Origin of the sequence: Agrobacterium sp. LAD9 (genome assembly GCF_003031125.1) — a bacterium.
In the GTDB taxonomy this organism is placed as follows: domain Bacteria; phylum Pseudomonadota; class Alphaproteobacteria; order Rhizobiales; family Rhizobiaceae; genus Agrobacterium; species Agrobacterium radiobacter.
This window is the reverse complement of record NZ_PHGS01000002.1, coordinates 336,931-452,273: the sequence shown is the minus strand read 5'-3', so window position 1 is coordinate 452,273 and position 115,343 is coordinate 336,931. Positions and strand designations below refer to the sequence as shown.

The following is a 115,343-nucleotide window of genomic DNA, read 5'->3' as shown; positions in this document are numbered from 1 at the left end:
CAGTCGCTCTCTTCATGGAGCAAATGGACTCCACCGTCATCGCCACCTCGCTTCCGGCGATTGCAGCCGACCTTAATGTTGGGCCGATCACGCTCAAGCTCGCGCTGACCGCCTATATGGTGGCGCTGGCGATCTTCATTCCCATCAGCGGCTGGATGGCCGACAAATACGGCGCGAAGAAAATCTTCCGTTTCGCCATCGGCGTCTTTGTCGTGGGGTCGATCTGCTGCGCGGTGTCCTCGTCGGTGTTCGAATTCGTGCTTTCGCGTTTCCTGCAGGGCATGGGCGGTGCGATGATGACGCCCGTCGGCCGCCTCGTGCTGCTGCGCACGACCAAGCGCAGCGAGCTCGTCTCTGCCATGGCGCTGCTGACGATACCTGGACTTGTGGGACCGCTGACCGGCCCGCCCATCGGCGGCTTCATCACCACCTATTTTTCATGGCACTGGATTTTCCTCATCAACGTCCCCATCGGCGTCATCGGCATCTGGCTCTCGACGATCTTCCTGCCGGAAATCGAAACCACCAACCCACCGCCGATGGACGGCAAAGGGTTCGTGCTCTCAGGCATCGCCGCCTCCGGCGTCGTATTCGGTCTGTCGGTCGTCAGCCTTCCGGCCCTGCCGCCCGCCATCGGCATCGCCTCGACGATCATCGGTTTCATCTGCGGTTTTCTTTACATGCGCCACGCCGCACGCCACCCTGCCCCCATTCTGGATTTCCGCATATTCCAGAACGCGACCTTCCGGGCGGCTTCCGTCGGCGGCACCGTTTTCCGCATTTCCACGGGCGCCATTCCCTTCCTGATGCCACTGATGCTGCAGATCGGTTTCGGGTTGAACCCGTTCCAGTCAGGCATGATCACCTTTGCAGGCGCGATCGGTGCGATCACCACGAAATTCATGGCCAAGCGGGTCTTTGCGGCGACAGGCTTCCGATCAACGCTGATTGGGGCCGGCATCGTCGGCGCCTTCACAACGCTTGCCAACAGCTTCTTCACGCCGGAAACGCCCTATCCGCTGATCATGATCTTCCTTGTCACGGCGGGGTTTGCCCGTTCCTTCTTTTTCACCGGGTCGAACGCGCTCAGCTATTCCGATATCGAGGACAGCCAGGCCAGTCAGGCGACCTCGATGGCGTCAGTACTGCAGCAGATCAGCCTGGCGCTGGGCGTGGCTTTCGCCGCCTCCATTCTGGAAGTCAGCAGCATGATATCAGGCTCGCATCTGCAGCTTGCCGATTTCCACGTCGCCTTCACCATCGTGGCGCTGGTATCGCTGTTCGCCATCGTGCCGATCATCCGCATGGACGGCAATGCCGGGGCGGCCGTCTCCGGCCACCGCGGCAAGGTCTCGCAACCGGCGGAGTGATCAGTCTTCCGCCGCCTCGTCGGCTTCGGATGCGTCAGCCGGCTCGTTCTTGCGGCCCTTGAAGTGCTTGGCAAGCAGGAACATTTCCACCGATTCCGAGCGTGAGGACGCCGGCTTGACGTGCAACACCTGCTTGAAGTTCTTCTTCAGCATGTCCAGCAACTGCTTTTCCGTGCCGCCCTGGAAGGTCTTGGCAAGGAAATGGCCGCCTTCCGCCAGCACCTGAACGGCGAAATCGGCCGCGACTTCGCACAGATGCATGGTGCGGATATGGTCGGTCTTCTGGTGCCCGGTGGTGGGCGCCGCCATATCCGACAATACCAGATCAGGCGTGCCGCCAACGGCCTCCATCAGCTTTTCGGGTGCTGTCGGATCAAGGAAGTCGAGCTGCAGGATTTTTACGCCGGGAATGGGATCGATTTCGAGAAAATCGATCGCCGCGACGCGGATATCGTCCTCGGTGGAATCCGTCACCTTCGAAGCGATCTGCGACCAGCTTCCGGGTGCCGCACCAAGGTCGATGATGCGGGTCGCGCCCTTCAATATCTGATGCTTGTCGTTGATTTCCAGCAGCTTGAAGGCGGCGCGGGCGCGATAGCCTTCAAGCTTGGCGCGCTGCACATAGGGGTCATTGATATGACGTTCAAGCCAACGGCGCGATGAGGCCTTGAGCTTGGTCTTCTTGACCTTCTGGCCGATCTTTCGGCCGGTGCGATTGGTGCTTGTCGGCGCCTTGCTCATGTCAAACCTTCCGTCCTGTCCTGCCGTGTCATCTGCATGCGCCTTATGCGGTTACGCCGCCATGCGCCGTCATCCGCCATCATATCCGTCAACAGGCCTTCGCGCAGACCGCGATCGGCCACTCGCATACGCCGCGCCGGCCAGCGGCGGCGAATGGCCTCGAGAATGGCGCAGCCGGCCAGAACCAGATCCGCCCTGTCAGGCCCGATGCAGGCATTGGCGGCGCGGCCGGCAAAATCCCAGGCCAGCAGCTTGTCCTGCATCGCCGTCACCTCGGCATCGGAAAGCCAGAGACCATCCACCTTCCGACGATCGTATCGTGGCAGATCGAGATGGACGCCGGCAAGCGTCGTCACCGTGCCCGACGTTCCGATCAGGTGAAAATCCTCGTGATGCATCTGCGGCGCCAGAGGCGGGCAATGGAAGGCATCGAGCAACCCTTCGACTTCCCGCACCATGGCGGCAAAGACATCCGGCGTCACATCACGGCCGCCGTGACGTTCCGAAAGCGTGACGACGCCAACCGGCAGCGAGGTCCAGTGGGTGATGTGATTGGCGAGCCGGTTCGAGCGATTTTCCCCGACCTTGATAACGGCGATTTCCGAGGATCCGCCACCGATATCGAACAGCACGACGGAGCGTGCTTCACGCCCGACGAGCGAGGCGCAGCCAGACACCGCAAGGCGGGCTTCCGTCTCGCGGCTGATGATTTCAAGCTTCAGTCCCGTTTCCCGCGTGACACGCGCCAGAAACTCTTCGCCATTCGACGCAGCGCGGCAGGCCTCGGTGGCGATGAGACGCATGCGCCTGATCGGGCGGCCCGAGAGTTTCGCGGAGCAGACTTTCAGCGCCTCGACAGCACGATCCATGGCATCATCGGACAGCCGCCCACTCGACACCAGCCCCTCACCCAGCCGGACGATACGCGAAAAGGCATCGACGACCCGGAACTGACCGGGCCGCGTCGGCTGCGCGATCAGAAGGCGGCAATTATTGGTGCCGAGATCGAGCGCGGCATACATATCCGCCGGCGGCTCCTGGCCATGCTCGTGCTGGCGGCCTGCGTGGCGGGCGAATATTTCGGATTGCCGGTGCGGTTCCTGTCCAGCCCCGTTGGCCCGGCCATTCTGCTTGCCGACATGTTTCGGCGCATGGGTAGGAACCAGCGGACGACCCTGTGGATCACGGCCGCGCGGATCGCGATGCCCACGCTTGCGGTGGCGCGACTTTCGCCCGCCGCCCGGCGGCACGGAGGATGGATTGGCCGCATCTGTTGCGGCTGGAGCCTGCGTCTGCGCGCTGGAAGCTGGGGCAGCCTGTTGAGACGTACCCTTGCCGCGGGAGCGCCTGCGGCGCTTTCTCTTGCGCGGCTCGGCATCCGGCTCGAGAGCCGATACGTAGGAGGAACCGGCCGGAACATCCGCGGCAACATCATGCGACAGCACAACAGCGTCACGGGGCTGACCGTCACGCTTGTGTTTCTTGCCACGACGGGATCGCTTCGCTTTCCCTTTGTTCGCCACCGACGCCCCTTGTTCCGACGGCTTTGGGCCGTTTCCGGGGTCGATCACTGTCTTGTCCATTTCGCCGCGCACAAGCGTAGACGCTATGCTGCTGGCTTTCATAAGGTTTCGTTGGGCGGACAATACCAGCGCAAGAGATTTTAGCCAAATGGTTTTTGCCGGGCTGCGTATGGCCCAGGGTTCATGCGTTACCCATGCTGCATGGGAACGACACAGTCACGCAATGGTTTTGGGGATTTTCGGAAATCGGAAGCAGCCTGCGCGGCGTCAGGGCTTCAGCAGGGATCCGCAGGCATGAACAGCATCGACGGAAGAAAATACTCCCCTCTCCCGGTAAGTCACTGTGACATATAGACTTATCGGGAGAGGGGAATGGTACGGTTGAGTGGGGTCGAACCACCGACCTCAGGTGCCACAAACCTGCGCTCTAACCAACTGAGCTACAACCGCACATGAAACGCCGAAGCGGCGTCACGGGGGGTGACATAAAAGGTGTTTCCCCCATTTGCAAGTGCCTCTTCGAATTTTGCGAAAAAAGGCGTCGAAAGGCAAGTTCTTTTCAATGGGCCGGGCTGACATGGAGAAGCCGCAGCGGCCTGTTGATGTTAACTCTATTTGGCGATTCATCCCGCAGATGGTGGACCCGGCAGCGCTGTGAAGTTATTTAAAATTCTGTTAACGTGATGCCTCGGCGGGTTTACGTTTTGCGCTTCATGAGGAAGCCGAAAGCCCGCAAGGTCCGGTAGTGCCAGAATAGGTTTCGACATGCCCGCCGTCCAGTATCCCTTTATCGATATCGCAGTACATGAACGGGTGCGTGAAGGTTTCGGGCGTGGCGCGGCCATGGCGCTGTTCTCGCTGGACCTTAAAAATGCCCTTTGGGCCAATGGCCGGGGTGCGGCGCTGTTCGGCACGCCGATGGTCTATGATTTTCTGGAACAGGGCCCGAAGCCACGGGACGTGACCTTCCGGCAATTGGCGGCCACGGCGGCGCGGCTTTCCAAAGCGGGCGACAGCCTGCCGTTTACCATTCGCATCACATCGGGTTTCCGCAGCCTTGCCGTCACCGCGCGCGCGGAAATCATCGAGGCCGAGCCCGGTCAGCCGGCCATCCTGTTTTCGGCCCTTACCGATCAGGCCGCACCCGACACGGCAGAATGCGCCCGGCGCATGATCGAAGGTTTTGACGATCCCGATATCCATATGGCGGTTCTGAACGGCGAGAACGAGATTATCGCCGCCTCGCCCGGCTTTTCGTCGCTCGGTATCACGCCGCACACGGCGCGGACGCTGGTGAAAATGGCAGCCGGCCAGTCCGGCCATCTCGTCAAGCGGCCGGTGCCAACCGGCAAGGGCTATCTGCCCGCCGCCACCGGCCAGATCGCCGCGTCGCCCGAACTGAACCTGATGTTCGTGGTCGAAACCGCGCTGGGCACACTCGACCCCGTTAATGGTTTTGCGGAAGACAAGCCGCAGGAAACGCCCGCCGCCGCCGAACCCGCCTTGCCGGTTGCGGAGGCCGCGCCTGCTGTCGCAACAGCCGCCTCCTTCGATTCCGTGCTCGATGCCGTCGCTGGCATCGAAGATGTGGAAGAGGTGCAGGAACTGCTGGCCGATCCCGAAGAGGAAGTGGCAGCGCAGCAGGATGAGAACAGCCTTCTGACATTGCCGGAAATCGGAGCGGAGACCCCGGCGGAGCTTTCCGCGCAGGAGGCCGACGCCGCTGCTGATATGGCGATGACTGACGACATCGCCGATCTTTTCGAACTTGATGAGGATGAAGCAGAGGCTCCCTTAACCGAGCGAGCAATCGCCGACGCCGACGCCCCTGCCGAAGAGGCCCGGGCCGAAGACAATGCAGCCGCGGACGATGAAATCGTCGAAACCGCGCCGTCAGAAGCTGCTCCTGCGGCGGATGAGGAGATAACGACGGAGACCGAGGAGACAGACAACGGCGCTGGCGAAGAAGCACAGCCTTTTGTCTTCAATGCTGGTGCACGCGCTTCCCGTTTCGTCTGGAAAATCGACGCCGAAGGACGCTTCAGCTCGATCTCGCATGAGTTTGCGGAAGCCGTGGGCGCGAAGGCTGCAGCCGTGGAAGGCATGGGCTTTGCCGATGTCGCAGCCCTGTTCAATCTCGATCCCGACGGCAAGATCCGCGAGCTTCTCGGCCGTCGCGACACCTGGTCGGGCAAGACGATCTATTGGCCGGTGGAAGGCACATCGCTGATGGTGCCGATCGATCTCGCCGCCCTGCCCACCTATACGCGCTCACGCGAATTCGACGGTTTCCGCGGTTTCGGTATCGTGCGGCTTGCCGATGCCACCGAAGACCCGCATGCCACGGGCCTTACCTTCCTCGATGGCGAAGAGGCCGATCCGGCAGAAGCACTGCCGCAGCCGTCTATCGAGGATGAAAGCCACGAATTGCTGGCCTTTATCGATGAGGATGACGACGAAGGCGGCGATTCTGGTGAGGATGAGGACCCGGCAACGGACGTCGATGCGTCAGACGACGCATCGGATGCGGTCTCTGTCGAAGAACCGCACGCTGACTATACTCCGCCGGAATTCGAGGCACCTGTTGTGGCGCCGGCGCTGGAGCCAACCTATTCCGACAAGGTCGTCCATCTGGAGGAGCGCCGTTCCCGCTCCCGCGAGGGCCTGACCGCAGGCGAGCAGGCTGCCTTCCGCGAAATCGGCCGGGCCCTGGCGCCGGCGGATACTGCTTCGGAGGAAAACCCGGGCACAGATGCGGAGACCATTTCCGCCGAGCCGGCAGGGCAGGATATCCAGCAGGATATCGTTGCGGATGCGCCGGAAAGCGCACCCTTCGATACGAAAAATGACGAAAAGACGAACGAACCGGCTGATGAAGACGATCTTTTTGCGGACTATGTTCGTGGCGAGCAGCCCGCGACCATTCGCGCAGCGGCGGATGAAAGCGGCTCTGACGAAAAGCAGGAGACTGCAATTGACGAGCAGCCGACTGCCGATATTGCCGCCTCCATGGTCAGCCCGTCCGTTCGCCCCGCAAATGCGTTGACGGCCGAGACGCTGGACCAGATGCCCGTTGCGCTTCTGGTGCATGCCGGCGACAGGCTGATCCACGCCAATCCGGATTTCCTGCGGTTGACGGGCTATGGATCTCTCGCTGAACTGCAAGATGTCGGCGGGCTGGAAGCGCTGCTGCAGCGGCAGGATCTGGAGGACATGCCGGACAATGAGGGCGGCATGGTCGTCGTCAGCGCCGAAAACGACATCATTCCGGTCAAGGCGCGGCTGCAATCCATCCGCTGGGAAGAAACCAAGGCGCTGATGCTGTCGCTGGTGCCGCTCGAAGAAAAGCAGGCGCCGGTTGCGGCCGCCAACGAAAATATTGCGGCCGGCGACATCGAAAATGCGGAAGCAGGTAGCCTCTCCCTCCTGCAGGGCGAAGTGGAGGAACTGCACTCCATTCTGGAAACCGCCACCGATGGCGTGGTGCTTCTGGGAGACGAAGGCGAAATCCGCTCGCTCAACCGTTCCGCCAGCGCGCTGTTCAATTATGATAATGGTGAAATCGCCGGAAAACCTTTCGTCACCCTCTTTGCCCATGAGAGCCAGCGCGCCGTGCTGGATTATCTTTCCGGCCTTGCCAATAACGGTGTCGCGAGCGTGCTGAATGATGGCCGCGAAGTGATCGGCCGCGAGGCATCCGGCGGCTTCCTGCCGCTGTTCATGACCATTGGCCGGCTTAAATCCTCGCATGGCTATTGCGTTGTCATTCGTGACATCACCCAGTGGAAGCGCACGGAAGAGGAACTGCGCAACGCCAAGCGCGCGGCGGAAACCGCCAATGCCCACAAGACCGATTTCCTCGCGCGCGTCAGCCATGAAATCCGCACGCCGCTCAACGCCATCATCGGCTTTGCCGACATGATGGCGACTGAACGCTTCGGGCCTATCGGCCATTCGCGCTATGTGGAATATTCCAACGATATCGGCCGCTCCGGCCGGCATGTGCTCGATATCGTCAATGATCTCCTCGATATTTCGAAGATCGAGGCCGGGCAGATGGATGTGGATTTCATCGCCGTGCCGCTGAACGAGACGGTGGCCGAGGCGGTGTCGCTGGTGCAACCGCAAGCCAATAACCAGCGTGTCATTATCCGCACGGCCCTTGCGCAATCTGTGCCGCAGATCGTCGCCGACCTGCGCTCGATCAAGCAGATCGTGCTGAACATCCTGTCGAACGCCATCCGTTTCACGCCATCAGGCGGCCAGATCGTCGTTTCCACAGCCTATGAAGCCAATGGCAGCGTGTCGCTGCGCATCCGCGATACCGGCATCGGCATGACGCGCGCGGAACTGGAGCAGGCCATGAAGCCGTTCCGGCAAGTGGCCTCTTCCGGCAAACGTGTGCGGGGCGACGGCACCGGACTCGGCCTGCCGCTGACCAAGGCCATGGTGGACGCCAACCGTGCGAATTTCTCCATCACCTCAACGCCGAATGAGGGCACGCTGGTGGAAATCAGCTTTCCGTCACAGCGGGTTCTTGCCAACTGAGGTCATGCGGGCGTAGCAATGCGAAAGCCGCCGGCTGAAGGATCAGCCGGTTAAGGCTTTTTGCAAGACAGCAGGCTCGCATGCCCATGACGGCTCCCCTTCCCGCGACAAAACGCGTTTCGCTATTGCCGATTGCGGCCATCATTGTCGCAGCCATTGCCGCCATGCCCATTCTGGCGATCTTCTGGCTGGCGCTGACCGGCAGCACGGAGGGGTGGCAGCATCTTCTCGCCAATGTTCTGCCGCGCGCCGGCTTTCGCACCTTCATGCTGCTGGGGATGACGGCCGCGACGACGGCATTTTTCGGCATTGCCTGCGCCTGGCTTGTCACTACATTCGAGTTTCCGCTGCGGCGGCTGTTGTCGGCAGCACTTGTCCTGCCGCTTGCCATTCCGTCCTACCTGGCAGCCTATGCGTTCGGTGAGTTTCTCGACTTTACCGGCCCGGTGCAGAGCGCCCTTCGCGCGGCCTTCGGTTATCACAGCATCCGCGATTACTGGTTTCCGGATATACGCTCGCTCGGCGGTGCTGTCATCGTTCTGAGCTCGGTACTCTATCCCTATGTCTATCTCTCGGCGCGCGCCGCCTTTTCCATGCAGGGACGTTTTGCGGCTGATGCGGCCCGCACGCTTGGCGCAAGGCCTCTGAACGTGTTCTTCTCCGTGCAATTGCCGATGGCGCGGCCGGCGATTGCCATCGGCCTGTCGCTGGTCTTGATGGAGACGCTGAACGATATCGGCGCGGTCGAATATCTCGGCGTCCAGACGCTGACCTTCACCATTTACGAGACCTGGCTCAATCGCGGCAATCTTGCCAATGCGACCCAGATCGCCGCCGTCATCCTCATCATCGTCGGTGCGCTGATCGTCATCGAACGCAACGCCCGCGAAAAACAGCGCTTCGGCGCGCCGAAGGCGACAAGCATGGCGCAGCGCCACCGGCTGAAGGCGCTGACCGGCTGGCGGCGCTGGTGCGCAAGCCTGTTCTGCTTTGTTCCCGTGGCGAGCGGCTTTTTCATTCCCGTCATCGTGCTCGGCGGTTATGCCGTCAGGAGGCTCGACGCGCTGTTCTCCCCGAAGCTTCTGAAAGCGCTCGGACACAGTCTCGAAGTCTCGCTTTCCGCCGCCTTCGTGACGCTGATTGCCGCTTTTGTGTTTTCCTATGCCATCCGCACCGAGCGCTCGCGTACCTCCAAGGTCGCCGCCCGCTTCGGCTCCATGGGATATGGCGTGCCGGGAACCGTGCTCGCCATTGGCGTGCTCATTCCGCTGGCCAGCCTCGATAATGGCGTCGACGGGTTCATCCGTTCCCATTTCGGCTTTTCCAGCGGCTTGCTGCTATCAGGCACCGCCTTCGCCATCATCTATGCCCATGCCGTGCGCTTCATGACCATGGCGGAAGGCACGCTCGATGCCGGTTTCCAGAAGCTCTCGCCGCATATCGACATGGCCTCGCGAACGCTTGGGCGCAACCGGGCACAGACGCTGTTCAAGGTGCTGTTGCCGAACATGCGGCCGGCGGCGCTGACTGCTTTTCTTCTGGTCCTGATCGAATCCATGAAGGAACTGCCGGCCACCATCCTGCTCCGGCCTTTCGGTTTCAACACGCTGGCAACGCTGGTCTATGAGGATGCATCCCGCTCAAAGGTGCAGGATGCTGCCGTACCGGCGATCATCATCATTATCGCCGGGCTTGTTCCTGTGCTGCTGGTCTCGAAATCGATGGATCATCCGGAAAATCGCTGAATGGCATCGGCCGTCGCGGCAAAAAGAAAGGCGGCCTTGCGACCGCCTGTATTAGTTGTGCTTTTTTCAACGAGAGAAAGGGGGACAATCTCGCGATATGGAAATTATCAATCCCGGCCATCAGAAATTTGACAGCCCTGCGTTGGGTTTACTTTCCGCCAACTCCTATTAACAAGCGGTTAAAACCAAAATCGAGCAATTACCGACGAAAATTCCTATTCTGAGACCGTAAAGCGCCGAAACTAAATTAAAAGTTCCTGAATTAATCGCGATTTCAACAGTAACGCGAGAAAATCAAAGCGGTCCGTTTGATCAGTGTCGGGCGGCGGCGTGTTCATCCCGCATCCGCTGCAACTCCGTGCGTTTGGATGCGATGGAGGCAACGATAACGCCGATGGTTACGAGCCCGATGAGGATCGTGCAGATGGCGTTGATTTCCGGCGTCACGCCAAGGCGTACCTGCGAATAGATCTTGATCGGCAGCGTCGTCGCACCGGGACCGGTGGCGAAGCTGGCGATGACAAGATCATCGAGCGACAGGGTGAAGGCCAGCATCCAGCCGGCGATGACGGCGGGAAAGATCAGCGGCAGGGTGATGCGGAAGAAGGTCTTGACCGGCGGGCAACCGAGATCGAGCGCCGCCTCCTCCAGACTGCGGTCGAAGGTCAAAAGGCGCGACTGCACGACGATCGCCACGTAACACATGGTGAAGGTGGTGTGCGCAATGACCACGGTCCAGAAACCGCGATCCACCCCGACCGCCACGAAGAGCAGCAGCAGCGACAGGCCGGTAATCACCTCCGGCATGACGAGCGGCGCATAGATCATGCCGGAAAACAGTACCCGACCCGGGAAGCGGACAAAGCGGGTGAGCGACAGCGCCGCCAGAGTGCCGAGGATGGTGCCGATGGTGGCGCTGAGGATACCGACGCGCAGCGTCACCCAGGCAGCATCCATCAGCCCCTGGTTCGACCACATGGAGCGATACCATTGCAGCGAAAAGCCGCCCCAGACGGTGACCAGCTTGGAGGCGTTGAAGGAATAAACGATCAGGATGATGATCGGGATATAAAGAAAGGCAAAACCGAGGGTGAGGACGGTGATGTCGAATTTTCCGCGCTTCATGGCCTCACCCCACCTTCTTCTGCTGGTTCTGGAAGATGGCGATGGGCACCACCAGCAACAGCAGAAGCAGCACGGCGACGGCGGATGCCAAAGGCCAGTCGCGGTTGCCGAAGAATTCCGTCCACAGCGTCTTGCCGATCATCAGCGTCTGCGCGCCACCCAGGAGATCGGGGATGACGAACTCGCCCGTTATCGGGATGAAGCAGATCATCGACCCGGCTACGACGCCCGGCAGGGAGAGCGGAAACGTGATCTTCCAGAAGGCCTTCCATGGCGGGCAACCAAGATCGGCAGCAGCTTCGAGGAGTGTATTGTCGAGCTTTTCCAGCGCCGAATAAAGCGGCAGCACCATGAAGGGCAGATAGGAATAAACAATGCCGATGAAGATCGCCGTCTCGGTGCGGAAGATATTGACCTGCTGGTCCGGCCCCAGAAGGCCGATCGACTGGAACAGCACCGTCAGCAGGCCTTCGGGCTTCAGAATGCCGATCCAGGCGTAAACGCGGATCAGGAACGAAGTCCAGAACGGCAGGATCACCAGCATCACCAGCGTCGGGCGAATGGATGACGGTGCGCGCGCCATCGCCAGCGCCATGGGATAACCGATCAGCAGCAGCAGGAAGGTGGAGATGAAGGCGATGCGCAGCGACGACAGATAGGCGTCGATGTAGAGCGGGTCTTCCGTCAGGAACAGGTAATTTTCGAAATCCAGCTGCGAAAAGAATTCGCCGAGCTTCGAAAACCCTTCGAAGACCGGCGTATAGGGCGGCATGGAGATCGCCGTATCCGACAGCGAGATCTTGAAGATGATTAAGAAGGGTGCTGCGAAAAACAGCAGCAGCCAGAAATAGGGAACCGCGACGACCAGCCAGCGCCAGGGGCTTTGCCGGTTTTCGGGAGTGGTGATCGCCATGAAAGCCTCCCTCAGCGCGTCAGGACAAGGCCGGAATCCGGCCTCCAGTTCAACCACACCATGTCGCCGAAGGTGATCGGACGATCCACGAGACGCGAGACGTTCGCTTGCGCGGCGCGGATGACGCGGCCATCGGCAAGCTTGACGATGAAGACCGAGAAGTCGCCGAGATAACCGATATCCCAGACCTCGCCATAGGCGGAGTTGACGCTGCTGTCGGCGGGCTGGTCTAGCGAGATGCGAACCTTTTCCGGGCGGATGGCGTAAGCGACCTGACTGCCGGTCGCGGCAGCACATTCCTGCTCCACCGCCACTTTCAGCCCTTCGCAATCCAGCGTCACCAGGCCAGGCTTGCCGGGATCCGAAGCATTGGCGACGACCTTCGCGTCGAAAATATTGATGTCGCCGATGAAGTCAGCCACGTAGCGGCTGTTCGGCGCCTCATAGATCTCGGCTGGTGTCGCCACCTGCACGACGTTGCCCTTGTCCATGACCGCGATGCGGTCCGACACGGTCATCGCCTCTTCCTGATCATGGGTGACGATGAGGAAGGTGAGGCCGAGATTGGTCTGGATGTCCATCAGCTCGAACTGCGTTTCTTCGCGCAGCTTCTTGTCGAGCGCGCCGAGAGGCTCATCGAGAAGAAGCACCTTCGGCCGCTTGGCAAGCGAACGCGCGAGCGCCACGCGCTGGCGCTGGCCGCCGGAAAGCTGGCTGGGCTTGCGCTTGGCGAATTCCGTGAGCTTGACGAGGCGCAGCATTTCCTCGACGCGGGCGGCGACGTCCGCCTTGGGCAGACCATCCTGCTCCAGACCGAAAGCGACGTTCTTTTCCACCGACATATGCGGGAAAAGCGCATAGGACTGGAACATCATGTTGGTGGGGCGCTTATAGGGCGGAACGCCGGAAATATCCTTGCCCTGCAGCAGGATGCGGCCCTCGGTCGGTTCCTCGAAACCGGCGAGCATGCGCATCAGCGTGGTCTTGCCGCAGCCGGAGGGACCAAGCAGCGAGAAGAACTCGCGCTCGTAAATATCGAGCGTCAGATTATTGACGGCGACAAAATCGCCAAAACGTTTGGTGACGTTTTCAAAGCGGATGAAGGGCACCGCATCGGGATTGTCCCAAGGGCTAAATTTGCGTTTGACCGGCCCCAGAGTTTTCGCCATTCACCCTACCCTCAAATCCCGTTGGTCTTTCGAACGATGCTTCGGGGCGGGCGACACCGGCAGGTCGTGGGACCTGCCGGCAAAGGATTTGAGAAACAGGCCCGCCGGCCGTTCCTCAACCAGCGGGCGGAGGTCTTAGCTGCCGGTCTTAATCTGCGTCCAGACGCGGTTCAGCACACGCTGTTCCTTCGGTCCGTAGGGCGAGATGGTGAAGAGCTTCTTCATCGTCTCCGCATTGGGATAGACCGCCGGGTTCTTGGCGACGGACTCATCCATCAACGCCTGCGAAGCGAGGTTGCCATTGGCATACTGAACGTAGTTGGACGCCTTGGCGATGACTTCCGGCCGCATCAGATAGTTGATGAAGGTGTGGGCTTCCTCGACATTCTTGGCATCCGCGGGGATGGCAAGGTTGTCGAACCACATATAGGTGCCTTCCTTCGGGATGATGTAGTTCACCTCGACGCCGTTCTTGGCTTCCTCGGCACGGCTCTTCGCCTGGAGGATGTCACCCGACCAGCCGATGGTGATGCAGCTGTCGCCATTCGCGAGTTCGTCGATATAGGCGGAGGAGTTGAAGGTCTTCACGAAAGGACGGATCTTCGAATAGACCTCGCCGCCGGCTTCCAGGTCGGCCGTTTCCTTGCTGTCGGGATTCTTGCCGAGATAATTCATGGCGATGGCGAAGGTTTCGTCCGACGCATCGAGAATATTGATACCGCAGGATTTCAACTTTTCGGCATTTTCCGGCTTGAAGAGAATATCCCAGCTATCGACGGGAACATCGCCAAGCGCTGCCTTCACCTTCGCGACGTTATAACCGATGCCGGTGGTGCCCCACATGTAGTTCACGGCATATTCGTTGCCGGGGTCGTATTTCGCCAGACGCTCGGAGACCTCGGGCCACAGGTTCTTCAGATTCGGCAACTTGGACTTGTCGAGTTTCTGGAACACGCCGGCATTGATCTGGCGGGCAAGGAAGGGGCCGGTCGGCACCACGACATCATAACCGGAGCTGCCGGCCAGAAGCTTGGTTTCCACAAGTTCGTTGCTGTCGAACACGTCATAGACGACCTTGATACCGGTTTCCTTGGTGAAATCGGTAAGGATCGATTCGTCGATATAATCCGACCAGTTATAGACGTGGACGACCTTCTCCTGGGCCATTGCCGAGCCTGCTGCAACGAGCGCGGTGGTGAGAGCCAAGGTCAGACGGAGAGAACGGTTTTTCATGATGTCTCCTGTTAACGCATCCTCACGGTGGAAGCGTGATCCCCTTTTTTTGGAGAGACTAGAAAGGAAAACAAAAGGGAGCAAGCGGGAAATGTGCAGCACAGCATTTTCAACCAAATGTGTTCCGGCCGCAAAAAAGCGGATGGAAACACCTACTGGAAGTCGAAAACACTAAGGCCGGTCACCATTTCATCCAGCCCCAGCGGCCGTGTCAGCGGCGCTTCGGCGCGCGACAGACAGCCCTGCCTTTCGCACAGCCGGCACGAGGGGCCGACGGCAACGGGCGACGCACCCGAGGCGGCTGGGCCATAGACCGTCTCTCCCGCCTGAGCGAGATCGCAACCGACAAGCACGGCCGTTCGCCGCACCCTCTCGCCGAAACCCGCCTGCGGGCCTTCCAGTGTGCGCGAAACCGTGAGGAAGGCATCACCGTCAGGCATCTCCACCGCCTCCACCAGCACCTGCCCCGGCTGGGCGAAGGCGGCATGGATATTAAGCCGCGGACAGAGGCCGCCGAACCGCGCCCTCGGAAAACCACCGGCCCCTGCGAGGCGGAACCGGTTGCCGGCATTGTCGATCTCCATCAGGAAAAACGGTATTGCCGCAGCCGTTGGCCGTTGCAGGCTGACGAGGCGATTGGCGGCCTGCTCGAACGACACGTTGAAGCGCGACCGCAAAACATCAAGATCGTATTTCGCGCGCTGGGCGGCAGCAAGGAATGCGCCATAAGGCATCATCAGGGCATGGGCGGCATAACGCGCCAGCTCGAAGCGGGCGATGCGCTTTGCCTCCTCCCCTTTCAAACCAAGCCCGTCAAGCTCCGCGCCTATCTCTTCGCGAAGGGCCAGAAGACAGGTCTCCATGGCCATTTCCCTCAGCTGATCCGGCTGCGACAGGCGCTCGGATAAAAACAGCCGCATCGAATGGCGGTCATAACGCCTCCTGAGGTTCGGCATGGCGTGTACAGGCAAGGTTCTGACCACGATACCGTGGTTTTTCTGCAGCCATGCCCTCAGCCCGGAGGCGAGATCATCGCCCGCCGCCAATTGTTTATGGAGTTCTTCCGCCGCCGCATCGATGGCGTGGAAATAGGCCGACCGGTTTTCAAAGACATGCCGCACCTCGTCGATCGGCAGGCGGGTGGAGGAGAGCGCCGTTTCGTGCCCTTCCCGCGCCAGAAGATCGGAAAGGTCGGAAAGGCGCTGCGCCTGTTCCCGGTAGGCCCGGTAAAGCTTGAGGACACCGCTTGCCGCATTGGGCGCCGCATCTGCGACCTCGATCAGCTCCTGCGGCGACGGCACCTCACCGGAAAGCAGCGGATCGGCGAAGACTTCACGCAGCTGCCCGGCGGAACCGGCGCTTTCGCCCTGCAGATCATCAAGATCGACCTTATAGACAGAGGCGAGCTTCAAAAGCAGCTGCACGGTCAGCGGTCGCTGGTTGCGCTCGATGAGATTGAGATAAGACGGCGAAATCGCCAGCGCCTCGGCCATGGCCGTCTGCGTCAGCCCCAGACCATTGCGAATGCGGCGCACGCGCGGGCCTGCAAAAATCTTGTTTTCCGACACCGTCTTGCCTCTCCATCCCGACGACTCATACAAGCCTGTTACAAACTCTCGGGGTGAATAGATTTTACAAAATTTACAATTTTACAGCTCCACCCTGTCATGCATCCTACAGGATAACCTCTTTCAAGTCACTGTTTTTATGTTTGTTCTGGCGCTCAAATCGCCAAAAATGTAAATGTAGTCACATCGAACGGCGCTTCACAAAGTTGAAGGCAGCACGTTTCCGAAACGGCATTTGTCAAGGGAGAGAGAAGTATGACGGATTTTTACAAACTTGTTCCGGGTGCACCGCAGGGACGCTTCGACGGCATCGAGCGCACTTACACCGCCGCGGATGTGGAGCGGCTGCGCGGCTCCGTCGAAATCCGCCATTCGCTGGCCGAAATGGGCGCGAACCGGCTGTGGAAGCTGATCGACGAGGAAAATTTCGTCAATGCGCTCGGCGCGCTTTCCGGCAACCAGGCCATGCAGATGGTTCGCGCCGGGCTGAAGGCGATCTATCTCTCGGGCTGGCAGGTTGCGGCGGATGCCAATACGGCGTCGGCCATGTATCCGGACCAGTCGCTTTATCCCGCCAATGCGGCGCCGGAGCTTGCAAAGCGCATCAACCGCACCCTGCAGCGCGCCGACCAGATCGAGACGGCGGAGGGCAAGGGCCTTTCGGTCGATACCTGGTTCGCGCCGATCGTTGCCGATGCGGAGGCCGGTTTCGGCGGGCCGCTCAACGCTTTCGAGATCATGAAGGCCTTCATCGAGGCAGGTGCTGCGGGTGTTCACTATGAAGACCAGCTGGCATCGGAAAAGAAGTGCGGTCATCTCGGCGGCAAGGTCCTGATCCCGACGGCGGCGCATATCCGCAACCTCACGGCGGCGCGGCTTGCGGCTGACGTCATGGGTGTGCCAACGCTGGTCATCGCCCGCACGGATGCGGAGGCCGCCAAGCTTCTGACCTCCGATATCGATGAGCGCGACCGTCCCTTCGTGGATTACGATGCCGGCCGCACCGTCGAGGGCTTTTATCAGGTCAAGAACGGTCTTGAGCCCTGTATAGCCCGCGCGGTGGCCTATGCACCCTATTGCGACCTGATCTGGTGCGAGACATCAAAGCCGGATCTCGAGCAGGCGCGCAGGTTTGCGGAAGGCGTGCACAAGGTGCATCCCGGCAAGAAGCTCGCCTACAATTGCTCGCCGTCGTTCAACTGGAAAAAGAACCTCGACGACGCGACGATTGCCAAGTTCCAGCGGGAACTGGGCGCAATGGGCTACAAATTCCAGTTCATTACGCTCGCCGGTTTCCACCAGCTGAATTTCGGCATGTTCGAACTGGCGCGCGGTTACAAGGACCGGCAGATGGCGGCTTATTCCGAGCTTCAGGAAGCGGAATTCGCAGCCGAGGCCAATGGTTACACCGCCACCAAACACCAGCGCGAAGTCGGCACCGGCTATTTCGACGCCGTGTCGCTCGCAATCTCCGGCGGCACGTCTTCGACGACAGCCATGAAGGAATCCACCGAGCACGACCAGTTCCGCCCGGCGGCCGAATAAACCTGCAAAAAACGCCCTTCCCGGCCGCGGGAAGGGCTTGCAAACCGGATCAAGAACCCCAACCAATAATGAGAGGAGAAATGCCATGAATGCCCACAACCCCATCAAGACCCACGTCAAGGAACGCGCCGAGGAGCAGTCCTCCGCCATGACGCAGGAGCAGCAGGCCGCCATCCGCATGCTGGCCAATGATCTGCACCGCCTCAACCAGGCCGTCATGAAAGCCGTCGAAGCCGGTGTTTCCGTCGAGCTGGTCCGCTCGGCCCGCCACCATGGCGGCGGCGGCAACTGGGGAGATCTTCTGATTCCCGTCATCGTCGCGCAAGGGCGTGACGCCGCCTGAAGCGACAGCCTTTCTTTTATGCCGGGCGGCTCTTGCGCCCGGCATAAAGATCGGAATGCCCCTTGATCAGACGGGTCATCCGATCCGCCACCGTCCTGATATCGCGGCGGTGGCGATCGTCATTGTTCATGACGATCCATTGATTGTGGCGGAGCGGCTCGATCTCATCGCCCTCCCGCATCAGCCGCGCATCGGCATCGCCCACGAAACACGGCAGCACGGCGACCCCTGCGCCCGCCAGTGCCAGATCGAGAAGCGCCGTCGGCCGGCTGACGGTCACCACAATATTGTCCCGCCGGTTTTCACGCGGCCAGCGCAGATAGGAGGAAATGGCGTTTTCCTCCGCTACTGCCAGCCACCGGTCTGAAACGGAGGTGGCGGCGTTGCGCAGCCGGTAGGGCGCATAGGCCACCTCCCCCGTTTTGATGGCGGCAAGGTTGCGCTCCTGCGGCTCGAAGGCGCGAATGCCGATATCGTTTTCGCGATGTGCCAGAGAGGCCCGCTGTTCGGCGATGAAAAGATCGATGCGGAAATCGTCGCGATCCGTGCAGATGGCGGAGAAATTGGCCGCCATCAGCCAGGCATTCCAGGTGCCGACGGCAATGCGTACGACAGATGAGGCCGACGAGGCCTTTTGCCATCCCTCGATATCCTTCGCCGCCTGTTCCATTGCCTGAAGGCGGTCGAACAGCGCACGGCCATCCGCCGTAAGCGTATATCCCGTCTGGCTGCGCAGGAAGAGAGGCTTGCCGACGCGTTCCTCCAGCTCGACCATGCGCCGTCCGATGGTCGCGGGGCTCAAACCCGTTATCGCCGCGGCCCCGGTCAGGCCGCCGCTGCGTGACACATCTAGAAAAAGCTGGTAGGAATCCCAGGTGACATTTTTCATCAGTGAAAAACGTAGCGCATTTTCTTACGCAGATAAAACAAAAAACGGCGTGCATCATGGCCTTCCGTAACAAGGAGAGCGAGATGGACGATCTGCACGCGTTTTATGCAGCACAGACTATCATTGAAAATCTAAAACCGCGCACGCGGCGGGAAGCCGTCCTGCAGGAAGACAAATTCTATACGGACATGGCAGAGGCATCACGTCTGTCGCGGTTTTTCAGCGCGATTGCGGGAATGATAAGAGCGAGACGCCGGGCTTCAATAAAAAAGAGCGATCAGGGCAGCCAGAGCACCGGCTGCGATTGCAGTCAGGCGAAAGACCAACTGCCTGCTCTCGCTTTCGACGCGGACGATGGCAATGGCGCGAGGGCGGCGATGTGCTGTTCTGTTCATGCGCGGGCTCCTGACTAAAAACTCAACCGACCCATGCCCTCTCAAGGCGTCCAGCATGACTTCATGTGCAGCGGGATCATAGGGCGATCCGGCTTTGCTGGCATTCGGTCAGGATGACTCCGCGCCCGTTAACAGATTGTTAAAAGGGCAAAGGCGGATAACAAACTCAGCCAAGGATTTTGGCAAACAGGTGGCATCCGCACACCGTCACCCCGGACTAGATCCGGGGTCTAGCCGACGCACGTCTTTGCGGCGAGAGAGTCTTTTCAGCCCAGGGACTTGAGCTGACTGGATACCGGCTCAAGGCCGGTATGACGGAGGAGACAAGTGCAAGCGCTTCAAAAACCTCAGACTATCTCACGCGAATTCGCCTGCTGCCTGCCCGGAAGCCCAGGCCCACTGGAAATTATAACCGCCGAGCCAGCCGGTCACATCAACACATTCGCCGATGAAATAAAGCCCCGCCACGGATTTTGCCGCCATGCTGCGGGAATCGAGGCCGGTCGTGTCCACACCGCCAAGCGTGACTTCCGCCGTGCGGTAACCTTCGGAACCGGCGGGCTTGACCTGCCAGTCCTGCACCTCGCCCGCAAGCTTCGCCAGCACCTTGTCCGACATATCGGCCAGATGGCCGGTGAGGCCGGATTGTTCGACGACATGCTGGGCAAGACGCTTCGGCAGGATTTCCGACAAAGCGGTCTGGGGTGACTGCCGACCGTTCTTCTGTTTCGCCTGCTTCAGAAGCGCGGCTATATCGCGATGCGGCTCAAGCTTCAGGCGGACCACATCACCCTCGCGCCAGTAGGATGAGATTTGCAGGATCGAGGGTCCGCTCAAACCGCGATGGGTGAAGAGCAGCGCTTCCTCAAACGAGGTCTTGCCATGGGAAACCTCAGCCGGAACCGCGACGCCGGCAAGCGGGCTCAGCTTTTCCAGCAAAGTGGGATCGAGCGTCAGCGGCACGAGACCGGGACGCGTCTCGATAAGCTTGAGGCCGAATTGCTCGGCGATCTGGTAGGCGAAACCGGTCGCGCCCATTTTCGGGATCGACTTACCGCCCGTCGCCACAACGACGCTTTCCGCCTCGATGACGCCGCCTGATGTCGTGACGCGAAACCGCCCGCCGTCATGGGTGACGGCCGAGACTGACGTTTCGAGCCGCAGCTTCGCATTGACTGCCTGCATTTCGCCAAGCAGCATGCGGATGATATCCTTGGCGCTGTCGTCACAGAAAAGCTGGCCGAGCGTCTTTTCATGCCAGGCGATGCGGTGTTTTTCGACAAGGGCAATGAAATCGCGCGGCGTATAACGGGCTAGAGCGGATTTGGCGAAATGCGGATTGGCGGAGAGATAATTCTTCGGCCCGGCATGGATATTGGTGAAGTTGCAGCGGCCGCCGCCGGAGATGCGGATCTTTTCGCCCGGCGCCTTCGCATGGTCGAGAATTATGACGGAGCGGCCGCGCTGGCCGGCGCGGATGGCGCACATCATGCCGGCGGCGCCCGCCCCCAAAATCAGCACGTCACATTTCTCTGTCATCATTCCATCCGATCCGTTTCCTTTCCTCTTTTCGAAGTGCCGCCGCTTGTCAATGGCGCTTTCCCCCTCGCCAATTGCCAAACTACGGTTATGATGGCTCCACCAGAAACACAGACCCGGTGATACATGCCCCCGAAGAAAACCATGCTCCGCCCGAAGAAACAGGCAACCATGGCAAAGACACCTCCCCTCGACCTCTCCTCCACCCGTGGCGTTTCCTCCTGGCGCGAAGCCGCGCAATGGCTGAGGGCGCGCGGTATCGAAGACATAGAATGCATCACCCCCGATCTTGCCGGCGTTGCGCGCGGCAAGATGATGCCGACGGCAAAGTTCACGGGCGACACCTCGCTTGCCCTGCCCTCCGCGCTCTACCGCCATACGATATCAGGCGAATATCCTGATGAGACCGCTAATTTCCGTTACGAGCCGCGCGACAGTGACCTGAAGCTGGTGCCTGATCTTTCCACGCTCTCCGTCGTGCCGTGGGAGAGCGACCCGACCGCGCAGGTGATCTGCGACGTCGTGGATGCGGAAGGCAATTTCGTCCCCTATACGCCGCGCAACGTGCTGAAGAACGTGCTGTCGCTTTATACGGAAAAGGGCTGGAAGCCGGTCGTCGCGCCGGAAATCGAATTCTACCTCGTCGCCATGAATGACGACCCGGATTATCCGCTGCATCCGCCGAAGGGCCGGTCCGGCCGCTCCATTGTCGGCGGGCAGAGCTATTCCATCGCCGGCATCAACGAGTTCGACGAGCTGATCGACGATATCTATCACTTCTCGGAAAAGCAGGGCCTCGAGATCGATACGCTGATCCACGAGGAAGGCCCGGCGCAGCTGGAGATCAACCTGCGCCACGGCGACCCCATCGAGCTTGCCGATCAGGTTTTCCTGTTCAAGCGCACCATCCGCGAGGCGGCGCTGAAGCACGGCATCTACGCTACCTTCATGGCCAAGCCGATGCAGGGCCAGCCGGGTTCGGCCATGCATATTCACCAGTCGGTGGTGGAAATCGACAGCGGCCGCAATATTTTCTCGAACAAGGATGGCGGCCCTTCCAAGGAGTTCTTCTCCTTCGTCGGCGGCATGCAGCGTTACGTTCCGAACGCGCTTGTCATGCTCGCGCCCTATGTGAATTCCTATCGCCGCCTGACGCCTGATATGGCCTGCCCGGTCAACAATGCCTGGGGTTACGACAACCGCACGACCGCCTTCCGCGTGCCGATTTCCGGCCCGCAGGCGCGGCGCGTCGAAAACCGCCTGCCGAGTTCGGACGCCAATCCCTACCTCGCGCTTGCCGCCTCGCTCGGCTGCGGCTGGCTCGGCATCGTCAACAATATCGAACCGACCGAACCGACCGCCGAGACGGCCAATGAAGGTTCCATCGACCTGCCGCGCGGGCTTCTGGAGGCCGTGGCGCTGCTGGAAGGCGAAGAACAGTTCGAGCGGGTGTTTGGCCATGAATTCGTGGGCCTTTATGCGGGCCTGAAACGCGGGGAGTTCGAGACCTTCATGCAGGTCATCAGCCCCTGGGAGCGCGAGTTCCTGCTTCTCAACGTGTGAGGAACCACGAGCATGACATGGCAAAGCCCGATTGCGCCGGGAATTTCCTGGTATCAGGCAACCGTCGGCGAGCGGCCGGACTATCCTGCCCTCGATGGATCGAAGCAAGTTGATGTCGCGATCATCGGCGGCGGTTATACCGGCCTTCAGGCCGCCTGTAACCTCGCCGAAAACGGCGTCTCCGTCGCCCTCATCGAGGCGCATCGTTTTGGCGATGGCGCTTCCGGCCGCAACGGCGGCCAGTTCGGCACCGGCCAGCGCTCCTTTCCGGACGAAATGGAGGCCGAGATCGGCTTCGAGCAATCGAAGCTGCTGTTCGACATTGCCGAGGACGCCAAGAATTACGTGCGCGATTTCGCAAGCAGCCGCGGCATCGACATGGAATATCTGCCGGGGCAGCTCTATGTGGCGCACAAGGCGGCTTACGAGGATGATTATCGCAGAAGCGTGGATGCGATGAACAATCGTTACGGCTATCCGCATATTTCCTACATGGAGCGTGGCGAAGCACGCAAACGCGTCGGCTCCACCCATTATTTCGGCGGCACGCGCGACACCGGCACCGGCCACATTCACCCGCTGAAGCTGCTGGTCGGGCTGGCGAAGGCGGCGCAAGCGGCAGGTGCCGCCATTTATGAGATGACCCCCGCCAGGTCCATCCGGCAGGCGGGCGGCAAGACCATCATCGAGACGCCCTTCGGCACGATCACCGCGCCGCGGGTACTGATCGCCACCAATGCCTATATTGGCAATCTGGAACCGGTAACGGCTGCCCATATCATGCCGATCCGCTCCTTCATCGGCGCCACCGCACCGCTCGACGCCTATCCTGATATCATCCCCGGCAAGGAAGCCGTCGCCGATTCCCGCTTCGTGGTGCGTTATTTCCGCAAGACGGCCGACAACCGGCTGCTGTTCGGCGGGCGCGAGGCCTATACGGCCGATGCGCCACGCGATATTTCCAGCCATATCCGCCGGCAGATCGCCGAGATTTATCCCGAGCTGAAGGCTGTCGAAATCACCCATTCCTGGGGCGGCTCCGTCGGCATTACCCTGCCGCGCAAGGTCTTCGTGCGCGACGTCATGCCCGGCGTCACCTCCATCGGCGGTTATTCCGGCCACGGCGTGATGCTGTCGAATTATTGCGGCAAGCTCTATGCCGATCTGGTTCTCGGCAAAAAGGACATGCTGGAGCCCTTCGCCCGGCTGAAGGTGCCGTCTTTCCCCGGTGGGGCATCGCTGCGTGCGCCGCTGCTTTTCCTGGCGCTCTCCTGGTACGCGCTGCGAGACAGGTTTTAGGGCAATGTTAATAGACTGTTACCGGCGGCGGGCGAGTTGGCGGAAGCAAAATTCATAATTTCACATAACTGAGTCTGGCATTTTTAAATCGATTAGATTATTGATGCCCCCCAACCCTTGAAGATCGAGAGAATCGATATGAGCAGTCAGATCATTCCTGTTGAACCTTTTGATTGTGTCGTTTTCGGCGGCACGGGCGATCTTGCCGAGCGCAAGCTTCTGCCGGCCCTTTATCACCGGCAGGTTGAAGGCCAGTTCACGGAGCCGACCCGCATCATCGGCGCGTCGCGTTCGGTCATGACCCATGAGGAATATCGCAAATTTGCGCAGGACGCTCTGAAGGAGCACCTGAAGGCCGGTGAATATGACGACGCACAGGTTGCCGTGTTCCTGAACAGGCTTTTCTACGTGCCTGTTGATGCCAAGGGCAACAATGGCTGGGACGTGCTGAAGAAGCTGCTGGACGAAGGCAAGGAGCGCGTGCGCGCCTTCTATCTGGCTGTCGCACCGGGCATTTTCGGCGATATCGCCGACAAGATCCGCGAACACAAGCTCATCACCCGCTCGACCCGCATCGTTGTTGAAAAGCCGATCGGCCGCGATTTGGCCTCTGCCCAGGAACTCAACGACACGATCGGCCACGTCTTCAAGGAAGAGCAGATCTTCCGTATCGACCACTATCTCGGCAAGGAGACGGTGCAGAACCTGATGGCGCTGCGTTTCGCCAACGCGCTTTATGAGCCGCTGTGGAATTCCGCCCATATCGACCACGTTCAGATCACGGTCGCCGAAGCGGTCGGCCTCGAAGGCCGCGCCGGTTATTACGACAAGGCCGGTGCGCTGCGCGACATGGTTCAGAACCACATCCTGCAGCTGCTTTGCCTTGTCGCCATGGAGCCGCCCGCTTCCATGAAATCGGAAGCCGTGCGTGACGAAAAGCTCAAGGTGCTGCGTTCGTTGAAGCCGATCGACACCAGCAATGTCGAAAAGCTGACTGTGCGCGGACAGTACCGCGCCGGCGCTTCCGCAGGCGGCCCGGTCAAGGGCTATCTGGAAGAGCTGGAAGGCGGTGTTTCCAACACCGAAACCTTCGTCGCCATCAAGGCTGAAATCGCCAACTGGCGCTGGGCCGGCGTTCCCTTCTACATCCGCACGGGAAAACGCCTCGCGACCCGCGTTTCGGAAATCGTCGTCACATTCAAGCAGATCCCGCATTCGATCTTCGACGATGCGGCCGGCAAGATCGAGGCCAACAAGCTGGTCATTCGCCTGCAGCCGGATGAAGGCGTCAAGCAGTCGCTCCTCATCAAGGACCCCGGCCCGGGCGGCATGCGCCTGCGTCAGGTCTCGCTGGACATGAGCTTTGCCGAAGCCTTCAACGTGCGCAGCCCCGATGCCTATGAGCGGCTGTTGATGGACACCATCCGCTCCAACCAGACGCTGTTCATGCGCCGCGACGAGGTCGAGGCCGCGTGGGACTGGATCGATCCCATTCTCAAGAGCTGGGAAGAGCTGGGACAGGGCGTGCAGGGTTATACCGCTGGCACCTGGGGCCCGAGCGGCTCGATCGCACTGATCGAGCGTGACGGTCGCACCTGGCACGATGCCGATTGAGGGCGCACCGATGAGCGAAACGATCCACGTCTTCGACACCGCCGCCGAACTGGCAACCGCGCTTGCGGCGGAGGTTGCCAAACGCCTTGATGCGGCAACGAAGGATCGCGGTACGGCGAGCATCGCCGTATCCGGCGGTTCGACGCCCAAGCTGTTCTTTCAGGCGCTTTCCAAACACGATCTCGACTGGCCGAATATCAGCGTGACGCTGGTGGACGAACGTTTCGTGCCACCGGAAAGCGACCGTTCGAACCACCGTCTCGTTGCGGAGAACCTGCTGCAGGACAAGGCGAAGTCGGCCTATTTCGTGCCGCTGTTCCAGCCGGCGGCCTCGCCCGAGGATGCGGCGACGCTTGCGACCGTCAAGACCGAGGCGATCTGCGATCCCTTCGATGTCGTCATTCTCGGCATGGGAACGGATGGCCATACGGCATCGTTCTTCCCCGGTGGAGACAATCTCTACGAAGCGCTCGACCTTGATGAACCGCGCGGCGTCCTGACCATGGCGGCGGAGAATGCGGGAGAGGAGCGGTTGACCTTCAACTTCTCCAGCCTGCACGATGCCGATTTCCTCGTGCTGCATATCGAAGGTGCGGCCAAGAAGGCGACGCTGGAGAAGGCGCAGTCTGGCGAGGATGAGGATGAAATGCCGATCCGCGCCGTGCTGAACCGGGCCGAGACGCCCGTGGATATATACTGGGCGCCATGAGCCAACGCGGTTGCCGCCTCTGCGGCCCCGCGACAAGCGCCCGAAGACATGAAGACTGAAACACGACAACCGGCCGCTCACCTCCCGGAACGCCGGTTGCCGACCAACGAACAGGATGAACGCCCATGTCCGCCGATTCCCGCATTCAGGCCATCACCGCCCGCATCGTCGAACGTTCCAAGCCCTACCGCGAGACCTATCTCGAGCGGCTGCGGCTGCAGGTTTCAAAAGGCGTTCACCGCTCCGTTCTGTCCTGCGGCAATCTCGCGCATGGATTTGCCGTCTGTTCCCCCGCCGACAAGGACATCCTTGCCGGCGACCGGGTTCCCAATCTCGGCATCATCACCGCCTATAACGACATGCTCTCGGCGCATCAGCCCTATGAGACCTTCCCGGCGATCATTCGCGATGCGGCAAAAGAAGCGGGCGGCATAGCACAGGTGGCGGGCGCGGTTCCCGCCATGTGCGACGGCGTAACCCAGGGTCAGCCCGGCATGGAGCTTTCGCTGTTTTCCCGCGACGCTATCGCCATGGCGGCCGGCATCGGCCTGTCGCACAACATGTTCGACGCCGCCGTCTATCTCGGCGTCTGCGACAAGATCGTGCCCGGCCTCGTCATTGCCGCACTCGCCTTCGGCCACCTGCCCGCCGTCTTCGTTCCTGCCGGCCCGATGACATCAGGTCTGCCGAATGACGAGAAGTCGCGCATCCGTCAGCTGTATGCGGAAGGCAAGGTCGGTCGCGCCGAGCTCCTGGAGGCGGAATCCAAGTCCTATCACGGTCCCGGCACCTGCACCTTCTACGGCACCGCCAATTCCAACCAGATGCTGATGGAGATCATGGGCTTCCATATGCCCGGTTCCTCCTTCATCAATCCCGGCACGCCGCTGCGCGATGCGCTGACGCGTGAAGCTGCAAAGCGCGCACTGGCGATTACGGCGCAGGGCAATGAATTTACCCCGGCCGGCGAGATGATCGATGAAAGGTCTGTCGTCAACGGCGTCGTCGGCCTGCATGCGACGGGCGGTTCCACCAACCACACCATGCATCTGATCGCCATGGCGCGCGCCGCCGGCATCATCCTTACCTGGCAGGATATTTCCGATCTCTCGGATATCGTGCCGCTGCTCGCCCGCGTCTATCCCAACGGTCTTGCCGATGTGAACCATTTCCACGCCGCCGGCGGCATGGGTTTCCTCATCAAGCAGCTGCTGAAACAGGGCTTCGTGCATGACGATGTGCGCACCGTCTTCGGACAGGGGCTAGAGGCTTACACCGTGGATGCCATGCTTGATGAGAAGGGCGCAGTTGTCCGCCAGCCCTCCCCCGAGCAGAGCCATGATCCGAAGGTTCTCTCCAGCGTCGAAACACCGTTCCAGCCGACGGGCGGCCTGAAGATGCTGACCGGCAATCTCGGCAAATCGGTCATCAAGATTTCCGCCGTCAAACCGGAGCGCCACATCATCGAGGCACCGGCGATCGTCTTTAACGATCAGCAGGAGCTTCAGGACGCGTTCAAGGATGGCAAGCTCAACCGCGACTTCATTGCGGTCGTCCGCTTCCAGGGCCCGAAGGCCAACGGCATGCCGGAACTGCACCGCCTGACGCCGCCGCTTGGTGTGCTGCAGGATCGCGGCTTCAAGGTGGCGCTGGTGACCGATGGGCGCATGTCCGGCGCCTCCGGCAAGGTGCCGGCGGCCATCCACGTCACGCCTGAGGCTTCCGATTGCGGGCCGATCTCGCTCATCCGCGACGGCGACATCATCCGTCTCGACGCCATTTCCGGCTCGCTCGAGGTGCTGGTTTCCGCCGCCGAGCTGGCAAAACGCGAACCGGCGCGCGCCGACCTCTCCGGCAATGAATGGGGCATGGGCCGCGAACTTTTCGCCCCCTTCCGCCGCAATGCCGGACCGGCCGATCAGGGCGCCAGCGTCCTCTTCCATTGATTTTGTGGAGGCGATGGCCTGATGCGGCCTTCGCCTTTCAACCTTACTTTGCGGTGTCACCCGGATGCCGCCAGAAACCGCTTTATTTCCCATATCTTAAACGTCAGACTTGTCATGCGACTGTGATGATCGCCCTATAGGGCCTTCTCCAGCCAGCCGCGGGACGACGGCGCAGTTTCGGATGATGGGGCCTGACATGACGATTTTCTCAAGCAAACGCCGCGATGTGCTGAAGCTTATGGCCGGCACCGCCATGCTGCCGCTGATGGTGGCGGCAACGTCTGTCATGGCGCAGGACGTGGCCCTGCGTGCAATCGTCATCTCCGACCTGCATTCGGCCTATGAGCGCATCGGCCAGCTTCTCGCGGCCATCGAAACGCGCATCGCTGCCGACAAGGCGCCCCACATCATCTTGCTGAATGGCGATCTTTTCGAACTCGGCAACGCGGTGGCTACACGTTCGGCCGGCGAGATCGAATGGACCTTCCTCACGGCGCTCGCCAAGCTCGCTCCCACGGTCATCAATATCGGCAATCATGAGCCCGATATCGACAATGACCTTGCCAATTTCGTCAGCCGCGCCCGCGCGCTCGGCATCACCGTGCTTTCCAACATCATCGACAAGCGCAGCGGCAAACCCTATGCGCCCGAAAGTGCCGAGATGAGCGTTGGCGAGCGGAAGGTCATCCTCACGGGTCTCGCCACCAATGCGATCAACACCTACCCGAAGGCCACGCGCGAAATGCTCGACATTCCGCAGCCTGTCGAGTGGGCCAAGGCCAATCTTCCCGGTATCGTCAAACCGGACGCGATCAACATCGTTCTCAGCCATGCCGGCGTCGTCGCAGACCGCGATATCCTGCCGCTGCTGCCGGATGGCACCCTGCTTGTCGGCGGCCATGACCATCTGAACTTCGTGCATGAACAGGGTGCTACCCGCTATGTCCATACCGGCTCATGGTGCACCTCCATGACGGTGGCGACCTTTGCGGCTCCCGGCAAGGCTGCGGCCATCGAGACGATCGCCATCGATCGCGGCGCTCCCGCATCCCCCGCCCTCAAGGCCCTGATCGAGCAGACGCTTGAAAAGCATCTGACGGCGGAAGAACGGGAAGTTGTCGGCAAATCGGCGAAGGCGATGACCGTCGACGAGGCGGGTCGCCATGTGGCGCAGCTTATCGCCGCAAAAACCGGCGCAGATGTCGGTTTCGTCGGCCACACTTCCTTCGGCGCGGGCCTACCTGAGGGCGATATTCGCCGTCATGATTTCAACGCCTCGCTGCGTTTCGACGGCAAGCTGATGGTGACGGAAGTGGACGGCGAGGCGCTTTCGCAAATCCTCAAACGATGCAACCAGGATGGCGACATTCCGCTCGCCGCACGTACCGGCGACTATCTCTACGCCATGCCGGAGAAGCCCGAGAAGAAAGAGCGCTACAAGCTGGTCTGCAACGACTGGTCCGCGACCAACCAGAAATCCTATTTCGGCCGCGGTGACCTGACCTTCACCGAGGTGCCGGATGTGAAGCTGAAGCAGACGGCTCTGGGCGGGCTTTCTTAAGGCCGCAGATCATCAGGTCTCAGAACGACCTGATATCGAGCTTCCGGTCCCTGTGTGCCGGATGTGTGCTGAACACGAAAATGCGGTCCAGTTCCTTCTGCGTCAGCATGCGCAGGAAACGGACATGGATCGTGTTGTTGGCGTTGACGCGCAACATCACGCAGCCGATCTTGGTGATGCGGGCGTCGGGAATATCGAGATAGAACTGGTTCGGCAGGTTATATTTCGTCAGCAGTGCCAGCACCGCTTCCGTCTGGGAGATGCGGATGACGTCGCAGCGGCGCGCCGCCATGTGCATCACGGCCTTTTCGGTATATTCGATGCGTGCGGCGTTCATGGTATCTTCCATGCGGAACCGGCTTTCGCGGTCATACATGAAGGATTCTTCCTTGCTCAGGTAATGGTTCCTGATGACACCCGTACCGCTCTGCACGCCCAGACTCCCATGCTCAGTCAATGGATCGAGACTAGGCCATAGTCTTTAACAATTCATATCAGCGCAGGCTTAAACAGACCGGAAGCGGGACATTTCCGACATTTTTCCACAGCCGTAAAAAGGTCAGGAAAAACCCCGGAACGAGGACGTTCCGGGGGATGTTTTTGAGGTCGATAGCAATTAGACGCGGTAGGTCTTGCCCTCGGCATTAAAGAGGTGAAGCTTTTCCTGCGGAGCGGCGAAACGCAGGGTTTGCCCCTTGGCGACCGAAACAATGCCCGGCGCCTTGACGATGATGGGCTCCTGCCCCTTGGGTGCTTCGAGATAAAGCAGGGTCACTTCACCGAGAGCCTCGACGATCGATACTTTCCCTTCGAAAAGATAATCATCGCCGGTGACGATGCTCAGATCTTCCGGCCGCACGCCAAAGCTGGCGGACTTGCCCCGCTCGGTGGCGGGGGTCGGAACATTGACGGCGAGCGTCTTGCCACCCGCCAGTTCGATCGACGTCCGCTCCCCGGTCCCGACAATCTTCCCAGCGATGATGTTCATGGCGGGCGAGCCGATGAAGCGCGCCACGAAGAGGTTGGCCGGGTTTTCGTAAAGTTCGAGCGGCGCGCCGACCTGCTCCACGCGACCCGCATTCAAAACGACGATACGGTCCGCCAGCGTCATCGCCTCCACCTGGTCGTGGGTGACGTAGATCATCGTCGTATCGGCCATCTGCTCATTGAGCTTGGCGATCTCGATACGGGTTGCGACACGCAGTGCGGCATCAAGGTTCGAAAGCGGCTCGTCGAACAGGAAGACCTTCGGATTGCGGCAGATCGCGCGGCCGATGGCGACGCGCTGGCGCTGGCCGCCGGACAGAGCCTTCGGCAGACGCTCCAGATATTGCGTCAGCTGCAGGATTTCAGCCGCAGCGCGAACGCGGCGATCGATTTCCTGGCGGCTTTCCTTGGCGATCTTCATGCCGAAGGCCATGTTGTCATAGACAGTCATGTGCGGATAAAGCGCATAGGACTGGAACACCATGGCAATGCCCCGGCGCGAAGGCGGGATTTCATTGACGAGCTGGCCGTCGATAAACATCTCGCCGCCGGTGATTTCTTCCAGACCGGCGATCATGCGCAGAAGCGTCGATTTTCCGCAGCCCGAGGGGCCGACGAAAACGATGAATTCGCCCTGTTCGATCTCCAGATCAATGCCGTGCAGAACCTTCACCTGCCCGTATGATTTGCGGATATCCTTGAGAACGAGACTTGTCATGGGTGTTCCTCCCTCATCTGTCAGGCGTAACGGGCGAAGAAAGCGCCCCATGCCGGAAGTTCTGCGGTTTTGCTTTCAAGGCCGCTTGCAAAGCCGTGCCCCTCGAGAACCTCCCAGTTCCCTTCCGGCAGCGTCGCCTTTGCGGGGGTCGCGGACAGATTGAAGAGGCACAGAACGGTTTCGTTACCGAGCGTGCGGGTATAGCTCAGCACATCGCCCTCCACCGGCTGGAACTCGATGCCGCCCTTGGCGAAAACCGGATGCTTTTTGCGGAAGGAAAGGAACCGGCGGTAATGCTCCAGCACGGATGCCTCGTTGCCCTGCTGGGCGCTGACGGCGCGCTGCTTGTGTTCGGCCGGAATGGGCAGCCATGTCTTGTCGGCGGTGGAAAAGCCCGCCTGCGAGTGGCCGGCGTCCCACACCATCGGTGTGCGGCAACCGTCGCGGCCCTTGAATTCCGGCCAGAACTGGATGCCGTAGGGGTCCTGCAAGTCCTCGAAAGCGATATCGGCTTCGGTGAGGCCCAGCTCCTCGCCCTCATAGATGCAGACGGAACCGCGCTGCGTCATGAGTAGCGCCGAAAGCACCTTGGCGAAAGCGTCCTTGTCCTCGACATGTTCGCCCCAGCGGCTGACATGGCGCACGACATCGTGGTTGGAGAAAGCCCAGCAGGCCCAGCCTTCCGGCGCGGCCTTGGCGAAATCCGCCTGCACATCGGCGACACGCTGTGGCGTGAGCGCATCCGGCGCCAGGAATTCGAAGGCGTAGCACATCTGCATCTTGTCGTCGCCGGAGGTGTATTCACCGACGATTTCGAGACCGCGCTGGCTGTCGCCCACTTCACCGACGGCGGCGATATCCGGAAACTCGTCCAGCACGGCGCGGAAACGCTTCAGGAAGGCGAGGTTTTCCGGGCGGTTCTTGTCGTAGAGATGTTCCTGGAAGTTATACGGATTGACCGCAGGCGCGGTGGAGGCATTGCGGCGCTCCGGCGCCAGCGCCGGGTTGTCGCGCAGCTCAAGGTCGTGGAAATAGAAGTTGATGGTATCGAGGCGGAAACCATCGACGCCGCGCTTCAGCCAGAAGCGGGTGATGTTCAGCAGCTCTTCCTGAACTTCCGGATTATGCAGGTTGAGGTCCGGCTGCGAGGTCAGGAAGTTGTGCATGTAATATTGCATGCGGGTCGGATCCCACTGCCAGCCGGAGCCGCCGAAGATCGACAGCCAGTTGTTGGGCGGCGTGCCATCCGGCTTGCTGTCCGACCAGACATACCAGTCCGATTTCGGATTGTTGCGGCTGGCGCGGCTTTCCACGAACCATGGATGCTGGTCCGAGGTGTGCGACATGACGAGATCGATCATCACGCGAACGCCGAGGCGGTGGGCTTCAGCGATCAACCCATCGAAATCGGCTAGCGTGCCAAACATCGGATCGACATCGACATAGTTCGAGACGTCGTAACCGAAATCCTTCATCGGCGAAGTGAAGAACGGCGAAATCCAGATGGCGTCAGCGCCGAGACCGGCAATATGCGCCAGCCGGTCGGTGATGCCCTTGAGATCGCCGATGCCGTCGCCATTGGAATCCTGATAGGAGCGCGGATAAATCTGGTAGATCACAGCGCCGCGCCACCAATCCTTGTTGGGCGTCAAAGCGGAAGTCACCGGAGCGGTCATAGTCTCATCCTGTCTCGTATGGGCGTTCATGGAATAATCAGCCTCCCTTGACGGAGCCTGCGAGCAGGCCGCGCACGAGATAACGTTGAAGGGCGAAAAAGACGCCAAGCGGCACGACGATGGTGACGAAGGCCGAGGCGGTGAGGATTTCCCAATTGCCGCCGCGCGAACCGAGCAACGCGTTCAAGGCACCGGTCAGCACCAACTCGTCCTTCTGCGTGCCGAGGAAGACCATGGCGACGAGCAAGTCGTTCCAGGTCCACAGGAACTGGAAGATGGCGAAGGAGGCGAGTGCCGGGAATGACAGCGGCAGGATGATCTTGACGAAGATTTCGAAGTCGCTCGCACCATCGACGCGGGCACTTTCGATGATCTCTTTCGGCAGGCCGGAAATGTAGTTGCGCAGCAGGTAGATGGCGAGCGGCAGACCGAAGGCGGTATGCGCCAGCCAGATGCCGGCATAGGTCTTGGACGGCACGCCGAAGATATTGCCGATTTCGTTGTAGAGTTTCAGGAGCGGTATCAGCGACATCTGCAACGGCACGACGATCAGACCCACCACCATCGCAATCAGAAAATTGCGGCCGGAAAAGCTCATCCATGACAGGGCGTAAGCGGCAAAGGCGGCGATGAGAATGGGAATGACTGTCGCGGGCACGGCCACCGTCAGCGAGTTGACGAAGGACTGGCCGATGCCTTCCGAGGTCAGGACCGTTCGATAATTATCGAGCGTGAAGACCGGCGGCGTTCCAACGGAAATATAGACGCGCTTGCCGCGAGAACCCTCGAAGCTGGAGGCCTTGCTGTATTCATAGGTACCGTCCGCATTGACGAGCAGCGTCTCGCCATCGCCGATATCAGCCGCTTCACCCGCTTTGAAGGCTCTCGGCTCCTGAACACGCACGCCGAAGGCGGAGACTTTTCCGCCCGCGCCGTTTTCAAAGACATTGCCTGATATCACGTAGCGGTTTCCGTCCTGCTTCTGCACGGCAGCGTCGGCAAGGCGAACCGCCGCGGTCTGTTCGGAACTGGAAAAGGCCGTCCACCAGCCCGATACGGTGATCTGGTCCTTGTCGCGCAGCGAGCTGACGAGAATGCCGAGCGTGGGCAAAAGCCAGAGAAGCACGACGACGAGGACGCTGGCGTGGACGATGAGGCGCGGCAGGCCGACGCGGCGAAGGCGTTTTACGATATTCATCTCAGCGGCCCTCCATCTCGCGGTTGGCCTGGCGGATGTTCCAGACCATGATCGGGGTGACGGCCGCCATGATGATGAGTGCTATGACAGCACTTCGGCCACTGTCGCCGCCACCGCGGAACATCCAGTCGAACATGAGATTGGCGAGCACCATGGTGTTCCACTGGCCGTTGGTCATGGTCAGCACGATGTCGAAAACCTTGAGCACGAGAATGGTGATCGTGGTCCAGACAACGGCGATGGTGCCCCAGATTTGCGGAACCATTATCTTCCAGAAGATCTGCCAGCCATTGGCGCCATCGATGACCGCCGCCTCAATGGTCTCCTCGGGAATGCCCCGCAGCGCCGCCGACAGGATGACCATGGCGAAACCGGTCTGGATCCAGATGAGGATGACCATCAGGAAGAAATTGTTCCAGAACGGCATGGAAATCCACACCTGCGGATTACCGCCGAAAAACTCGACGACCGCATTCAAAAGACCGATCTGCACCTGCCCTTCGGCGCGATACTCGTAAATGAATTTCCAGATGACGGAGGCACCGACGAAAGAGATCGCCATCGGCATGAAGACGATGGATTTGGCGATATTGCCCCACCAGATGCGGTCGGTCATGACGGCGATGACGAGGCCGAAGAAGGTGCAGGCGGCCGGCACGACGGCCAGCCAGAGAATATTGTTGAAGATCGACTGGCGGAAACCGGCGTCAAAAAACGCCCAGCGATAATTGGCGAGACCGACGAATTCGCTGCCTGTACGGTCATAAAAGGACAGGATCAGCGTCGCGATAACGGGATAGACCAGATAAACGAGCAGAAGGATCAGCGCCGGGCCGATGAACAGCCACGGCCGGACGGCGGCGCGGCGGTTGAGGTTGCGGGATGCATGAATGACGTCTCCCGAGCGGACGGGAAAGATTGCCTGCAGCGCCTTGTCGGATAGCCAGTAATAGGCAGCGCAGGCGAAAACACCTGCTACCATGACGCCGATGGCAGACACGAGTTGTTGAGCCATGTTCCCTCCCTTGATCCTCTCCGCGCCGCGCTGATTTATACGGTCGTTGGGCCGTTCCGTTGGTAAGACCCGGCAGCGAGCCGCCGGGCCTTTTTACCGCAGATTCTGATCGGAAAACCGCAGAACACTTTTCCGGAATCTGCTCGGCCGATTGTTACTTCAGGCCGTCCCAGGCCTTCTGGATATCGGAAGCGACCTGATCGGCGGACTTGCCGCCGACGAAATCGATCATGCCGGTCCAGAATGCACCGGCGCCGATCTTGCCGGGCATCAGGTCGGAACCGTCGAAACCGAAGCTTGTCGCGGTCGTCAGGATTTCGCCCTGGCGCTTCATCTGCTCGTTGGCATAAGTCTCGACATTCACGCCCTTATACGGCGTCAGGAAGCTGGACTGTGCCATCCACACTTCGTGCGCGATCGGGGTCTGCAGGAATTCGACAAATGCCTTGGCAGCCGGCGCTTCCTTGGTGATGGTGACGAGCGTGCCGGCGCCGAGAACCGGCTTGCCGAGTTCAGGCTTGGACGCATAGGTCGGCATGTAGAAGAAATCCGCATCCGTCCCCACCTTGGTGCCCTCAGGGAAGAAGGACGGAATGAACGACGCCTGATGGTGCAGGTAGCACTTCGGCGGAATGTCGAAGAGGCCCTTGGGGCTGTCGCGGAAGTCGGTGGAGGCCACGGCCGCAACACCGCCGCTCACATATTTTTCGTTCTTGGCGAATTTGCCGAACTCGTTGATCGCCTCGACCACGGCCGGATCGGTGAACTTGACCTCGTTCGTCGTCCATTTCTGGTAGACATCGAGCGGCTGCGTGCGCAGCATCAGGTCTTCCACCCAGTCGGTTGCCGGCCAGCCGGTCGCGCCGCCAGAACCGAGACCGATACACCAGGGCGTGCCGCCATCGGCAACGATCTGGTCCGTGAGCTTGAGCAGGTCTTCCATGCTCTCGGGCACCTTATAGCCCGCTTCCTCGAAGTTCTCAGGCACATACCAGACGAGCGACTTAACATCCGCCTTGAAGGGGAAAGCGAAATAGGCCTTGTTGCCGTCCTTGCCCTTGTAGCTGCCGAGGTCGACCCAGGACTGGCCCGCACCGTAATTTTCCTTGACCCAGCTGGCGGTCACATCGCCGAGCGGCACGAGGAAGCCCTTGGCGGCGAGATCGGCCAGAAGGCCGGGCTGCGGCAAAATGGCGATATTGGGCGGCGAACCTGCCTGCGTATCGATGACGATCTGCTGCTCGTAGTTTTCCGACGAGGAATAACGGACATTCACGCCGGTCGCGTCAGCGAAATAGGCGAGCACCGACTGGAACAGAGCCTCGTCCTCACCACGCCAGGGGCCGAAAATCGTCAGCGTCTGGCCCTTCAGGTCGGCATGGGCCGCCTTGAAGTCCTCGTAGCTTTTCCAGTTGAACTTGGCGTCCCCGCCGGGTGCAAATTTCAGATCGGCGGCAAAGGCCGCACCGGACAGCAATGCCATGACAGCAGCCGTCGCCAAAAGAGTCTTCCGCATGTGATTTACCTCCCATCACATAAAAGGCTCAAAGCGTCCTCTCCAATCAAAGCGCTTTGGCTGCCTATTCATCTCATTGTCATTAAGACAGAGTCAAGAGGCTCTTTATTCGGAAACGTTGCAGCACCTTATGAATAGTCATATTTAATTAGGAAGGCGGCTATCCTTTTCGATTGAGAAATGCGGTGGAGGCTGGTAAAAATCTAAAGCGCTTTGGGAAGTGAGGAGCGGCCTTGCCGTATTCTCGGGCGCGCGCATGGAGGAAATGACAGACATGAACCTGAAACAGTTGTCGCAACTGCTGGGCATTTCGCAGACGACCATCAGCAGGGCGCTCAACGGCTATCCGGAAGTCAGCGCCGAAACGCGCCGCCGTGTCATGGAGGCTGCCGAAAAAACCGGATATCGCCCGAATGCGGCAGCGCAACGGCTGGCGACAGGCAAGGTTGGCTCCATCGGACTTGTGATGCCGATTGGCGAGCATCATCGTTCGGATGTGCATTTCGGCGAATTCCTGAGCGGCCTCGGTGAGGAAGCGTCGCGCAGCGGCTTTCATCTTGTCATCATGCCAACCGAGCCGGAAAAGGAGCGCGAAGCCCTGCGGGGTCTGGCGGCCAGCGGCAGCGTCGACGGCATCTATCTCGCCTATATGAAGAACAATGATCCACGCATCGCCATGATGCAGTCGCTCTCCCTGCCCTTCCTCGTGCATGGCCGCTCCATCGGCGTGGAGGAGGACTATCCCTATCTCGACGTGGACAATGAGGGCGCTTTTCGCGATGCGACCCAGCTTCTCCTCCAGCTTGGCCATACGCGCATCGGGCTGCTGAACGGCCCGGCGGGTTATGATTTCACCTTCCGCCGCTGTCTCGGGGTGGAAAAGGCGATGGCGGCAAACGGTCTGGCATTGCATGCGGAAAATGTAAGGCACGGCAGCATGACCGACGAGGAAGGTTATCTCGGCATGGAGGCGCTGCTGTCACGCCCGGAAAAACCGACCGCCATCCTCTGCGCCAGTACCGCGCTTGCGCTCGGCGCGATCCGCTCGCTCAATCAGCGGGGCTTAAAACCCGGCAAGGATATTTCGCTGATCGCCCATGACGACGTGCTGCCGCTGCTGAAACCCGATAATTTCTCCGTGCCGCTCACCACCACCCGCTCGTCGCTGAGGGCTGCGGGGGTGCGTGTGGGCCAGCGCCTGATCAACCGGATCAAGCTCAACCAGACGGAACCCCATCAGGAACTCTGGAAGGCGGAACTTGTGGTCCGCGCGTCGACGGGGCCGGCTCCGAAAGCGTAGCTGGCCATTTTAAACCGCTTAGAACTTCGGCGCGGTCAAACCCTCTGCGCGATGGGCGGCGATGACGGTATTGGCCATCAGCATGGCGATCGTCATCGGGCCGACACCGCCGGGAACGGGCGTGATGGCCGCGGCAACGGCGCTTGCTTCATCATAGGCGACATCGCCCACCAGCTTCGACTTGCCTTCACCTTTTTCCGGTGCGGGGATGCGGTTGATGCCGACATCGATGACGGTCGCGCCTGATTTCACCCAGTCACCCTTCACCATCGCCGCCCGGCCGACCGCCGCGACGAGAATATCGGCCGTCTTGCAGACGGTGGCAAGATCCTTGGTGCGCGAATGCGCCATCGTCACCGTTGCATTGGCATTCAGCAGCAGCTGGCCCATGGGCTTGCCGAACAGGTTCGAGCGACCGATGACAACAGCGTTCAGGCCAGAGAGATCATCGCCGTGAATGCCGCGCACCAGAAGCATGGCGCCGGCGGGCGTGCAGGAGATGAGACCGGTGGCGAGATCGCCGGTCGCGAGCTTGCCGGCATTCAATACGCTCAGACCATCCACATCCTTTTCGGGCAGGATCGACTGGATGATTTCATCGGAATTGAAGTGTTTCGGCAGCGGCAGCTGCACCAGAATGCCGTGAATGGAGGCATCGGCGTTCAGTTCGCCGACCAGCTTCAGAAGGTCACCCTGCGTGGTTTCTTCAGGCAGCGTGTGCTGGATGGAGTTGAAACCGCATTGCTTGGCCATCTTGCTTTTGGAGTTCACGTAAGCGTGGCTGGCCGGATCATTTCCGACGATGACAACCGCGAGACCGGGCTTTGTGCCCTTTTCCGCCTCAAGCGCTTCTGCCGATTTGCGGACCGCCTCCGTTACCGAAGCCGCCTTCGCCTTCCCGTCAATCACAACTGCCATGCGTCCTGCTCCTGCTGGGTTACGTAGGCTCCGTATGGTGCCCCCTTCGCAGGAATGCAAGCTAAAATGCGGCGTTTTCAGGCTGTTTTGCGGTAGTCTTCGCGATGATCGGCGTAATCGGTAAGACGCTCTCTCAGGAACGCCAATTGACGTCGCAATTCCATCAGTTCCTCGGCTTCGGCCTGAGCATGATCGAAGCGCCCGGCAAGGGCTTCCGCCAGGAGCGGAGGAAGCCCGGAGGATACCGGATCAGCAGCCCTGACCGTGCGGCTGCCCATCAGGACCTGCCGCACGCGCTCGTCCAGCGGCATATCGTCGTCGTCATTGACGGCCTCGCCGTAATAATCGGCGAAGCTGTCTTCCTCCGGCTCGATGTTACCCTCTGCGGCAAGATCCGGCAGATCTTCAAACACAGCCGGCTCGATCGGTTCGAATTCCGAAATCTGCAGAAACTGGACCGGCGGCTCGACGGAGGATGGAAGTTGCGCGCCGTCTTCGACGATCAATGCGCCCTCTTCTTCTTCGTCATGGCGACGGTAGCTCAGGAGATAGAGACTGCCCAACAGGCCAATTAATGCGCCGCCGCCCGCCAGCATGGCGGCCTGAGTCAGGTCGCGGGTCAATTCTCCCGGTGTTGCCTTCTTGGTCAAACGTGTTTCGACCGCAGGCGTGGCGGATGCGGACAGGTCACGGCGTTCGCTTGCCTCCAGATAGGCATTTCGCGCTGTTTCCAGTTCACCCTGTAATCTCGAGAATTCGCCGGGGGCGACACCGAGCTCGCTCAGGCGGTCTAGGTATTTCCTTTGCTCGCCATTGGCGGTCGCGACCTCCTGAACGATGCGCTTTTCATCCGCCCGCAGGCCTTCGAGCAACTGTCGCAATGCTGGGGCGGCAAGTGCCTGTGCCGCGTCCACGGCATTCTGGGCGGCGATGCTGCGGGGATGTTTCGGGCCGTAATCGACCGAAACGGCAGCAAGCGCCATGCTGGCGCTCGCATGCTTCTGCCTGACATCATCAAGCGCCGAAAAAGCCACGCCGACCGGCAGAGGCTTCACAAAGACATCATTCGGCTTCAGGGCCGAAGCCGCCGTCAAATCAGCCTGAATGGACTGTTGCTGCGGGGTAATACCGGCAAGCCTGTCGTTTACATCGCGCAGCTGCTGCTCAAGTTGCTGCACCTCGGACATTACGGCATCACCGTGACGCATCTGGAAACCGTTCAGCGCGGCTTCCGCCTCATCGAGCCTTGTCCGCGCCCTCTCCGTCTCGCGCATGGCTGGTGTCATCGTGCCGGCCTTGCCATCCGCGATCACGCGCATCGAAAGATAGTCGGTCAGCCGCATGGCGGTTTCCGGCGTCGCGGCCTTGCCGGTCACGATCAGCGTATTTTCATCCGGTGTCAGTTCCAGCCGGATCGCCTGGCCCACCGCACCGTTCAACGCCTCACGCGCGGACAGCGGACGCGCATCCGCGCCGGTCAGAAGGTCGAAAAGCAGGCCAAGCTCACCCTGATTGCGAACGCCGACCATATCGGCGGACTTCAGCTTGAGATCGGCGGTTATACGGTCGAGCCCGGAGGGTGAAAGCAGGGTGCGGCGTGCCATCGCCAGAAAACGGGCCGCGTCGGGGGCATCGTAAGCGGTCTGGGAGACCTCGATCCGGGCCTGCGAAACATAACCGCGAAAGCCGGAATCGATGAGCAGAAGCGGAAGGGCCGCCCCGGCAACGGTGGCGGCGGCGATGCACCCGGACGTCAGGAGCCGCAGCCAATGTCTGCGCCATTGCGATACGGGCGCGGCGACATCATCCTCGTCAGGGCGGATCGCCATCATGTCCGGATTGTCGTCAACCATCTGAAGCCGTCTGCCGCCCTCGGTGCCGCCCGCCACGGGCGACTGTCAAAACCTTACGAGAGGTTAAAGGATCGTGGCAAACAAATGGTTAACGCGGCGCTTGCGGACGTTGTCTCAGCTCTTGCCGAGCGCGATGTGCCAGGGTTCGGCGCAGAGGCTGTAGAGCCAGCTCATGTGAAGCTTGCGGAAAATTTCCGGCATGCCGGCCACTTCCGATGACAGGACCTTGAACAGGGACCCAACCGCGATGGTGACCCGCGCATTCTCGCGACTGACGGTGCGGTGCAGCCATGTCTCCTGGTTTTCCTTCAACATTCCCGCCAGCAGAACATCCACCTTAACGCCCGATGCATCGCGGTTCAGCATGACGAAATCGTGCCAGGGCGCGTGCGCCCGCAACTTGGCGAGAACCTCGCCGATCTGCGCCGCATCATCTCCCGCCACACCGATCCGCTTCGGCACCGCCATATAGGTCAGAAGCGCCATGGTGAAGGCGACGCCGTCGATGGCGGCAGACAGAGGCTCGCCATTCTCGTTGCGCGCGGCGGCCCTCATTGCCTTGCCCTGCGGCAGAAGCAGGCAGCTTTCCAGAATCTGTCGGTAGGCATTGTCCTTGAGCGAAAGCTTGGCTTTTTCGAGAGTAAGAAAGGACAGCATCGTGTGCCCTTCACAGGCTGAAGCCCTGCCGCTGACCAATTCCAGCGCCCCATTCCAATCGAGATCACAGACGCGCAGTCCGTGGATATTCCGTTGCGATCCCGGCCGCGCGAAACCTGACGCGAAACTCATTGCCAACCCCCAATACCAAACCCATCGCCACCGATCCGAAGCATGGCCTGCGGGATGGTGGTTCATGGGTCTGTTTATACAGGTGCAGGTTGAATTTAGCTTGAAAGCAATCTCTCGAATGCTTGGGGATACGGCAAGAGACAATTAACCAGAAAGATGCTCCGCATCCTGCAGCAGGCCGAAGCCCCTCGCCCCTTGGCCATCAATGACTTGGCGCCGCAGCCGCTTCTTTTCCGACTTCGACCTTCTCGCCCTCTACGAGCTTGACCGAGCGGGGCGTACCGTTACCGTTCTGCTCGCGAATATCGGCCTTCGACAGATAATCGAGCTGTTCGATCAGCACATCCTCGACCACCTCGTCATCGAGCCTCTTGTTCAGCCCCTCGCGGATGCGCTGCTTGAAGGCTTCGGGATCGAAGGTGGAGATGTTGGCAATGTTGACCATGGAAGAACCCGCGAGCAGCGTGAACAATTCATCGGTCATCAGCTGCGTTGCCGGCAGCTCGATCTTCGCCATCTTGGTCTTGTCGACGCGCAAGGAAATACGGCTAAGGAAATAGCCGTTCACCCCGCCGTCATTGATGACGGGGATCGTGATGCTTTCGCCCTTGACCAGTTGCAGACTGGCTTTTTTCGCCCCCGCCTCATCCGGCGCGGGCGCCGTCGCCAACTGGACGGAGAAATACACCGCGCCGAGCGTGACGGCGCAAACCCAGACGCCGGTGAGAAGAAGCTTCAACATCAGGAGGCAGCGCCGTACATGAACTGTTCCTGCGAATAGGTGCCGTCCGTATCGGCCTCCTGGATCGCGCTCTTCAAGAGGTCCGCAACGGCGCGAACCGCGTTCAGATGCGCCTCGACGCGGCTGGCATTGGTCGCAAGCTTGGACTTGATGCCCTTGACCTGTTCCATATAGCCAGCGGCGATTTCCTCGCGCGGCGTATCGCGGAACAGCATCGTCAGCTCATAAAGGCAACGGCTCTTATGGGCATTGGAGACCTTGAAGTCGAACTGTGGGTCCTTACCGATATTGTCGTTCTCATTGTCGATGATCATCTCAAGGCGGCCGAGAACGGATTGGATACGGTGGTCGTTCGACATAAGGTCCATGCTTGTCTCCTCGTTAAGGTTTTTCATTCTCAAGCCTCGTCTGTTTTCTCATTGGAAACACCGAGGACCTGCCGCTCGAACTCCGCCACCATCCGAATTGCAGCATTATGGTCTTTTTCATTCATCGATACGTCGGTAATGCCTTTGCTTTCGGCCTTCCGCAGCGCATCCTTGTAAGCTTGTTCCGCAATGCCGACGCCGCCATTTCTGGAGATCGTGTCGGCAAACTGTTCGGCCATCATGCTTTTCCAGATCTCGCCGGCATTACCCTTGCCATAAACTTCCTCGCTGTCTTTCGGCAGCATGTTGGCCACGAAGGTCTGGAGTACCGAGGCTTCATATTTGCGATAGGTTTCCGGGATTTCGGTGCGGGCCGCGCGGATATTGGTGTCGCCGAGGCCAGCCTTCGAGGAAGCGCCATCCAGCATGTCGACCGCGGCGCCAAAACCCTTGCCGGCATCGGCAAGGCTGGTCGCGGCAAAAGCCGCCTTGTTCGCCTTGAGTTTTTCCTGGGCGACCTGAACTTCCTGGGGATCCGCAGCGCGAACCACATCCATCACCAGATCACTTATCACCGATATCGCCACGTCCAGATCTCCCGAGCTGACGAATGGGCGGCACAGAAAGCCGGCACATCCGCTCAATCAAGAAACATCGCCGGAGGCGTCCTCAAAAACGCCCGCGATGCAACAATGGGACAGATTATGGATCGCCAACCTTGCTGGAGGCTGGTGTGTGGGAAACATTCGTAATTTCTAACAAATCATAGATTGCATTATCATCGGCCTCGCGATCTTCTAGATCGCGGGCAATATGCATCCTGTCCTCGAGCCTGTCGGCCTTGGTCTTTTCCTTCAGGACCTTGTTTTCCTGAAATTGCTGGACGCCTTCAAGCTGGCGGTCCTGGACAACGAGACGGCCGTAACGGTCCGAATAATGCTTGGAGAATGTCTGATGCACCGGCTCCATGGAACTCATCGCCTCCAGCACGTTCTCCATGGATTGCGCCACTTCGGTGCGGGTGCGGGTGGTGTCGGCCAGCTCCACCTCGGCCATTTTCTCCATGTGCCGCTGAACCGTTACCAGACGTTTGAGTTTGGCCGAGCGCTTGTCCGAAGCCATGGCGTTTTCTCCCGATCAAAAGCCGATGAAGACCGGGCCGAAACCATCCACGAATTGCCGGATGAGGGCCGCGACCGACAGATAAAGCATGAAAATGCCGCCCGCGAGAATGAAGGGCGTGGATATGAAGAAGACCGGGATCTGCGGCGCAAGCTTGTTGATGAGGCCAACCGCGACGTTGAACATCAGGCCGTAAATCACGAAGGGGCTGGCGAGCCGCAGCATGATCGAGAAGGAGGCTCTCAGCGTATCAGTCAGCGTAATCAGCATCTTCTGGCCGCTGATGAGCGCGCCGACCGGTGTGGCGGTGTAGGAATCCACCAGCGCCTTGAGAACGATGTGATGGAAATCGAATATGAACAGCACCAGCAGGCCGCCCAAAGTGATGAAGTTGGATATCTGGTTTTCCTGCACGTCTTCGATGACATCGGCACCGCCAGGCGCACTGAGGCCAATGGAAGCGCCGATGAGCGCGCCGGTAAACTGAAAACCCAGCGTGTAGAACCGCGCGATCAGGCCATACATCGAACCGATGACGACCTCGGTGAAGATGAGGCCGACGACCGTACCCTGGCTTGCGCCGGAGACTTTCGGATAGATCGTGTCCCATAGCACCGGCAGAAGCGCCATGGATACCGCGACGCACAGAAGCATGCGAATCTGCGGCGAGATGCGCGAACTGGAAAAGCCCGGCATGGTCATGAAACAGGCGCCGATACGGCAAATGGCAAGGAACAATGCGATAATTGTCCCTTGCGGGTCGGTTATCATGAAATGGCGCCCAGAATCTTGATCTCGAGACCCTTGGCAAGTTCCACGTGCGAGAGAACCGGCAGGGTCGCAAAGAGTCGCTCGATAATCATGCGCACATAGGACCGCGTTTCCGGTGAGGTTACAAGGACAAAGGGCAGGCCGCGATCCATGAATTCACGGATAACTTTCGAGGCCTGCTCCGAAAACTCCTCGAGATGGCGGGGATCGATGTCGAATTCGACGATTTCGCCCTTCTGGTCACGCTTGAGCGCCTGATGGAAAACCATGTCCCACTTGTTGCCGAGACGCAGGACACGCAACACGCCATTGTCGGCCAGATCGCCGCAGAGCTGCTGCGACATGCGCACCCGCACATGTTCGACGATCTGTTCCGTCTTGCGCACATGCGGCGCGAGTTCGGCGACGGCTTCGAGAATGAGATGCAGGTTGCGGATCGACACGCGCTCGGCGAGCAGCAGTTTCAACACCGCCTGCAGGCCGGAATAGGACATATGCGACGAGCAAATCTCGTCGGCCAGCTTCTTGTATTCGGGATCAAGCCTGTCGATGAGGATTTTGACGTCCTTATAGGACAGGAGCTGCGGCAGGTTGTTGCGGATGACTTCGCTCAGATGCGTCAGCACCACCGAGACGTTGTCGATCGGGTGGAAACCTTCGCGCTTCAGATCCTCGGTGAAGGTTTCGAGGATGGAGACGGCGGGCATGCCGAAAGCGGGTTCGCGGATTTCGTCGCCCGGAATGCTCGGCTTGCGCCCTGCACCCGTCACGACAAGAACATCGCCGACGCGCAGGCTGCTGGAGGCGATGGTCGTGCCGTGGACGCGGATCTGATAGGCCTTTTCCGGGATCATGATGTCGTCGGCGACCTTGATCTCGGGCACCACGAAACCGTATTGGCTCGCGAATTTCTTGCGCATCTTGCCGACGCGGAAAGCCAGCTCCTGATGCGCGCCGAGAAGACGGGTGGAAACCTGCTTGCCGAGCGCCAATTCGATCTCGGCCGTCTTCAGCACCTGCTTGACCGAATCCTTTTCCGCCTCGGTGGTCTGGAGAACCTTGTTCTCCTCTTCCTGACGCCGCAGCGCGCTTTCGGCTTCCGCCTGGCGTGGAATATACCAGCTGCCGAAGGCCATGATGCCGCCGAGGAAGATGAAGGGCAGGAAGGGAAGGCCCGGAATGACGGCGAGCAGTCCCATCAACATGGCCGAGACCATCAGCGCGCGCGGATAACCGCTCAGCTGATTGACGACCGCCTGATCCGTCGAGCCGGCGGTGCCGCCGCGTGATACCAGAAGGCCGGCGGCCAGCGATACGATCAGGGCCGGGATCTGCGAGACGATACCATCACCGACCGAAAGCTTGACGAAGACGTCGGCCGCTTCGCCGATCGGCATGCCGTGGCGGAAATAACCGATGATGATGCCACCGAAAATATTGATCGCGGTGATGATGAGGCCGGCGATCGCGTCGCCGCGCACGAATTTCGAGGCACCGTCCATCGAACCGAAGAAGGAGCTTTCCTCTTCCAGTTCGCGGCGGCGGCGCTGTGCTTCCTTTTCATCGATGATACCGGCGGACAGATCCGCATCGATCGACATCTGCTTGCCGGGGATGGCGTCCAGCGTGAAGCGGGCGCCGACTTCGGCGATACGCGTTGCGCCCTTGGTGATGACGATGAAGTTGACGGTGATCAGGATCAGAAAGACGATGAGACCGATGACGAAGTCGCCGGACATGACGAGGCTGGAGAAGCCCGCGATCACGCCTCCGGCCGCCGTCGGCCCCTCATTGCCGTGGGACAGGATGACACGCGTCGTCGCAATGTTCAGCGACAGGCGGATCATGGTCGCGATCAGCAGCACGGTAGGGAAAGACGAGAAATCCAGCGGCCGCTGAATCCAGAGCGCCACCATGAGGATGAGCACCGAAAGCGCAATCGAAAACGCCAGGCCAATATCCACCAGAATGACCGGAATGGGCAGGAAGAGAACGCAGAGGATCGCCACAATGCCCAATGCGAAACCGATGTCTCGCATGCTCGGACTTACCTTGGGCAAGGAGATGACTGGTGGTTGCGCCATAAAATCGTCCTGTCTCTTCATGAGAAGGGCGACGGAAAAGCCGCCGCACGGTTCCGCGGCACCGGTTTTCGAAAAGCGAACGCAATTCGGCCCGATGCTTCAACCTATCCCTAGCCGCCGAAGCTTGCGCGAAGGTGGCATCCATAGCGGACGGGCGTCAGAAGCCGGATTGAATGCGGGAAAAGACGAGATTGGAAAAGAGTGATATCTGCGCGCCCACGAAGGGGGCGGCGACACCGAGGACAAGCATGATCGTGACGATCTTGGGAACGAAGGTCAGCGTCATTTCCTGAACCTGGGTCAGGGCCTGAATGAAGGCAATGACGACACCGACGATCATGGCGGCGAGAACCGCCGGACCGGCCGCGACGAGAACCGTCCAGACTGCCGCCTGCATGATATCAAGCGCATCGGCCTCGTTCATCGTCGCATCCTTATTCCGGAAAGGCGGCGTCATGCCGCCTCTTCAATATCAGGAACCAGCCGGTTTATTCGAATCGGTCCCGTCATCAGCTGTACTCTTGATTGGACCATTCGAGAAGGTCACGCCGGCCTGCAGCAGCACCTTGTCACCAGCTTCGGTGATGGCGACAACGCCGTCCGAATAGACCTGCACTTCCTTGACCACGCCGGTGACCTTGTCGTCGGAGCTCATGACGGTCTTGCCGACGAGATCGGACGCGCGCGTCAGGGCTTCCGCCTGCAGCATGCTCTTCAGGTGGGTGTTGGTCTTGATGGTCTGCTCGACCTGCGAGAAGCTTGCCAGCTGCGACATCTGCTGACCCGCATCCATCGGGCTGGTCGGATCCTGGTTCTTCATCTGGGCGATGAGGAGTTTCAGGAAGCTGTCATAGTTCAGCGAGGCCGCGTTCTTGTCACTGCTGCTCGCCCCGGCATTCGCCCAGGGGTTTGCCGCTGCCGCATTGACTGCATCTACCGCCATGGTGCGATCTCCTTGCGAATCTGTTCGATCGTTGCCGGGGTCATTTCCTGATTGTTGAGGATTTTTTCCTCGATTGGATAAAGACCGCGAATAGCTTTGAGCGCTTCGAAAGCCTTACCTGACGCAACCAGCCCGTCGATCCGCTTGAGTTCCGCCAGAACCTCGTCATGCTGGAAGCAATTCAGCAGCATGCTGACCGACTTGCGGAACATGTTGGTCGACTGATCGCGCCCTTCCGGGTTGATGAGGATCATCTGCGCGATGAAATAAAGCTGTCTGAGCGGCGTCGTCGCCTGGTCGGGCTGCAGAACGTGGTTTTCAAGCAGGAACGTGACATCGTTCAGGAATTCAAGCGCCACCTTGCGATCCACACGCAGAACCGCGCCGTTGATGAAAATCTTTTCGCCTGATTTCAGCGAAATTCGAAGTGTACTTTTCATTTCAGTCCATCCCTGATGATGGTTGTCACGTCAATTATGCCCTGGAAATTCGTCGACTGACGTTTCCGGATCAGTTCGCACTCTTTCAAAATCCAGATCGCGATGGAGATCAGATTGGCTCTGAGTTCCATGGCCAGCTGGTTGTCGGGTTGCTTGAGATCCTCAATGAAGCGGATCCAGACCCGTCGAGTGTAAAAAAGTGCTTCGATCGTGGGCCGCTGCGAGGAGGAGTCCCTTGCCTCCACCAGAAGGTCGATCGATTTGGTCAACGCCTGCCGCTCGCGATCTTTCGCGTTGGCGACACCATCCTCCATGATTTCGGCGTAGGAAAACTGGTACATTCATGTATCCTTTATCTGCCGCCACCTCTGTTCATCAGAGGTAGTTTACCAGACTCATTTTTTGCAGACGCGACGTGAGGCTGTATGCGATTTCAATCTGCTGCTGCAGCAGATCGAGACGGGTCTTCGCCTCGTAGGTATCGATCCCCTCAATATCCAGCAGATGCGTTTCGATGATCTTCTTCTGGGCCTCCAGCGAATCATTGGCTTTCGAGACACGGCTTTCGGAAAGACCGAGCTGGCTTTGCTGCTGGTTCAGACCGTTGATGGCGGTGCCGATATTGGTCACCGACTTCATCGCCACCATTTCGCGGATGCCGCTGTCCACCTTCGCGTCGAGGAAGGTCATGGACGTCATCGCGGTCAATGCGAAATAACGCATGCCCTGCGAATTGCTGTTGCTCGACGTTTCGACAACCTCGTTCTGGCTGATGCGGCTCGTCATGTTGGTGTCGCTCGCCTTCGAACCGAAGGTCGTCCAGAAATCATAGTTCTGGCCGGCCGTCAGGCTGCTATGCGGCGGGTTCGTGACCGTGGTCGTGCCGTTGAACACGCCTTCGATATGGGTCATGAACGCTTCGACCTGCGGTTTCGACAGGCTGGCGAAATCACCCACCGGCGGCGTCTGCGCCGCCATGAATGCGTTCAGCTCCGTCTCATAGGCTTCCTTCAGCGGAGATCCATCCGCGAAATAGTCATCGACAGGCTTCACATCCGTATTGATGCCGGAGAACAGATACTCGCCATTGACCGCTGTATTGGCGAAGCTGGTGAAGTTGTTGAACGCATTCGAGATGGTCTGGGCGACCGTCGACAGCGTCGGTGCTTCACTGCTGGTATTGGGGACCAGAACCTTCTGAATCTCCTGCGCGGCCTTCGCCATGCCGTCCAGCGCAGTCTGCGAGGATTTGAGGCGTTGCGTTGCAATCGAATTGACGCTGACCAGCGAGGTGATGCGGTCGATATCGCGATTGAGATCGAGGCTGCGGGCGGTATTGGCGCCCAGCGTCACGCCGAGATCGGCATGCTTGCCCGTCGTCAGCTCGGTATTGAGATTGGTCATCTCAAGCTGAGCCTTGAGGATGGTGCTGCGCATGCTGTTCTGCATCGCCAGCGATGAAATGAATGACGTTTTCATCGTTTACCTCACCATGTCCATCAAGGACTTGAGCATTTCATCAACGGTCGTCACCAGTTTGGTCGCGGCCTTGTAAGATTGCTCGATATCCATGAGCAGTGACAGTTCCTCGTCCAGGCTGACCGCCGTGCTGTTCGAATAGGAAGTGGCGGAGCGCTCATAAAGCGCGCTTTTCGCTTCGTTTGCCGAAGTCGCGCCGGAACGTTCCTGTTCGAGCCACCCCATCGAGTTGGTGCCGTATTTCAGGATGCTGGTATTCGTATCGATACGTGTCGACGCGGCAAAATTCATGGGCGCGTCAAAAGCAGTGACATAGCTGCGGATCAGGGCGGAGAAACCGGTTCCACCCGATGTTGCGGTATTGATCACGTAATCGGTACCGTTGATACCGCCGTCACGCAACAATTCCGGATTGCCACCTTTGGAAATAATTAACGCCGGGTTGACGGTAATGCTGGCCGCGAGCCCCGGAGAGACAGTTCCGTCCGGCGGAATTGTCGTCGCCAACGGCGAACCATAGGTGAAGAGGCCAGGCATGTCTGGCAGACCGCTGGTCGGGTCCGCGGGCTTTTCCGCAAACATGGTGATGAGGCCGCGCGCGATTTCGTCGAGCTGGCTCTGCATCGTCGGCGCCAGATCATCACGCACCTGCATCAGGCCCTGAAGCGATCCTTCCGCCGTTGTGTTGCTGCCGCTGCCCGCCTTCAGCGCTACGCCATCGACATAAATGGCGTTGCCCGTGGTCGTCGCATCGTAGCCCGGCTGCGTCTTGAAGGTCACGCTGCGCGGCACGATCTCGAACAGCGTCGCACCGTCAGTCGTATAAAGCGCCACATCGTTGTTGGGGCGATTGACGACATTGATGCCGATGATGGAGGAGATGTCCTTCAGAAGCGCTTCGCGTTGATCGAGAGCGTCGCTTGGATCGCCGCCGATCGCCGTCTGCGCCTTGACCTCGTTATTGGCTTCCTCGAACTTCGCGAGTAGCCCGTTCAGCTTGTCGACCTGGAGGGAGATTTCCTTGTCGGCGCGCAGACGCATCGCCTGCAATTCGCTCGAAGCCTTGTTCAGGGAACTGGCGACATCCGTGGCCGAGGTGACGGCCGTCGCCGCCAGAGCGGCATCGCTCGGCTTGGCCGCGTAAGCGTCCAGGCTTTTCAGCAGTTCCTTCATATAGGTGGCCGGCGAACTCTCGTAGTCGTTGCCGCCGAAAACGCTCTTCATTTCCTGAAGGCCGTTGAGCACGGTGCTCTGGCCGGAAGCAAGAGAAGAGCTGGAGATTGTCTGCCTGAGAAGACTTTCATTCTGGGCACGACCGTTGGAGACGATACTCGCTCCAGCCATGGTCGTGCCGAGAATGGCGGTTCGCTTGACGTAGTTCGCATTGCCGACATTGGCAATGTTTTTCGAGGTAACGTCCGTCTGCTTACCTGTATTATTGAAAATCGACTGCGCAGTATTCATTGCTGACGTGAGCGACATTCATCTGTCCTCGTGAGAAGTATTATCTCTTCAGATTGATCAGGACGTCCATCAAATCCGATCCAGTCTGGAAGACTTTCGAATTCGCTGTGTAGATACGCTGGGATTCAATCATGTCGGTGAGTTCGCTGGCGATATCGACGTTCGACCCTTCCAGCGCACCCTTCTGGATGTAACCGAAGCTACCCGTCTGCGCGAAGCCGATGGTGACAACACCCGACTCGTTGCTCGGCAGATAGACGTTACCGTTCTGCGGGCTGAGGTTGTCGACGCTCGGCACCGTGGCCAATGCCAGCTGGTAGATATTGCGGCGACCGCCATCCTGATAGACCGCCGTTACCAGGCCGTCCTTGCCAATTTCGACGTCCTTGATCTGGCTCGGACCGTTGCCATCGAGAACTGCAGTACCGGGCGTAAACTTGGTCGAGAACTGCGTCATTTCAGACAGGTCGATATTGATCGCTTGTGCCACGCCGCTGACCTGGTCATTGATCGTAATCGATTTATCCGAGGTGGGGGTGAGCTTGTTGGTAGCAGGATCGAATGTCAGCTCGACTTTTTCCTGAACAAGGTCAGTTATTGGCGTTGCCGTGTAGGGGAATCCGCCATTCGTCGACTGATCTTGACGATAAACCGCCACTTCCCAAGTATTGTCGTCAGTCTTGGTGTAGTAGAAATCGTAAAGTACCTTCGCACCGCCGCTATCGAATGCCGTCAACGAGGTCTTGTTGCCGAACGTCGCAGTTGCGGAGTTGGTGCCCGGAAGCGATGCCGCGGCCACAGCCGTATCGCCACGGTTAAGATTGGCCGGGAAGCTGCCCTGCGTGGAGGGCGATGCCGTCAGGCCGAAATTATTGACATTGATGGCTTCAAGACCCGTGAAGCCATTGACGACCGCCGCCGGCGGGTTGGAACCATAGGGGTAACCCATCAGTTGGAAGCCGGCCGCGTTTTCCAGGTACCCTTCCGAATTCTTCTGGAACGAACCGGCGCGCGTCAGGTAAGGCGTGCCCGATCCATCCTGAACCACGAAGAAGCCGTTGCCCTGAATGGCAAGGTCGGTGCTCGAGGTGGTGTAGGAGAGGTTTCCCTGCTCCGAAATGCTGTAGCGAACATTGGACTGTACGCCGCCCGAGGCGTAGCTGCCCGATGAGGAGGGCAGAACGAGCGAGGAGAACGACGTGGATGCACGCTTGTAACCGGTGGTGCTTGCGTTGGCGATGTTGTCGCCCACGGTCCCCAGCTTGTTCGCCTGCGCATTCATGCCGGACACACCGGTTCGCATAGTGCCGAAAATACTCATTCAAAAACCCTCGTGGTCATCTTTCAGGGAGAAGGTAAAGCGTTTGGCTTGCGTGAAGCTGTCGGAAATACCGCGTTTGAAAAAGACCACGCGGGTCAATGAAAATCATTGCCAATCAATGCTGTAGCCGAGGAACCGCTTGGAATCGACCGGATCGTAGCCAAGCTTCTTGCGCAGCTTCTTGCGCAGCTTGCTGATGTGGCTTTCGACAACGTTTTCTTCGACGTCGTCATCAAAGATGCCGTAGATGGCATTGAAAATCTGCGCCTTGGAAACGCGGCGTCCGCGATTGGCGATCAAATATTCGAGGATACGACGCTCTCGGCGCGGCAAGGGAAATACCTCGCCACCCACTTCGGGGTCGCGGCCGTCGGAGAAAACCCGAATCGGCCCCGCATCTGTGAAGTTCGAGATGACCTGCAGCCGGCGGCGGATAGCCGCCGCACGTGCGAGGATTTCACGGGGATGAACCGGCTTGCGCACGACGTCGTCGACGCCGCTGTCGAACAGCGCCAGCGTGGATTCCAGCGAGGGTTGGTCGCTGACCGCGATGACAGGCGCCGTCGTGCGATCCCTGATCGCCTTCGGCAAAGCAAAGCTCCGGTCGCCCTGGCCAATCAGGAAGGCTTCCACAGCCGCCAGATCGCTTTCCGCCGCCGTCGAGACCCACTCCCCGAATTCGACCGGATCGAACCCGGTCGAGGGAATGCCCTCACGCCCAAATAGAGATGTATAGCCGTCCTTAACGAGCTCGCGCTCATCAACCACTACGATCATTCGTCCGCCTCCGAATCAGTGTGGTGTTTTCCAATGAGGCATTGGTACGAATCGGGGGATTCAGCGACAACTGTAGGAAATCATCGATAGTTATTAATAATTGATTAACCATTTTGTGCCGATTTGATCTATATATAGTGGGTATTAACCATATATGGCACAAAATTTTTGTGTAGAAATTTCAAAATTCCGAAAAAACCGCTTGAAATGCCTTTTTTCGATCAATCTATCGCCACATTTCGAAATACGAGTCCTGCGGTGCCTGAAAGCAATTTCAGGTTGTCATCCGTCGCAGAAATTTTTCGCGTTGGGAGTCCATTTCCCGTAGCCCGTCGCCACCAGATTGGCGATGACGCGGCAGACATATTTCTTCTGCGCCGGGTCATTGTTGGGGCCGGCGTGATAACGGGCGACCGCCATGGTCCAGGTTTCATGCCTGTTGTGAAGGTTGCGAAGGAACATGGCGGCATATTCCACATTGCGACGCGGATCGAACATTTCCCGCGGGGATGAGAAGTTTTCGCCGTGGAAATAATGATTTATCTGCATGCAGCCGAGGTCGATCAGCTTGGCGCCGTTGCGCTTCGCCGCCTCGAAAGTCATCAGGGCTTCCTCGGTGGAGGTCGCAAATACCGGTTTTCCCTCGATATTCATGGCATTGGGGTCGAGCCGCCCCTTGCGGCCCGTCTCGGTCAGGCCCACCGAATAGAGAATTCCCTCCGGCACGCCATATTTGCGTGCCGCCGACTGGATCTCTCTTTCACAGACGCCTGATGTCGCCGAGGCTGACACGTTTTCAGAGGTAGACGCCATTGTCAGCAGAAGAACGGGCAGAGCCAGGAGCGCCATCCATGCCTTCATTATGCACCCCCAAATTATCGCCATTGCCTTGCCGGCTGCCCCGTGCTCCGGACTCGTCACGGTTGCGCCCGGCGGCGGCCTGCTGGCCCTGCTGCTGCGCCTGCTGATTTTGCTGATTGTTGCCCTGTGTGCCCGTTTGGTCACTCTTGTCGGAAGAAGCGATGCTGATGGTGATGTTATCGACCGTCAGACCCTGCGCCTTGAGACCCTCAAGGATGTTCTTGCTGTCGTCCTGAAGCTTTTTATAGGCTGCAACGCTCTCCACCGTCATGTGAACGGCAAGCTCGTCACCGGCAAGACGCAGCGACATCGTCACCGATCCGAGCTCGATCGGCGTCATGTGCAGCTTCAGCGTATGCACGACCTTGCCGGTGCTGCTCTGGGCCGCCGCATTGGAAAGCGACGAACCGGGCTGCATGGCGCTCACCCATTCCGGATCATTGACGATCAGGCCGGTCAGGGCCGAAGCGTTGGTCGAAGGCGCCAGACCGATGAAACGCCGCGAATCGAGAACCGTGATGGTATCTGCCGCTTTGCCGGTGCTTTCCCGTGCATCGAACTCGACACGGCCCTCACGCTGCACCGTGCTCATATCGAGAGCCCGGGCCGCGCCCGAACGCGGGGACGAGAAGCGGAATGCCGAGGCATCGCCTTCGTTTTCGGAAGCCGATCCCGCCTCGTTACCGGCTGGTGCGATACCAGTCGGCATGTCCTTGACCAAATGCTCGGCCTTGCCACGGACAGGTTCAGCCCGGTCTGACTTCACCGTGTCGGTCTTGCCGGCAATCGCCTGTGCAATTTCCTCAAGCGGCGTCTTGGCTGTCGCCACATCGGCGGCGTTGGCCACAACCAGCTGCAGTTCCGCCAGCTTCGGATCGATCACATCGGCTACCGCCTCGGCATCCTTGTCGGTGTCGTCCTTGAGCTTCTTGCCTGTTTTGCCGTTATCGGGTGTGCGAGCCGTTTTCACGGCGTTCTGAAATTCGGCCAAAGTCTCATGGGCACGACCTTCGCCGGCATGCTCGTTGACGATCGCATTCAGAAAGGTTGCGGGCCGCTTGACCGGGACATCCATCTTTTCCGCCTCGCTATCAGCCTGTGCCTGCTGTTCTTCAGCCGGGTTCTTGTCCTGCTGATGCCGCGAATGCAGCGCCTGCGGCGGCCGCTCGTCCCGGACCGTGGAAAGGGCATCGCCGAAACTGCCGCCCTTGGCGTCGTCCCTGACGCTGGCGCTGCCGGCGCGCGGATCGGATGGTGGCGCATTCATTATCGCGTTGATGGTTGCGTCGATCATGGTGCCCCCTCGCCTTTCTTCAACAGGCTGTCGATTTCATCGAGCTTGCTACGGCCGCTCGTCACGAGTTGCCGGACGTTATCGCCCTCATCGTCAGCCTTCTGGGTTTCGACCCGCCATATGCTCTTTGCATCAGCAGCGGTCGCCTCGTTTTCGGGCGCATTCCGCCCGGTATCCTTCGTGGCCGCAGTGTCTGCACCGACACCGGACTGCAGGGAAGGAGGACGAACCACCTGCTCTGCAATCGCCCTTGCCGCCTCCCGCAGGGCCCTGTCCCGATCCGAAAGCTGCGCTTCGGGGATTTGCCCGATTGTCTCGATCGCGCTCACCACATCTGGTGTGCCGATGTTGGAAAGGCTTTCATAGAGATTTGCCTGGACTTCAGGCTCACCCGGCAGCGACGGAGACAGCGCCTTCGCCTTTAACGCCGCCATACGCGCCAGCGAATCCTTGCCGCTGATCGCCGCGAGGCGAGAAAGGCGCAGATAGGCTTCCTTCTGCCTCTCGGTATCCATCATGGCGAAGGTCTCCTGTATCGCCTCCTCACCGATGGAATCGGCGCGTTTGACCACCAGCGAGACCAAGAGGTCGGCAAACTGGCTGGCATAGGGCGAATGCAGGAAGCGCCGCGCATAACGCTGCGCATAGTCGACGCCGCGCGCAGCATCGCCGTCTTCAACCGCGATAGCGAGCGAGCGGCGCAATGCCGCCTCCTCAACGATTGTGCCGGGCGCTTCGAGCCGGGCTATGTCGTAAAAGCCGAGTGCAGCCAGCGGATCGCGCGGTATCGTCACATTGCCGCCGATCAGCGCCAGATAGGCGCCAATCCGCTTGCCGCGATATTCAGGCACCATGACCGCGATGCTCTGTGCGACCAGCGTTCCCTTGCCCGACAGGTATTTGCGCAGGATATCGGCAACGCGGCTATCGAAATTGCCATCCACATCACGCGCGACCAGCAATTCCAGCGTCGCCGGGTTGCCGCCGCTCATCGCATAGATGAGCGCCGCATCGACATTGCGCGGATCCTTGAAGATCGCCGAGGGCGCGCTCTTCAGCCGCTCATCGATCGTCTGCAGCAGAAACCGCTGCATTTCAGCGGCGGAATGGTCGCCCATGGCCACCGAATCCTGCACGAACTGCAGGGAGCGCAGCATGGCATAGGGCATCAGATTGTCTTGCGACTGCGAAAACGCCTTGCTCGGCTCGGAGCCGAGACCGCAAAGCGTCGCCGCAAGAAGGAGCCAGCGTTTCGAGGTTTTCGTCACACTCACCCCCGATCGGCCTCAAGCAGAATTTCGATGCGGCGGTTGGCATCTGCCAGAGGGTCCGCCGGCACCTGCAATCTGCGGTCCGCGAAACCCGAGACCTGCTTTACCCGCTCTTCCGACAGACCGCCGCGCACCAGCATGTAATAGGCGCTGTGCGCACGGTCCATGGAGAGCCGCCAGTTGTCATTGGCCTCGCCCTTGAACTGCCGTCCGTCGGTATGGCCGCGGATCACCACGCTGCCGCCCCGCTCCTGAAGCAGTTTGCCGATTTTTTCCATGGCCAGAACCATTTCGCGCCGGGGAACAGCCGATCCGATATTGAACATCGGCGTTTCCGTCTGGTCGGAAATGGTGAGCAGCAACCCGCCTTCGGCCGGCGTCACCACCAGACCTTCGGAAAGCTTACCGGTAATGCCTGAGATCTGCTTCTCGATTTCCTCGCGCAGGGTATCGGCCTTTTCCCACTCGGCATCGCTGGCCTTTTGCTGCTCCGGCTTGGGCTGAGAAAGCGCTGCCTGCTCTGCGGCATCCGGACGCTGCTGCGGCACCACGGCGGCGACTTCCATCGGCTTGCCGTCTTCCGCCTTTTCGGCCGGTGTCTCGGACGACTTAAGCGCGACCGCCTGAGCGTTTTCGGCCGCATCCTCCTGTTTGTTCTCGGCGAGCTGCTGCTGTTCAACCGGTTTCTGCGGCTGATCGGCGCGAGTGATTTTCACCTGCTGGGTCCAGAAATCGGGATCGAAGGGATCGCGATAGGCTTCGCCGCCGCTTGCGCCCGTCGCCGGGCCGGAATCGGCAGCGCCGCCCTCGCCCTTGGCGCTGACATTGGCCTGCTGCCCCACCTGCTGGGCAATTTCAGCCAGCACGGAATAGGGATTTTCGAAAAAGTCCGCTTCGGAGAAATTCGACTGCTCACCGGTCTGGGAGGTCAGGTCTTCGCCCGTCGCCGCGGCGGAGCCTTTGGTAACCTTTTCAGCCTGGATGTTGGACTGGTCTTTCTTCTGGACGCCCTCTTCCTTATCGACAGGCTTTTCCAGCCCCTTGGACGAGGGTTTCTCATCGGACAGCTTGATGGGATTGAAATAGCTGGCGACCGAGGCCTTGGTTTCCTCGTTGGCGGCATTGACCAGCCACATGACGAGGAAGAACGCCATCATCGCCGTCATGAAGTCGGCATAGGCGATTTTCCACGCACCGCCATGGGCGCCATCGTGCCCGCCCTTGTGGCGCTTGACGATGATGATCTCGTTTTTGCCGTGGTGGTGGTTCTCGCCTTCACTCATTTCATCACCTTGCGAAGACTGGACGCCCAGGCGGACATGCGCGTCACGAACACGCTTTCACCCAACTCGACGGAAAGATCGATATCGGTGGTCTCGGTAAATTTCATCGTTTCTTCTTCAAAGTCCGGCTGCGTCTTCAGCCGCTCGAACAGATCTTTCGGACCCTTCACAACAAGCGTGACCCCTTCGCCATCCGGCATGGCGGCGCGCACCACATCCGCCAGCGCCGTAACCGCCTTGAGCGATAGCTTTTCCGTCAGGAGGGGGGCAAGGATATTGGCTGTCTGTTCGCTGAGATTGGCCGCGATCGCGTCGATACCCTCGCGCAGACCACGGGACAGGGACGCCGCAATTTCTTCAAGATGGCCCGAACGCAGGGTCTCCAGCTCGGCCGCATGGGCAGCGATCAGCTCTTCCCGCTCCGCCTGCATCTTCTCGGTGATCTCGCGGGTGGCGTCTTCGCGGCCGCGGTCGTAGGCCGCCTGTTTCTCGCTCTCCACGTCAACGGGGGCAAATTCGTCGAAAGCGGAAGCGCCATCGGCAAAATCGGACAGGAAATCGTTGTCGGCCAACGGGTCGCCGAAGGCCGGCGCCGCCGATTGCGGTTGCGCTTCACCGAAGTCCTTGAGAAACCGTGCAATGGACGCGCTCATGCCTGCCTCCGGCAAAACAGGAGAAAGGGGCCAGACATGTTTTGTTGCCCGCGCGAATCGCAAAAGCCTCGCCGCATTTCCAGACGGAAAACCGGGGTCCACTTTTCCTGGAAATGCTCTAAGCCGTTTGGCGGCACCACCGTCATCCTTGCTACCCTGCCCGTCTCTTCCACGTTTCCCGGCCGGATCACGCCATGCGATCCGCCCCATACTGACCCGACGTTAGGTGTTCAAACTTGTGCGAGGATGAAGGCGGGCGTGATCGGCAAGCCTGCACCCATTCATCCCCGCGTACCCACGCCGGTCGAACCCGTTACTTGAAGAGCTGGAGGATATTTTCCGCGTTGGCATTGGCGATGGAGAGAGCCTGGATGCCGAGCTGCTGCTGCGTCTGCAGCGCTTTCAGCCTGGTCGATTCCTCGTTCATGTCGGCATCGACAAGACGGCCGATGCCCTTGTCGATAACATCCATAAGGCTGGACACGAAGTTATCCTGCATGCTGATGCGGCTCTGCAGCGAGCCCAGGCTGGAAGCCGTGCTGGTCATCGCCTCAAGCTGCCCGTCGACGAAGGACATCATCATGTCGATGGCGTCGGCATCCGTATAGGTCGTGCCACCACCGGCAAAACCGCCCATGGCTGCGGCGACAACATCGAGATTGCCGAGATTGAGGGTGGATACGGAAAACCCGAGGGAACGATCGGCGGAAGCCGCCCCGCCGCTGAGGTCGTAAAACCAGTCGTTGCTGCTGGTGTCGCGATAGGCGGGAGAAACAGTGGTGCCACCGCTCGACGGATCTGTCGCCGTCACCTTCACCCATACGTTTTCGGCAAGGCGGAGATAATTGGCGGTCCCGTCACTATAGATATTCGGATCCGTATTCGTATCCGCAGTCGCGGCATTCAGCGCGCCGATCTGCGCGTCACTGAGCTTCTCGACGACATGACCGGCGTTCGTCGCCTTACCCGCAGTCGTCGAGGTCTGAGTGACTTCATATTCCGTCTTGCTGACGAAAACGGCGTTCTTGTCGAGAATCCCGAGCTTTCCACCACTGAGGTCGAAAAGCACCGTACTGCCATCGAGCACATAATCAACGGTGGTAACGCCGACATTGCCTGCGCCCGTGCGGGTGAAGGATGCAACGACCTTTTTCGTGATCGATTCTTCAACCGGCGGCGTGCCACCGTTGCTGATGCTGGCCTGCAGCCAGTTTTCGCCCGAGAAGGAGGCCGATTCGGAGATGCTCTTCAGCTGTTCCTGAAGCTGCTTGATTTCATCCTGGATCTTGCCGCGGTCGGCGCCAACGCCGTAGGCGGCGACGAGCTTGGCCTTGATCTGCTTGACGACCTCAATCGTGCTTTCAAGCGCGTCGTAGGCGGTGTCGACCTTGGCGGCTCCCAGACCCAAAGCGTCCTGCACGGCCGAAAGCGCGTTATTGTCGGAGCGCATCGTCGTTGCAATGGACCAGTAGGCCGCGTTATCCGCCGCAGTCTCGACACGGTAGCCGGAAGACACGCGCGCCTGTGTTGTCTCGAGGCTCTTGTCGATCATGCGCAGGGTTTGCAGCGCGGCCATCGCCGCCGCATTGGTCAAAATGCTGGTCATGGGGTCCACCAAACTCAAAATTTAAGAAAAAATCCGGCGCTGTGCCGACAACGAGCAGAAGCATCATGCGAATCGGCAATGGCCTGAACCGACCACCGCGACCTGCTGTTCGTTAACAAATCGTTAATGCGATAGGTAACAAACAACAGGACTGATTTGCAAGGCGTTCCTGCCTTTCACAGCCGGGTTTCGCATAAACCGGCAGGCTTCAGGCAAGCTCTGGTCAAAACGCACCCGAACGAGGCCGTTGCGCCCGCGATTTCGGCGGGCGCAACGGGACATGACGGCAATATTCAGCGGATGATCCGGTTAAGCCGCTTCGCCCTGACGGGTGGGCACGAATCGGGCAGCCGTCAGGCTTTTCCGAAGAAACTCGGTGTTTTCGTCCGGGTTTTCGGAAGGGTTCTGAAACGAGACGTGATTGATCTCAACCGCTGCATGTTCGTTGGCGAGCGTCAACCGCGCATAGACCGTGGCGCCCTTTGGCTTGAGCTCGAGATCGAGGACGATCTCCGGCGCGCCTTCCCATTCGAGCTTGTATTCGCCGCCGGCGCCGAAATTGATCGTACCGGGATGATAATAAAGCTCAGCCGCCGACGAAACGAGGTCGGCGATACTGCTGTAGCACTCGAATCTGAGCAGCGAAATCAGGTCGGCCGGGTCTAACAATCGAAGTTCGGTGGCGATCGGGTTGATCGCCTCTGCGACGATCATTTCCCGCTGTTCGGAATAGGCGGATTTTTTCATTGGTTTTATTGAACCCGTATTTTCGATGACTTCATGGCGTAAACCCGATGAACGAGCTCAGCCACAGCCTTGTAAAAGACTGGTGGAATCACACTATCTACCGAGACTTGCGCAAACATGGAGCGTGCAAGCGGAGGGTCCTCAAAAACGGGGATATTGTTTTCTTCCGCAATCTCGCGGATTTTCAATGCGATAAGGTCCTGGCCCTTGGCCACGACAACAGGTGCGTCGCCTTCTTCGCGAACATAACGCAGCGCCACCGCAAAGTGTGTGGGGTTGGCGATGACAAGCGTTGCGCGCGGCACATTGTTGATCATCCGGCGGCGGGCACGGTCGCGGGCGATGGAACGCTGGCGGGATTTGACCACGGGGTCGCCCTGCGACTGCTTGTATTCTTCCTTCACCTCATGCTTCGTCATTTTCAACTGGCTGAACCAGTGATGGCGCGTCCACAGAACGTCGACGGCAGCAAGCAGCGCGGTGGAAAGCAGAATAACGACCATCATTTTTTTGACGATCTCGACCACCCGGACGAAAATGACCTGCGGATCGGAGAACATCAGATCGATGAGGCTGTAAAAATCGCCACGCAAAGCAAAGAACATGATGACCGAGACGATCATGATCTTGAATACGGATTTGCCGAATTCCACAAAACCCTGCTTGCTGTAGATGCGCGTGAAGCCCTTCGCCGGTGAGACGCGTGACCATTGCGGACGCACCCGCTCAAGCACCGGCGACGGCAGGTTCTGGAAAAACGACGAAGCAAGCCCGAAAACCATGAACATGATCATCGCCGGCATGAGCAGATAGGCGATCGACGTGCCGAGAAAATACAACAGCGACAGGGCATCCGGCCGGGTGCTGAGGTCCCACTGTTCGGGCTGGCCGAACAGGTCCTTCAATGTGACGCCAAGGCGACCGGCGCCATCGGGCAGGAAGAAGACCAGGTAACAATAAAAAGCGAGTGAGGAGGCAAAGATCGGCACTTCACGGGAAAAGGGAAGATTGCCCTTTTCCGCCGCATCGCGGAGTTTTTTCTCCGTCGGGGCTTCTGTTTTACTGTCCTTGTCCTGATCGTCTGCCAAGGCACGTTCCCGGGATCAAAAAAAAGGGCCCGCCGATCCCGGCAGGCCGTCATCCCGAAACTAGCGTCCGTGACCGGCCATCGCAATGGCCGGTTCCGCCGTAAGGGCGGGTTATCAACCGGCTTCCGCTTAAGCGGCGGCCGGTTGTTCCTCCGCAGAGGCTTCCTTCAGCTGGATCTGGCCGGAATTGGCCAGCCGGATCGCCTCCTGCGCCACCGCGCGGCGGGCAATCGCCACTTCGCGGGTGTTGATCGAGGCCTGCGGCACCGCAAGGTCCGATTCGATCATGCGGCGCTGGCGCGGGCTGATGCTGGAGAGCACACATTCCTTGATTTCCATCGTGGCGCCGCGCAGCGCCATCGTCATGACATCGGCCGAAACATCGTTGAGCAGCAGGACGCGGCTGCGCTGCGGCATGAACATGAGATCGTCGAAGAGGAAGATCTTCGGCTTGACCTTGTTTGCGGCTTCCTTGCTGAGCGTCTCGAGAGAGCTGAGCAGCGTATCGACCTGCGGCTTGTCCAGTTCGTTCATCAGATCCGCAACCTTCGTGGAACCGCCCGCATTGCGCTCGGCCTCGATTTCATTGATGAGATTGACCACACGCTTCTCGATGATCTGGGCAGCCGTCGGGCTGACTTCCTTCATGTTGACGGTGCGGTTCATGATATCGGCGCGCTGCTCTTCCGGAATGGTGAGGAGAACCTTGGCGCCGAAGGAGGAAGGCAGCATGGAGAGAATATAAGCGATGGTCTGCGGATGTTCGCGCAGCAGGAACTTGCCGACGAATTCCGGCTCGGCTTCCTGCAGGCGGTCCCAGATCGATGCTTCATAGGCCTGGAAAGCCGCGCGGCGGCCGAGAAGGCTGTCCACCTCTTCAGGGGTCAGGCCCTCTTCGAGAATGCTCTCGATGGCCTTGGCATTGTCCATCAGACCCGTTCCTTCGGTGAACAGGTCCTCGAACTCGGCTACGATCTGTGCAAGCTCATCGGGAGGAATGACGCGCAGGGTCTGGGCCGAGGAAATGATCATCTGCAGTTCATGCTGGGTGAAAAACTTCAGCAGCTTGCCGGCGACGCCCTTGCCCATGGCAAGAAGCACCGCGGCCGCCTTGTCGGCCTGAGACAACGGCTTGCCCGCAAGGGGGTTACCGAAATCCTCGAAGTCCATCATGGTCTTTCCTCTCCGTCCCCACAGGGATCAGGCTTTTCGCGTACTCAGTACTTCAATCAATTTTACGCCGAAGCGCGTATCGTCGTCTTCCAGAACCGTTATTTCACCGCGCGCAATACGGCGGCCATTCACCATGATCTCGACCGGCTCGCCGATCTTGCGATCAAGCGCGATGGTTGCGCCCTCTTCGAGGCTCATCAGCCCCGAAACGAGCATTCTGCTGGTGCCGAGAACGATCTGGACATCGATCGGGATGTCCATGATCATTTCCATGTTTTCGGACAAGCCGCTGCCGAGCGGCGCCTTCACGCCCGCAACCTGCGGGGCGGCGGCAAAATCGTCCATCGCAAAGTCGGCCGCTCCGCCACCAAAGGCGGAAAGGTCGGTTTCGGTCGAAACCTCGTCCGTGCTTCCGAAATCGCCGAAGTCGCCAAAATCGGAGAGCGAGCCTTCCGCATCCGTCTTGAGGACGCCACGCAGATCGCCGATAGCCTGGTCGAGGTCGCCGCCGTCTTCAAACGACGGCAACGCCGCATCATCGGTCACAGGTGTTTTCTTCGTAGCCATGCGCTGATTATTCCCTTTGAAACTTGCGTCAGCCTGCCCAGAACCCGAAAGGCCAGGCAGGATTTAACCCATCAAATGTCGTAAGATCTCGTCGTCCGTGCTGACATTGTTCTTCACCCGAACCATGTAGCGGTCGCCGGACTTGCCGAATTCGCAATTATAGAGCTTGGAACCGTTGGCGCTGACCTCGACGCCGATATCGTCCTGCTTCAGAGCCTGGAACGGAATGACGTCACCGGCCACCAGCTTGGAAATTGTCCTGAGCGTCAGCGTTTCGAGCTTGATGCGCGCCTCGAGCGTTACCTGCGATCGCTTCACCTGCTCCGAAATCATCTCCATCCATTCCTCCTGCTTCTTCAGCGCCTGGGCCGAAGCCTTGGGAGCGACGATGGAGGTTCTGAGCAGGGGACGCTGCGGCACGATGAGGGTAAATTCCGACGAGACCTTGCCGATATCGATCTTCATGCGGAGGGTCACGCCGTAAAGACCGGCGATCATTTCCTCGAAGGCGCTCTTGCCGTTGGAATTGAAGGGCGGCTCGATGGCCGCCTCAAAACCGCCGGGCGCGTTGACACCGGAGCGCAGGACACCGGCGATGCGGCCAAGAACCATGGCCGCAAGGTCGAGCTCGATATGGGACAGGCTGCGCTCGTCCGGTTCGCCGATCATGTCCGGCGACGCGCCCAGCATGCGCTCCATGAGCGCGATGACGAAGCCGTTGCCGACAGTCATCATGAAATTGGGGCACCAGTTGCGCAGGGAACAATCGGCAACCGCGACATTGCTCCCAACATTGGCGATGAGATCGGTCATCAGGCCCGATTCGGAGCTGACATATTCCACATCGATCGCGATGCCGGTCTCGCTGTGGAAGATGTCCGGCAGGAATTCGCTGTAGAGATGGCCGATATCGGAACCGATCTTGGCGATCGTCTTGCGGTCAGACAGCCCTCCCGTCAATTTTGCGAGCAGGGCGGTGTCGATGGCGGGTGCTTGTTGCGCTGCAGCTTTTGCCATCGTCATGCCGCCTTGTTTTCGCCGCCGGGGTTCATCATCTCCTGTTCGACGGCGTCAATGGACGGCCGCTCGTAGTTGGAGATGGTCTTGCGGCCGTATTCGAGCGCGACCTGCGGCACCGAGCCGTTCATGTAAGCGATCAGCGTCTGCTTGACGATGATGTAGAGGCGGTGCTGCTTGGTGCGGACGATCTTGACCTGCGAAGCGAGCGGGTTGCAGATCGAATAGGACAGGATGATGCCGAGCATGGTGCCGACGAGTGCGGCGCCGATCAGGCCGCCGAGCACTTCAGGCGATTCGTTGATCTTGCCCATGGCCTTGATGACGCCGAGAACCGCCGCGACGATACCGATGGCGGGGAAGGAATCGCCCATGGTGGTGATCGCGTGATAGGGCTTCAGCTTGTCATGCAAGATGGTTTCGATTTCTTCATCCATCAGCGCCTCGATTTCGTGGCTGCGGGCATTGCCGATGATGATGAGACGGACATAGTCACAGATGAACGAGGTCAGTTCCTTGTTCTTCAGGACCGACGGCGCGCTCTGGAAGATCGAGGATTCCTCGGGATTGTCGATATGGGCCTCGATCTCGTTGCGCGATTTCGTGCGCAGATCGCGCATCAGCGAATAAAGCACGCCGAGCACGTCGAGATAGTTTCGCTCCTTCGGGACCGAATGCTTGAAGGCCTCGCCGAGCGCCTTGCCCGAATCCTTCACGACCTTCATGGGGTTTGCCATGATGAAGCCGCCGAGGCCGGCGCCGCCAATGATCATCAATTCGAACGGCTGAACCAGCACGTCCAGATGACCGCCCATCGCCATATAGCCGCCGATGATGCAGCCGAAGGTGATTATAAGTCCAATTACAATATTCATTGATCGACCACGCCCGAACAGTGTTCCATGCCGCCATGTCTAGAAAATGTGGCTTGCGTGAACCTGTCCGCAAAGCCTCCCCATGCTCCCGCCTCCAGCCAGTTTCGCACAAGCAAGCCACGGCAATATGCCGGCAAAGGCGGACGTGCGCCTTGAGATCGGGATCAAACGAGAGCGGCGGTTCAGTGACTTCCACCTATACCAGCTACAGACTGATCAGTCAGGATATCGGCAAATCGCTTGAGCGGGTGTCGAAGCAGCCCGACGTGGCGCGCGAGACCGAATATTACCGTGCAAAGATCGGCGATGTGAAATCCATCGACGACTTCATGGCCGATACGCGCCTTTATAATTACGCCCTGAAAGCCCACGGGCTCGAGGATATGGCCTATGCGAAGGCCTTCATCCGCAAGGTGCTGACGGAAGGCACCTCGGACAAGAACGCCTTCGCCAACAAGCTTTCCGACAACCGGTATGCAGAGCTTGCAAAGTCCCTGGATTTCGCAGGCCTGGGTGCGGCAGCGACCTCCACCGAGGCAGCCAAATCAGGTGTCGTCAGCAAATACACCCGCCAGACGCTGGAACAGGAAGCGGGCGACGACAATAACGGCGTCCGGCTTGCCCTTTATTTCGAGCGCAAGGCGCCGACAATAAAATCCGGCCTCGATTTCCTCGCCGACGACGCGCTTGCGCAGGTATTCCGCACAACGTTCAACCTGCCCGACGCATTTGCGGCGGCCGATGTCGACAAGCAGGCCGCGCTCATCGAAAAAAGCATCGATATCAAGGATCTGCAGGATCCTGAAAAGGTCGGCAAGCTGCTCGAGCGTTTCACCATCATGTGGGAAATGCAAAATCCCTCGACGACCTATGACCCCTTGGCCGTTTTCGGCTCCTCCAGCGGCTACGGCATTTCCCCCGACCTGCTGATCTCCATCAACTCCCTGAAACTCGGAGGCAAATGATATGCAATCCGGACTATACGTCGCCCTGTCCTCGCAGATCGCGCTGGAGCGCCGTCTTACCACCATTTCCGACAATATGGCGAATGTGAACACGGTCGGCTTCCGCGGCTCCGAAGTGAAATTCGATGAGATGGTCGCCAAGAACCACAATGATATGAACGCCAGGGTGGCCTTCGTTTCCCAGGGCAACGACTATCTCTCCACTCGTCAGGGTGCATTCGAGCAGACCGGCAATTCCTTCGATTTCGCCATCAAGGGCGATGCCTGGTTCTCGCTGGATACGCCTGATGGTCAGATCCTGACCCGCGACGGCCGTTTCACCATGCGTCCGGACGGCGCGCTCATCTCCTCGAGCGGTTATCCCGTTCTCGATGCCGGCGGCGGCCCGATCCAGCTCAATCCGAATGGCGGTCCTATCACCGTCGGTCTCGACGGAGCTATCCGCCAGAACGAGAACATCGTCGCCACGCTCGGCATCTACCAGGCGGATTTTTCGCAAGGCTTCCTGCGTCATCCCAATAGCGGCGTGAAGCCGGTGGCGCAGCCGGTTCCGGTCGTCAACAATCATGAAGTCGGCGTCGTTCAGGGCTACCTCGAGCAGTCGAATGTCAACGGCATTTCCCAGATGACGCAGCTCATCCAGGTCAACCGCGCCTTTGAAAGCATCTCCTCGCTGATGCGGGACACCGAATCGACCTTCGGCGAGGGCATCAAGACGCTTGGCGGCGCGCGTTGAGGAACTGAGTGATGACAATGCCGGAATCCATGCTCTCGGCTGGGGCCATTTCACCGAAGCTCGCGCAGCTGGCGAGCCTTGCCGGGCATTATGCCGATCCGGAGTTCTCGGTGGCGCATGGCGGTCATGTCCGCACCATCGCCGCCGGGCACTATACGGTTTCCGGCCTGTCGCGGCATGTGCGGCTCGGGGAATTTGTCGCCCATCGCAGTGCGACCGGCATTCATCTCGGCGAAGTCGTGCGCGTGGAACCGGACATCTGCTATGTCTGCCCCATCGAACCCGGCGAGCCGATCGGCATTCACGACACCGTCATCCGCAAGGGCGCCTTCCGCGTCTCGCCCGACGACAGCTGGTGCGGACGCACCATCAATGCGCTCGGCGAGCCGATCGACGGCCAGGGGCCTCTTGCCGCCGGCATTGAGCGCCGTTCGATTTCCAACAATGCGCCGCCCTCGATGACGCGCAAAAGGGTGGAGACACCCTTCAAGACGGGTGTGCGGGCAATCGATATCTTTTCGCCGCTTTGCCTCGGCCAGCGCCTCGGCATTTTCGCGGGTTCCGGCGTCGGTAAATCCACGCTGCTGTCCATGCTCGCCAAGGCAGACGCCTTCGATAAGGTCGTCATCGCGCTTGTCGGCGAACGTGGCCGTGAAGTGCGCGAATTCATCGAAGACACGATGGGCGAGAATATGAGCAAGTCCATCGCCGTCGTCGCGACGAGCGATGAAAGCCCGATGCTGCGCAAGATGGCCCCGCTTTCCGCCGTTACCATCGCCGAGCATTTCCGCGATCAGGGCGACAATGTCCTTCTCATCATCGACAGCGTGACGCGATTTGCCCATGCGATCCGCGAAGTGGCGGTCGCTTCGGGCGAGCCGCCGGTGGCGCGCGGCTATCCGGCCTCTGTCTTCACCGAATTGCCGCGCCTTCTGGAGCGGGCGGGACCGGGCGCGGAAGGCACCGGCACCATCACCGCCATCGTCTCCATTCTGGTGGATGGCGACAATCATAACGATCCGATCGCCGATTCGACCCGCGGTATTCTCGACGGCCATATCGTGCTGGACCGCAGCCTTGCCGAAGAAGGCCGTTATCCGCCGATCAATCCCCTCGCCTCGATCTCGCGTCTTGCCAAGAAGGCCTGGACGCCGGATCAGGAAAAGCTGGTCTCGCGCCTCAAGGCGCTGGTGCACCGCTTTGAGGAAACACGGGATCTTCGCCTTATCGGCGGTTATCGGCCCGGCACCGACCCCGATCTCGACATGGCGGTGAAGCAGGTCCCGATCATCTATGAAACGCTGAAACAGCTGCCGAGCGAACCGGCAGCGCAAGACGCCTATGCCGACCTGGCGACCGCGCTGCGCGGGGGAGCACAGAATGGCCAGCCCCAGGTAAACCCGAGAGTGAGAGGCTGACCCGTGAACAAGCGGAACGACAATAGCCACGATGAAGACGTGCTACCCAAGCCTGTTTTCTTTACGCCTGACCGTATTCTCGCATGGACGGGCATCGGACTTGCCGCTGCAGCAGCCTTTTTCCCATGGTACGTGTTCTTCAACGAAGACAAATTCGGCATGAAAGTGGCGGGCGGCGACCGCACCCGCGATCTGCCCCATACCGGCCCGCGGGAAGTCTTCAGCGTGTCGCCGATGGCCATGACCAACCGCAACAAGGAAGACACCCCGCCGCCGGCGGAGCTGCCCGACATGCTGACGACGGCAACCGTTAACGCGGGCGGCAAGGAAAAGCAGAACAATCTGGCAGCCGGGATCGAGGACCAGCCCTTCCCCGGCCAGACATCCTTCCGTCTGCTGCATGTTTCCAATGGCCGCGCCCTGATCGAGGACGGTTCGGGCATGTATATGGTGCGAGTCGGTTCGACCCTGCCGGACAATGCATTGCTGACAAAGATCGAGCAGCGCAACGGCGAGTGGCTGATAGAGACCTCCTCCGGCAAGACCTACCACCCCGAAAAATAACGGTTTTTCTCTCTACGGAAGGGCGCGCCGCATCTGCCGGCGCGCCTTTTTTGTTTTGTGCGGGCCGCCTGCGCACGCCCCTTTCTCCGTCGTTATGCAGCGCCATCCCTCCCCGCAAGTCTGACGCAAGATTAGCCCCGTAGGTTCGGGCCATACGAGATGGAGAAGTCTATGCAACCGATTCAACTGTTCGAACTGGCATCCCGCCAAGCGGAATGGCTGAGCGTGCGGCAGGAAGTCGTGGCGACCAACATCGCCAACGCCAACACACCCAAGTTCCACGCCAAGGATGTCAACCCCTTCGAAGCGGTCATGCAGGCCACCAGCCAGCAGGTCGGTATGGCGAAGACCCATCCCGCCCATTTCGGGGCGAGCGAGCTAAGCGAAAATATCGCGGTGCGCGACAACCCGATCAATAACGAGATCGGGATGCAGGAGTCCGGCAATTCGGTCGCGCTTGCGGAAGAAATGACCAAGACCGGCGAGATCAAGCGGCAGTACGACCTGAACGCCAATCTCGTCAAATCCTTCCATCGCATGATGCTGATGACGGTAAAGAGGTAATCCATGGATCCCTTGAGTGCGGCGAGCAAAATCGCCGGCAGCGGTCTCGAAGTGCAGTCCACGCGCCTGCGCATTGTTTCGGAAAACATTGCCAACGCCAGATCCACCGGCGACACCCCCGGCGCCGACCCCTATCGCCGCAAGACCGTCACCTTCGGTTCCGAGCTCGACCGCGTCAGCGGTGTGGAGCGCGTGACGGTGAAGAAGCTCGGCGTGGACCGTGGTGATTTCGTCAACGAATACGATCCCGGCAATCCGGCCGCCGATAGCAACGGCATGGTGAAGATGCCGAACGTCAATATCCTGATCGAAATGGCTGACATGCGCGAAGCCAACCGCAGCTACGACGCCAATCTTCAGGTCATCCGCCAGACACGCGACCTCGTCGCCTCCACAATCGACCTTCTGAAGGCATCGCAATGATCGACGGTATCAAGCAAGTCAGTTCCCTCTCGCTTACCCGCGGCGCAAGCGGCGTCTCCTCGCTGACGGAAAGCCTTTTCGGCGACCAGCAGCAGACGACGCCCGCGCAGCAGACGGGCGCAAGCTTCGCCAGCGTTCTCGGCAACGTCTCGATTGATGCGATGAACAATCTGAAGAAGGCGGAAGTCGCTTCCTTCGAAGGCATTCAGGGCAAGGCGAATACGCGTGAAGTGGTCGATGCCATGCTTTCGGCCGAACAGTCACTGCAAACCGCCATCGCGCTCCGAGACAAGATCGTGTCGGCCTATCTCGACATTACCAAGATGCAGATCTAGCCCAGCAGGAATATTGACATGAGAGCTCTTGCCATCGCTGCCACCGGTATGGACGCCCAGCAGACCAATCTGGAAGTCATTGCCAACAACATCGCCAACATCAACACCACAGGCTACAAGCGCGCGCGTGCGGAGTTCACCGATCTTCTCTACCAGACCGAGCGCATGCAGGGCGTGCCGAACCGCGCCAATCAGGCGATCGTGCCCGAAGGCGCCAATATCGGTCTCGGCGTGCAGACCTCGGCGGTGCGTAACATCCACACCCAGGGTAACCTGATCGAGACCGGCAACAAGCTGGACGTTGCGATCATCGGTCAGGGCTGGTTCCAGATCGAAGCAGCTGACGGTTCGACGCTCTACAGCCGCGCCGGCGCCTTCAACAAGAATGCCGACGGCAATCTGGTGACTGTCGATGGCTACAACGTCATTCCCAACATCAATATCCCGACCGACGCGCAGGACATCACCGTTACCCGCACGGGTCAGGTGACGGCCCGTATCGGCAACGCCGCCGACTTCACCGAGCTTGGCCAGCTGACCATTGCCAACTTCGCCAACGAAGCCGGCCTGAAGCCGCTCGGCGACAACCTCTTTGCCCAGACGCCGGCATCCGGCGACGCTGTCATCGGCGTACCTGACGATCCGAGCTACGGCTACATCAAGCAATCCTACCTCGAAGGCTCGAACGTCGATGCCGTCAAGGAAATCACCGACCTGATCACGGCGCAGCGCGCTTATGAGATGAATTCCAAGGTCATCACCACCGCTGACGAAATGGCTTCGATTGTCAGCAAGAACCTGAAGTAAGAACGGAAAGGCAGGCGAACATGAGGTTTGTCCGGAACAATAGCAGCTGCAGAACGGCGCTCGTCCGTATGTGCCTGGCGTCTGCCTTTTCACTGGGGGCTCTGACTCCCGCGCTTGCTCAGGCGCCAATGGCGCTGGTTCCGACGCGCACCATCTATCCGGGCGAGACGATCACGCCTGAACAGGTGAAGCCGGTGGAAGTGACCAATCCCAATATTTCCTCGGGTTATGCGAGCGACATCAGCGAAGTGGAAGGCATGATCTCCAAGCAGACCCTGCTTCCCGGCCGCACGATCCCCGTTGCCGCCTTGCGCGAACCGTCGCTCGTCACGCGCGGCACCAGCGTCAAACTCGTCTTCACAATCGGCAACATGACGCTGATGGCTTCGGGAACGCCAATGACCGACGGCTCGCTCGGCGAAGTCGTCCGGGTACGCAACATCGATTCCGGCGTGATGGTCAGCGGCACGGTCATGAAGGACGGAACCATTCAGGTGATGGCGAAATGAGAGTGCTTCGTATCCTGGCCGCGGCCATCCTGTTTTCGGCCCAGCCTTTCCTCTCCCTCCCCGCAGCCCATGCGGATACATCCCGCATCAAGGATATCGCATCGCTGCAGGCGGGGCGTGACAACCAGCTGATCGGTTATGGTCTCGTGGTCGGCCTGCAGGGCACGGGCGACAGCCTGCGCTCCTCGCCGTTTACCGAGCAATCCATGCGCGCAATGCTGCAGAACCTCGGCATCACCACACAGGGCGGTCAGTCCAACGCCAAGAACATCGCCGCTGTCATGGTGACGGCCAACCTCCCGCCCTTCGCCAGCCCCGGCAGCCGTGTCGACGTGACGGTCAGCTCGCTGGGCGATGCCACCTCACTTCGTGGCGGTACACTGATCATGACCTCGCTTTCCGGCGCGGACGGACAGATTTACGCGGTCGCCCAGGGAGCGCTGATCGTCAACGGCTTTTCCGCCCAGGGTGACGCTGCAACGCTGACGCAGGGCGTCACGACTTCGGCACGCGTGCCGAACGGCGCGATCATCGAGCGCGAGCTGCCGTCCAAATTCAAGGATTCGGTCAATCTGGTCCTTCAGCTGCGCAATCCCGATTTTTCGACCGCGGTGCGCGTAGCCGATGTCGTCAACGCTTTTGCCCGCGCCCGTTACGGCGACCCCATCGCCGAGCCGCGCGATTCGCAGGAAATCGCGGTGCAGAAGCCCCGCGTGGCTGATCTCACCCGGCTGATGGCGGAAATCGAAAACCTGACGGTGGAGACGGATACGCCGGCCAAGGTCGTGATCAACGAACGCACCGGCACGATCGTCATCGGCGCCGATGTGCGCATTTCCCGTGTCGCGGTCAGCTACGGAACGCTGACCGTGCAGGTGACGGAATCGCCACAGGTCATTCAGCCCGCACCCTTCTCGCGCGGTCAGACGGCGGTGCAGCCGCAGACGGATATCATGGCAATGCAGGAAGGCAGCAAGGTCGCCATCGTCGAAGGTCCTGACCTTCGCACGCTGGTTGCGGGTCTCAACAGCATCGGGCTCAAGGCGGATGGCATCATCGCCATTCTGCAAGGCATCAAATCCGCCGGCGCCCTTCAGGCGGAGCTTGTGCTGCAATGATGGACAATCAGAAGAAAAACGCTTTCCCGAATGGCCTTGTCCGCTTCGCGGCTGTCGCCTCGCTGCTTTTCCTGCTTCCCGCTGCTGGCGCCGAGAGCCAGCAGAACGTGGTGTCGGAACTCAGCACGCAGGATGAAATCCAGAAATTCTGCACCAACATCGCCGATGCCGCCCGCGACCAGCGTTATCTCATGCAGAAGCAGGATCTGGAAAAGCTGCAGTCCGACGTCAATGAGCGCATTGCCGTGCTGGAAGACCGCAAGGCGGAATATGAGGACTGGCTGGCGCGCCGCGAGCATTTCCTCAATCAGGCGAAAAGCAATCTCGTCGACATCTACAAGACGATGAAGGCCGATGCCGCCGCACCACAGCTTGAGAAGATGCATGTGGAGATTGCGGCCGCCATCATCATGCAGCTGCCGCCGCGCCAATCGGGTCTCATTCTCAGTGAGATGGATGCGCAGAAAGCCGCCACTGTCGCCGGCATCATGTCGCAGGCAACCGATAAAAACACTTCGAAGGATCCTTCATGAGCACGCGTCGTCTTCCGGCCCTCCTCCTGCCGCTCGCTCTGCTTGCCGGCTGCCAGAACAACCAGACCCTGAAGGAAATCGGCAACGCACCTGCGATGAGCCCGATCGGCAGCGGCCTGCAATTCAGCCAGACGCCGCAGATGGGCATGTATCCCAAACAGCCGAAGCACATGGCCAGCGGCTATTCGCTGTGGAGCGACAGTCAGGGGGCGCTGTTCAAGGATCTGCGCGCGCTCAACATCGGCGACATCCTGACCGTCAACATCCAGATCAACGACAAGGCTGATTTCGACAACGAGACCGAGCGCAACCGTACAAATGCCAGCGGCCTGAACTGGAAGGCCAAGGCCGAAATCTTCGGCTGGACACCGGAAGCGGACTCGAGCATCAAATACGGCTCCGACACCGACACCCAGGCGAAGGGCAAGACCAAGCGTTCCGAAAAGCTGACGCTGCTGGTGGCCGCCGTGGTGACCGGCATTCTGGAAAACGGCAATCTCATCATCAGCGGCTCGCAGGAAGTGCGCGTGAACCACGAAATCCGCATCCTCAACGTCGGCGGTATCGTCCGTCCGCAGGATGTCGATGCACAGAACATCATCTCCTACGAGCGCATCGCCGAAGCACGCATCTCCTATGGCGGTCGCGGACGTCTGACGGAAGTACAGCAGCCCCCGGTCGGGCAGCAGGTCGTCGACCTGTTCTCGCCGCTCTGACGCCGGTACACGGGAACGGACTGACCCATGGAAAACGAACAGGTAGAGGGCAAGAAAAAATCCTCCCCTCTGGTCATGACCATCGCAGGCGTTGCGATCCTCACCCTGCTCGGTGCGGGGGGCGGCTGGCTCGTGGGTGGCATGATCGCGCCGAAGATCGCCGGCGCGGAGGCGCATGCGCCGGCTGCTGCCGGCGGACACGGTGAGAAAAAGGAAGAGGGTATCGAGAAAATCTCGGCCGAGGCGAACGGCATCGTCCAGCTCGATCCCATCACCACCAACCTCGCCTATCCCTCGACGAACTGGGTGCGGCTGGAAGTGGCGCTGATGTTCAAGGGACCGGTCGAGGTGGGTCTGGCGGAAGATATCCACCAGGACATCATGGCCTATATCCGCACCGTTTCCCTTCAGCAGCTGGAAGGGCCGCGCGGCTTTCAATATCTTAAGGATGACATTCAGGAACGAGTTGACCTGCGCTCTCAAGGGCGCGTATCCAAGGTCATGTTCCGGACCTTTGTCATCGAATGATTCGATTTCTTGTAACCATCGCCGTCCTCCTTGCTTTGCCGGGCCTTGCCAATGCCCAGCAATTTCCGTCCGATCTGTTCAACACGCAGATAGACGGCTCTGTTGCGGCATGGATCATCCGCACCTTCGGTCTTCTGACGGTTCTCTCCGTCGCACCGGGCATCCTGATCATGGTCACGAGCTTTCCGCGCTTCGTGATCGCCTTCTCGATCCTGCGGTCCGGCATGGGGCTTGCCTCGACACCTTCCAACATGATCCTTCTGTCGATGGCGATGTTCATGACCTTCTATGTCATGTCGCCCACCTTCGACAAAGCCTGGACCGACGGCGTGCAGCCGCTGCTGCAGAACCAGATCAACGAGCAGCAGGCCGTAGAGCGCATCGCCGAACCCTTCCGCACCTTCATGAACGCCAATACGCGTGACAAGGATCTGAAACTGTTCGTCGACATTGCCCGCGAGCGCGGACAGGAAGTCATGACCAACAACGTCGTCGACTATCGAGTGCTCGTTCCGGCCTTCATGCTGTCGGAAATCCGGCGCGGTTTCGAGATCGGTTTCCTCATCATCCTGCCGTTTCTGGTCATCGATCTCATCGTCGCCACCATCACCATGGCCATGGGCATGATGATGCTGCCGCCCACCTCCATTTCCCTGCCGTTCAAGATCCTGTTCTTCGTGCTGATCGACGGCTGGAACCTGCTCGTCGGCAGTCTCGTCAGATCGTTCAACTGACGGGCATTCGTGCCGGATTGACACCCGTTAACCCTGTTTTTTAACCCCGCGCGCCCAAGGCCGCGGGGTTTGCGCGTTTTAACGCTTTGATTACCAGTTTTTCTGGCGACTTGGTAACTATCTTTCTAAATAGAAAAATTACCATTTAAATAAATCGAAAACTAACCATAAGTATCTTCCAATATTTCTTAGCGCTCAAATTAATAATTGTGCAATTTTTCGCTGCGAATTTCTTTTCACACGCAGCGGGTTTGGTTTCTGAAACTAAGTATTTCTGAACCGAGTGGCATGAAGCCGAAACGTTGCGACCGGTAATACCAAACCCGGTATGTCCCCACTCCAGTATCTCGTAAAAACAAGGGACACATTTATTATGGCAAGCATTCTGACCAACACCAACGCAATGGCCGCTCTCTCGACCCTGCGTTCCATCGCTTCCGACCTTTCGAGCACGCAGGACCGCATTTCTTCCGGCCTGAAGGTTGGCTCGGCTTCGGACAACGCTGCCTACTGGTCGATCGCGACCACCATGCGTTCCGACAACAAGGCTCTCGGCGCCGTCTCCGACGCGCTGGGCATGGGCGCCGCCAAGGTTGACACCGCGTCTGCCGGTATGGACGCCGCGATCAAGGTCGTCACCGACATCAAGGCAAAGGTCGTTGCCGCCAAGGAACAGGGCGTTGACAAGGCCAAGGTTCAGGAAGAAGTCACGCAGCTGCTCGACCAGCTGAAGTCGATCGGCACGAGCGCGTCTTTCAACGGTGAAAACTGGCTCGTTTCCAGCGCCAACGCCACCAAGACGGTTGTTTCCGGCTTCGTTCGTGACGCCAGCGGCAACGTCAGCGTCAAGACGACGGACTACGCTCTCGACGCCACCTCCATGCTTTACACGGAAGCTACGCCCGGCACGATCGACGCAAACTCCGGTATCCTGAACGCTACCGGTGCGACGACGACTGTCGGCTCCAAGACCTACACCCAGATCTCCGTTCTCGACATGAACGTCACCACCGACGATCTCGACAACGCCCTCTACTCCGTTGAAACCGCTCTGACGAAGATGACCAGCGCCGGCGCCAAGCTCGGTTCGCTGTCTGCCCGTATCGACCTGCAGACCGACTTCGCCGACAAGCTGTCCGACACCATCGAAAAGGGCGTTGGCCGTCTCGTTGACGCCGACATGAACGAAGAGTCCACCAAGCTGAAGGCTCTCCAGACGCAGCAGCAGCTGGCAATCCAGGCTCTGTCGATCGCCAACAGCGACTCGCAGAACATCCTGTCGCTCTTCCGTTAAGAGCTGAGCTTCTCATAGCCCTTCGGGGCTGGGGGACAGATTTCTTCCCACAGGCAATCGGGGGCTGACCGAGCGCGGATTGGGATAGAAGGCATAAAGGTCCGAAAGGCTGAATCGGACTGAATGCATCAATGAGGCCGCATCCGGAAACGGGTGCGGCCTTATCTTTTTTTTAAACTTTTGGCGATACGCGCGCGTGCGCGCGAGGGTTGCATTTTTTAATTTTGACGACGCCGAATTTCTTTCTCCGCTTATCAATTCATTAACCAAACCCGCGTTACCTAATGCTCATCGAAACGGCGAGCTAACGTTAAAAATCAGCCAGTTAGCAGGCATGATGCTGTGCGCCGTTCCCGGTGAAACCGGAATGTCCCTTCTTTAATCAGCCATTCAAGGGGCACACTACTATGACGAGCATTATCACGAATGTCGCAGCAATGTCTGCGCTCCAGACCCTGCGCTCTATCGGCCAGAACATGGAATCCACTCAGGCACGCGTTTCCTCCGGCCTTCGCGTTGGCGAAGCTGCTGACAACGCTGCTTACTGGTCGATCGCAACCACGATGCGCTCCGACAACATGGCTCTCTCCTCCGTTTCCGACGCTCTCGGCCTCGGCGCCGCCAAGGTTGACACCGCTTCTGCCGGCATGGAATCGGCAATCGAAGTCGTCAAGGAAATCAAGGCAAAGCTGGTCACGGCAACTGAAGAAGGCGTCGACCGCACCAAGGTTCAGGAAGAAATCGGCCAGCTCCAGAAGCAGCTCGCATCGATCGCACAGGGCGCTTCCTTCTACGGTGAAAACTGGCTCGTCGGCGTTTCGACGCTCGGTGCGACAACCCCCGGCACAGACCCGGACAAGTCGGTCGTTGCCGGCTTCGTTCGCTCCACCGGTGGCGCCGTTAACGTCACGACCACGAAATACGCTCTCGACAACACCGCAACCGGCAACACCCTGTTCGGCTCGGTCGACTCCGCTACGGGCGTTCCCGACACGACAGGCATTCTCGGCACGACCGGCACGTTCACGACCGTCGCTGCCCAGTCCGTCTACACGCTTGATATCACCCAGTATGCAGCCGCTGACCGCGCCACGAACATGGCCGAAGCCCTGACGCTGGTTGAAAACTCCCTGAAGGCCATGACCAGCGCTGCCGCAAAGCTCGGCTCGCTCTCCATGCGTATCGGCCTGCAGGAAGATTTCGCTTCCAAGCTGTCCGACTCCGTCGAAAAGGGTATCGGCCGCCTCGTGGACGCCGACATGAACGAAGAGTCCACCCGCCTCAAGGCCCTGCAGACCCAGCAGCAGCTCGGCGTTCAGGCTCTCTCGATCGCCAACAGCAACTCCGAAAGCATCCTGTCGCTCTTCCGTTAATCGGAAGCTTCAGCCGAAAAAATCAACCGCGCCGAAAGGCGCGGTTTTTTTGTTTAATCGCCTGCGAAACTAAGAGATTTTTTGATTAAGAGTTCGTTAACCAAATCACGGCTAAATCAGCGCATCGAAACGACTCGTTAACCAAGACGAAAAAGAGGTTAACAGGCATCACGCCGCTCAGTCGTTTCCGGCGATCCCGGAATGTCCCTTCCCATTTAGCCAGCTCAGAGGGGCAATTATGACAAGTATTCTGACGAACACCGCCGCCATGTCGGCGCTTCAGACCTTGCGCGCAATCAGCGGCCAGCTCGAAGATACACAATCCAGAGTGTCTTCGGGCCTGCGGGTCAAGACCGCATCCGACAACGCCGCCTACTGGTCGATCGCGACGACGATGCGCTCCGACAACATGGCCCTTTCCGCGGTTCAGGATGCGCTGGGCCTCGGCGCGGCGAAGATCGATGTCGCCTATTCCGCAATGGAAAGCTCGGTCGAAGTCATCAAGGAAATCAAATCGAAAATCGTTGCCGCCACCGAAGAAGGTGTGGACAAGACCAAGATCCAGGAAGAGATCGACCAGCTGAAAAAGCAGCTTGAATCGATCGCGCAGGGCGCATCCTTCAGCGGCGAGAACTGGCTGCTGGGCACCGGCGCCAAGACTGTCGTTTCCGGCTTTGTTCGCGACGGCGGCGGCACTGTCAGCGTGACGAAAACAGACTATACGCTTGTCGATACCACTGCCGGCACGACGACCGCCAATGTGCTTTTCGGCCTGACCGGCTCGCCCGCGACGCTCGACACCACGAGGGGCATCATCGGACAACCCGGAACAGCCTCCGGCATTTCCGTATGGGACATCGATCTCAAGCTGTTCGCTTCTGCAACGCCGCCGGCCTACACCATCGGTAATCTTCTCACCGATGTCGAAACCGCATTTCAATCCCTGAGCAGCGCTTCCGCCGCTCTCGGCTCGATCAAGATGCGCATCGGCCTTCAGGAAGACTTCGTGTCGAAGCTCACCGACTCCATCGACAGCGGCATCGGCCGCCTTGTGGATGCGGACATGAACGAAGAATCGACCCGCCTCAAGGCACTGCAGACACAGCAGCAGCTGGGCATCCAGTCGCTCTCCATCGCCAATACCAGTTCCGAAAATATCCTGTCGCTATTCCGTCAGTAAGCGGCGCCCGATGGCTACGGGCGGTTTCGTCCCGCTCTGGCAGCAACAGAATATTCGGATATGGAAACCGCGCTTCGCAAGGGGCGCGGTTTTCCATTTGCCGCGGGCTGCGCGGCGCGGGCATACATCACATGCCGCATGCGAGCGGTGCTGTCAGAACTCCTAAGGATTGTCTCTGAGGCGCATGTAACCTATTGATTCTATTGCGCAGACCATGAGCCGGTGAACTTGTTATGTCTTTCCCAACTTCACAGGTCTGTCTCTATCGTATCGGCAGACACAAAAAAGCCCGCTGATCGCGGGCTTCGATATGAAAATCTCGGAGACAAACCTAAACGTTCGGCGGTAGCAACGACGCCCTAGCTAGGTCTTCCTTTCGATAGTACCTCGCGATTTTTCCCGACGTCTCGAAAATCGGTTTCATCCCGTTCTGGTCGAGCTCGTCCTTCATCCAAGCAATATTGCGCCCCCATCCTCTCGCGATGATGTGTAGTGACCGATGGCTGTCGAGGAAGGCGTCCACGGTGTCCCGATGAATGAATGACTGCGGCCTGCGAGTTCTCGGATTAGTCCTGGACTCGACAGGCAAAACACGGTGCTTGACCAGTGCGGCGACGGTCGCGTCGGTGGTCGCCAGCGCGTTCCTGACGTCGGTCATGTTGAGGTAGACGCCCCCGTTGCCGTAATCGTCTTCACCGTGGTTGCCCTCCGCAGATACAGGAAGTTCTCGGAGATCGACGAGAAGGCTCCGCACCGTCATCGAGTCGTCGACGCGGGCCACACCGGTCAGTTTGCCGTCAAGGATCATTTCGAGAAGGTCGGCCTGGGTAAGGCTCTTCCGTTGGCAGGCGGTAGTGAGCGAGACAAGACCATGGCCTTCCCCCGCCAGAGAGGTCCGCTCAAATAGGCGACGACGAAATCCGTCGAGAGCGGCCTTCGACACACGATAGAAAGGGCGCTCACCCTTGGCACCTCGTTCAGACGGAACAAGCAACCCCCGCTCGATGAAGTCGCGAACACGGTTTTCATGGGTTCCCAGCAAGGCTGAAACCTCTACCGTGGTCAAATTGTCAGCCGTGTCGCCGAGGATTCCGTCTGCGTCCGCGACCGAGAAGTAGACGCGCCTATCCGAGAGCTTAGAGTGGCTGATGACGCCCTCCTCCTCGAGAAGCTTCCTGACCCGTTTGCGATCCAATGCATAGTCCACGGCGGCCGACCGCACCGAATGGAGATGTCGACGCTGGACGGGGAAGATAAAGCGATCTCCCGGCCCGACCGGCACATGGCGCTCTACGAGGTCCTGGAACAGCCCGACGATTTCGGCGTAAGCCGGTACGACGGCATTGCGACGAAGGTGACGGACCATAGGGCCGAAGAACTCCGTGATGGTTTGGGCGGCTGGCCGATGCAGATCGATCGCGTCCGTCACCACCCTCTCGACCATTTCCCGTCCTTCCCTCGCGACCAGGAAGCCGGCGGCCCGGCCGCCGATTGTCGAGGCCGCCTTTCCGCCGACGATGAAGGAAGGAAGACGGTTGTGAAGGAGCGATCCGAGAAACTGGAAGAGCATAAGCAGCACGTGGACCTCCTGACGGTCGATGAATGACTGGATACGGTTTCCCGCGATGCGCCCTTCGATGTACGCATCAACTTCCAACTCCGTCTCATCCGCTGGACCGCCAGGCTGACATTCCAAATGCCAGCTTTCTGCTGCGAACAGGGCGACATCGTTCGCAGGGGCATTGCCCCCTGCTTCAACGAGAAGCTCGCGGTGGTGGGTGCAGGCCGTGATGGCACGCGTCAACCACGAAGCACGCTCGAATGGCCGTGATTGCGGTCGTCCGCTGCCCTTGTCCATGTCTTCGGCGAGGCAACGAGGGCAGAAACGGAACCGCCCCGCCACCCTCATCTCCTTGCGAAAAACGGCGTCGCCGAGCCGCCATTCCCCGGCTTCCTCGCTGGTAGGCACCGCGAAACGCCGGAGCTTGTCTACCGAGACCCCTGACCATGAGGACAGCATCCTGATTGCGTTTTCGTCTCCCCGAGCAACGGCCTGAATTGTGCTGTGGCCCATGAGGCCAGCCACGGACGAACAGCCCATGGCACGCGCCAACCGTGACGCGAGGCTGAGCGGCGTCTCGGAGTCGGGGTGGAACGCGACGTGTACAGGAAGTCTCATGCTGCCCTCCTGCTTTTCACCGGTGGTGTGATGTCGTCGAGCGCGTTGGCGGGAATGATTTCGCGCCAGTTCGGAGCGACGAACACGTTGTCGCGACGCGTGCATCCGGTCATCTCTTCGTAGACCTTCGAAAAGTCGGACAGCTTGACTTGCGACCGACCAGCATCGGCCGCTCTGAAGCACGCCTCCTGAACGAGCTCGACCACCTGCCCGAATGCCCCACTCGCTGCACGGCAGAGCTTCTCGCGGAAGACGTCGGTCTGCGTATCGTCCGCGCGGGACATGCCACAGTCTTCGACAGTGACGGTCTCGATGATTTTTTCGATCCACTCTTCGTCCTCGGGATACTCCATGGGCTCGTACCGCATGACGTATGACCGGCGAGCAAGCTGCCGATCCCCCTGGAGAAAGGTAGCGAGCGCCGGCACGCCAGAATAGATCGTGTGGATCGGCCAGCCATCGATCTGAACCAGCGCCTTGAGAACGTCCTGGACCGCCTGGATTGCTTTGGGTGTGTTATTGCGAAGGACGTCCTGCATCTCGTCGATCCAGATCGCCTTCACGCCACGTTCCCTCAGCTGCTCTTTGAGGAATACCCAAAGCTCCGGGTCCGTCTTCCGGCCTTTCACCGGAACACGCATGGCGGTCAGGAGTTCGATGGCAAGCGCCCGCATGTTGCAGGGCTTCGGCGGCTTGATGCAGATCAGCGGCGTGACATCGTCGCCGTATTCGTCCTTGGATGGCTGCCATTCCCCGATCAGCGGCAGGATGCGCGTGATCGACCGGGTTTTACCGCTTCCGGTCTCGCCGATGACGAACAGCGACCTGCGCTGTGAACCACGGCCTCTTTCGAGGGCCTTGGCGTTTTTGCGCAGCTTCTCGATGAACCCGCTGAGAACTTTGTCGCGGCCAGATTCGAAGTATCGCTCGGCACTACGCTCCCGGATTGCATCTGGATTGACCTTCTTGGTAGCCATGATCAGTCATCCTCCTGTTCGTCGAACTTCGAGCGTGAGCGCACTTTTTCGACCGCTTCGGCGCGGGCCTGTTCCGCTAGTTCCTGGTCGCTACGCTGATTTTCAAGCAGCAGAGCGCCCGGAGGCTCAGTATTGGGGGCGGGCTCCATCACCTCGTCAGCCTCGCAGTTCGCTTCCCAACCGCGAACAACTTCGCGATTGAGCCGCTCCATGTCCTCGGCCGTTGGAATGCGAGCGCCAAGGTTGGCGCGGATGGTGGCGGCCTCGCCGGTGCGGCGCATGCGACGGATACCCGCGTACATGATCTTGAGGTCCTCTTTCGTCTTCTCCGCGATCTCGTCGCGCTCTTCCTTGAGGACGGCCAGCCATTCGTGGAATGACACGGTGTGATCCAGGCCGAGGACGTTTTCGACGGCGAAGTATTCCGTTTCGTCCTTCGCCTTCACCAGGACGTGGCGCGCGTACATGGGGTCGTACATCACGTCGATCGGCTTCTGGCCGATGCGGCGGCGGAGCGCATTGAGCCGTTCATCACGGAACGTCACACCGCAGACGACAATACCGTCCTTCTGGATCGTCGCAGTCGTGGGATAACCAAACGCCGCAATCATACGAAGCTGGCTGGGCGGATACTTGATCTCGATAGAGCCGGTAGCCTCGACCCACTCGTTATGCGGGGTGTTGCCTCCGAGGCCGCTTTGGCGCTTGCGGTGATAGATGTCGCAGATCGCGAAGATGATGATCCTCGCGAATTCGTCCAGGAACACGCTCGCGTGAGCCTCGGCCTCATAGTCACCCTTTTCCTCCACGGAGGCGAACGTGCGGCCGTCGAGGAAGTGCGTGATCAGCGGGCCGATGATCCCGAACAGCCGCTCGATGAACGGCCGGCGCGCGGGATCGCCCGCAGGCTGGCGAACGACGGTCACGCCGATGGACTGAGCGCCCGTGATGAAGTGGTCGGAAAGCATTGGCCCGCCGTTGTCCATCGACGCGAGGTCGGGCTTCACGCGGGCCGACCAAGCGGTTTCGGCTCCAACCATTCGCGACAGATCGGTCTTGTCGGTCATCGCCATGCGCAGCACGCCAGCGATTGCCTCGGCCGACGGGGTCGGCGTAATTTTCACGCCGAGTACGTATCTGGTGGCGACGTCGATGGCTACGGTCACGCAGATTCGAAGCGTTTTAGGCAAGGCTTTGACGAACACGTCCGGCAGATGCGCCCATACGCCTGTCTTAACCAGCAGCGTAATGAGGTCGCCCTTCCATTCGTCGATTTCGACCAGAGCGCCGGGGCGCTCGACATCGAAGCTCGCCTTGACATCGCGGAAGTACTTTAGGGCAGCCTCTTCTCCTTCCCGGCTGGCCATGACTTCAAAGGCATCGAACCGGTTGATCGCGTTCTTTGTCTTGGTAAGCGAGAATTCCAGGAGCTCGGAGAGGCCAGCAGCACGACGCTTGTCATTCTCCCCGTCCCGCTCCGCGAGATAAGCAAGATGAACCTGCGCCGGCGTGGGCCGGAGGCGGCTCAGGTACTCACGAGCCATCTTCTGATGAAAAAGTTCGCTCGCGCGGCACGGAATTACCGTGCGGCTCCCCGGGCCGTGATGCAACGGCACAAACACTACGGGATTGCGTCCTGCCGCAATATACTTGTCGTAGTCGCGTTTGAACGTCTTCCAGCTCGGACCGTTGGAGATTTTGACAACGGTCTGACCCGTGCGGCGTCGACGACCATTCTTGTTCTTGGCGTCGGGACCGAGGAGTTCCTTTTCCCACCATTCGTCGAGCATGGGCTGGAGCTTAACTGAGAACGGCAGTTTCTTTTTCGCGTCCCTGCACGCAGTTTCGTACCGCTCGATCAGCTTTTCGCGCAGGCGAGCCGCGAACCGAACCTTAGGATCGAAGGCGTTGAGCGTCTTGTCGCCATGGATGGCCAGCGTGCGCTGGATGGGCGCGCTGTGGTGATAGTAATAGACGTCGGCATCTCCGGCGTGGAGACGATCCCATACGTCCTGACGGGTTCGCACCATTGTACGAGCGAGGTCTTCCTCGTGCGCAAAGGTATAGGTCAGGCTGTCCGAGAAGACCGGGATGTAGTTCCTCGTGCCTTCCTGATAGCGGTCGGTGCGCCCCATAGAAACGAGGGAATGGGTGTGGGTACGGGTCGGAAGGGGATGACTGTAGGACACGTACGCTCTCCTTTTCGTGTCGTGACGGACTGGGTAGGCTCAGACGGCATGGGATTGGCCATGCCGGTTATGAACCAGGTCAGTTCGTCGATCCGACCGATGCCTTCGGGAAGGAGTTCGCCGAGGTCGATGAGATGCCAGATGGCGGCCCGACGGGCGGCCACGTTCTGGCATCCGGAGAGGAGGGTCATGAATCTGAAGCGTCCAGTCATGCGACGGACGATTTTGCGAAGTTCATCTGCCGCTGCGGGATTGCACGTCTCGCGCGAGGCGAGGATTTCGGAGCAGTTGTGGAAGGAGGCGACCGTACCGTCCTTCTCGGTCATCAGGCGCGTCTCGTCGGCCAGGCGGCGTCCGCCTTTGTGTGAGATGCCATCGTTCTCGATGCGGGTCAGCATGTCGAGCATCGAGGCGCGCTTGCGGTTCATCTTGACGGCGATCGCCAGCCGCCGGCCGTCCTCGAACACGACGTAGTAGTCGAAGGTGTGGGTGCGCGTGCGACCATCCGCGTCGATGTAGGTGACGCGGGGATACTGCGAATGGATTTCGCGGACGTTGTGCCAGGTCTGGAGCAGGTAGGAGACGCGAAGCTCGAGAAGGCTTTCGTGCCAGAGAATGATGCCGCGGAAGATCGAATGACCGCGAGACGTCTTGGCCTGCTTGAGTGCGGGCTTGCGGGTGGCGAGGCCGGGGTGTGGGGCTACGTAGCGGAAGCTCTCGGCATCTTCACGAGCGGATTGGCTAGATGGAGCCGAGTATCCGACCGCCCCCGTGTCGGTGCTGACGCGTACCTCTTTGGAAATGATGGCGGCGAGCGAAGCAACAGCGTTGAGCTCGCGCTTCATATAGAGCTTGCAGGCGATGCGGTTCTTGAAGTTCATCAGGGGCTCCTTCGACCTCGGTAACACTGACATGCTTCGCATGATCTCGGAGTCGCCCCTTGGCGGGATGACCTTTGACCCCGGAGTCGCCCCTTGTTGGGGAGCCCTCGGGACTGGACGAGTGTTCGCTCATCCAGCATGCGAAAAATGGGAACCTGTGGTTCCGGTTACCGTCGGGACGACCCCGATCGGTTCGAAGGAATTGGGACACCTGTCCCTTTTCCGGACCCTCCGAACCCCGTATCCGGGGGGCTCATTGCGTCTTGAGCCCTGGATACCGGCGATTTCTAAACGAAAGGTTAAAATACGACGCGAACGCGTGGACTTTTAACCTTTCGTCGTAGAGATCAATTTGATCCCTCGGTGGAATTGCATTCAGGAGAGGAGGCTACGGAGCCGTATTCGCTGACGGAAAGGGTAAACCCGGACACGACCAGGGTGGGTCGATGCGGAGCTCGCGCAGATACAAACAGAGGGGTAGGGAAATCTGCTGGACGGCTCTTTCGCACGTCCGAATGGTGCAACACTCGGGATACTCATCACACACCCTACGAAAAGCCGGCTACTCAACTCTTTGGCGTCAGAGTGAGTGCGGTATTCGAAAGATGGAGTGTGCCCGTGTAAACATAGCATGAACAGATAGAAAACATTTAGCGAACTGTCAAGTGGCGCGCACGAAAACACTCCATTGGCTTCCAATTCGGCCGCCGCATGACCTTTTAGATCGCGCAACCCGCTTGCTAGGCGGATTGCAGCCGTTAAAAGGGATATTATTGATATTATATCCCTTTTAACGGCTTATTTGGATCGCCGCTTGTTCGGCACGCATCGCTTCCAATTCCGCCAGATATACCTTTAACTCGCCGTTCGAACTCGCTACTTCAACTCTCTGTTTCACAATGAGAGAAAGTAGTCTCCAAACTCAAAACCTTGTGGCATTTGCTACCTAATGCTGGACTTATGACCACGGCAAATGCAGGTACACGTGATCCTTTAGAATGTTGAAGGCTTCGGAATCTCCGTCCTCGAAATGGCTCTGGAATGTGCCGGCAAGGTAGTCACAGAATGCCAGGCCATCCTCGAGAGGCTTCGATCTAATGATCCTGCTGACTTCGGTTTGTGACCTCATATGAAACCACAAATCTTTGCGGAGGATGCTCTCGATTAGAACGTCGTAACCTAGACCGGCATTAAGCTCGTCAGGACATATCGAAACCTGGCGCAGGTGACGAACGGTCGGGCCAATCAAAGACGATGCCATCCAAGAATAGAAAAGATGGAAGTGCCCTTGGATATGTTTCGGCACCTTCTGTTTATCGATCACTGCGACGAGCATATGAACCCGCGGGTTTTCCTTGACCATGCTCACGGCTCGATGCGCAAAGGACCGCCGGACGCCTGAGCCTATGCCGATCCATTTCTTCTCGTTGTTGGAGGTCCAGCCAAACTCCTTCCTGAGAGCTTTGACGACCTTGCCTGGGACTCTGTGATTATCGTTTATGCCAACTATCGCACCGACGGTGAAATACCGACTTGATCCCCCTTGGCGATACGGGAGGTCAAGTTGCCATCCTAAGTCGCCACTTTCGTCGAGAAGAACAAGCGCGTTTGACAATGGATACCTACCAACGAAAATGGCCCCCGCGGAGCGAGGGCCATGGAAATTTTTGGCTATGCCAAGTTGCCGCGCGTTTAGACCGCGCTTAGGATACCCGCGAAGTGCTCGCAGGCGTCCGGTTGAGACTGTGGACTCACTAGCCAATCCCTAGATAGCTTGATTACGTGTAGCCTTCAAGTGTTTTGACGCTTTTTTTCCCACGCTTCAAGAACTTGGCCGCATACCAGCGGCTAACGTTTTCGCTGCATCGGAAAATGCGTCTTTTCGTTGATGCGCTCCACGACGATCACTTAGAACCGCATGGGAGAAGCGAGGGCTGACACTATTATCTCTTTTTCCTCGACATATCCGAGTTCCGCCGCCGCATGTTGAAATAACTCGGATGGCGTCACACTCTCCATGAGTGACTTGAATGCCCCATAGGTTCCTGACGAACCCGGCACCCGGTCCTCGAGGCCGTGGGTTGCTCCAGTCAACAGAAACTCGAAGCCCCATTCAGTCATGAAGGTCATCATCCATCCGCTGCTCAGTTCCTGCGGACGCTCATACAGTCCCAGCCGAAGCATTTCATTGACGGCATTCAAACTGAATGGAGAACTCTGCTTCAGGACAGGTGAGAGCCATTCATCGCGGTGTGTCGCACGCCGCGGGGGCATAACAAGCACCATGCCTCTCACTGTAGGTTCTCGTCGTCTCAAACCATTCAAAGCAAATCCCAGGATGAGCCTGAATTTGTAAAGCTGCCGCTTTAGCGATGTGGGCAAATCGTCTTCTGTTAGGGGAGCAGGGATGCCTTCCCTTGAGGAATCGAGACCGGGAACGGCTCTCATCGCCAGACCTGTTTGAAATGCCCGTTCCATTAACTTGGCAATCGAACTAGGTCCATCCTCGCACATGCCTCGTGCGATTTCACCGGACAGTGCTTTGCTCATGTCCCTAAAAAGCGCCTTTCTCAATCCGGCATCGGTGAGGTCCTGCAGGCTGAGGGTGTCCTTGTTCATCGCTATTGCTCCCATCAGTTCGACGGAGGAAGCGTATGATGGCGATCTGCAAGAACCAATCGGCAAGAACCAATCGGCTGTCATACCTCGAGATGAGGCTAGCTCAAAGTGGGTGTCGCGCCTGCCGGATACGGCGGCTTACGCGGTCGAAATGCGCAATTTCAGGTCAAGAGACAAACCTGTGAGGTTGCCAGAGACACAGCAAGGGTCTGTAGAGACAATCCTTAGAGTCGCTGACAGGTGCAGGCTGTTACGTAAGTATTTGAAATTGTGGGGAAAATGGTGCTGCTAGAGAGATTTGAACTCTCGGCCTCTCCCTTACCAAGGGAGTGCTCTACCCCTGAGCTATAGCAGCATCCGGTGCCGAAGCGTTTGCTTCAGCATCAAGCGTGGCGGCCTATTGCCATAGGTTTTTGACGAGCGCAAGTCGCAAAACGATATTCTTCATCAAGCGGGGCAAAAAAGCGTGCCCCCTGTTGAAAAATGCATTTTTCAGATATTGCTGAATCTATGAACGAACATCATGACAAACAGGCAAAGGCAGCGGTTTCCGCCGGCGCTTCCGCAGAAGCATCCGCCCCGGTGGCCGACGGCAAGCCGCAGGCGGGGCCTGGCGAAAAGGCGCGGCAGCGCGAGGTGGAGCGCAAGGCCCGGGCGGCCAAGAAGCTTCGTGAAAATCTTTTGAAGCGCAAACAGCAGGTTCGTGCGCGCCGTGCCGGCGAAGAGGACGATACTATTGGCCTGCCTGCCGCAAAAACGGACGAATCATCCTCTTAGAGAATTCATCAGCATAAAATTGAAACGCCGCGGAAATTCGTCTAAGGACGCGCCTTTCCGCAAGGCACTATAAGAAAGGCGGGCACAGGCCCGTAGGGACGCATGGATCGCATCAGAATTACGGGTGGCAACAAGCTAAACGGCATCATTCCCATCTCCGGCGCTAAAAACGCCGCCCTGCCGTTGATGATCGCATCGCTTCTCACCAGCGACACGCTGACGCTCGAAAACGTGCCGCATCTGGCCGACGTGGAGCAGCTCATCCGCATTCTCGGCAATCACGGCGTCGATATTTCCGTGAACGGCCGCCGCGAAAGCCAGGGCGAAGCCTATTCCCGCACCGTGCATTTCACCTGCCGCACCATTGTAGACACGACAGCGCCTTACGAGCTGGTTTCCAAGATGCGCGCGAGCTTCTGGGTCATCGGCCCGCTTCTGGCGCGTGAGGGCCGCGCCCGCGTTTCGCTGCCCGGCGGCTGCGCCATCGGCACACGCCCGGTCGACCTGTTCATCGAGGGCCTTGAAGCACTCGGTGCGACGATGGAGATCGATGGCGGTTACATCAACGCCACTGCGCCCAAGGGCGGCCTGATCGGTGCCGTCTACACCTTCCCGAAAGTTTCCGTCGGCGCGACGCATGTGATGCTGATGGCGGCAAGCCTTGCCCGCGGCACCACCGTTATCCACAACGCCGCGCGCGAACCGGAAGTGGTCGATCTGGCCCAGTGCCTGACTGCCATGGGCGCGAAGATCGAAGGCGCCGGTACCTCCACCATCACCATTGAAGGCGTCACCTCGCTTTCCGGCGCACGCCACCGGGTTCTGCCGGATCGTATCGAAACCGGCACCTATGCCATGGCGGTCGCCATGGCCGGTGGTGACGTGGTGCTGGAAGGCACACGCGCATCGCTGCTCGACAACGCGCTCGATACGCTGCGGCTCGCAGGCGCTACCATCAGCGATACGGAGACAGGCCTGCGCGTCGTGCGCAACGGCAATGGCATCCAGCCGGTCGATATCGTGACGGAGCCCTTCCCCGGCTTCCCAACCGACCTGCAGGCGCAGTTCATGGCGCTGATGACCCGTTCGCAGGGCGTCTCGCATATCACCGAAACCATCTTTGAAAACCGCTTCATGCATGTCCAGGAACTGGCCCGCCTCGGCGCGAAGATTTCGCTCTCCGGCCAGATGGCCCGCATCGAAGGCGTCTCCCGTCTGAAGGGTGCGCCAGTGATGGCGACCGACCTGCGCGCTTCCGTCTCGCTGGTCATTGCCGGCCTCGTGGCGGAAGGTGAGACCATGGTTTCGCGGGTCTACCACCTCGATCGCGGCTTCGAACGCCTCGAAGAAAAGCTCACCCGCTGCGGTGCGCTGGTCGAACGCGTCAGCGATTGATCCTTTCATCACCGCTCATCCGTTTTCTACCCGTTGCAGAGTGGCCCCGGACTGCCTATTTCCATTGTAAGTCATGGAAATAGCGGTCCGCACCGCAGAAGAAGGAAGAAAACGATGAGCGGCCTGAAATTGCTGGCGCTGGATACTGAAGATCTCTCCGTCATTTCGACGCATATGCAGGACAGCGTCTTCAAGCTGAAGGACGTTGCCTTCGAGCCGAAACACGGGCAATTCACGCTTTCCGCCAACCGTTTCGTCTGGGAAAGCACTGAGAAAAAGAGCCTGCCGCCGGAGCGCTGCCGCAGCGTGGTTTTCCTGAAGCGCGTCTCCGCTGTCCGCTCGCACGGCATCAACCGCGACGACAAGGAACAAGTGCTTTCGCTTCTCGCCATCCGCTTCGTCCAGAATGGCGAAGGGCCTGATGGCGCGGTGGAACTGACGCTGTCCGGCGGCGGCGCCATCGCACTCGATGTCGAATGCATCGAGGCGCAGCTGACCGATGTGAGCGGCGCCTGGGAAACCACTACCAAACCGCATCATCCCGACAGCGAATAAACGTTGCAAGCCTTCGCAACGGTTGCCTTTCCTTGCCGTTTCGATTTATGCCACATACCAGAGCCGCAATTTTTCTGTGGCAAGTTCGTACACCTCGCGGGATTTCCCGCGGGGACAATGAAAGGGTAATGGCGTGGCAATCTGGCTGGAGCGGGCATCGGCTGATTTCGAACAGAAATTCGCGGCTTTCCTGACAACCAAGAGAGAAGTTTCCGAAGACGTCAACGCGACCGTTCGCGACATCATCAACGATGTCCGCCATCGCGGCGATGCCGCCCTTGCCCATTATTCCCAGAAATTCGACGGCATCGATTTTTCCAAGGTCTCGATGCGGGTGACAGTGGACGAAATCGACGCCGCCTTTTCAGCGGTCGATGCGAGCGTCATCGAAGCCCTCGAACTCGCGGCCCGGCGCATCGAAAAACACCATGCGCGGCAAATGCCGAAGGACGATATCTATGAGGATGAGATCGGCGTGGGCCTCGGCTCGCGCTGGACGGCGATCGAAGCCGTGGGCCTTTATGTGCCCGGCGGCACGGCCAGCTACCCAAGCTCGGTGCTGATGAACGCCGTGCCGGCAAAGGTTGCCGGCGTGGAACGTATCGTCATGGTCGTGCCGGCCAATGGCGGCGCGGTCAATCCGGCGGTGCTTGCCGCCGCGCGTATCGCAGGCGTCGAGGAAATCTATCGTATTGGCGGCGCACAGGCCGTGGCAGCGCTTGCCTATGGCACGGAAACCATCGCGCCGGTCGCCAAGATCGTCGGCCCCGGCAATGCCTATGTGGCCGCCGCAAAGCGCCAGGTCTTCGGCACTGTCGGCATCGACATGATCGCCGGGCCTTCTGAAGTGCTTGTCATTGCCGACAAGGACAATGATCCGGACTGGCTGGCTGCCGATCTTCTGGCGCAGGCGGAACATGATCGCGGCGCGCAATCGATCCTGATCACCGACAATGCCGAACTCGGCAAGGCCGTTGAGGCGGCCGTCGAGCGGCAGCTGAAGCGCCTGTCGCGTTCCGAAACGGCGGCGGCAAGCTGGGCCGATTTCGGCGCGATCATTCTGGTCGAAAAGCTCGCCGACGCCATTCCGCTCGCCAACCGCATCGCCGCCGAGCATCTGGAACTTGCCATCGATGATCCGGATGCCCTGATGGCCCACATTCGCAATGCGGGTGCGATCTTCGTCGGACGCCACACGCCGGAGGTGATCGGTGATTATGTCGGGGGCTCCAACCATGTTCTTCCGACGGCCCGCTCGGCGCGCTTCTCCTCCGGCCTTTCAGTGCTGGATTTCGTCAAGCGCACCTCGATCCTGCGGCTTGGGCCCGAGCAGCTGCGCCAGCTTGCGCCGGCAGCGATCACTCTTGCCCGTTCCGAAGGGCTGGACGCACATGCGCGTTCGGTCTCCATTCGCCTCAATCCGGAAAGTTAAGCGATGGCTTCAGGCGATTTCCGGCTCTGCGACGTGGTACTGGACGATAGCATCGGCCGGTCCACGCCCGACGTGGAGCATGAACGCGCCGTCGCCATTTTCGATCTGATCGAGGAAAACACCTTTGAGCCGCTTGGCCATGCCGGCGGGCCTTACCGGCTGCACATCTCGCTCGTCGACGCCAAGCTGGTTTTCTCGATCAGAACGGAAGACGAGAAGGATGTCGCGATCCATATCCTGTCGCTGACGCCGTTCCGCCGCATCATCAAGGATTATTTCCTGATCTGCGAAAGCTATTACGAGGCTATCCGCTCCTCCACGCCGAGCCAGATCGAGGCAATCGACATGGGCAGGCGCGGTATTCACAATGACGGCTCGCAAACGCTGATGGATCGGCTTTCCGGCAAGATCAAGGTGGATTTTGATACCGCGCGCCGCCTCTTCACCCTTGTCTGCGTGCTTTATTGGCGGGGTTAGAGATGATCGATCCTGCCGCAGCGCCAAACGAGGGACGAGCGCCCAAATCGGTCCTCTTCATGTGCGGCATGAACTCCATTCGCTCCCCCATGGCGGAGGTCATCGCCAAACGGCTGGTGGCGCCCGGCATCTATATACAGTCGGCGGGCGTGCGCGCCGGCGAGCGCGATCCTTTCGTGGATGCCGTACTGGAAGAACAGGGATTTTCGCTCGGCAAGCACAAACCGCGCACTTTGGACGAGATCGAGGATGATTTTTTCGATCTGATCATTACATTGACACCCGAAGCCCATCACGCCGCACTGGAACTGACGCGCTCGAATTCGCTCGACGTGGTCTATTGGCCGACCATGGACCCGACGGTAATAACAGGCACGCGCGAGCAAATCCTCGACGCCTATCGCGAGGTGCGGGACCATCTGGCAAAGCTGATCTCGGAACGCCTGCCGGGACGGCAGCAGCCGGTGGCGGATACGCTTTCAAAAGACTGAAAACTGCCTCGGCCTGTTAAAATCAATCGCGATTTTCAAGCCGATGCTTTAGAGGTTCACAAATGTGCCGGGATTGTGTAGTTTCCGCGCAATTTTCCCGGACTCGATATGTCCGGCACTATCAACAGGAAGAAAACCCTTACATGACAAAAGAAGAAGTCCTTGAATTCCCGGGCATCGTAACCGAATTGCTGCCGAACGCAACATTCCGCGTGAAGCTTGAGAACGACCACGAAATCATCGCCCACACGGCGGGCCGCATGCGCAAGAACCGTATCCGCGTTCTCGCCGGCGACAAGGTGCTGGTCGAAATGACGCCTTACGACCTCACCAAGGGCCGCATCACCTATCGCTTCAAGTAATCCACGTTCCGCAACGGACGCCCGGGCAGCGCAATGACCAATTCAAAACAAAAGCTCGTTCTGGCATCCGGCTCGCCGCGGCGTCTGGAACTGCTGCATCAGATCGGTATCGAACCGGCACGTCTGATGCCGATGGATATCGACGAGACCCCGGCCAAGCTTGAGCATCCGCGCACGCTCTGCCGTCGTCTGTCATTGCAGAAGGCGGAAGCCGCGCAGGCGGCGCTGAAGAACGAACAGGTGTGGAAAGACTCCTATGTTCTGGGGTCCGATACGGTGGTCGCCGTTGGTCGCCGCATCGTCGGCAAGGCCGAATATACGGAAGAGGCCTCGGCTGCGCTGCATCTTCTTTCGGGACGCAGCCACTGGGTCTATACCGGCATCTGCCTCGTCACCCCCGGCGGCAAGATCCGACAGAAGGTGGCGGAGACAAAGGTGCGTTTCAAGCGCCTCTCCACGCGCGAAATCGAGGCTTATATCGCCTCCGGCCAGTGGCGCGGCAAGGCGGGAGCCTATGGCATCCAGGGCATTGCCGGCGCATTCGTGCAAAAGCTGACCGGTTCTTATACCAATGTCGTCGGCCTGCCGCTTTATGAGACGATGTCGCTTCTTTCCGGAGAAGGATTTGAGGTGACTTCGGGCTGGCTCGAAGGATAGGCCATGGCAAAATCTCCCGAAGGCGCCGGAAACGTCACGCCGCTGCGCAAATCCCAGCCATGCCCTGAATGCGGGCGGCCCTCGACACGGGAAGACTATCCTTTCTGTTCGGATCGCTGCCGCTCGCTTGATCTCGCCCGCTGGCTGAACGGCTCCTACGCCATTCCGGTCGCAGACGATGAAAGCAGCGCCGTTGGACAGGACACGGCCAAGAACAACGGCGAATAAGACCTGCACCGCCGGAAACTTCGGCGGTGAGTTGCATAAGATTTTCAGAGCCTTCGCTCACACCATATATTCACCGGGCTGCCGATAGTCCGAAAAGCCATATAAAACCGGCTGACGCCTTTCCGCCAGCCCCTTAAGGTCTTGCGATGGACGCAGGCTTGCAGAAAAGAGTGAGCTCCGGCGCGCTGCTGTTTGCGGTGCTGGCCGTTTGTCTTGCCATCGGGGCGACGGTGCTGCTGGCCAATGACAGGAAGCATCTCAAAAGCCTGCTGATTTATCTCAATCTGGCATCCGCGACACGCTCCGCGGAACCCCCGCCGAAGATGAAGCCCGTCAAGCGGCAGAAACTAGTCGCCCAAAAAGTCTCTCTGCCGCCCCATCTTCTGAAATTCGAGCAAGGGGGTGACAGGTCATCTTTCGCACGCGATTTCGTCCTTTCCGGCAAGGAGCTTTGCGACCGCTTTACTGCCGCAGGTTTTTCCAACCCACATGGCTGGCACGCAAGCCCGGTCAACATCCGCAATTTCGAGTGCATGGCCGATCTTGCGGTGGCGAACGCGGCAGGCCCGGCCGAGCGGGCCTCGCTCTTCCTCGAGATCAGGGGCGAAGCGTCCGGCGAGGTTCGCTCCATCAGGATGAAGGCCGTTGCGCCGAAGACGCCGGATGGGACTGCCGTTCTGACAAAGCTTGATGAAGCACTCGCCATGATCGTGGAACAAACCCGGTGGGCTGATCTGGCGAACATACTTGAACCGGCAGGCCGGATGCAGCCCTATCAGGCACAACATTTCGGTATTTCGGTTTCCATAAAACCGGAACCGACGGCACCCCATCGCCTGAACGTGATTTTGCTCACAAGCGAACAATCGCCGGGGTTGAAGCTGACACGCAGCTTCTTTGACAGGGATCACTGGCTTCGACCGGCCGCTCCACTGGATCGGCCGGCGCTCTATCCTTCCCTCAGGAAAGACCGCTTTCGGTAACGCAAAGTCCTCTCAGCCTATTGCCGCCAGCTTGCGCCGCACCGGCGGAATCCTGTCGCTTTGCTGGGCCTGGCGTTTGGCCTCCCACTGGAGCGCAGTGCGAACGATGGTCACCAGATCGTTGAAGCGAGGACGCCAGCCCAGCTCCGACTGGATGCGCGCCGAATCCGCCACCATGGCCGCAATATCGCCCGGGCGGCGCGGACAATGGATGATCGGGAAATCGCAACCCGATTCCTGCTGCACGGCCTGCAGGACATCAAGAACCGAATAACCAACGCCATAACCGCAATTGAGCGTGCGTGTGCCGCCACCGGCACGCAGATGCGCCATGGCCAGCATATGCGCGTCGATCAGGTCGCTGACATGAATATAATCGCGAACGCCGGTGCCATCCGCGGTCGGGTAGTCCGTTCCGTAAACTTCCACCCGGTCGCGGCGACCGGTAGCGGCTTCGCAGGCGACCTTGATGAGGTTTGCCACACCGGTGGGAGAAGGCCCGGCGCGCCCCTGCGGGTCGGCTCCGGCAACGTTGAAATACCGCAGCGCCACGTAATTGAAATCATGCGCCTGCACGACATCGCGCAGCATGATTTCGGAGGCGAGTTTCGACAGGCCGTAGGGGTTTTCAGGGCTGAGGATCGCGGTTTCAGGAACCGGGCCATCAAAGGGCTGGTTTCCATAGACGGCGGCTGTCGACGAGAAGATGAAATTGCGAATACCGTGGCCGACTGCCGCCGCAACGAGAGCGCGGGTCGTGCCCGTGTTGTTTTCGTAATATTCGAGCGGCTGGCTGATCGATTCAGGGACGCTGACGGAACCCGCGAAGTGGAAGATGGTCTCGATCTGGTTTTCTTCGAAAATCTGGTCGAGCAAGGCGCGATCCGCCGCGTCGCCCAGATAAAAACGCGCCGCCGGCGCGACTGCCCAGCGCGACCCCGTCGAAAGCCGGTCGACAACAACGACCTCTTCCCCGGCATCGAGCAAAGCCCACACCATGTGGCTTCCTATATAGCCGGCCCCACCCGTGACCAGAACAGCCATGACAATACTTCCCTGTTTGCTTTTCTTGACCCCATCAAAGCCAATAATTCTTCATCATTGATTACTTGCACAGCGAATACGCGACCGATCCCCAGCTCCATTAAAAAGGTGGCTTACGATTGGTTAGCGCAATGAGGTGCTTTTTATTTATTAGATGAAAATGTTCTCATAAATGGAACAAGGAGCGCATAGCACAGAAAATCCCCCACGTCGATGGTTGCGCCGTGGGGTTGCAGTTTTAGGTATTCGCTGTGATTTTGTTGCCGATTTCCCTACCGTAGCGCGATCCCGGCGCGGCAGGGGAAACCATTGTACGCAGAGGCGACGCTTACCTGCCGAGGATATAGGATGCCAGCCGGTCGGCCGCATCTTCTATCTGCTTTGGGTTGCGCAGGAAGCAGGCACGGAGAAACAGCTCCCCTCCCGGACCGAAGGCCGTGCCGGGCGCAAGCCCGACCCCGGTCTTGTCGACGATATCGAGCGCCGTGGCCCGGCTGTCCGTCACGCCGTCTATCTTGAGAAAGGCATAGAGAGCGCCATCGGGCTTCAGGGTTTCCACACGGTTCGTCGCGATGAGCGCATCGCAGAGAATGTCGCGGGAGGTCAGAGCGCGTTCGTAATTCTCGCGCACGAAACCATCACCGTGATCGAGGGCGGCGACTGCGCCGCGCTGCATGAACTGCGCCACGCCTGAAGTGGAATATTGAATGAGGTTTTCGATGACCTGACCGATGGCCGGCGGGGCAACAAGCCAGCCGACACGCCAGCCGGTCATGGACCAGTTCTTCGAAAAGGAATTGGCGAAGACGATCTTGTCATCCGGCTCCATGACGTCGAGGAAGGACGGCGCACGGCTGCCGGAATAATGATAAAGCGCATAAATCTCGTCGGCGACGATCCACAGATCATGTTTGCGGGCGAGTGCCAGAACATCACGAAGATTATCGCGCGTCGCCGTCCATCCGGTCGGGTTGGAGGGCGTATTGATGAAAAGCGCCTTCGTCTTGCCGGTGATCGCGCTTTCCAGCCTGTTGATATCGAGATCCCAGCTGCCGTCGCGGAAATCGATACCCACCGGAACCGCCTTCGCACCTGCCACACCGATGGCGGCAACGATATTCGGCCATGTCGGAGACAGATAGACCATTTCGTCGTCGGGCGAGGTCAGCGCCTGCACGGCAAGCACAATCGCCTGCATGCCGGAACCGGTAGCGTAAAAATGCTCCGGCGGCAGCGATGCCGCGAAATGGCGTTCGTAATAACGGCTCAGCGCCTGGCGCAATTCTGGAATGCCACGCTGCCAGGTGTAGAAGGTTTCGCCATTGTTCAGCCCATCGATGGCGGCCTGATTGATGAAGTCCGGGCTCGGCAGATCACCTTCGCCGACCCAGAGCGGCAGGAGATTGTCTCGCCCCCGGGCATAATTCACGACTTCAACAATGCCGCTCTCGGGAGCCGCCAGAGAGCGCGCACTCAGACTGTTCAAAATGGACATTAAAGACACTCCGTTTGGTGCCTTCTTATCGCATCGAACCAGCCATGTGCATGATATTCCGTGAGGCGATCATGGATTTTCTTTATGGATCACCCCCGGCAGGAGACCGCCGGCCGCGTGAGCCGGCAAATCAGGCCGGGGATAATGCCGGCAATCAACGCGTCTTCAGCAGATCGCGGATTTCGGTGAGAAGCTTGACGTCTTCCGGCGGCGGAGCTGCTTCCGCCTTTTCCTCAACCTTCTTGCGCTCAACCGAATCGCGCAGCTTGTTGACGCCCTTGACCATCAGGAAAATGATCCAGGCGAGGATAAGGAAGTTGATGAGAACCGTCAGAAAGCTGCCATAAGCGAAGACGGCGCCCTGATCGCGGGCGGCGGCGAGCGAGGTGGCATTGACGCTGGAGCTCAGCGGCAGGAAGTAGTTCGAAAAATCGAACCCGCCGAAGATCGCCCCCACGATCGGCATGATGAGATCGTTGACGACGGAGTCGACGATCTTGCTGAAAGCCGCACCGATAATAACACCCACGGCCAGATCCATGACATTGCCGCGGGCAATGAAGGTTTTAAATTCGTTAAGCATTCAGATTGTCCCTCTCTCCTGCTTCGCGAGCTGAAGCTATGTGACTGTCCCTACGCGCTCAACCATATAGGGTCCGGGCATCATTTGGAATCCGCGGGATTGCATTTATTAGCTTTTTTGCACGCGCGCCTTGAACTTTATGATCAGACCGCGCTCATTCTCAACGGCCCGGAATTCGCCTATGCTGATATCAGGGAACTCTTGCACGGGGAGGATGCGTGCTTCCTGGGTGGATCATATTCGGTTCGGCCTTCGCTTATGTCCTGCTGCTGTTTGCGGTTGCAAGCTATGGGGACAGGAACAGCCGCAACAGAAACGCTCCGAAAAAGGGGCGTCCGTTCGTCTATGCGCTCAGCCTGGCAATCTATTGCACGTCCTGGACCTATTTCGGCGGTGTGGGGCTCGCGGCAGACAGGGGGCTGGAATTTCTCGGCATCTATACCGGGCCGATCCTCGCCTTCACCATCGGCATGCCGATCATCCGCCGCATCGTTGAACTGGCGAAAACGGAAAAACTGACTTCCGTCGCGGATTTCATCGCCGCCCGATACGGCAAGAATTCCACCGTGGCGATGATCGTCGCCATCATCGCGCTCGTCGGCGCCATTCCCTATATCGCGCTGCAGCTGAAAGCCGTTTCCAGCTCGGTGGCGACAATGGTCGATCCCGGCGATTACGGCATTGGCAGCGGCAATCTTTATTTCCTCGATCTGCCACTGGTCGTCACCATCGTCATGGCGGGGTTTGCCGTCATGTTCGGCACCCGCCACACCGATGCCACCGAACATCAGGACGGGCTTATTCTGGCGATTTCGATGGAATCGCTGGTCAAGCTCGTCGCCATGTGCACCGTCGGTTTTTACGTACTCTTCGTCCTCTTCGACGGTCCCGCGCATCTGTGGCAGCTTGCCACGGATAATGAGCAGGCCATGCGGGCCATATCCTATCACACGCCCGTCAGCCGCTGGATCGTGATGACGCTGCTTTCCGGTTTCGCCATCATCCTGCTGCCGCGCCAGTTCCACGTCACGGTGGTTGAAAACCGCACGCCGGAAGAGCTGCGTATGGCCGGGTTCCTGCTGCCGCTCTACCTCATCGCGATCAACATCTTCGTGCTGCCGATCGCGCTTGCCGGCATTCTGACGCTCGGCGCCAATGGCGATGCCGATCTCTACGTGCTGCAATTGCCGCTCAATCATCAGATGCCGGTCGTGTCGCTGATCACCTTCATCGGCGGCTTTTCGGCGGCGACCGCGATGGTGATCGTCGCTTCGGTGGCGCTGTCGATCATGATTTCCAACGATATCGTCATGCCGATCTTCCTGCGGCAGAAGTTGTTGAACCGCTCACCGCACCGGGACGATTTCGCCAAGACGCTGCTCAACATCCGCCGAACGGCGATCTTTGCCGTGCTGCTGCTGGGTTATGGCTATTATCGCGCCGCCGACAGTGCCACGGGCCTCGCCTCCATCGGTCTTCTGGCATTCGCCGCCATTGCGCAGATGGCCCCTGCCCTTTTCGGCGGGCTGTTCTGGCGGCGCGCCAATGCCCGCGGTGCGATCGCGGGGCTGAGTTCCGGCTTTTTTGTCTGGGCCTATCTGCTGTTCCTGCCAAGCTTCGGCGGGCCTGACAATTCCGAGGTGGCAGCCAATATTCTCGGTTTCCTGTTTTCCGGCAGCACGGTATTCAATGGGCCGGAAGCCGACCCATTCGTGAATGCGGTCATTCTCAGCCTGCTCGTCAACAGCCTCGCCTTCGTGCTCGGCTCGCTTTCGCGCAATCCGAGGCCGGTGGAGCGCATCCAGTCCGGCATCTTCGTCAAGCGTCACTCGAAATCGCAATTCGCCACGCGCGGCTGGAAAACCCGCGTCAGCGTCGGTGATCTCAAAAGCGCGGTCGCCCGTTATCTCGGCGAGGAGCGCATGCTGCGATCACTTGCGACTTATGAAAAGACGGCGGGCAGGAAGCTCAACGACGACCAGCCGGCGGACATGGCGCTGATCCATTTCTCCGAACAGCTGCTGGGCAGCGCCATCGGCTCCTCCTCCGCCCGCCTGGTGCTTTCGATCATTCTTCAGAAGGCGGAAGACACCAGCGCGGACACGGCATGGCTGCTCGATCAGGCCAGCGAGGCCCTGCAATATAACCAGGACATGCTGCAGACGGCGCTGGCGCAGATGGATCAGGGCATTGCCGTTTTCGACAGTTCGCAACAGCTGACCATCTGGAACCGGCGCTTCCGCACGCTGCTGGATTTGCCCGAGCAGTTCGGGCAGGTCGGCGTACCGCTCACGGATATCGTTTCGATGCTGCAGGAACGCGGCGATATGCCCGCCGGTGACACGAATGAGCTGATCACCAGCTTCCTGACCATGGACCTGCCCTTCTCGCTGGTGCTGGCGGGCGGCGAGCGCATCATCGAAGTGCGCTCCAACACCATGCCGGACAAGGGCATCGTCGCCACCTTCACCGATATCACCCAGCGTGTTGCGAGCGATCAGGCGCTGAAACAGGCAAACGAGACGCTGGAGCAGCGCGTGGCGGAACGCACTGTCGAGCTTACCCGCGTCAACCGCGAGCTGGCGGAAGCGAGAGCATCCGCCGACGAGGCGAATATCGGCAAGACACGTTTTTTCGCCGCCGCCGGCCATGACATTCTCCAACCCCTGAACGCCGCCCGACTCTACTCATCCTCCCTGGTCGAACGGCTTGGTGCTTCAGGCGAAAGCGATCTCGTCCACAATATCGATTCGGCGCTGGAATCGGTGGAGACCATTCTCGGTGCGGTTCTCGATATTTCCCGTCTCGACACCGGCTCGATGAAGGCGCGCATGACATCCGTGCCGCTGAATGAGTTGCTGAAACGCATCGAGACCGATTTCGCACCGATGGCGCAGGAGAAGAACCTAGACCTTGTGGTCATGCCGACCTCGCTCACGGTCCGCTCCGACCCCAACCTCCTGCGGCGTCTGATACAGAATCTCGTTTCCAACGCCATCAAATATACGCTGAGGGGCAAGGTGATCGTCGGTGCGCGCCGCCGTGGCGGTGAAGTCGTCATTCAGGTGACGGATTCCGGTATCGGCATTCCCTCATCCAAGTTTCGCACCGTCTTCAAGGAATTTGCCCGGCTGGACGAGGGTGCAAGAACGGCATCCGGCCTCGGACTCGGTCTTTCCATCGTCGACCGACTGTCGCGCATGCTGCACCATCCGGTACAGCTGACCTCCACCCCCGGAAAAGGCACGACCTTCCGCATCCATCTGCCGCGTGAGGCGGACCGCCTCGTGCCGGCCAAAGCCGATGGCGGGATAACCAGTCCCGCAGCCAGCGACCGCCTGCAGGGCGTCCGGGTCCTGTGCATCGACAACGAGCCGAAAATCCTCGAGGGCATGACACTGCTGCTGACGGGATGGGGTTGCGAGGTTTTGCCCGCAGGTTCCGTGGCGACGCTGGAGGAACCCTTCCTCACCTTGGCCGCAGCACCCGATGTCATCGTCGCCGATTATCATCTGGACGATGGCGACGGCATCAGCGCCATCCGCCTCATCAGAACATTTTACGGCAAGACGATCCCTGCCCTGCTTGTAACGGCGGACCGCAGCCCGGAAGTGCGCAGCGATGCCGAAAAATACGGGATTTCCGTTCAGCACAAGCCGGTCAAACCGGCGGCGCTGCGGGCCTATATCAACCAGATATCCAGCACGGCCCGCGCGGCGGCAGAATAAAAAACTCCCGGATGTTGCGATCCGGGAGGTGTTTACATCTGAATAAGCGTGTCAGGCCGCACGGCTCAATCGATCCCTGCCGGTCGCCGAGCCATGTTCCATCTGGAAACGCTGAACGAGATCGAGCAGCGCTTCCACCTCTCCGGACAATATGCTGCTGGCCGCACTCGACTGTTCGGCAAGGGCCGCGTTCTGCTGGGTCATCTGATCCATCTGGTTGACGGAACTGTTGACGTTATGAAGTGCCGAGGACTGGTCCTGCGTTGCCGTGGCGATGGTTTCGACATGCTGGCTGACGGTGACGATCTGCCGGCTGATGGCGGAAAGCACGGTGCCCGCCTCCTGCACCAGCTTCGATCCGGAACTGACTTCCTGCGTCGACTGGTTGATGAGCTGCTTGATTTCACGCGCCGCGTCGGCAGAGCGTTGTGCAAGCTCGCGCACTTCCTGCGCCACGACGGCAAAACCCTTGCCCGCTTCGCCCGCACGCGCCGCCTCGATGCCGGCATTCAGGGCAAGAAGATTGGTCTGGAAGGCAATGTCGTCGATGACCTCGATGATCTGCTCGATCTTGCGCGAGGCATCTTCGATGCGGCCCATGGCGTCGACGGCGTTGCTGACGACCGAACCGGAACTGTCGGCGCTCTGCTTGGTGATGCGCACGGCCTCATTGGCCTCCCGCGCACGCTCGGCCGAGGATCTGACGGTGACGGTGATTTCGTCTACAGCGGCAGCGGTCTCTTCCAGCGAGGCGGCCTGATTTTCGGTGCGTTTCGACAGATCGACCGACGACTGCTCGATTTCAAAGCCGCTATGCTGGATGATGAGCGTGCGCTCACGAATCTGCCCCAGCGCATCGCGCAGGTTGAGAAGGGATTCGTTGAAATCCGTGCGCAGACGGTCGAGACGGCCAGCGAAAGGCGTCTCGATCGTGCGGCTCAGATCGCCACGCGACAGCCTGCCGAGACCAGAGGCGATCTCGCCGACCGCAAATTCGATCTGGCTGTCCAGTTCCTGTTTCTCGGCATCGTTGCGGTGACGCTCGGACTCCGCCGCAGAGCGTTCTTCGGCGCTTTTGCCCTCAATCGCCAGTTTCTCGAGCGCATTTTCACGGAAGATCACCAGCGCGCGGGCAATATTGCCGAATTCATTGGTGTTGGTGGCGTAGGGGATCGGCGTATCGAGATTGCCATCCGAAAGAGACTTGACCGCCTCGGTCAGCTTGCCAAGAGGTTGAAGCGTGCGCTTGATGACGAAATAGGCGAGCAGTCCGACGCCAAGCATGGCAAGCGTGCCACAGATCAGCATCATGTCGCGCAGGCTATATATCTGCGCGTTGTAGACCTCCATGGGAACACCCACGAACAGAATGCCGACAGTTGCGCCTGTCTTGTTCACGACAGGCATGTAACCGGTCATGTAACTGGTGCCGAACAGTGTGGCAGTGCCAAAATAGGCCTCACCCTTGGAAACCTTTTCGAAAGCGGGATGATCGGTAGCAAGCTTGGTGCCTGCTGCTCTCTCACCCTTTTCGTTTTTCAGATTGGTGGTGACGCGAATAAACTCGCCCGCCTTGGCCTCAAAAACCGTGGCGATACCGCCGTTGCCGGCAGCCGTGCGATCGACGAGATCGTTGTCGCGCAGCGTCCCGATGCTGGCGCGACCCACACTCTTGAGCTCGCCATCCACCATTTCGAGGGCAACGCCGCCGACCTTCATCTCGTAAAGGATAGACATGCCGCGCATTGCGCTGTGCGTATCACGCAGCGCGGTGGTGATGATGTTGTCCTTCAAGCGAATATAGGTCGAAAAACCAACTGCCGCCACGCTGAGCGTGATCAGGCCGATCGTCAACGCGACGACCTTGCCAGCAACGGACTTAAAGAGCCGGTTGTGCATGAAACAGTTCCCCAAAGCCAAACTTATAAAAGTTCTAGTAGGCAACTGTTAAAAAAACGCGAAGTGCCGATAGCGCCTTTTAGGGGGTGCGCAAATGCCGGTTCGGCGCCTGCCGGGCTTCGGGGGACGGGAAACCCCGTCCGCCATCAATGGATATAACCGAGCCTGATAGCCTTGGCGATCGCCTGGATACGGTTGACGGAATCGAGCTTGATCGTCGCCGAACCGAGATAGGCGTTGACGGTGTGCACGGAAAGCCCGAGCTTGACCGCGATTTCTTCGCTGATACGGCCATCCCCCGCCAGTTGCAGGCAGGCGATTTCCCTCTCGCTCAGGGCTTCGGAGGGTGCTGCCTTGCGCTCGTCCAGCGCCAGCATGTCCACCATGATCTCGCAGCATTTGATGTGCTGCTCGATCACGACCTCATTGTCGAGAACGAGGTTGGTGCCGCAGAAGACGATATAACCGTTGCCGATGGTGCCAAGCCGCACCGGCAGGGCGAGCCCCGCATAGGGCAATGTGTCGTTCTCGATGCGGCGCAGAAGTGCGGGCACATCGGGAAGATCGGCAAAGCCGCCGGCATTCTTGTTGCGCCATATCACCGGCAGAAGCGATGTCTCGATATGATCGAGAAGAATATCGCCAACGGCGCGGATGAACTGCGTGCTCTGTTCTGCGGCATTCATGCCCCAGTTTTCCAGCTCGCAGGTCAACTTCTTCTTGTTCGGGAAACCGGAAGCGGCAGCTTTCGTCACCACGAAATTGCGCGCGCCGACCAGCTTCTGCATGGCGACAAGCTTCGGAAACAGATCCGACCGGCTCGTCACGACAGGGCTGCGGTAAAACATGCCCATTTGACCTGTACCCTCATTGTCTTTCGTCTGTACCATCCGTCCGACCATTATACGAGGTTGTTGCGCACGGCGTAGGCAATTGCCTCCGAGCGGGTTTTTGTCGCGGTTTTCCGCATCACGCTTGTGATGTAATTATTGATCGTATTGCGTGAAATGCCAAGGATCATCGCAATTTCGTCACTTGTCTTGCCTTCCGCGATCCAGAACAGGCACTCAAGCTCACGCTCCGTGAGATCGATATCGCGCACGGTCTTTGCTTCGCTGGCAATGCCGAAACTGACGCAATAACCCGTCAGCAGGGCGATTTCGCGCAGTCTTTCCGGCGAAGGCACCGCTTCTTCGGGAAACAGCAGCAGCAGAGAAAGCCGGATGCGGCCCACGCAGAAGGAGAGTGCCGAATATTGCCGGTCTATGCCGTAGGGAACAGCAACATCATCGGGAAGGAAAAGCAGCCGCGGCTGCAGAAGCGAAAGGCATTTCTCCATTTCGCTTGATCTGTTCTGGCTGTTGGCCAGTTCAAGGCCAAGCCTGCGGACCAGATCAAAAGGCCAGTCGGAGGTGACGATGAATTTCAGTCCGGTTTCTTCGAGAAGATCATCCCGCGCCAGCAGATAATGCGAGGCGCCAGCATAGGTTACGAGCAGATCCAGTGCGCCTGCAACGTTACCGGCAGCAGCCGTGGCTGCGACGTTTTTAGCAAGCTGATCGCGTGGCAAGGGCTTACCCATGCCCTCCATAGGCTTGGCAGACAGCCTGCGGATATCAACATCGACTTTCAATCGCCTACGCCCTCTTGCTCCCAGTGGGAGATTATACCTCGGGATGGAATCATTCCATTCGAGAAGCTTACCAAAATGGGACGGCAAGCCCCCGGAGACCGAATCACTTCATTTTATGGAACGGACTGGGATTTGCCATTACCTGACACCAGCCTTTCCACGTATTTCACTGTTCGTCTATTGCTAAAAAAACATACTGAAAAGCTGTTCAATCCATAAACGGCATTCTCAGCCAATTCCCAGCAAACTGTATCGTTGCTGAATTTTTTGTAAACACTGTCCTAAAACGAGATTGCCACGATGCGCCCGCCAAGGATAGCAAAAAGCCCGAAAACAGAAAAAAGGCCGGGTAAAACCGGCCTTTTTGATATTATGCTGCTTTTTCCACCGCCCATTTGCGCAGGATCTTGGCGGCTCGTTCCTCGCTGATTTCCACCATGCGGGAGAGCCTGCGTTCGGGTCCTTCGCGAACCCGGCGGTTGAATGTGCCCTCGCCATCGCCGCCTGCAAGAAGATCGTCGGTGCTGTCGAAGCCGAAATCCGCTCCGAAACCTTCCATGAGACCACCTGCGCCGGCATCCATGCCGGGAGAGAAGTCCGGCAGTTCCAGACCGGCAGTCTCCTGGCTGAGCTGACCCGCTGCTGCACCGTTGGCGGTAACCGTACGGACCAGAGGACGCACACCGAGCCAGATGACGAGGAAGGCGACGGCGACGAAGGCGAGCGAGTTGATGATGCCGGCCGAATTGCGGCTCAGCACTTCCATAATGCCCGGCCCGCTTACGGCTTCATCAAGCAGCTGCGTTTCGAGGAAGTCCATAGCGGTGAGCGTCACCATATCGCCGCGATCGGAAGAAATGCCGGCCGCCGAGGTTACGATCTTCTGCATCTCGGCGAGATAGGCGTCGATCTTGGCCTGATCGGCGGGTTCGCCGACCATCTTGGCGATGCGACCCTTGTTGACGACCACGGCAACCGAAATCTTCTCGACGGTATAGCCGTTCTTGACCGTGGCGACCGTCTTGGAATTGATCTCGTAGTTGGTCTGCTCTTCCTTCTTGGCCGATTGGTCGGAAGACTGCGGGCCACTGCCGCCGCCCTGGGGCGCTGCCTGCGGTACGTTCTGCTCCACGGTTGCGGCCGTATCCGGCTGCGTTTCCTGGGATTTCTGGTCTTCCTTCACCGTGCGGATGGAGCGCTCGACGCGTGATTCCGGGTCGTAGACGGTTTCCTGAATCTGGCGACTGTCGGTATTGAGCTGCGCCGTCACGCTGGAGCGGAAATTGTCCATGCCGAGGAAAGGCGCCAGCGCCTTGTCGATATTGGTCGTGATTTCCTGCTGAACATTCTGCGCCAGTGTCAGCGAGCGGTTCATGGCGGCGTTGGTGACGTCGTCGCCGGAGGCCAGAAGCTGGCCGGTCGAATCGAGGAGAGTTACATCATCGACCTCGAGGCCGGGAACGGCCGAGGCGACGAGGTGACGGATGGAAGCCGATGCCTTGCGCCCTGCGGTGGCGCTGGCGCGGATCATGACCGATGCGGTGGGCTTCTGTTCGCCACGGCGGAAATTGCCGACGTCAGGCATGACGATATGGACGCGTGCAGCGGCAATGCCGTCAATCTGCTGGATGGAGCGGCTGATCTCGCCCTCAAGGGCGCGAACGCGCGTCACTTCCTGCATGAAGGAGGTCAGGCCGAGAGAACCGACATTGTCGAAAAGCTCATAACCGGCATTGGCGCTGTCCGGCAGGCCGCGCTCGGCCAGAAGCAGCCGTGCCTTGCTGGTGAGCCCGACGGGAACCTGAAGGCTGGAACCATCGGTCCCTACCTGAAAGTCCAGACCCGATTCGGCGAGCGCAATGCTGATCTTGTTGAGGTCGCTTTTTTCAAGCCCCACATAAAGGGTCTCGTAAGCGGGACGGTTCACGTAAAGCGCTGCTGCAAGGATAATGGCCATGGACAAAACGCCCACGCCGCCCAGCATCAAAAGCCGTGTCTGCCCCAGCGCAGCAACATTCTTCAAGACCTGAGGGATTTGATTTAACAGATTCATTCTGTTCCGCACCGTCATTCATAGAGTCCGAGACCTTTTGGCCCCGTAATGACAATAGGGTGCGAAGCTTGCGCGAGCGTTGCCTTTCTCCGCATTCCGCGAAGAGGCAGGCAACGGCGGAAATAGCGCTAGAAGAGGTCGAAGTCGCCGGAGGCCTTGTCGAGCGGCTGGGAATGGCCGTGGCGGAAGGCGGCGCCGAGCGCCTTCTGCATTTCCGCAAGCTTGACGAGGCTGAGCGCGGTAGAGACATCCACGATCCAGTCTCCGGGAATGGAGCCGGTGACGGTATCGATGAATTCGGCAAGGCCACGGGTCTTCTGGACGGCAAGGTCGATGCCCTGCAGGAGCTTGACGCCGTCGCTCGACAATTGACCGTTGGTCACTTCAAGCAATTGCGGTTCGATGCGCTCTATAAGGTAGGCGACATCGTGCAGTTCCGATACCACGCGCATCAGAACATCCGGCAGGGCTTCTTCGAACGGAGTGGTGGCGGTGTGCTCTGCAAGCTGCATTGGAAACTCCGTGACTAGAAAAATTCGATGTCGTTGGCGACGGGCTTTGGGGCCGGCACCGGACGCGTTTCCAAGGCAACCGTCTTCTGGGTTTCCGCACCGCTGAGCGGATGCTGACGTGCACGACCGGAGACCGGCCAGAATTCGATCTTGCGGCCGTGTTCCCCGCCCGTGGAGGAACTTATGACCGGAATACCTTCATCCTTCAGAAACTGCATGGCGAAGATGGCATTCTGCTCGCCGACATTGGAAAAGCTGGCAATCGTCTTCGCGCCGCCGAAAACCTTGGCTTCCAGCCGGTCACGCCGCGCGCCCTGCTTCAGGAGGCCGTTGATCAGGAGCTCCATGAGATGCACGCCGTAACGCGTCGCATCTCCGCCGGTCACATTGCCCGTTCCCGGCAGCAGGAAGTGGTTCATGCCTCCGAGGCCGGCAACGGGGTCTCTCAGACAGGCGGCCACGCACGAACCGAGTATCGTCGTCATGACCACGTCGGGATCGCTGATGACCTTGTACTCGCCCTGAATGATATGTACGCGCTTGGCCGCAGCTTCAATCATTTCAGCGATCCGAAAACCGCCTCGATGGCAGCGCGCATCTTGTCAATCGTGAAGGGCTTGGCCAGCACGTTGTTGGCGCCGAGCTGGGCTGCCTTCTGCACCAGCGCGCGGTCGCCCTGCGCAGTGAGGATGATGAAGGCGGCCTTCTTGGTGGTCGGGTTGGCCCGCACGGCGTGCAGGAAACCGAGACCATCCATCTTCGGCATGTTGAAATCGGAGATGACGAGATGATGGGGCTGCTGCTCCATGATCTTCATTCCCTGCTCGCCGTCGCCGGCGGCGGTGATCTGCTTGAAGCCGAGCTGTGTCAGCGCATCGCTGAGGAGCAGCCGGCTGGTCACCTGATCGTCGACGATCAGAACTTTGATCTTTTCTGCGAGAGACATTAGTCAGCACCTTCTTTGCGGGCAGTGGTTAGTTTCAGGATTTCTTCACCGATGGAGGCCAACGGCAATTGCTGTTCCACCGCGCCAAGCTCATAAGCCACGCGGGGCATGCCATAGACGACACATGTTTTTTCGTTCTGGCCGACGGTGCGCGCACCGGCATGACGCATTTTCAAGAGCCCGGCCGCACCATCGCGGCCCATGCCCGTCAAGATGACGCCGACGGCGTTGCGGCCGGCAAGCTCGGCGACAGAATCGAAGAGCACATCGACCGAGGGGCGATGGCCGTTGACGGGATCGCGCTCGACAAGCCGGCAGCAGGGTGCAGACCGGTTGGCGATCTGCAGATGGCGTTCGCCGCCCGGTGCAAGATAGATCTTGCCGGTCTGCAGGCGCGCGCCATCAGCCGCCTCTTCCACGACGGGGGCGCAGATGCGGTTCAGCCGTTCGGCGAAGCTCTTGGTGAAGGTCGGCGGCATGTGCTGGGTGATGACGGTCGGCGGGCAGTTGGCCGGGAATTTCTGCAGCACGGCGATCAGCGCTTCCACACCACCCGTGGAGGAGCCGATGGCGACGACCTTGCGACCCGCCCGATATTCGCTGACCGGTTGCGGCGCGGCCGCGGCTTCCGGGCGCGCAGCGCGGTAAGCGGCATGCTGCGAGCGGGCAGCAGCCTTCACCTTGTCGGCGAGATCGCCGAAGGGGCGTGCGTCGCCCGGCGCCGGTTTGCCGACACAGTCGAAAGCGCCGATTTCAAGCGCGGCCAGCGAAGCGTCCGCGCCGCGGTGGGTGAGCGACGAGACCATGATGACCGGCATGGGGCGCAGGCGCATGATCTTTTCGAGAAATTCCAGCCCGTTCATTTCCGGCATCTCGATATCGAGCGTCACGACATCGGGATTGAGCTGCTTGATGGCGGCGCGCGCCTCCATGGCGTTGCCGGCCTGACCGACCACCTCGACTTCGGGATCGGCCTTGAGGACGGCCGAAATCAGGCCGCGCATCGTCGGAGAATCATCGACGACGAGTACCCGTGCGAGTGCGCTCATGCCTTCCTCCCGGATGCGTGACCAATGTAGCGGTAGGTGGTGATGCCCGTATTGTCGAACAGGTTCTTTGCGTCACCGGACACACGTTCGGAATGGCCGATATAAAGATGACCACCCTCCGGCAGCAGCCCGGCGAAACGCGACCAGATGCGCATCTGCGTCGGCTCGTCAAAATAAATGACGACGTTGCGGCAGAAGATCACGTCGAAATTGCCCTTGAAGGGCCACTGCGTCATCAGGTTCAACTCGTTGAACGTAATGAGGCGCTTGACCTTGTCGTCAATGCGGAACTTGCGGCGACCACCGGCATCGACTTCCGCGAACCATTGCTTGCGCATGGCGGGAGACACGGTTTCGAGCGCGTTGTCGTCATAGACCCCGGCGCGGGCCTGCGCCAAAATCTTCGGGTCGATATCCGTCGCGAGGATTTTGAAATCGTAATCCGCCGCATTCGGAAACATGGCGAGCACGGTGAGCGCAATCGAATAGGGCTCCTGCCCGTCGGAACAGGCCGCCGACCAGATGCGGACGCGCCCGCCGGATTTCGCCCGGGCGATGAGGCCCGGCAGGACGTCATCACGCAGATGTTCGAAATGATGGTTTTCGCGGAAGAAGCGGGTGAAATTCGTCGTCAGGTGCGACAGCATTTCGCGCCGCGCCGGCGCGCCCTCCGGTGAGGATACCAGGGCGCAATATTCGCGGAAACCTGACAGGCCGAGATTGCGGATATGCTTCGAGAGGCGGGAATAGACCAGCGACGCTTTGGTGTCGTTGAGATAGATGCCCGCATCGGCATAGATCATCGCCGCGATTTCCGACAGGTCGCGTCTCGTCAGCGGATATTCACCGCTGGCAAGGACGTCGTCGGGAGACTGGCGCTGGTCGCTGAAATTAAGTGCTGCCATGGATGATCCGCTTTCAACCTGTCGCCGCAAGCGACATTTCCTGCTTCAGTGGCTGTCCGCGCGAGGCGCTGACGATGGCATCGACATCCAGAATGAGAGCGACGCGCCCGTCACCGAGGATAGTGGCGGCGGCAATGCCCTGAACATGGGTATAGTTTGCCTCCAACGATTTGATGACGACCTGGCGCTGGCCCTGGATCGCATCGACCATCAGGGCACGCTGGCCACCGCCTTCCGATTCCACCAGAAGGGCGACACCTTCGACCGGATCGGCCTGGGTCGGACGGAAGTTCAGCACGCGACCGACATCCACCAGCGGGCAGAAGGAGTTGCGGATGGAGATCAGCCGCTGGTTGGCGCCGAAGGAGTGAATGTTCTTCGCTTCCGGCTGCAGGGTTTCCACGATCGCGGTCAGCGGCACCACCAGCGTCTGGCCGGCAACCGTCACCACCATGCCGTCGAGAACGGCAAGCGTCAGCGGCAGGCTCATGGTGAAAGTCGAACCGTGGCCCGGGCGCGAGGAGATGCTGATGCGGCCGCCAAGCGCCTGAATGGAGCGCTTGACCACATCCATGCCCACGCCGCGGCCGGAAATGTCGGAAATCTTGTCGGCCGTGGAGAAGCCCGGCGCAAAGATCAGATTGTCGATCTCCTCGTCGGTCAGGTTCGCATCGGCGGCGATCAGATCGTTGTCGATCGCCTTCTGGCGAACACGCTCGCGGTTGATGCCGGCGCCGTCGTCCTGCAGTTCGATCAGGATGCGACCCGAACGGTGCTTGGCCGAAAGCTTGATGGTGCCTTCCGGGTTCTTGCCCGCAGCCTCGCGCTTTTCCGGCGTTTCGATGCCGTGGTCGACGGCATTGCGGATCATGTGCGTCAGAGGTTCCGCCAGCTTGTCGATGACCGTCTTGTCGACTTCTGTGTTTTCACCTTCGGTGATGAGGCGGATCTGCTTGCCGATCATGTCGGCGACTTCGCGGACGATACGCGACATGCGCTGGAACACCGGCTTTACCGGCTGCGCGCGGATCGCCATGACGCTGTCCTGGATTTCGCGCGTCAGCTGCTGCAGCTCGTCGAGGCCCATATTGACGGCCGACGTGCCACTTGCGTCGTTTTCGATGACACTCTGCGACAGCATCGCCTGATTGATGACGAGCTCGCCGACAAGGTTGATCAGGCGGTCGACGCGATCGAGATCGACACGGATGGTCTGGCCGGCGCTGGCATTGGCCGCTGCGTTGGCGTTCGCCTGCGCTGCGGCAGGCGCGGCCGCAGCCTCGCGCTTTTCGATGGCGGCATTGACGCTCTGGGCGATCTGCGTCGTCGCGACGGCCGTTTCGACGGCTGCTGCAGCATAAGACGCTTCCGCCGTGGCGATTTCAACGATGGGCTGCTCTTCCGATCCGCTATCGAGAGCCGAAAGGTCGAACGGCACCGGGATCATCGGAAGCTCTTCCTCGCCGCCTGCGACGGCCGAAACATCAGGCACGATTTCCAGATCGCAATCCCATTCGGCAAATTCGAAGACGCTGCGGATACCCTCTTCGCCCTTGTCGGTCGCGATCGAAACCGTCCAGGAGAGATAGGATGCTTCAGGATCGAGCTTGTCGAGCGAAGGCAGCTCCGACATGTCGCAATTGATGCTCATCTCGCCGATGCGCGAGAGATCGCGCAGCAGAAGTGCCGCCTCGTTGCCCTTCGAATAAAGCGACGCATGCGGCTTGAAGGTGATCTGGAAGGACGGCACTTCCATCAGCGGCGTGGTTTCGTCGGCAAAGTCCGTAAAAGAGAACGGGATCGGCTCAAAGCCGCTCTCATCCGTCGGCTTGGCCTTCACGGGTTCCGGTGCCTTTACGGCGACGGGAGCCGGCGCGGATGCCGGAACGGCTTCGCCGTTTGCCAGCGCTTCCAGTTCCTTCACGAGGCCACGGGTGCGGCTTTCATCGACGCTGCCGCCGTCTCTTGCCGCATTGGTCAGGTCCGCCAGCACGTCGGCGGAGCGCAGCATGACTTTCAGAACATCCTGGGTCGGCTCCAGCTTGTTGGAGCGGACGCAGTCGAGGGTCGTTTCAAAAACGTGGGCGAAAGCCACGAGATCATCGAGACCGAAGGCACCAGCCCCGCCCTTGATGGAATGAACGGCACGGAAAACGGCGTTGACGGTTTCCGGATCACGGTCGCCGTCATTCAATTTAAGAAGCCCCGATTCCAGTTCGGCGAGCTGCTCCTCGCATTCCTGGAAAAAGATTTCCTTGATTTCGTTCATATCCATCGTGAAATGTCCCGTATCAGGCGGTTACGCGTTCAATGGCATCGATGAGTTTTGCAGGGTCGAACGGCTTGACGATCCAGCCGGTCGCACCGGCCTGACGGGCGCGGTTCTTCTTTTCTGCATCGCTTTCGGTCGTCAGAACGAGGATCGGGATCGCCCGGTACTTTTCGTTGCGACGCACACCCTCGATGAAGCCGAAACCATCGAGACGGGGCATGTTGATATCAGTCACGATGACATCGGGGTTGCTCTGCTCGAGCACTTCGAGGCCCTCGATGCCGTCTTCGGCCTGAATGGTTTCGAAACCGGCATTGTTAAGCGTGACCAGGAGCATGTTCCTGATCGTCCGGGAATCATCCACGGTAAGAACTTTTTTCTTCACTTTTGCATCTCCTTGGGGAGCAAATGGTCAATATCGACGCCTATCAGTTTCATGGTCTTGTCGAATGCATCGGACACCCTGGCAAAACCGAAGGGCTTGCCATCCTCCTCCCAGGACTTCGCGCCGGCCATGAGGACCTGGGCGCAAAGCGCGCCGATACGCTCCACCTCGGACGCGTCGACCGACAACGGTGCTCCTCTCAGCGTCATCAGCTTGCCGTGCAGGGCCGATGCTTCGTTGAGATCCAGCACCGGTGACAGTTTCAGCGTCGCCTCAGCTGCTTTTCTGGCTGCCATTACATGACTCCTTGGCGTCTGAATTGTTGGTAATCCTGGCCGTAATCCGTGCGGTTATCCGCACGGGCCATAAATGAAGTGTCCTGCCGGTCCGCACCGGACGCCGCCTTCGCCTGCCCCTGACGGGCAATGCGGAATTCGCGGATGGTGCGGCCGAGTTCCAGAATGACGGTTTGAAGCGCGTCGGCCTCGGAGGCGCTCGCACTGATATCGACGGCATTCCGGTCCGCCTGCCGTTGCTGCCCGCCAATATCGGCGGCAACCGATTGCAGTTCGCCGGCCTGCTCGGCCGTATGCCGGGAGACTTCCGCGATCATGTCGTTGATGCCTGAAACCTGCCGGACGACGCCGCCGATTGCGTCTTGCGTGCGGTTGACCATGCGCACGCCGCCCTCAACCTGCGTCTTCGTGGTGCCGACGAGGCTCTTGATCTCTCTTGCGGCATCTGCAGACCGCTGGGCGAGCGCCCGGACTTCCTGCGCGACGACGGCGAAACCACGGCCGCTATCACCCGCGCGCGCCGCCTCGATGCCGGCATTGAGAGCCAGAAGATTTGTCTGAAAAGCAATCTCGTCAATCGTGCCGATGATCCTGCCGATCTGCTCGGCGGATTGTTCGATGTCCGACATGGCGTCGATCGCCTCGCCGATCGCCCGGCCGCTTTCGACAGCCGCATCGCGAGCGCTGGAAACCGCCTTTTCCGTCGCCGCTATGCGGGCGCCGTTTTCGGCAACGTTCACGATCATCGCCTGGATCGCACGGGAGGTCTCGGCAAGGGCTTCGGCCTGCTGGCGGGAACGCTCCGCGATGGAGCGGCCCATATCGGCAAACCGCGCGCCGAGCGCCTCAGCCTCGCCGATGTTGTTTTGCGCCGCGATCAGCGATGCGCCGATCGTTTCCAGCGCCGTATTGAAGGAAGCCGCAACGTCGCGATAGGCTTCAGGTACATCGCCGCCGATGCGGGCCTGCAAATCGCCTGCAGCAAAGGCCGTCAATGCGGTGCCCAGCAACGTCGCCGCTTCCGAGCGGTCACTGTCACGCTGCTCGGCCAGCTCCCGGCCATGGCGCAGGCGCAATTCGTTAAAACGCAGCGAGACGGCGATTTCGGTGTCGACCATCACCAGACGGACGACGTTCTTCACGGCTTCCGCCAGTTCACGGGTTTTCTTGCGGTTGCCGGGCAGGATGGAGCGCGGCGCATGTTCGGCCACCAGTCCGCCGACAAGATGTTCTAGAACCACCGCGTGGCTGGCGATCTGCCAGCGCGGATCAAGCCCCATGCGGCTGGAA

The 115,343-nt window shown here is 59.5% G+C and carries 105 protein-coding genes, 2 tRNA genes and 1 pseudogene (2 of these 108 only partly in view); 41 read left to right on the top strand and 67 right to left on the bottom strand.

Features of this window, described 5'->3' with window-relative positions:
• Positions 1–1,370, top strand: partial view of an MDR family MFS transporter gene (locus DA915_RS03035; protein ID WP_107675106.1) — the 3' portion only. 28 nt of this gene lie to the left of the window's left edge; only the last 1,370 of its 1,398 coding nucleotides appear in the window; the start codon falls outside the window, past its left edge; the stop codon is at positions 1,368–1,370.
• On the opposite strand, the gene DA915_RS03030 is transcribed toward DA915_RS03035, so the two are convergent.
• From DA915_RS03030 to DA915_RS03020, 3 genes are all read right to left on the bottom strand, one after another.
• On the bottom strand, positions 1,371–2,111 hold the full coding sequence (locus DA915_RS03030; protein WP_107675105.1) for an RlmE family RNA methyltransferase: 741 nt from the start codon (positions 2,109–2,111) through the stop codon (positions 1,371–1,373).
• Positions 2,108–3,736 carry a Ppx/GppA phosphatase family protein gene (locus DA915_RS03025; RefSeq protein WP_192886390.1) on the bottom strand — a complete coding sequence of 543 codons (1,629 nt, stop codon included), beginning with the start codon at positions 3,734–3,736 and terminating at the stop codon, positions 2,108–2,110. Before DA915_RS03025 ends, DA915_RS03030 begins: the two co-directional genes overlap by 4 nt.
• A 271-nt stretch (positions 3,737–4,007) precedes the next feature.
• A tRNA-His gene (locus tag DA915_RS03020) sits at positions 4,008–4,084 on the bottom strand.
• Positions 4,085–4,399: 315 nt separating this feature from the next.
• On the opposite strand from DA915_RS03020, the gene DA915_RS03015 reads away from it, so the two are divergent.
• Positions 4,400–8,182 (top strand): ATP-binding protein, encoded by a 3,783-nt coding sequence (locus DA915_RS03015; protein WP_107675103.1) that lies wholly within the window; start codon positions 4,400–4,402, stop codon positions 8,180–8,182.
• Between the two features lie 80 nt (positions 8,183–8,262).
• Positions 8,263–9,927 (top strand): iron ABC transporter permease, encoded by a 1,665-nt coding sequence (locus DA915_RS03010; protein ID WP_192886389.1) that lies wholly within the window; start codon positions 8,263–8,265, stop codon positions 9,925–9,927.
• A gap of 312 nt (positions 9,928–10,239) precedes the next feature.
• Here the strand turns inward: DA915_RS03010 and DA915_RS03005 are convergent, their stop codons facing one another.
• From DA915_RS03005 to DA915_RS02985, 5 genes are all read right to left on the bottom strand, one after another.
• Positions 10,240–11,052: an ABC transporter permease gene (locus DA915_RS03005; protein ID WP_107675102.1), complete on the bottom strand. Its 813-nt coding sequence runs from the start codon at positions 11,050–11,052 to the stop codon at positions 10,240–10,242.
• A 4-nt stretch (positions 11,053–11,056) separates the two neighbouring features.
• Entirely contained in the window at positions 11,057–11,965 is a 909-nt protein-coding gene (locus DA915_RS03000; protein WP_003503296.1) for an ABC transporter permease subunit, read from the bottom strand.
• An 11-nt stretch (positions 11,966–11,976) separates the two neighbouring features.
• The gene (locus DA915_RS02995; RefSeq protein ID WP_107675101.1) at positions 11,977–13,134 is read right to left on the bottom strand and encodes an ABC transporter ATP-binding protein; all 1,158 of its coding nucleotides are present in this window, start codon (positions 13,132–13,134) and stop codon (positions 11,977–11,979) included.
• Between the two features lie 135 nt (positions 13,135–13,269).
• On the bottom strand, positions 13,270–14,367 hold the full coding sequence (locus DA915_RS02990) for a polyamine ABC transporter substrate-binding protein (RefSeq protein ID WP_003503300.1): 1,098 nt from the start codon (positions 14,365–14,367) through the stop codon (positions 13,270–13,272).
• 152 nt (positions 14,368–14,519) lie between these two features.
• Entirely contained in the window at positions 14,520–15,935 is a 1,416-nt protein-coding gene (locus DA915_RS02985; protein ID WP_107675100.1) for a short-chain fatty acyl-CoA regulator family protein, read from the bottom strand.
• Between the two features lie 255 nt (positions 15,936–16,190).
• Between DA915_RS02985 and aceA the strand changes: the two genes are divergently transcribed.
• Entirely contained in the window at positions 16,191–17,480 is a 1,290-nt protein-coding gene (gene aceA, locus DA915_RS02980; protein ID WP_107675099.1) for an isocitrate lyase, read from the top strand.
• An 85-nt stretch (positions 17,481–17,565) separates the two neighbouring features.
• On the top strand, positions 17,566–17,823 hold the full coding sequence (locus DA915_RS02975) for a hypothetical protein (RefSeq protein WP_003503306.1): 258 nt from the start codon (positions 17,566–17,568) through the stop codon (positions 17,821–17,823).
• A gap of 16 nt (positions 17,824–17,839) precedes the next feature.
• Here the strand turns inward: DA915_RS02975 and DA915_RS02970 are convergent, their stop codons facing one another.
• On the bottom strand, positions 17,840–18,712 hold the full coding sequence (locus DA915_RS02970; RefSeq protein WP_107675098.1) for a LysR family transcriptional regulator: 873 nt from the start codon (positions 18,710–18,712) through the stop codon (positions 17,840–17,842).
• 92 nt (positions 18,713–18,804) lie between these two features.
• Between DA915_RS02970 and DA915_RS02965 the strand changes: the two genes are divergently transcribed.
• On the top strand, positions 18,805–19,125 hold the full coding sequence (locus DA915_RS02965; protein WP_107675143.1) for a hypothetical protein: 321 nt from the start codon (positions 18,805–18,807) through the stop codon (positions 19,123–19,125).
• A 339-nt stretch (positions 19,126–19,464) separates the two neighbouring features.
• On the opposite strand, the gene DA915_RS02960 is transcribed toward DA915_RS02965, so the two are convergent.
• The gene (locus DA915_RS02960) at positions 19,465–20,649 is read right to left on the bottom strand and encodes an NAD(P)/FAD-dependent oxidoreductase (RefSeq protein WP_107675097.1); all 1,185 of its coding nucleotides are present in this window, start codon (positions 20,647–20,649) and stop codon (positions 19,465–19,467) included.
• Positions 20,650–20,772: 123 nt separating this feature from the next.
• Between DA915_RS02960 and DA915_RS02955 the strand changes: the two genes are divergently transcribed.
• The 6 genes from DA915_RS02955 to DA915_RS02930 all read left to right on the top strand — a co-directional run bounded on the left by DA915_RS02955 (position 20,773) and on the right by DA915_RS02930 (position 29,338).
• Positions 20,773–22,209, top strand: coding sequence for a glutamine synthetase family protein (locus DA915_RS02955; protein WP_020010462.1), 1,437 nt, complete (start codon positions 20,773–20,775; stop codon positions 22,207–22,209).
• A 12-nt stretch (positions 22,210–22,221) separates the two neighbouring features.
• On the top strand, positions 22,222–23,508 hold the full coding sequence (locus DA915_RS02950; RefSeq protein ID WP_080865822.1) for an FAD-binding oxidoreductase: 1,287 nt from the start codon (positions 22,222–22,224) through the stop codon (positions 23,506–23,508).
• A gap of 138 nt (positions 23,509–23,646) precedes the next feature.
• Entirely contained in the window at positions 23,647–25,122 is a 1,476-nt protein-coding gene (gene zwf, locus DA915_RS02945) for a glucose-6-phosphate dehydrogenase (protein ID WP_026363666.1), read from the top strand.
• Between the two features lie 10 nt (positions 25,123–25,132).
• Positions 25,133–25,831, top strand: coding sequence for a 6-phosphogluconolactonase (gene pgl / locus DA915_RS02940; RefSeq protein ID WP_099086156.1), 699 nt, complete (start codon positions 25,133–25,135; stop codon positions 25,829–25,831).
• A gap of 125 nt (positions 25,832–25,956) precedes the next feature.
• Positions 25,957–27,777, top strand: coding sequence for a phosphogluconate dehydratase (edd, locus tag DA915_RS02935; RefSeq protein WP_003503326.1), 1,821 nt, complete (start codon positions 25,957–25,959; stop codon positions 27,775–27,777).
• Between the two features lie 196 nt (positions 27,778–27,973).
• Positions 27,974–29,338, top strand: a complete 1,365-nt coding sequence (locus tag DA915_RS02930) for a metallophosphoesterase (protein ID WP_107675096.1) — start codon at positions 27,974–27,976, stop codon at positions 29,336–29,338.
• Positions 29,339–29,357: 19 nt separating this feature from the next.
• Here the strand turns inward: DA915_RS02930 and DA915_RS02925 are convergent, their stop codons facing one another.
• The 6 genes from DA915_RS02925 to DA915_RS02900 form a co-directional block, all read right to left on the bottom strand.
• Positions 29,358–29,714: a hypothetical protein gene (locus DA915_RS02925; protein WP_035236048.1), complete on the bottom strand. Its 357-nt coding sequence runs from the start codon at positions 29,712–29,714 to the stop codon at positions 29,358–29,360.
• Between the two features lie 240 nt (positions 29,715–29,954).
• Positions 29,955–31,043 carry an ABC transporter ATP-binding protein gene (locus tag DA915_RS02920; RefSeq protein WP_107675095.1) on the bottom strand — a complete coding sequence of 363 codons (1,089 nt, stop codon included), beginning with the start codon at positions 31,041–31,043 and terminating at the stop codon, positions 29,955–29,957.
• A 20-nt stretch (positions 31,044–31,063) separates the two neighbouring features.
• On the bottom strand, positions 31,064–32,719 hold the full coding sequence (locus tag DA915_RS02915) for an alpha-glucosidase family protein (RefSeq protein WP_107675094.1): 1,656 nt from the start codon (positions 32,717–32,719) through the stop codon (positions 31,064–31,066).
• A gap of 37 nt (positions 32,720–32,756) precedes the next feature.
• On the bottom strand, positions 32,757–33,917 hold the full coding sequence (locus DA915_RS02910) for a carbohydrate ABC transporter permease (RefSeq protein ID WP_045022049.1): 1,161 nt from the start codon (positions 33,915–33,917) through the stop codon (positions 32,757–32,759).
• A 1-nt stretch (position 33,918) separates the two neighbouring features.
• The gene (locus tag DA915_RS02905; protein WP_080865818.1) at positions 33,919–34,932 is read right to left on the bottom strand and encodes a carbohydrate ABC transporter permease; all 1,014 of its coding nucleotides are present in this window, start codon (positions 34,930–34,932) and stop codon (positions 33,919–33,921) included.
• 154 nt (positions 34,933–35,086) lie between these two features.
• Positions 35,087–36,448 carry an ABC transporter substrate-binding protein gene (locus DA915_RS02900; protein ID WP_099085654.1) on the bottom strand — a complete coding sequence of 454 codons (1,362 nt, stop codon included), beginning with the start codon at positions 36,446–36,448 and terminating at the stop codon, positions 35,087–35,089.
• A 274-nt stretch (positions 36,449–36,722) separates the two neighbouring features.
• On the opposite strand from DA915_RS02900, the gene DA915_RS02895 reads away from it, so the two are divergent.
• Positions 36,723–37,748, top strand: coding sequence for a LacI family DNA-binding transcriptional regulator (locus DA915_RS02895; RefSeq protein WP_003503341.1), 1,026 nt, complete (start codon positions 36,723–36,725; stop codon positions 37,746–37,748).
• Positions 37,749–37,766: 18 nt separating this feature from the next.
• On the opposite strand, the gene DA915_RS02890 is transcribed toward DA915_RS02895, so the two are convergent.
• The 29 genes from DA915_RS02890 to motA form a co-directional block, all read right to left on the bottom strand.
• On the bottom strand, positions 37,767–38,666 hold the full coding sequence (locus DA915_RS02890) for a bifunctional methylenetetrahydrofolate dehydrogenase/methenyltetrahydrofolate cyclohydrolase (RefSeq protein ID WP_020813066.1): 900 nt from the start codon (positions 38,664–38,666) through the stop codon (positions 37,767–37,769).
• A 77-nt stretch (positions 38,667–38,743) separates the two neighbouring features.
• Positions 38,744–40,519 carry a hypothetical protein gene (locus tag DA915_RS02885; protein WP_107675093.1) on the bottom strand — a complete coding sequence of 592 codons (1,776 nt, stop codon included), beginning with the start codon at positions 40,517–40,519 and terminating at the stop codon, positions 38,744–38,746.
• A 114-nt stretch (positions 40,520–40,633) separates the two neighbouring features.
• Positions 40,634–41,308 (bottom strand): WecB/TagA/CpsF family glycosyltransferase, encoded by a 675-nt coding sequence (locus DA915_RS02880; protein ID WP_107675092.1) that lies wholly within the window; start codon positions 41,306–41,308, stop codon positions 40,634–40,636.
• 202 nt (positions 41,309–41,510) lie between these two features.
• Complete coding sequence (locus DA915_RS02875) at positions 41,511–42,050, bottom strand: flagellar basal body-associated FliL family protein (protein WP_107675091.1); 540 nt, start codon at positions 42,048–42,050, stop codon at positions 41,511–41,513.
• The gene (locus tag DA915_RS02870; RefSeq protein WP_003503347.1) at positions 42,050–42,418 is read right to left on the bottom strand and encodes a hypothetical protein; all 369 of its coding nucleotides are present in this window, start codon (positions 42,416–42,418) and stop codon (positions 42,050–42,052) included. The genes DA915_RS02875 and DA915_RS02870 overlap by 1 nt, the downstream gene beginning before the upstream one ends.
• Before the next feature lie 29 nt (positions 42,419–42,447).
• Positions 42,448–43,005 carry a rod-binding protein gene (locus DA915_RS02865; RefSeq protein WP_003503348.1) on the bottom strand — a complete coding sequence of 186 codons (558 nt, stop codon included), beginning with the start codon at positions 43,003–43,005 and terminating at the stop codon, positions 42,448–42,450.
• Positions 43,006–43,120: 115 nt separating this feature from the next.
• The gene (locus DA915_RS02860) at positions 43,121–43,540 is read right to left on the bottom strand and encodes a hypothetical protein (RefSeq protein ID WP_003503349.1); all 420 of its coding nucleotides are present in this window, start codon (positions 43,538–43,540) and stop codon (positions 43,121–43,123) included.
• A gap of 15 nt (positions 43,541–43,555) precedes the next feature.
• Positions 43,556–44,311, bottom strand: coding sequence for a flagellar biosynthetic protein FliR (fliR, locus tag DA915_RS02855; RefSeq protein WP_003503350.1), 756 nt, complete (start codon positions 44,309–44,311; stop codon positions 43,556–43,558).
• Complete coding sequence (flhA, locus tag DA915_RS02850; RefSeq protein ID WP_003503351.1) at positions 44,308–46,395, bottom strand: flagellar biosynthesis protein FlhA; 2,088 nt, start codon at positions 46,393–46,395, stop codon at positions 44,308–44,310. Before flhA ends, fliR begins: the two co-directional genes overlap by 4 nt.
• 157 nt (positions 46,396–46,552) lie before the next feature.
• Positions 46,553–46,819, bottom strand: coding sequence for a flagellar biosynthesis protein FliQ (gene fliQ / locus DA915_RS02845; RefSeq protein ID WP_003503352.1), 267 nt, complete (start codon positions 46,817–46,819; stop codon positions 46,553–46,555).
• 48 nt (positions 46,820–46,867) lie between these two features.
• The gene (gene flgD / locus DA915_RS02840) at positions 46,868–47,338 is read right to left on the bottom strand and encodes a flagellar hook assembly protein FlgD (protein WP_107675090.1); all 471 of its coding nucleotides are present in this window, start codon (positions 47,336–47,338) and stop codon (positions 46,868–46,870) included.
• Positions 47,329–47,778, bottom strand: a complete 450-nt coding sequence (flbT, locus tag DA915_RS02835; protein WP_003503362.1) for a flagellar biosynthesis repressor FlbT — start codon at positions 47,776–47,778, stop codon at positions 47,329–47,331. The genes flgD and flbT overlap by 10 nt, the downstream gene beginning before the upstream one ends.
• Positions 47,775–48,119 carry a flagellar biosynthesis regulator FlaF gene (gene flaF, locus DA915_RS02830; RefSeq protein WP_003503365.1) on the bottom strand — a complete coding sequence of 115 codons (345 nt, stop codon included), beginning with the start codon at positions 48,117–48,119 and terminating at the stop codon, positions 47,775–47,777. The genes flbT and flaF overlap by 4 nt, the downstream gene beginning before the upstream one ends.
• A gap of 34 nt (positions 48,120–48,153) precedes the next feature.
• Positions 48,154–49,257, bottom strand: coding sequence for a flagellar hook-associated family protein (locus DA915_RS02825; RefSeq protein ID WP_020010439.1), 1,104 nt, complete (start codon positions 49,255–49,257; stop codon positions 48,154–48,156).
• Positions 49,258–49,260: 3 nt separating this feature from the next.
• Positions 49,261–50,739, bottom strand: coding sequence for a flagellar hook-associated protein FlgK (gene flgK / locus DA915_RS02820; protein ID WP_003503368.1), 1,479 nt, complete (start codon positions 50,737–50,739; stop codon positions 49,261–49,263).
• Between the two features lie 22 nt (positions 50,740–50,761).
• Positions 50,762–52,042 (bottom strand): flagellar hook protein FlgE, encoded by a 1,281-nt coding sequence (locus DA915_RS02815; RefSeq protein WP_003503378.1) that lies wholly within the window; start codon positions 52,040–52,042, stop codon positions 50,762–50,764.
• Between the two features lie 105 nt (positions 52,043–52,147).
• The gene (locus tag DA915_RS02810; RefSeq protein WP_003503381.1) at positions 52,148–52,819 is read right to left on the bottom strand and encodes a response regulator transcription factor; all 672 of its coding nucleotides are present in this window, start codon (positions 52,817–52,819) and stop codon (positions 52,148–52,150) included.
• 282 nt (positions 52,820–53,101) lie between these two features.
• Entirely contained in the window at positions 53,102–53,668 is a 567-nt protein-coding gene (locus tag DA915_RS02805) for a lytic transglycosylase domain-containing protein (RefSeq protein ID WP_192886388.1), read from the bottom strand.
• On the bottom strand, positions 53,616–54,974 hold the full coding sequence (locus tag DA915_RS02800) for a flagellar hook-length control protein FliK (protein ID WP_107675089.1): 1,359 nt from the start codon (positions 54,972–54,974) through the stop codon (positions 53,616–53,618). Before DA915_RS02800 ends, DA915_RS02805 begins: the two co-directional genes overlap by 53 nt.
• Positions 54,971–56,248, bottom strand: coding sequence for a chemotaxis protein MotC (gene motC, locus DA915_RS02795; RefSeq protein WP_107675088.1), 1,278 nt, complete (start codon positions 56,246–56,248; stop codon positions 54,971–54,973). The genes DA915_RS02800 and motC overlap by 4 nt, the downstream gene beginning before the upstream one ends.
• Positions 56,245–57,528, bottom strand: coding sequence for a MotB family protein (locus DA915_RS02790; protein ID WP_003503388.1), 1,284 nt, complete (start codon positions 57,526–57,528; stop codon positions 56,245–56,247). Before DA915_RS02790 ends, motC begins: the two co-directional genes overlap by 4 nt.
• Positions 57,525–58,181, bottom strand: a complete 657-nt coding sequence (locus DA915_RS02785) for a hypothetical protein (protein ID WP_107675087.1) — start codon at positions 58,179–58,181, stop codon at positions 57,525–57,527. Before DA915_RS02785 ends, DA915_RS02790 begins: the two co-directional genes overlap by 4 nt.
• 313 nt (positions 58,182–58,494) lie before the next feature.
• Complete coding sequence (locus DA915_RS02780; RefSeq protein ID WP_003503391.1) at positions 58,495–59,787, bottom strand: flagellin; 1,293 nt, start codon at positions 59,785–59,787, stop codon at positions 58,495–58,497.
• Between the two features lie 309 nt (positions 59,788–60,096).
• Positions 60,097–60,534: a hypothetical protein gene (locus DA915_RS02770; RefSeq protein WP_003503394.1), complete on the bottom strand. Its 438-nt coding sequence runs from the start codon at positions 60,532–60,534 to the stop codon at positions 60,097–60,099.
• A gap of 5 nt (positions 60,535–60,539) precedes the next feature.
• A complete protein-coding gene (flhB, locus tag DA915_RS02765) occupies positions 60,540–61,622 on the bottom strand; it encodes a flagellar biosynthesis protein FlhB (protein ID WP_003503396.1) in 1,083 nt (360 codons plus the stop codon).
• A gap of 129 nt (positions 61,623–61,751) precedes the next feature.
• Positions 61,752–62,795, bottom strand: coding sequence for a flagellar motor switch protein FliG (gene fliG / locus DA915_RS02760; RefSeq protein WP_003503398.1), 1,044 nt, complete (start codon positions 62,793–62,795; stop codon positions 61,752–61,754).
• A gap of 27 nt (positions 62,796–62,822) precedes the next feature.
• Positions 62,823–63,362 (bottom strand): flagellar motor switch protein FliN, encoded by a 540-nt coding sequence (gene fliN, locus DA915_RS02755; protein ID WP_003503403.1) that lies wholly within the window; start codon positions 63,360–63,362, stop codon positions 62,823–62,825.
• Positions 63,363–63,425: 63 nt separating this feature from the next.
• Positions 63,426–64,385, bottom strand: a complete 960-nt coding sequence (locus tag DA915_RS02750) for a FliM/FliN family flagellar motor switch protein (RefSeq protein WP_003503405.1) — start codon at positions 64,383–64,385, stop codon at positions 63,426–63,428.
• Positions 64,382–65,254 (bottom strand): flagellar motor stator protein MotA, encoded by an 873-nt coding sequence (gene motA, locus DA915_RS02745; protein ID WP_003503407.1) that lies wholly within the window; start codon positions 65,252–65,254, stop codon positions 64,382–64,384. The genes DA915_RS02750 and motA overlap by 4 nt, the downstream gene beginning before the upstream one ends.
• 185 nt (positions 65,255–65,439) lie before the next feature.
• Here motA and DA915_RS02740 point away from each other — a divergent pair, with 185 nt between their 5' ends.
• The 17 genes and pseudogenes from DA915_RS02740 to DA915_RS02655 all read left to right on the top strand — a co-directional run bounded on the left by DA915_RS02740 (position 65,440) and on the right by DA915_RS02655 (position 79,051).
• On the top strand, positions 65,440–66,219 hold the full coding sequence (locus DA915_RS02740; protein WP_003503409.1) for a DUF1217 domain-containing protein: 780 nt from the start codon (positions 65,440–65,442) through the stop codon (positions 66,217–66,219).
• Position 66,220: 1 nt separating this feature from the next.
• Positions 66,221–66,955 (top strand): flagellar basal-body rod protein FlgF, encoded by a 735-nt coding sequence (gene flgF / locus DA915_RS02735; RefSeq protein WP_003503411.1) that lies wholly within the window; start codon positions 66,221–66,223, stop codon positions 66,953–66,955.
• An 11-nt stretch (positions 66,956–66,966) separates the two neighbouring features.
• Complete coding sequence (gene fliI, locus DA915_RS02730; RefSeq protein WP_003503412.1) at positions 66,967–68,373, top strand: flagellar protein export ATPase FliI; 1,407 nt, start codon at positions 66,967–66,969, stop codon at positions 68,371–68,373.
• Positions 68,374–68,376: 3 nt separating this feature from the next.
• On the top strand, positions 68,377–68,937 hold the full coding sequence (locus DA915_RS02725) for a hypothetical protein (protein WP_003503413.1): 561 nt from the start codon (positions 68,377–68,379) through the stop codon (positions 68,935–68,937).
• A 171-nt stretch (positions 68,938–69,108) separates the two neighbouring features.
• Positions 69,109–69,501: a flagellar basal body rod protein FlgB gene (flgB, locus tag DA915_RS02720; RefSeq protein WP_003503414.1), complete on the top strand. Its 393-nt coding sequence runs from the start codon at positions 69,109–69,111 to the stop codon at positions 69,499–69,501.
• A 3-nt stretch (positions 69,502–69,504) separates the two neighbouring features.
• Positions 69,505–69,924, top strand: a complete 420-nt coding sequence (flgC, locus tag DA915_RS02715) for a flagellar basal body rod protein FlgC (protein ID WP_003503422.1) — start codon at positions 69,505–69,507, stop codon at positions 69,922–69,924.
• Positions 69,921–70,259: a flagellar hook-basal body complex protein FliE gene (locus DA915_RS02710; protein ID WP_003503424.1), complete on the top strand. Its 339-nt coding sequence runs from the start codon at positions 69,921–69,923 to the stop codon at positions 70,257–70,259. Before flgC ends, DA915_RS02710 begins: the two co-directional genes overlap by 4 nt.
• A gap of 18 nt (positions 70,260–70,277) precedes the next feature.
• The gene (gene flgG / locus DA915_RS02705) at positions 70,278–71,066 is read left to right on the top strand and encodes a flagellar basal-body rod protein FlgG (RefSeq protein ID WP_003503427.1); all 789 of its coding nucleotides are present in this window, start codon (positions 70,278–70,280) and stop codon (positions 71,064–71,066) included.
• A gap of 20 nt (positions 71,067–71,086) precedes the next feature.
• Entirely contained in the window at positions 71,087–71,575 is a 489-nt protein-coding gene (gene flgA / locus DA915_RS02700) for a flagellar basal body P-ring formation chaperone FlgA (RefSeq protein ID WP_107675086.1), read from the top strand.
• 65 nt (positions 71,576–71,640) lie between these two features.
• Positions 71,641–72,693: pseudogene (locus DA915_RS02695) on the top strand (flagellar basal body P-ring protein FlgI); the annotation flags it as partial.
• The gene (locus DA915_RS02690; RefSeq protein WP_107675085.1) at positions 72,690–73,226 is read left to right on the top strand and encodes a MotE family protein; all 537 of its coding nucleotides are present in this window, start codon (positions 72,690–72,692) and stop codon (positions 73,224–73,226) included. The pseudogene DA915_RS02695 and the gene DA915_RS02690, both read left to right, overlap by 4 nt.
• The gene (gene flgH / locus DA915_RS02685; RefSeq protein ID WP_003503434.1) at positions 73,223–73,942 is read left to right on the top strand and encodes a flagellar basal body L-ring protein FlgH; all 720 of its coding nucleotides are present in this window, start codon (positions 73,223–73,225) and stop codon (positions 73,940–73,942) included. The genes DA915_RS02690 and flgH overlap by 4 nt, the downstream gene beginning before the upstream one ends.
• Positions 73,943–73,969: 27 nt before the next feature.
• Entirely contained in the window at positions 73,970–74,470 is a 501-nt protein-coding gene (locus DA915_RS02680; protein ID WP_020811291.1) for a flagellar basal body-associated FliL family protein, read from the top strand.
• The gene (gene fliP, locus DA915_RS02675; RefSeq protein ID WP_003493833.1) at positions 74,467–75,204 is read left to right on the top strand and encodes a flagellar type III secretion system pore protein FliP; all 738 of its coding nucleotides are present in this window, start codon (positions 74,467–74,469) and stop codon (positions 75,202–75,204) included. Before DA915_RS02680 ends, fliP begins: the two co-directional genes overlap by 4 nt.
• Positions 75,205–75,577: 373 nt before the next feature.
• Entirely contained in the window at positions 75,578–76,498 is a 921-nt protein-coding gene (locus DA915_RS02670; protein ID WP_107675084.1) for a flagellin, read from the top strand.
• Between the two features lie 407 nt (positions 76,499–76,905).
• Entirely contained in the window at positions 76,906–77,871 is a 966-nt protein-coding gene (locus DA915_RS02660; RefSeq protein WP_003503440.1) for a flagellin, read from the top strand.
• Positions 77,872–78,109: 238 nt separating this feature from the next.
• The gene (locus tag DA915_RS02655) at positions 78,110–79,051 is read left to right on the top strand and encodes a flagellin (RefSeq protein WP_003503441.1); all 942 of its coding nucleotides are present in this window, start codon (positions 78,110–78,112) and stop codon (positions 79,049–79,051) included.
• Between the two features lie 331 nt (positions 79,052–79,382).
• Here the strand turns inward: DA915_RS02655 and DA915_RS02650 are convergent, their stop codons facing one another.
• The 6 genes from DA915_RS02650 to DA915_RS02620 all read right to left on the bottom strand — a co-directional run bounded on the left by DA915_RS02650 (position 79,383) and on the right by DA915_RS02620 (position 88,251).
• Positions 79,383–81,230 carry a TniQ family protein gene (locus DA915_RS02650; RefSeq protein WP_192886387.1) on the bottom strand — a complete coding sequence of 616 codons (1,848 nt, stop codon included), beginning with the start codon at positions 81,228–81,230 and terminating at the stop codon, positions 79,383–79,385.
• Entirely contained in the window at positions 81,227–82,207 is a 981-nt protein-coding gene (locus DA915_RS02645; RefSeq protein ID WP_107675082.1) for an ATP-binding protein, read from the bottom strand. Before DA915_RS02645 ends, DA915_RS02650 begins: the two co-directional genes overlap by 4 nt.
• A gap of 2 nt (positions 82,208–82,209) precedes the next feature.
• Complete coding sequence (locus tag DA915_RS02640; protein ID WP_153064517.1) at positions 82,210–84,396, bottom strand: DDE-type integrase/transposase/recombinase; 2,187 nt, start codon at positions 84,394–84,396, stop codon at positions 82,210–82,212.
• Positions 84,397–86,235: 1,839 nt separating this feature from the next.
• Entirely contained in the window at positions 86,236–86,892 is a 657-nt protein-coding gene (locus DA915_RS02630) for a DUF3800 domain-containing protein (protein WP_153064516.1), read from the bottom strand.
• A gap of 293 nt (positions 86,893–87,185) precedes the next feature.
• Positions 87,186–87,896, bottom strand: a complete 711-nt coding sequence (locus DA915_RS02625; RefSeq protein WP_107675078.1) for a hypothetical protein — start codon at positions 87,894–87,896, stop codon at positions 87,186–87,188.
• Between the two features lie 280 nt (positions 87,897–88,176).
• Positions 88,177–88,251: transfer RNA gene (locus tag DA915_RS02620), tRNA-Thr, on the bottom strand.
• A gap of 155 nt (positions 88,252–88,406) precedes the next feature.
• Here DA915_RS02620 and DA915_RS02615 point away from each other — a divergent pair.
• The 10 genes from DA915_RS02615 to DA915_RS02570 all read left to right on the top strand — a co-directional run bounded on the left by DA915_RS02615 (position 88,407) and on the right by DA915_RS02570 (position 95,253).
• The gene (locus DA915_RS02615) at positions 88,407–88,673 is read left to right on the top strand and encodes a hypothetical protein (protein ID WP_099085659.1); all 267 of its coding nucleotides are present in this window, start codon (positions 88,407–88,409) and stop codon (positions 88,671–88,673) included.
• Between the two features lie 102 nt (positions 88,674–88,775).
• Positions 88,776–90,068: a UDP-N-acetylglucosamine 1-carboxyvinyltransferase gene (gene murA / locus DA915_RS02610; protein WP_003503445.1), complete on the top strand. Its 1,293-nt coding sequence runs from the start codon at positions 88,776–88,778 to the stop codon at positions 90,066–90,068.
• A gap of 114 nt (positions 90,069–90,182) precedes the next feature.
• Positions 90,183–90,623, top strand: a complete 441-nt coding sequence (locus tag DA915_RS02605; RefSeq protein WP_003503446.1) for a DUF2948 family protein — start codon at positions 90,183–90,185, stop codon at positions 90,621–90,623.
• 133 nt (positions 90,624–90,756) lie between these two features.
• Positions 90,757–92,055, top strand: a complete 1,299-nt coding sequence (gene hisD / locus DA915_RS02600) for a histidinol dehydrogenase (protein ID WP_107675077.1) — start codon at positions 90,757–90,759, stop codon at positions 92,053–92,055.
• 3 nt (positions 92,056–92,058) lie between these two features.
• Positions 92,059–92,532: a UPF0262 family protein gene (locus DA915_RS02595; protein WP_003503448.1), complete on the top strand. Its 474-nt coding sequence runs from the start codon at positions 92,059–92,061 to the stop codon at positions 92,530–92,532.
• Between the two features lie 2 nt (positions 92,533–92,534).
• A complete protein-coding gene (locus DA915_RS02590; protein ID WP_003503450.1) occupies positions 92,535–93,023 on the top strand; it encodes a low molecular weight phosphatase family protein in 489 nt (162 codons plus the stop codon).
• Between the two features lie 143 nt (positions 93,024–93,166).
• Positions 93,167–93,385, top strand: a complete 219-nt coding sequence (gene infA, locus DA915_RS02585) for a translation initiation factor IF-1 (RefSeq protein WP_003503453.1) — start codon at positions 93,167–93,169, stop codon at positions 93,383–93,385.
• 33 nt (positions 93,386–93,418) lie between these two features.
• Complete coding sequence (locus DA915_RS02580; RefSeq protein ID WP_060727005.1) at positions 93,419–94,042, top strand: Maf-like protein; 624 nt, start codon at positions 93,419–93,421, stop codon at positions 94,040–94,042.
• A gap of 3 nt (positions 94,043–94,045) precedes the next feature.
• Positions 94,046–94,270: a DNA gyrase inhibitor YacG gene (yacG, locus tag DA915_RS02575; RefSeq protein WP_003503455.1), complete on the top strand. Its 225-nt coding sequence runs from the start codon at positions 94,046–94,048 to the stop codon at positions 94,268–94,270.
• A 146-nt stretch (positions 94,271–94,416) separates the two neighbouring features.
• Positions 94,417–95,253: a DUF6030 family protein gene (locus DA915_RS02570; RefSeq protein WP_192886386.1), complete on the top strand. Its 837-nt coding sequence runs from the start codon at positions 94,417–94,419 to the stop codon at positions 95,251–95,253.
• Between the two features lie 12 nt (positions 95,254–95,265).
• Here the strand turns inward: DA915_RS02570 and galE are convergent, their stop codons facing one another.
• From galE to mscL, 3 genes are all read right to left on the bottom strand, one after another.
• Positions 95,266–96,297: a UDP-glucose 4-epimerase GalE gene (galE, locus tag DA915_RS02565; protein WP_060722890.1), complete on the bottom strand. Its 1,032-nt coding sequence runs from the start codon at positions 96,295–96,297 to the stop codon at positions 95,266–95,268.
• Positions 96,298–96,625: 328 nt separating this feature from the next.
• Positions 96,626–97,792 (bottom strand): pyridoxal phosphate-dependent aminotransferase, encoded by a 1,167-nt coding sequence (locus DA915_RS02560; protein WP_107675076.1) that lies wholly within the window; start codon positions 97,790–97,792, stop codon positions 96,626–96,628.
• A 154-nt stretch (positions 97,793–97,946) separates the two neighbouring features.
• Positions 97,947–98,375, bottom strand: a complete 429-nt coding sequence (gene mscL / locus DA915_RS02555; protein WP_003503459.1) for a large conductance mechanosensitive channel protein MscL — start codon at positions 98,373–98,375, stop codon at positions 97,947–97,949.
• Between the two features lie 218 nt (positions 98,376–98,593).
• Here mscL and DA915_RS02550 point away from each other — a divergent pair, with 218 nt between their 5' ends.
• Positions 98,594–102,103, top strand: coding sequence for a hybrid sensor histidine kinase/response regulator (locus tag DA915_RS02550; RefSeq protein WP_107675075.1), 3,510 nt, complete (start codon positions 98,594–98,596; stop codon positions 102,101–102,103).
• Positions 102,104–102,154: 51 nt separating this feature from the next.
• Here the strand turns inward: DA915_RS02550 and DA915_RS02545 are convergent, their stop codons facing one another.
• The 13 genes from DA915_RS02545 to DA915_RS02485 all read right to left on the bottom strand — a co-directional run.
• Positions 102,155–104,002 (bottom strand): methyl-accepting chemotaxis protein, encoded by a 1,848-nt coding sequence (locus tag DA915_RS02545; protein WP_107675074.1) that lies wholly within the window; start codon positions 104,000–104,002, stop codon positions 102,155–102,157.
• Positions 104,003–104,148: 146 nt separating this feature from the next.
• Positions 104,149–104,850, bottom strand: a complete 702-nt coding sequence (gene visR, locus DA915_RS02540; RefSeq protein ID WP_034496317.1) for a transcriptional regulator VisR — start codon at positions 104,848–104,850, stop codon at positions 104,149–104,151.
• Between the two features lie 53 nt (positions 104,851–104,903).
• On the bottom strand, positions 104,904–105,635 hold the full coding sequence (visN, locus tag DA915_RS02535; protein ID WP_003503463.1) for a transcriptional regulator VisN: 732 nt from the start codon (positions 105,633–105,635) through the stop codon (positions 104,904–104,906).
• Positions 105,636–106,005: 370 nt separating this feature from the next.
• The gene (fliF, locus tag DA915_RS02530; RefSeq protein ID WP_003503464.1) at positions 106,006–107,688 is read right to left on the bottom strand and encodes a flagellar basal-body MS-ring/collar protein FliF; all 1,683 of its coding nucleotides are present in this window, start codon (positions 107,686–107,688) and stop codon (positions 106,006–106,008) included.
• A gap of 128 nt (positions 107,689–107,816) precedes the next feature.
• Positions 107,817–108,200 (bottom strand): hypothetical protein, encoded by a 384-nt coding sequence (locus tag DA915_RS02525; protein ID WP_003503465.1) that lies wholly within the window; start codon positions 108,198–108,200, stop codon positions 107,817–107,819.
• Positions 108,201–108,214: 14 nt separating this feature from the next.
• Positions 108,215–108,760: a chemoreceptor glutamine deamidase CheD gene (gene cheD / locus DA915_RS02520; protein ID WP_003503466.1), complete on the bottom strand. Its 546-nt coding sequence runs from the start codon at positions 108,758–108,760 to the stop codon at positions 108,215–108,217.
• The gene (gene cheY2, locus DA915_RS02515; RefSeq protein ID WP_003503467.1) at positions 108,757–109,146 is read right to left on the bottom strand and encodes a chemotaxis response regulator CheY2; all 390 of its coding nucleotides are present in this window, start codon (positions 109,144–109,146) and stop codon (positions 108,757–108,759) included. The genes cheD and cheY2 overlap by 4 nt, the downstream gene beginning before the upstream one ends.
• On the bottom strand, positions 109,146–110,195 hold the full coding sequence (gene cheB, locus DA915_RS02510; protein WP_107675073.1) for a protein-glutamate O-methylesterase CheB: 1,050 nt from the start codon (positions 110,193–110,195) through the stop codon (positions 109,146–109,148). The genes cheY2 and cheB overlap by 1 nt, the downstream gene beginning before the upstream one ends.
• On the bottom strand, positions 110,192–111,100 hold the full coding sequence (gene cheR, locus DA915_RS02505) for a protein-glutamate O-methyltransferase CheR (RefSeq protein ID WP_003503478.1): 909 nt from the start codon (positions 111,098–111,100) through the stop codon (positions 110,192–110,194). Before cheR ends, cheB begins: the two co-directional genes overlap by 4 nt.
• Before the next feature lie 13 nt (positions 111,101–111,113).
• Positions 111,114–113,375, bottom strand: a complete 2,262-nt coding sequence (locus tag DA915_RS02500; RefSeq protein ID WP_107675072.1) for a chemotaxis protein CheA — start codon at positions 113,373–113,375, stop codon at positions 111,114–111,116.
• Between the two features lie 16 nt (positions 113,376–113,391).
• Positions 113,392–113,757 carry a chemotaxis response regulator CheY1 gene (gene cheY1, locus DA915_RS02495; RefSeq protein ID WP_003493773.1) on the bottom strand — a complete coding sequence of 122 codons (366 nt, stop codon included), beginning with the start codon at positions 113,755–113,757 and terminating at the stop codon, positions 113,392–113,394.
• Positions 113,754–114,053: an STAS domain-containing protein gene (locus DA915_RS02490; RefSeq protein WP_003503483.1), complete on the bottom strand. Its 300-nt coding sequence runs from the start codon at positions 114,051–114,053 to the stop codon at positions 113,754–113,756. The genes cheY1 and DA915_RS02490 overlap by 4 nt, the downstream gene beginning before the upstream one ends.
• Positions 114,053–115,343, bottom strand: the 3' portion of a protein-coding gene (locus DA915_RS02485; protein ID WP_256387706.1) for a globin-coupled sensor protein. 305 nt of this gene lie beyond the right edge of the window; 1,291 of the gene's 1,596 nt are visible here — the last part of the coding sequence; its start codon lies off the right edge, out of view; its stop codon occupies positions 114,053–114,055. Before DA915_RS02485 ends, DA915_RS02490 begins: the two co-directional genes overlap by 1 nt.

Bases quoted from the DNA above. Each gene is read 5' to 3' on its own strand.
- DA915_RS03030 (WP_107675105.1), bottom strand. From the start codon at position 2,111: ATGAGCAAGGCGCCGACAAGCACCAATCGCACCGGCCGAAAGATCGGC.
- DA915_RS03025 (WP_192886390.1), bottom strand. From the start codon at position 3,736: ATGAAAGCCAGCAGCATAGCGTCTACGCTTGTGCGCGGCGAAATGGAC.
- DA915_RS03015 (WP_107675103.1), top strand. From the start codon at position 4,400: ATGCCCGCCGTCCAGTATCCCTTTATCGATATCGCAGTACATGAACGG.
- DA915_RS03010 (WP_192886389.1), top strand. From the start codon at position 8,263: ATGCCCATGACGGCTCCCCTTCCCGCGACAAAACGCGTTTCGCTATTG.
- DA915_RS03005 (WP_107675102.1), bottom strand. From the start codon at position 11,052: ATGAAGCGCGGAAAATTCGACATCACCGTCCTCACCCTCGGTTTTGCC.
- DA915_RS03000 (WP_003503296.1), bottom strand. From the start codon at position 11,965: ATGGCGATCACCACTCCCGAAAACCGGCAAAGCCCCTGGCGCTGGCTG.
- DA915_RS02995 (WP_107675101.1), bottom strand. From the start codon at position 13,134: ATGGCGAAAACTCTGGGGCCGGTCAAACGCAAATTTAGCCCTTGGGAC.
- DA915_RS02990 (WP_003503300.1), bottom strand. From the start codon at position 14,367: ATGAAAAACCGTTCTCTCCGTCTGACCTTGGCTCTCACCACCGCGCTC.
- aceA (WP_107675099.1), top strand. From the start codon at position 16,191: ATGACGGATTTTTACAAACTTGTTCCGGGTGCACCGCAGGGACGCTTC.
- DA915_RS02975 (WP_003503306.1), top strand. From the start codon at position 17,566: ATGAATGCCCACAACCCCATCAAGACCCACGTCAAGGAACGCGCCGAG.
- DA915_RS02970 (WP_107675098.1), bottom strand. From the start codon at position 18,712: ATGAAAAATGTCACCTGGGATTCCTACCAGCTTTTTCTAGATGTGTCA.
- DA915_RS02960 (WP_107675097.1), bottom strand. From the start codon at position 20,649: ATGATGACAGAGAAATGTGACGTGCTGATTTTGGGGGCGGGCGCCGCC.
- DA915_RS02955 (WP_020010462.1), top strand. From the start codon at position 20,773: ATGCCCCCGAAGAAAACCATGCTCCGCCCGAAGAAACAGGCAACCATG.
- DA915_RS02950 (WP_080865822.1), top strand. From the start codon at position 22,222: ATGACATGGCAAAGCCCGATTGCGCCGGGAATTTCCTGGTATCAGGCA.
- zwf (WP_026363666.1), top strand. From the start codon at position 23,647: ATGAGCAGTCAGATCATTCCTGTTGAACCTTTTGATTGTGTCGTTTTC.
- pgl (WP_099086156.1), top strand. From the start codon at position 25,133: ATGAGCGAAACGATCCACGTCTTCGACACCGCCGCCGAACTGGCAACC.
- edd (WP_003503326.1), top strand. From the start codon at position 25,957: ATGTCCGCCGATTCCCGCATTCAGGCCATCACCGCCCGCATCGTCGAA.
- DA915_RS02930 (WP_107675096.1), top strand. From the start codon at position 27,974: ATGACGATTTTCTCAAGCAAACGCCGCGATGTGCTGAAGCTTATGGCC.
- DA915_RS02925 (WP_035236048.1), bottom strand. From the start codon at position 29,714: ATGTATGACCGCGAAAGCCGGTTCCGCATGGAAGATACCATGAACGCC.
- DA915_RS02920 (WP_107675095.1), bottom strand. From the start codon at position 31,043: ATGACAAGTCTCGTTCTCAAGGATATCCGCAAATCATACGGGCAGGTG.
- DA915_RS02915 (WP_107675094.1), bottom strand. From the start codon at position 32,719: ATGACCGCTCCGGTGACTTCCGCTTTGACGCCCAACAAGGATTGGTGG.
- DA915_RS02910 (WP_045022049.1), bottom strand. From the start codon at position 33,917: ATGAATATCGTAAAACGCCTTCGCCGCGTCGGCCTGCCGCGCCTCATC.
- DA915_RS02905 (WP_080865818.1), bottom strand. From the start codon at position 34,932: ATGGCTCAACAACTCGTGTCTGCCATCGGCGTCATGGTAGCAGGTGTT.
- DA915_RS02900 (WP_099085654.1), bottom strand. From the start codon at position 36,448: ATGCGGAAGACTCTTTTGGCGACGGCTGCTGTCATGGCATTGCTGTCC.
- DA915_RS02895 (WP_003503341.1), top strand. From the start codon at position 36,723: ATGAACCTGAAACAGTTGTCGCAACTGCTGGGCATTTCGCAGACGACC.
- DA915_RS02890 (WP_020813066.1), bottom strand. From the start codon at position 38,666: ATGGCAGTTGTGATTGACGGGAAGGCGAAGGCGGCTTCGGTAACGGAG.
- DA915_RS02885 (WP_107675093.1), bottom strand. From the start codon at position 40,519: ATGGTTGACGACAATCCGGACATGATGGCGATCCGCCCTGACGAGGAT.
- DA915_RS02880 (WP_107675092.1), bottom strand. From the start codon at position 41,308: ATGAGTTTCGCGTCAGGTTTCGCGCGGCCGGGATCGCAACGGAATATC.
- DA915_RS02875 (WP_107675091.1), bottom strand. From the start codon at position 42,050: ATGTTGAAGCTTCTTCTCACCGGCGTCTGGGTTTGCGCCGTCACGCTC.
- DA915_RS02870 (WP_003503347.1), bottom strand. From the start codon at position 42,418: ATGGACCTTATGTCGAACGACCACCGTATCCAATCCGTTCTCGGCCGC.
- DA915_RS02860 (WP_003503349.1), bottom strand. From the start codon at position 43,540: ATGGCTTCGGACAAGCGCTCGGCCAAACTCAAACGTCTGGTAACGGTT.
- fliR (WP_003503350.1), bottom strand. From the start codon at position 44,311: ATGATAACCGACCCGCAAGGGACAATTATCGCATTGTTCCTTGCCATT.
- flhA (WP_003503351.1), bottom strand. From the start codon at position 46,395: ATGGCGCAACCACCAGTCATCTCCTTGCCCAAGGTAAGTCCGAGCATG.
- fliQ (WP_003503352.1), bottom strand. From the start codon at position 46,819: ATGAACGAGGCCGATGCGCTTGATATCATGCAGGCGGCAGTCTGGACG.
- flgD (WP_107675090.1), bottom strand. From the start codon at position 47,338: ATGGCGGTAGATGCAGTCAATGCGGCAGCGGCAAACCCCTGGGCGAAT.
- flbT (WP_003503362.1), bottom strand. From the start codon at position 47,778: ATGAAAAGTACACTTCGAATTTCGCTGAAATCAGGCGAAAAGATTTTC.
- flaF (WP_003503365.1), bottom strand. From the start codon at position 48,119: ATGTACCAGTTTTCCTACGCCGAAATCATGGAGGATGGTGTCGCCAAC.
- DA915_RS02825 (WP_020010439.1), bottom strand. From the start codon at position 49,257: ATGAAAACGTCATTCATTTCATCGCTGGCGATGCAGAACAGCATGCGC.
- flgK (WP_003503368.1), bottom strand. From the start codon at position 50,739: ATGTCGCTCACGTCAGCAATGAATACTGCGCAGTCGATTTTCAATAAT.
- DA915_RS02815 (WP_003503378.1), bottom strand. From the start codon at position 52,042: ATGAGTATTTTCGGCACTATGCGAACCGGTGTGTCCGGCATGAATGCG.
- DA915_RS02810 (WP_003503381.1), bottom strand. From the start codon at position 52,819: ATGATCGTAGTGGTTGATGAGCGCGAGCTCGTTAAGGACGGCTATACA.
- DA915_RS02805 (WP_192886388.1), bottom strand. From the start codon at position 53,668: ATGGCGCTCCTGGCTCTGCCCGTTCTTCTGCTGACAATGGCGTCTACC.
- DA915_RS02800 (WP_107675089.1), bottom strand. From the start codon at position 54,974: ATGATCGACGCAACCATCAACGCGATAATGAATGCGCCACCATCCGAT.
- DA915_RS02790 (WP_003503388.1), bottom strand. From the start codon at position 57,528: ATGAGTGAAGGCGAGAACCACCACCACGGCAAAAACGAGATCATCATC.
- DA915_RS02785 (WP_107675087.1), bottom strand. From the start codon at position 58,181: ATGAGCGCGTCCATTGCACGGTTTCTCAAGGACTTCGGTGAAGCGCAA.
- DA915_RS02780 (WP_003503391.1), bottom strand. From the start codon at position 59,787: ATGACCAGCATTTTGACCAATGCGGCGGCGATGGCCGCGCTGCAAACC.
- DA915_RS02770 (WP_003503394.1), bottom strand. From the start codon at position 60,534: ATGAAAAAATCCGCCTATTCCGAACAGCGGGAAATGATCGTCGCAGAG.
- fliG (WP_003503398.1), bottom strand. From the start codon at position 62,795: ATGATGGACTTCGAGGATTTCGGTAACCCCCTTGCGGGCAAGCCGTTG.
- fliN (WP_003503403.1), bottom strand. From the start codon at position 63,362: ATGGCTACGAAGAAAACACCTGTGACCGATGATGCGGCGTTGCCGTCG.
- DA915_RS02750 (WP_003503405.1), bottom strand. From the start codon at position 64,385: ATGACGATGGCAAAAGCTGCAGCGCAACAAGCACCCGCCATCGACACC.
- motA (WP_003503407.1), bottom strand. From the start codon at position 65,254: ATGAATATTGTAATTGGACTTATAATCACCTTCGGCTGCATCATCGGC.
- flgF (WP_003503411.1), top strand. From the start codon at position 66,221: ATGCAATCCGGACTATACGTCGCCCTGTCCTCGCAGATCGCGCTGGAG.
- fliI (WP_003503412.1), top strand. From the start codon at position 66,967: ATGACAATGCCGGAATCCATGCTCTCGGCTGGGGCCATTTCACCGAAG.
- flgB (WP_003503414.1), top strand. From the start codon at position 69,109: ATGCAACCGATTCAACTGTTCGAACTGGCATCCCGCCAAGCGGAATGG.
- flgC (WP_003503422.1), top strand. From the start codon at position 69,505: ATGGATCCCTTGAGTGCGGCGAGCAAAATCGCCGGCAGCGGTCTCGAA.
- DA915_RS02710 (WP_003503424.1), top strand. From the start codon at position 69,921: ATGATCGACGGTATCAAGCAAGTCAGTTCCCTCTCGCTTACCCGCGGC.
- flgG (WP_003503427.1), top strand. From the start codon at position 70,278: ATGAGAGCTCTTGCCATCGCTGCCACCGGTATGGACGCCCAGCAGACC.
- flgA (WP_107675086.1), top strand. From the start codon at position 71,087: ATGAGGTTTGTCCGGAACAATAGCAGCTGCAGAACGGCGCTCGTCCGT.
- DA915_RS02690 (WP_107675085.1), top strand. From the start codon at position 72,690: ATGATGGACAATCAGAAGAAAAACGCTTTCCCGAATGGCCTTGTCCGC.
- flgH (WP_003503434.1), top strand. From the start codon at position 73,223: ATGAGCACGCGTCGTCTTCCGGCCCTCCTCCTGCCGCTCGCTCTGCTT.
- DA915_RS02680 (WP_020811291.1), top strand. From the start codon at position 73,970: ATGGAAAACGAACAGGTAGAGGGCAAGAAAAAATCCTCCCCTCTGGTC.
- fliP (WP_003493833.1), top strand. From the start codon at position 74,467: ATGATTCGATTTCTTGTAACCATCGCCGTCCTCCTTGCTTTGCCGGGC.
- DA915_RS02670 (WP_107675084.1), top strand. From the start codon at position 75,578: ATGGCAAGCATTCTGACCAACACCAACGCAATGGCCGCTCTCTCGACC.
- DA915_RS02660 (WP_003503440.1), top strand. From the start codon at position 76,906: ATGACGAGCATTATCACGAATGTCGCAGCAATGTCTGCGCTCCAGACC.
- DA915_RS02655 (WP_003503441.1), top strand. From the start codon at position 78,110: ATGACAAGTATTCTGACGAACACCGCCGCCATGTCGGCGCTTCAGACC.
- DA915_RS02650 (WP_192886387.1), bottom strand. From the start codon at position 81,230: ATGAGACTTCCTGTACACGTCGCGTTCCACCCCGACTCCGAGACGCCG.
- DA915_RS02645 (WP_107675082.1), bottom strand. From the start codon at position 82,207: ATGGCTACCAAGAAGGTCAATCCAGATGCAATCCGGGAGCGTAGTGCC.
- DA915_RS02625 (WP_107675078.1), bottom strand. From the start codon at position 87,896: ATGAACAAGGACACCCTCAGCCTGCAGGACCTCACCGATGCCGGATTG.
- DA915_RS02615 (WP_099085659.1), top strand. From the start codon at position 88,407: ATGAACGAACATCATGACAAACAGGCAAAGGCAGCGGTTTCCGCCGGC.
- murA (WP_003503445.1), top strand. From the start codon at position 88,776: ATGGATCGCATCAGAATTACGGGTGGCAACAAGCTAAACGGCATCATT.
- DA915_RS02605 (WP_003503446.1), top strand. From the start codon at position 90,183: ATGAGCGGCCTGAAATTGCTGGCGCTGGATACTGAAGATCTCTCCGTC.
- DA915_RS02595 (WP_003503448.1), top strand. From the start codon at position 92,059: ATGGCTTCAGGCGATTTCCGGCTCTGCGACGTGGTACTGGACGATAGC.
- DA915_RS02590 (WP_003503450.1), top strand. From the start codon at position 92,535: ATGATCGATCCTGCCGCAGCGCCAAACGAGGGACGAGCGCCCAAATCG.
- infA (WP_003503453.1), top strand. From the start codon at position 93,167: ATGACAAAAGAAGAAGTCCTTGAATTCCCGGGCATCGTAACCGAATTG.
- DA915_RS02580 (WP_060727005.1), top strand. From the start codon at position 93,419: ATGACCAATTCAAAACAAAAGCTCGTTCTGGCATCCGGCTCGCCGCGG.
- yacG (WP_003503455.1), top strand. From the start codon at position 94,046: ATGGCAAAATCTCCCGAAGGCGCCGGAAACGTCACGCCGCTGCGCAAA.
- DA915_RS02570 (WP_192886386.1), top strand. From the start codon at position 94,417: ATGGACGCAGGCTTGCAGAAAAGAGTGAGCTCCGGCGCGCTGCTGTTT.
- galE (WP_060722890.1), bottom strand. From the start codon at position 96,297: ATGGCTGTTCTGGTCACGGGTGGGGCCGGCTATATAGGAAGCCACATG.
- DA915_RS02560 (WP_107675076.1), bottom strand. From the start codon at position 97,792: ATGTCCATTTTGAACAGTCTGAGTGCGCGCTCTCTGGCGGCTCCCGAG.
- mscL (WP_003503459.1), bottom strand. From the start codon at position 98,375: ATGCTTAACGAATTTAAAACCTTCATTGCCCGCGGCAATGTCATGGAT.
- DA915_RS02545 (WP_107675074.1), bottom strand. From the start codon at position 104,002: ATGCACAACCGGCTCTTTAAGTCCGTTGCTGGCAAGGTCGTCGCGTTG.
- visR (WP_034496317.1), bottom strand. From the start codon at position 104,850: ATGTTTTACCGCAGCCCTGTCGTGACGAGCCGGTCGGATCTGTTTCCG.
- fliF (WP_003503464.1), bottom strand. From the start codon at position 107,688: ATGAATCTGTTAAATCAAATCCCTCAGGTCTTGAAGAATGTTGCTGCG.
- DA915_RS02525 (WP_003503465.1), bottom strand. From the start codon at position 108,200: ATGCAGCTTGCAGAGCACACCGCCACCACTCCGTTCGAAGAAGCCCTG.
- cheD (WP_003503466.1), bottom strand. From the start codon at position 108,760: ATGATTGAAGCTGCGGCCAAGCGCGTACATATCATTCAGGGCGAGTAC.
- cheY2 (WP_003503467.1), bottom strand. From the start codon at position 109,146: ATGTCTCTCGCAGAAAAGATCAAAGTTCTGATCGTCGACGATCAGGTG.
- cheB (WP_107675073.1), bottom strand. From the start codon at position 110,195: ATGAGCGCACTCGCACGGGTACTCGTCGTCGATGATTCTCCGACGATG.
- cheR (WP_003503478.1), bottom strand. From the start codon at position 111,100: ATGGCAGCACTTAATTTCAGCGACCAGCGCCAGTCTCCCGACGACGTC.
- DA915_RS02500 (WP_107675072.1), bottom strand. From the start codon at position 113,375: ATGGATATGAACGAAATCAAGGAAATCTTTTTCCAGGAATGCGAGGAG.
- DA915_RS02490 (WP_003503483.1), bottom strand. From the start codon at position 114,053: ATGGCAGCCAGAAAAGCAGCTGAGGCGACGCTGAAACTGTCACCGGTG.